Origin of the sequence: Nocardia miyunensis NBRC 108239, assembly GCF_001613065.1 — a bacterium.
Taxonomy (GTDB): Bacteria; Actinomycetota; Actinomycetes; order Mycobacteriales; family Mycobacteriaceae; genus Nocardia; species Nocardia miyunensis.
This window is the reverse complement of sequence record NZ_BDBQ01000010.1, coordinates 1-115343: the sequence shown is the minus strand read 5'-3', so window position 1 is coordinate 115343 and position 115343 is coordinate 1. Positions and strand designations below refer to the sequence as shown.

Sequence of the window (115343 nt, the reverse complement as noted above, 5' to 3'; positions counted from 1 at the left end):
ATCACCGCGCATCCGACCGAGACGCGCCGCCGGACCGTCTTCGACGTGCAGTCCCGCATCACCGATCTGATGCGGCAGCGGCAGCGCTATACCGAGAGCGAACCGCAGTACGCGGAATTGGAGACCGGGCTGCGCCGCCAGATTCTGACCCTGTGGCGCACCGCGCTGATTCGATTGGCGCGCTTGCGGATTCAGGACGAGATCGAGGTCGGACTGCGCTATTACGACCTGACGTTGCTCGAGGTGATACCGCGGATCAACGCCGACGTGCGCGCCGCGCTGCGCGCCCGCTGGCCGGAGTATTCGCTGCTGCAACGCCCGATCCTGCGCCCCGGCTCGTGGATCGGCGGTGATCGGGACGGCAATCCGAACGTGACCGGCGAGGTCGTGCACCGTGCCACGCACCGCGCCGGTGCGGTGGCCATCGGGCACTATCTGACCGAGTTGGTCGGTCTGGAGAAGACGCTGTCGCTGTCGGCGCGGCTGGTGGCGGTGACCGATGATCTCGCTCGCCTGGCCGAGACGTCGTTCGACGATTCGCCACAGCGCGCGGACGAGCCCTATCGCCGTGCCGTGCGCGGTATCCGAATTCGCCTCACCGCCACCGCGCGGCGTGCCCTGGGCGAGATCCCCGCCGACGGCGTCGACCTCGACACGCTCACCGGCGCCGTCGAACCCTATGGCTCCGCTCAGGATCTGCTCGACGATCTGGCCGTGGTGGACTCCTCGCTGCGCGCCTCGGGTGACGGACTGCTCGCCGACGATCGCCTGGCCGCGCTGCGCGGCGCGGTCGAGACGTTCGGATTCCACCTGCAGGGTCTGGATATGCGGCAGAACTCCGATGTGCATGAGCAGGTCGTCGCCGAACTGCTGGCGTGGGCCGGAGTCCACGCCGATTATGCGAGCCTGCCCGAGGATCGGCGCGTGGAGCTGCTGGCCACCGAACTCGGCACCCGCCGCCCGTTGCTTGGGCCCGGCGCGCGGCTGAGCGATCTGGCCGCCAAGGAACTGGGCGTGCTGCGCGCGGCCAAGGCGGCCCTGGAGGATCTGGGCCCGGATACCGTGCCCAACTACATCATCAGCATGTGCACCTCGGTCAGCGATCTGCTCGAGGCGGCGCTGCTGCTGAAGGAGGCCGGAATCCTCGATCCCGGCGATGCGCAGACCCCGCCGAACAGTCCGGCGGGGGTGGTGCCGCTGTTCGAGACGATCGAGGATCTGCGTCAGGGTGCGCAGACCCTGGTCGCGGCGCTGGAGGTTCCGGCCTATCACCGGCTGGTGGCCGCCCGCGGTATGCGCCAGGAGGTCATGCTCGGCTATTCGGACTCCAACAAGGACGGCGGATATCTGGCCGCGAACTGGGCGCTGTACCGGGCCGAGCTGGATCTGGTCGAGGCCGCGCGCAAGACCGGGATTCGGTTGCGGCTGTTCCACGGTCGCGGCGGCACGGTCGGTCGCGGCGGCGGTCGCAGCTACGACGCGATTCTCGCGCAACCGGCCGGGGCGGTGCGCGGTTCGCTGCGACTGACCGAACAGGGTGAGGTGATCTCCACCAAGTACGCCGAGCAGGGCACCGCCTACCGCAATCTGGAAGCGCTGGTCGCGGGCACGCTGGAGTCGACGCTACTGGATGTGGAGGGGCTGGGCGCCGATGCCGAACCGGCCTACGAACTGTTCGACGAACTGGCCGAACTGGCCCGGCAGGCGTATGCGCGGCTGGTGCACGAGACGCCCGGGTTCGTGGAGTACTTCCGGGCCTCGACGCCGATCGCCGAGGTAGGAGATCTCAATCTGGGCAGTCGACCCGCCTCGCGCAAACCGACCAGCTCGGTCGGGGATCTGCGTGCGATTCCCTGGGTGATGGCGTGGAGCCAGTCGCGGGTGATGCTGCCGGGCTGGTACGGCACCGGCACCGCGATCGAGCAGTGGGCGGGCGAGGATCCCGAACGGATGGCGGTCCTGGCCGATCTGTATCGCCGCTGGCCGTTCTTCCGGACCGTCATGTCGAACCTCGCGCAGGTCATGGCCAAGGCCGATCTGGACATCGCCGCCCACTATGCGGAGCTGGTGGAGGACTACACGTTGCGCGACACCATCTTCGGCATGATCCGTGCGGAGTTCGACCGCACCGTCCGCGTGCACGCGGCGGTCACCGGCAGCGACCACCTCCTGGCCGACAACCCCGCCCTGGCCGAATCCATCCGCAACCGCTTCCCCTACCTCGAACCGCTCAACCAGATGCAGGTGGAACTGCTGCGCCGACGTCGCGCGGGCGACGATTCCGAACTCGTGGAACGCGGCATCCTGCTGACCATGAACGGCCTCGCCACCGCACTGCGGAATTCGGGCTAGCGGATCCGGCGCGGCCGCTCGGTGGCGATGTCCGAGCCGCGCGGCCGCCGCCCGGATCTGCGCCAGCGCCATTCCGCACGCAGGAAGGTCGGCCCATGCCACGACCGCCTCGTCTGCAAAGACTCAATCGAACGAGACGTCCGCGCCGACTGTTAATGGACAGCGGCATCGTTTGCCGCACTGCGTAATTCGGGACATCATCGATCGCCATGGCGGACTCGTCGCTCAGGGACTCGGTGGTGCGATGCCGCATGATGGGTAGGAGATTCCCTACGGTTGACAGGTAGGAAAACGCCTACCTATAGTGGCGGGCATGGCTCAACGGGTCGAGCACGCGAATGCGGATCGGGTGTTCGCGGCGCTGGCGAATCCCACGCGCCGGGAGATTCTGGAAATGCTGCTCGACGGTGAACGGACCGTGCGGGTCATCGCCGAGCGGTTCGAGATGACCCGTCCGAGCGTGTCCGAACATCTGCGGGTGCTGCGGGACTGCGGGCTCGTCGGTGAGGACAAGCGTGGTCGCTATCGGTATTACCGCGTCGAACCCGAACCGCTATACGAGTTGCGGACCTGGCTGAGCCCGTTCGAGCGCTACTGGCGTGCGCGGCTGCGTGCCCTGGGCAATGTGCTCGACGCCATGCCCGACAACCCCGACAACCCCGAGGAGTGATCGTGAGCGACGCCGCGACAGCGATAGAACTGGACCACTACTACCCGCACCCGCCCGAGAAGGTGTGGCGCGCACTCACCACGCCGACGCTGATGGCGCGGTGGATGATGGAACCGATCGGTTTCGAACCGGTGGCGGGCAACGTCTTCGAGATGAAGACCCGCCCAATGCCCGGCCAGGACTTCTCCGGCCACATCCGCGGCGAGGTGCTCGAGGTCGTCGCACCCGAACTGCTGCGCATGACCTGGAACGACGCCCAGGCCGACACTCCGACCGGCTGGATCATCAGCTGGCGACTCCGCCCGGAGGGGCGCGGCACCCGGATCCTGTTCAGTCACAACGGCTTCGACCCCGACAACCCGCTCATGCAGCGCGCCCGTTCCATCATGAGCCCGGGCTGGGCCGGCATGCTCGACAACCTGGAAACCCTGCTCGTTCAAGAGGATTGAGTGCCAGGCCCGAGCAGTGACGTACTGCTCGTGATCGGCCGGTCGTCTCGCGTGCCTGTGCGAGCACGCGGTCTCGCTGCGTCGCATTGCGATCGGACGATCCTGGGCAGCGGCGGGGAGATTTGTCGTGCCCGGCACGGGTGAGGTCTCGTGTTCAGGACCCCGAGACCGGGACTATATCGGCGACGATGCGGTGGATGGTTCCGTCGGGGATGTCGAAGGTCTCGGTGATGCCGACCGTGACCAGGCGCTGCCCGGCGAGGCCCGAATCCAGGTGGTAGCGGGCGGTCACGACATTGCCCGCAGTGCTCAGCCGCACGTCGTAGATGCGTTGCACGAGCTGATACTGCGGGCCGGTGTCCAGATCGTGGGTGAGTTGCGGGCCGGAGTAACCGGTCTGGATACCGGCCTCCACGCGCGTGCAGTCGGGTGCGAACGGGACGTCGGCGGCGTTGTGGGAGATCAGCGCGTCGAGGTACGCCATGGCGATCGCCTCGCGCTGGTCGGGGACTGTCGCAGGGGCGGCGGTGGCGCTCGGCGCGATGGCCAGTGCGGCCAGCAGTGGTAGCGCCAGAAATGGAACGCGTTTCAATCTCATAGGGTGATCGTAGGAGATCGGGCCGGGCCGGGGCACCGAGATGGCTCAGTTCTCGCGCACTTCCACTCCCCGCCAGAACGCGACGTAGTCCTTGATGTTCTCGGCCGCGGGCAGCGGCTCGGGGTAGTACCAGGCCGCGTCCACGTTCTTCGTGCCGTCGACCGCGACCGTGTAGTAAGAGGCCTCGCCTTTCCAGCCGCAGGTGGAATGCGTTCCGGATGTCTCGAAGAACTGCCGGTCGATCGACTCCGGCGGGAAGTAGTGATTGCCCTCGACGACGATCGTCGCGTCGCTGACGGCGAGCTGCTGTCCGTTCCAGATGGCTATCGTCATGGAAACCATTGTGCCGCAATCGATCATCGTTTCAACCGGTCGCCGACTACAGCGCCGGCCGGTTCGCGCGGTACCCGGAGGGGTTGGGACGCGCGTCGCCGACCGGCGCTCCGGGCGACCGGATGAGATCGGTCACCGCGGTGGAGCTGGGCCGGATTCCGGACGGCCCAGCGTCTGGGGGATCTAGCTGGCGTAGGCGCGCAGGCGGTCGGCCCGCTCACCCTTGCGGAGCTTGGCCATGACCTCACGCTCAATCTGCCGAACGCGCTCGCGGGACAGACCGAACAGCTTGCCGATCTGGTCCAGCGTGCGGGGCTGGCCGTCGTCGAGGCCGAAGCGCAGGCGAATCACCTGCTGCTCACGCTCGTCCAGGGTGGCCAGCACGCTGCGGACGTCGTTGTGCATGATCCCGGCGATGACGGCGCTCTCGGCGGAGGTGGCCTCGGAATCCTCGATGAAATCACCGAGGGGGGCCTCCTCGTCGCTGCCGACCGGCATGTCCAGACTTACCGGATCGCGGCTGTGGTCCAGCAGATCGGCGATCTTCTCGACAGGAATGCCCGATTCGGTGGCCAGTTCCTCGTCGGTGGCCTCGCGGCCGAGCTGCTGATGCAGTTCGCGCTTGATCCGGGCGAGCTTGTTGACCTGCTCGACCAGGTGGACAGGCAGCCGGATGGTGCGGCTCTGATCGGCCATACCGCGGGTGATGGCCTGCCGGATCCACCAGGTGGCATAGGTGGAGAACTTGAAGCCCTTGGCGTAGTCGAACTTCTCCATCGCGCGGATCAGGCCGAGGTTGCCCTCCTGGATCAGGTCCAGCAGCGGCATGCCGCGGCCGGTGTAGCGCTTGGCCAGCGACACCACCAGGCGCAGGTTGGCCTCGAGCAGGTGCTGGCGAGCGGCCTGGCCGTCCCGGACCAGAACCGCGAGGTCGCGCTTGCGGGTGGCGGCCATCCGCTTACCGGTCTCCAACAGGTGTTGGGCGTAGAGGCCCGCCTCGATGCGCTTGGCCAGCTCGACCTCGTCGGCGGCCGTGAGCAGCGCAGTCTTGCCGATGCCATTCAGGTACACGCGTACCAGGTCGGCTGCGGGGCTCGTGGCGTCGAGGTCCTGATCGCTGGCGCGCAGCCCAGTGGTGGCGGGGCTTGTCATGACTTGCCTCCTGTCGGTGGTGTCTCATCCGATCAACGGACCCGACACTGGGAAAGTTCCCCGCCACCCCGGCGATAAACCGTGCTGAGCTGCGGCTTTCACCGTACCCGTCTGAGAAGTTCCTAAGAAGGGTGCAGCCGGGGAACGCCGGCCGGGTGGCGGACTACGCCGGGTGGATCAGGCCGTGCCGAACCAACCCGGTGACGATCGTCAGTGCGGCGGTGCGGAATTCGGCTGTCGCCTCCGCGCCGCTGTGACCGACCGCTAGCAGGTCGATCAATTTGTGTAACGGCAGGCCGTCGACGCGCATTCCCGCGAGCAGGGCGGCGGTGGAGTCGTCCACCTCGTGCTGCCAGCGCGGGCCGTTCCCGCGGTGCAGCCGCGCCACCTGCTGCTCCCAGCCGTCCGGCCCGGTCAGGTAGACCCGCTCCAGCGCGGTCGCGGCATCCACCCCGAAGCGTGCGGACCAGGCCAGATCGGGATCTGCCGCCACCGCGCGCAGCCAGGCCGAGCGTTCGAAGTAGGCGGTGGCCTCGGGGCCGAGCGGATCGTCGAAACCGTGTGTGAGGTCCTCGGCGAGCAGTTCGGTCGGCCCGTCGATCGCTCGCAGATAGACGAATCCGAAGCCGATGCCCTCGACCTGGGCCTCCTCGAACGCGTCCAGCCAGGCCCGCGCGCGTTCCTGCGCGTGGTGATCGCGCGGATCCAGGCCCGCGTCGCGCAGCCAGGTCCCCACGTAGAGGGCGGGATCGGCGACGTCGCGCTGTACGATCCAGGCGTCGATGCCGTGATCGGGCAGCCATGAGGACACCCGGGCACGCCAGTCCTCGCCGTCGCGATGCACCCAGGAGGCCAGCATGGCCGCGGTACCGCCCGGTGCGAGCAGATCCGGAGCCCGGGAGACGACCAGTTCGCTGGCGCCGTCCAGGGCCAGACCCGAATCGCGATAGGTGTGCTCGATCCGGGCGGGGCCGACCACGAACGGGGGATTCGCGACCACCTGGTCGAATCGGCGTCCGGCGACCGGCTCGAACCAGGAGCCCCGCAGCAGTTCGATGTCCAGCCCGTCGAGTGCGGCTGTGGCCTGGGCCAGCCACAGCGCCCGCGCGCTGACGTCGGTGCCGGTCACCGTGCGCGCGTATCCGGCGGCGTGCACCGCCTGCACGCCGCATCCGGTGCCCAGGTCCAGGACCGAATCGACCGGTTGGGTCGGGGTGGCGCGCAGGAGTGACAGCGATGCCTGGCCGACGCCGAGGACATGATCGGCGCTCAGGGTGCGGCGCTGGACCGAATCGTCCAGGTCCGAGAGCACCCAGCGAGTTCCGCCGCCGAGGTCCAGCGGACGCAGGTCGAGTGCGGCCCGCACGTTCGCGCCGTCCCGCTCGAGCAGCCCGGCGGCCACCGCGCGGTCCAGGTCCAGCGGTGCGAGTGCGGCCGCGACGTCGCGTTCGGGCTCCGGATCGCCGAGCAGCAGCAGCCGGACCAGCGTGCCCAGCTCACCCGCATCGCGGACCGCGCGGCGCACCGGCACCGGTTCGGACCGGCCCAGAGCGGTGTGCGCGTCCTCGCCGAGCACCTCGAGCAGGGTGTCCGCGTCGTAGCGGGCGCGGGTGAGCGCGTTGCGCAGATCGGGTGCGAGCGCGGCCAGCGGTGAGAGGACGGCTGTCGGGTTCGGGGACATGCCTGGGAACTCTGCCAGGATCGCCGCCGAGCACCTGGTGGCGGGGCCGGTCACTGGTTCCGGGACGGGCACGTCGCGGGAGCAGCCCGGTTCACGGTGCGGCAGGAACTATGCCGCTCCCGAATGCCCGATCCGCGCTGAAATCTGCGTGACCAGCGGTTTCACGGCGGGTGACGCACGTCACGATCCAGGCCCATCACAGATCGCGGCCGACCGGCATCTCATCTACGACCCTCAACGAAGGAGGCAGAGATGAAGGTCCTGGTGGTAGGTGCCGGATATGCGGGCACGATCGCGGCGAATCGGCTCGCGCGCAAGGTCGCCGATGCCGAGATCACGGTGATCAATCCCCGGCCCGAATTCGTCGAGCGGGTGCGGCTGCATCAGCAGATCGCCGGTTCGGGAGCGGCCGCGACGCCGCTCACCACGATGCTGCGACCGGGAATCGGCACCCGGATCGGCACCGTCGAGAAGATCGGCGACGGCAGCGTGCGGCTGGACGACGGCGTGAACATCGCCTTCGACCATCTGTTCCTGGCCGTCGGCAGCACCGTCGAACCGCTGCCGGGTGCGATCGCGGTGGGGACGTGGGAGGGCGCGCGCACGGCGCACACGGAACTGGCCGCGCTGAGCGCCGGACAGGTGGTGACCGTCGTCGGCGGCGGTCTCACCGGAATCGAGACCGCCGCCGAGATCGCCGAGGCCCGGCCCGATCTGCGCGTGCGTCTGGTGGGAGCGACGATCGGGGCGAGCCTGTCCGAGGGCGGGCGTCGGCGAACGCGCACGGGATTGGCGCGTCTGGCCGTGGAACTGGTCGAGGACACCGTCGAGGAGATCGGCCAGGACACCGTTGTGCTGCGCTCGGGTGCGGAACTCCCCTCGGATCTGACGCTGTGGGCGATCGTGGCCGATGTGCCCGATCTGGCGGCGCGCAGCGGGCTGACCGTGCGCCCGGACGGCCGCGCGGTCGTGGATGACTATCTTCGAAGCGTGGACGACCCGCGCATATTCGTGATCGGAGACTGCGCGGCGGTTCCGGGCGCGCGACTGGCCTGCGCCACCGCGGAACCGCAGGGCGCGCACGCCGCGAACACGCTGGCCCGGTTGGCGGCCGGACGCGCACCCCGGCCGTACTCCATGGGCTACGCCGGGCAGGGCCTGAGCATCGGACGTCGCGACGCGGTGATCCAGTTCGGCCGCCGTGACGATTCGGTCCGCCGGACGTTCCTGGCGGGACGAACCGGCGCGATCATCAAGGAAAGCGTGTGCCGCTGGGCGAAATACGGCGCGCGGACGGCGAATTACGCATGGCTGCGGGGACCGAGGTGAGTTCGTCGCCCGATCCGGACGAGGAGTTCACCGCGCATCGGCCGCTGCTGTTCTCCATCGCCTACGAGATCCTCGGTTCGGTCGGCGACGCGGAGGACGTCCTGCAGGACAGCTATCTGCGCTGGCGCACGGTCGATCTCACCGAAATCGGCAATCCGCGTGCGTATCTGGCGCGGATCGTCACTCGCGAGGCGATCACGATCGACGGCGTACTCGATCAGGTGACCTGCATCGAGGTCCGCGGCGATCTCGTCACGGCGGTCTACTGCGTCCGCAATCCGGAGAAGCTGGCGGCGATCGCCCGTCGGCCGGTGACCGAAAAAATGCCGGTCACGACCAACCAGGATCGGGTCGCATGTCGAAATCGAGGTATGCGACCGACTTGTGACACCGCGTCACCTGCACAGATGCCCGCGCAGCGGCCGGGCCTACCGCCGCGCCGGGAACGGGGCCGGGGTGTCTGAGTCATGCGCCACGGCGACTCCGAGATCACGCTCGCGGAATTCCTGCGGCTGCATCGCTTCGGCCGCTATTTCACCGACTATTTCCTGACGCCGCTGGTGGCCGCGGTCTGGTCGTGCGATCCGCGTCTGAGCACGGAGTATCCGGCACACTACCTGTTCCGGTTCCTCGACCACCACGGGATGCTGACCGTGTACGGCTCCCCGGCCTGGCGCACCGTGGTGGGCGGGTCCGCCCGGTACGTGGAGCGGATCGCCGCTCAGATCGACGAGATACGCACCGGCACAACGGTTCTCGGTGTGTGGCGCAGCGGCCCCGACGGCGTGATCCTCACCGATGCCGGGGGCGCACGGCGTTTCGACGCCGTCGTCGTCGCCACCCATCCGCGCCAGGCGCTGGCGATGCTGGACGCGCCGAGCCCGGCGGCCCGCTCGGTGCTCGGCGCCATGCCGTACTCGGTGAACCACGCCCTGCTGCACACCGACGAATCGCTGCTGCCCCGAGCGCGGCGGGCGCGTGCGTCCTGGAACTACCTGGTGCCGAACGGGATCGGGAACGCCGCGGGCGTAATCGTCAGCTACGACATCACCCGTTTGATGCGGCTGCACGAGGTCACCGACCGCAGATTCCTGGTCACGCTGGGCGGGGCGGGCCTGGTCGCCCCGGACCGGATGATCGCGGAGATGACCTACGAGCATCCGATCTACACCCGGGAATCCGTTGCCGCGCAACGTCGGCTGCCGGAGCTGGACACCGATCGGCTGGCCTTCGCCGGGGCGTATCACGGATGGGGCTTCCACGAGGACGGCGCCCGCTCGGGCCTGCGGGCCGCCGAACGCATCGGCGGACGGTGGACGCGGCCGGGCGAGTTCGGACCGCGGCGAGTGGGTGTGCGATGACGTCCACGTCGCCGCAGCTGTACTTCACGCGAATCCACCACGCGCGCAAGGCCCCTGTGCGTCACGTATTCGACTATCGCGGCTACAGCTGGTTCTTCGACCTCGACGATCCGCCGCACCTGCCGGTTCCGCTGCGGCCCTTCGGATATTTCCGCGCCGAGGATCATCTGCGGGGTCCGGGCACGACGTTGCGCGCCCGCGTGGAGGAGGTTCTGGCCGAGCACGGCATCGATTGCTCGGGCGGGCCGATCACGGCCCTGATGAACGCCCGGGTGCTCGGCTACGTGTTCGATCCGCTCACCGTGGGTGCGGCTGCCGCCGCGGAGCCGTTGCCGCGCATGATCATTCGCGATCCCGCCGCCTTCTTCGCCCGCCTCGGCGGACAGGGGCTGATCGGATTCGGCGAGTCCTACACCGCGGGGGAGTGGACCGCCCCGGACCCGGCGGCCGTGCTCACGGTCCTGGCCGTGCGGCTCACCTGGCTGGTTCCCGCTGTGCTGCAACGGTTCCGGTGGGTTCTGCCCGCACCGCCGGCGGGCGAAATCGGCACCGCGGCGAACGCGCGCGGCAACGTCGAACACCACTACGACCTGTCCAATGACCTGTTCCGGCTGTTCCTCGACGAATCGATGTCCTACTCCTGCGCGGTGTTCGAGGACCCGGACACGGCGTGCTGGGATCTGCTGGCCGCGGCGCAGCGCCGCAAGATCGATCGGCTGCTCGACGCCGCCGGTGTGCGTGCGGGGACGCGGCTGCTCGAAATCGGCACCGGTTGGGGCGAATTGTGAGGATTCCTGCCGTCGGTCGAGGCGATCGAGCGTCATGCCGGTCGATCGGGGCTGCGTGTATACGCGCGGCAGGGCTTCGGCACGCATTACGCCCAGACGCTGCGAATGTGGCGCGAACGATTCGACGCCCGCGCCGCCGAGGCCGACGCCCTCGGATTCGACAGCACCTTCCGGCGGTTGTGGCAGTTCTACCTCGCCTACTCCGAAGCGGGATTCCGTTCCGGATACCTCGACGTCCAGCAGATCGTTCTCGACCGTCAGGAGGAACGGCCATGACCGTTGCCGTGCATCTCGAATCCGCCCTGCGACCGCTGGTGCGCGGGCCGTTGCCGGTGCGTCTGCACGCATGGGACGGCAGCGTCGCCGGACCCGTCGACGCACCCCGCGTGGTGCTGGAGAGTCCGCGGGCGCTGCGCCGGATCCTGTGGTGCCCGGGCGAACTCGGCGCGGCTCAGGCCTATGTGACCGGTGAGCTCGACGTCGAGGGAGATCTGAGCGAGGCGTTGCGGGTGGCGTGGCGGACCGTCGCCGAACGCAGGATCCCGGGTGTGCGCGTGCGTGACGTCCTGCGTCTGGCGGTGGCCGTCGCGCGGGTCGGCGCGCTCGGCGCACCCCTGCCCGCGCCGGCAACGCAGGCGCGGCTACGAGGTCGGCGCAATGCGCGGGAGCGTGATCGGGCCGCGATCAGCCACCACTACGACACTTCCAACGAGTTCTATTCGCTGCTTCTGGATCCCGCGATGGCGTACTCGTGCGCCTACTTCACCCGGGGTGTACCGGGCACGCCGGACGAGCCCGGCTACGGGCTGGCGCAGGCGCAGTGCGACAAATTGGATATGGCGTGCCGCAAGCTCGAACTGCGTTCCGGCGCAAGGCTTCTGGATGTGGGCTGCGGGTGGGGCTCGCTGAGCCTGCACGCGGCCGAACACTACGGCGTCGACGTGCTGGCCGTCACCATCGCGCGGGCGCAGCGGGACTTCGTCGAAGCCCGGGCCGCCGAGCGCGGACTCGGCGATCGGGTGCGGGTACGCCTGCTGGACTACCGCGAACTCACCGACACCGGCTTCGACGCGGTGGCCTCCCTGGAGATGGGCGAGCATGTGGGGCAACGCAATTACCCGCGCTACGCCCGCGCCCTGTACGACGCGGCCGCGCCCGGCGCGGCGGTGCTGATCCAGCAGATGTCGCGGCGTGGATCTCGGCCCGGCGGCGGGCCGTTCATCGAATCGTTCATCGCGCCCGATATGGCCATGCGACCGGTCGGCGACACCGTGTCCCTGCTCGAGCAGGCCGGGCTGGAAGTGCGTGGGGTGCAGGCGATGCGCGAGCACTACGTGTGGACCGCCGATGCCTGGACGCGGCGGCTCGAGGACCACTGGGACGAGGTCGAGGCGCTGCTCGGCCCCGAGGGCGCGCGGACGTGGCGGCTGTACCTGGCCGGTGGCGCGCTCGCGTTCGAACAGGGCCGCATGGGTGTGGACCAGATCCTCGCGCGGCGCCCGGGGGCCGTGCGCGCGGTGTGCCACATGCCGGATGACCGGGCGGTGCTCGCGTCGTGAACTCGCTACCGCAGGTTCTGCTGGGGTCGGCGATCGCGCTGGCCGTCCTGCAGGGCGCGGCGTTCGCCGTGGCCCGTCGGGTGCGGCGGTACAACGTCGTGGACGTCGTGTGGGGGTCCGGGCTTCGTACTCGTCGCGGTGGTCGCGGCGCTGCTCGGCGAGGGGCCGCTGTCCCGGCGGGTGCTGGTGCCCGCGCTCGTCGCGGTGTGGGGACTGCGCCTGGGCTGGTACATCCAGCGCCGCACCGCCGGGCACGGGGAGGATCCCCGGTACACGCGACTGCTGGACCGGCACGGGCGCAACCCCGCGGTGGTGATCTCGCGGATCTTCCTGACCCAGGGCCTGGCGCAGTGGATCGTGTCGCTGCCGGTCCAGGTGGCGGCCGTGGCCGGACCGGCCCGGGGCGTCGGATGGGTCGTGCTCGTGGCGGGCGTACTGGTGTGGGCGGTCGGGGTGTCCTTCGAGGCGGTGGGTGACCGTCAGATGGCGCGGTTCAAGGCCGATCCGGCGCATCGCGGCGTCGTCATGGACCGCGGGCTGTGGGCGTGGACACGGCATCCGAACTACTTCGGCGACTTCTGCGTGTGGTGGGGCCTGCGGCTGATCGCGGCCGCCGCGTGGCCGGGCGTGCTGACGGTGTTCGCGCCGGTGATCATGTCGTATCTGCTGATATCAGCGGCGCACCGCCTATTTCTTCCCTCGGCCACCACGCCGGGGTACCTCGACACATGGAGACACAACGCTATGGCGGATGAGCGTCGCATCTCTCCGGTCGGGAACGACCGCGACGATGCGCACGACGCCGGGCCGGAGAGCTGTCCGGTGCCCCGAGTGACCTCGGACCCGGATATCGCGCGCCGGCTCACCGAGTTGCTGCGCGGTATCGCGGGCGGCGACCGGGAATCGTTCACCCAGTTCTATCGTTCGACCCACGATCGCGTCTTCGGGCTGGCGCTGCGCGTACTGCGGCGTCCGACCGTCGCGGAGGAGATCACCCAGGAGATCTACCTGTACGTGTGGAACGAAGCCGCGCGGTACGACCCCGGCCTGTCCAGCCCGATCGGCTGGCTCATGATGCTCACCCATCGACGCGCGGTCGACCGGGTGCGTATCGAATCCTCCACCACCACACGCGATCTCGCCTACGGGCATCGTCAGCTGGGCCGCGATCACGATGTCGTCGCCGAGACGGTGGGGCAGCGCTCGGACGAGCGGGCGGTCGTGCAATGCCTCGGCACGCTCACCGACACCCAGCGTGAGACGGTCGCACTGGCGTACTACGGCGGCCGGACCTACACGGAGGTCGCCGATTATCTGGGCATTCCGTTGAACACGGTGAAAACGCGTATCCGGGACGGGCTGAAACGATTGCGGACCTGTTTGACAGGATCGGTGGCCGATGCCTGAGCGCCCAGCCGACGACGATCTGCTCGATCTCGCCCATCCGTACGCCCTCGACGCACTGTCTCCCGAGGACCGCGCCGCGGTGCAGCAGCGGCTCGACCGCGCCGACGAGGCCACTGCCGAGTCCTTCCACAGCACGGTGCGCGATCTGCGGGAGACGCTGGCGTTGATGACCGTCGTCGACGCCGTCCCCGCGCCGCCCGACCTCGAGGCGAAGCTCCAGCGTGCCCTCGACGCCCAGCTCGGCGCGAGCGGCCCGGCGCAGCCCGCGGCTCGGCCGGTCACTCGACTTCGTCCGCGCACCTACCGCCGACTGGCTGCCGTCGCCGCCGCCGTCGTGGTCGTCGCGGGTGCCGGAGCGGGAATCGCGGTGTACCGCAGCCACTCCCACAATTCCGGCGGAGTCACCGCGGAGCAGGTCATTCGGCACGAGGACGCCCGCGAGAGCACGGTCTCGGTGGCGGGCGGCGGCACCGTCACCGTCAGCGCGTCCCGTGAGCTGGACGCGGCGGCGGTGTCCTTCGCCGCCGTTCCGGCCGCACCCGCCGAGCACACGTACCAGCTGTGGCTGATCTCACCGACGGGCCGGATCAGTTCCGGCGGCGTCCTGGGCGCCCTCCCCACGAGCAGTTCCCCCCTGCTCGTCCACTACGGGGACGCCGGCAACCTGGCCGTATCGATCGAACCGGCGGGCGGCTCACCCGCGCCGACGACCCAGCCGATCGTCGGGGTGCCCCTCACCTGACCTCGGTCCCGCACGATCATCACCGAACCCGACCCGGCGGCAGCATGATTCCTCCTGCGACGCCGTTCCCGGATGCCGGGTGAGCCAGGCCGTCCCATGGCGTGTTTCGGACTGTGGTAGATGAGCCCACGAACAGACCGATGCCCCGACCGCTTCGTGCCGGTCGGGGCATCGCTTCGTTCAGACGCGCTCGGGGGTGGGCCGCTCACGTGCGGGACGGCCGAACAGGGCGCGGAAATCGGTCCGCACCATCGGGCGTCCGTTGAGCCAGATGCTCCCGGGCACCCGGCGGGTTACCTCGGCCCCGAACACCGACATCGCCATGACCGCGATGTACACGATCACCGTGCACCACAGCGCGCCGATCTCGTCGCGCATGGGGATGATCCACGGAGCGAGCAGCTGTAATGCGAAGGGATGCAACAGGAATACCGGGAACGACCGATCCGAGCCGTAGGTCATGAATCGCGACATGACCGAGCCCGCTCGATGCTTGGTGTTCCACCAGCTGCCCAGTGTGTACTGGCCGACGATGATCATGATGAAGAAGACGATCATGTGCGGCATGAAGATGTTGCTGGCCGCCGCGGGCGGCATCCCGTGTGCGGTGGAGCGCAGGAATTCCCACACCGCGAACACCGCGGCGGCGACCGTGCCGAGTACCAGCAGCGGCCCGAACCGTCGGACGACCCGGTCGACGGCGGACAGATGCCATGCGGCGACCGCGCCGAGTATCACGTAGAACTGATAGGCGAACACCACAGCGTAGATGTGCGCCCATATCTGGCCGGCGAAACCGGTGAACGCCGGGGGATGGGTGGCCAGCCACAGGAAGCCCAGTTGCAGGGCCCCACTCACCGCCAGTACCCAGCGATGATGCCCCTCGGTCGCGCGCAGCAGCTTCAACAGCAGCGGGAACAGCAGATATACCTGCATGGTGACCAGCAGGAAGTACATCTGGTACCAGGCCTGGCCGGTCGCGATGTCGAAGACCAAACGCCACAGCGCGTGTCCGATCGGCTCCTGGAAGTTCCCCAGGACGATCGCGTAGGCCCAGTAGAACACCGACCAGACGACGTACGGGATACCGATCAGCATGAATCGCCGACGCCAGAACGTGCGCGCGGTGAACGGCTTGTTGGCCGACTGGTAGATCAGCACGAAGGCGGTGAGCGCGAAGAACGCCAGCCGGGTGTAGTGCAGCAGCGTCTGCGCCGCGTTGGAGGTCACGCTGTCCGGGGTCGTCGTCCCAGCGGTCACATGATCCAACACGACGCACGCGAAGGTGAGAATTCGGAACAGGTCTACCTGATGCAGGTACGGCCGCTTGGTCTTTCGAGGCTGTGCCGATTCCGGGGGCTCCGGCTTCGGGTCGGCGATCGTGAGCGTCGCAGTGTTCACGGTGCCGCGATCGTCCTGCGTCATCTGCCTCCTCGTCTTCTCCGGACTTCGGTCCGGCCGCGACTCATAGTGTCAGCCGACGCTGTGAATCGCCTTCACGCAATCTCCGAAATGCCTGGGCCGATCATGGTGTGGCCCAGTGGACTCCGGTTGCGCTACCGCATCGCAATGCCGACGGCTCGACCGGATACGGCATCCGGGAGATTGTCGGGATTTACCGTCGGTTCCGGCCGGAAGCGTAGCAGGTCCACCGGCGATCAGACACGTGTCGCGGTGACGCCGGACACCGCGATCGTCGCCCGAGTCGATCTCCGGATGTGCCGGAAAGAGGTTTAGGCGCTCTTCACGGCACATGTTCGCCGGGAAAAATCGCCCGGTGCGGATTCGGTCGGAGGCGGCTCGCCGACCCGGGCGACATCCGATCGCGCATCCGCTCAGCAGGTGCGCACCGGGCTCGCGGTGATCCGGTCGGCGGAGGCGAGCGGGATCGGCTCGAACATCGCCGGTTCGTCCTCGGGGAACAGCGCTGTCGGCCCGTAGATCCAGTCGGTGAACGAATAGTCGTGGACCGCGCGCGAACGCAGCAGCACGTTGCGGCGCTCCCGCTGGCGGCCGTCGAGGTGCCACAGCTCACCCCATGCGCGAGCCGTCAGCACCACCCGGCGGCAGTGTTCGGGGCGGACCGCCGCGTATGCCGCGAGCGTGCGCGCCCAATCGATCGTTCCGTCGTTGGCGCGCAGGCGTTTCGCGTGCTCGGCGAGCACCCAGCCGTCCTCTATCGCCATGATCGCGCCCTGGGCCATGTATTGCAGGGGCGGGTGGGCCGCGTCGCCGAGCAGGGCGATCCGGCCGTCGACCCAGGTGTCGATGGGGTCGCGGTCGTACATCCGCCACCATTTGTCCCGCCACATGTGCGGCAGTCCCGCCCGAACGTCCTGGCAGGTGCGCTCGAATGCGGTGTCGAGTTCGTCGGGGGTGCCCCAGTCGTCCAGTCCGGCAACCGCTTTGGGGGATTCGAAGACGGCGACCTGATTGAGCAGATCCCCGCCGCGCAATCCGTAGTGCACGAAGTGGCAGCGCGGGCCGACGTGTACCACCACTTCGGACAGATCGACCGGGCGTCCGGCCCCGGCCACCGGCACCGTCCCCCGGTAGGCGACGTAGGCCGATGACACGGGCCGATCGTCGAGGAACAACCCGCGGGCCACCGAATGCAGTCCGTCCGCGGCGATGACGACATCCGCGGTGTGGAATGTGCCGTCCTGCGTTGTGGCGGTGGCCTTTTCCGCATCCTGGGTGTACGCGACCACGCGCTGTTCGGTGCGCAGGTCCACGCCCGCGTCCCGGCAGGCGTCCAGGAGCAACGCGTGCAGGTCGCTGCGATGGATGACCAGGTACGGGAAGCCGTATCGGCGTTCCAGGTCACGCAGATCCAGGGAGGTCAGCTCGCTGCCGTCGACCGCGTCGCGCATGACCATCCGGTCCGGTACGACGCCGCGGGCCTTCGCCGTGTCCAGCAGACCGTAGTCGTCCAGGATGCGGGTGCAGTTGGGTGCGAGCTGAATGCCCGCGCCGACCTCGCCGAACTGTCCGGCCTGCTCGAGAACTCGCACCCGCAGGCCGAGGCGGGACAGTGCGAAGGCGGTGCTCAGGCCGCCGATTCCGCCACCGACGACGACGATGTCGGGTGTGCTCGTGAGGTTCGGTGTGTGCACGGGTGCGGTTCTCCTTACAACCAGGGGCCGAGGTCGGGGACGTCGGCGAGAGAGTGCGGACGCGCGGCGAGGTAGGCAGCGACCTCGGGCAGCGGTCCGCCGGGGATCTCGCCGAGACCGCGTTTGGCCCGGATGTCCGCCACGAGTGCGGTCAGGAAATCCTCAGGCAGATCGGCGAAGCGCACCCCGGTGCCGAGATCGACGGCATGGACGCATACCTCCCGGGCACGCAGCCAGGGGATCTGGGTGGCCGGTACGGTCCGGCCCTGCGCGGTGAGCACCTCGGTGCGCCACTGTTCTTCGCCCAGCGCCGCCATGGCCGCGCTCAGCTCGCGCGACGCCCGGTCCAGGCACGCGATGAGCTGGTCGACGGAAAGCTTTGCGCCGGAATCGATATCGGCGGCGCGCTGCGCGGGCGAGGAGTACATCGGGGTCGGCTCGCCGGTCGCGGCCCAGTGCACCAGGCGGCCGAGCGCATCGGCGTTGGCCGCGACGTGGGCGAGCAGATGCGCGCGCGTCCAGCCGGGCAGGGCGCACGGTCGCGCGATATCCCGATCATCCAGTGCGGCGGCATGTTCGGTGAACGTCGACGTTCCCCACGCGACCCAGCGCAGGGAGTCCGCGTGCGTGCGCACCGTCACGACTCCGCGACGATCCGGTTGGTGCACTGCCCCAGTCCCGCGATGCGCGTCACGACGGTCTCCCCGCCGGTGAGGTACACCTTGGGGTCGCGGGCGTGGCCGACACCGGCGGGAGTTCCGGTGGCGATCAGATCGCCGGGATTCAGCCGGATGATCGTCGAAATGTATTGCACGAGATGGACGGGGTCGAACAGCAGGGTGCCGGTGTCGTCCCGCTGCATGACGCGGTCGCCGACCAGGGTGGTCACCTCGAGCGCCGGGCGGACGCCGCCCACCTCGTCCGGTGTGACGACGTACGGGCCGACCGGGGTGGAGGAGTCCCAGATCTTGCCCTGGGACCACTCGATGGTGCGGAACTGCCAGTCCCGCACCGAGATATCGTTCATCACGGTGAATCCCGCGATGGCCGCGGCGGCCTGGTCCGCACTCGCCCGGCGCACCGGTTTGCCGATGACGACCACCAATTCGACCTCCCAGTCCAGGGCGTCGGTCTCGGCGGGCTTGGCGATCGGGTCGTCCGGGCCGGTGAGGGTATCGGCGAACTTCGTGAAAAGAGTTGGGTAGCTGGGGAGTTCGCGGCCCATCTCGGCGATGTGGTTGGTGTAGTTGTGGCCGACGCAGATCACCTTGGACGGATTCGGCACCACGGGAGCGAGATTCGCGTCCGCCGCGGGCCAGGTCGTGCCGGTGGCCGCGGCGGCGATCGTGGCCCAGTCCTCGCGGGCGAACAGCGCGCCGAGGTCGGGGTAGCCGAGATCGACCAGGACGTCGCCGTCGAGACGGACCGCACGGGTGCCGCCGTCGACGCGGAGGGTGGCGAGTTTCATCGGGTGATCTCCTGACGGTCGAGCCGGAGCGCCTCGAAGACGGGTGCGTCCGAGAAACGGAACAGATCCAGTGCGCCGGAATCGGAGTCGGTGCTACCGGCCTCCGAGGTGGCGGAGAAGGGTTGCCACGACGGGACGACGAACAGATCACCTCGGGTGACCGCCCAGCTCTGCTCGCCGACCCGGACCGTGCCCGAACCGTCGAAGACCTGGTAGACCGACGAGCCGGTCTCGCGAACCGGTGCGGTCTGCGCGCCGCGGGCGATCCGGTGGAACTCCGCGCGCAGGGTCGGCAGGACGTCGGATCCGTTGTGCGGGTTGGCGAATCGGACTGCCGCGTGGCCGGGCTCGACGGTGCCGCCGTAGCCCTCGCGCTCCAGCAGCAGCTGGTCGTTCAGTGCGGCGTCGGTGTGCTCCCACTTGTAGGCCAGCAGCGGTGAGCCGGGTGCGACCTCGCCGACCGAGAGCGGACGCAGCCCCGGATGACCCCAGAGTCGTTCGGAGCGTGAGTGTTCCGGCGTGATCCGTTCGGCCGCACTGATTTCCGTTCGGCCGAATTCGAAGAACTGCGATTCGACGAGGTACTGGAACGGGATGTCCAGCCCGTCGATCCAGGCCATCGGTTCGGCGGTCGCGTTGTGGTGCGCGTGCCAGTTCCAGCCGGCCTGCGGCAGGAAGTCGCCGCGCCGCATCGGCACCGCATCGCCCACGGGCTGCTCGCCGCTGCCGCCGACCACGGTCCACACACCCGAGCCCTCGACCACGAAGCGGAACGCGTGCTGGGTGTGGCGGTGTTCGGGGGCGTCCTCGCCGGGCATCAGGTACTGGATCGCGGCCCACAGCGTCGGGGTGGCGAAGGGCCGTCCGCCGAGCGCGGGATTCGCCAGTGCGATCGCCCGGCGTTCGCCGCCGCGTCCGACGGGGACGATCTCACCGGCGCGCTCGGCCAGGCGCAGCAGACTCGCCCAGCGCCACAGGTGCGGCGCCGCGTGCGAATTCGGCTGTGCCGGCATCAGATCGCCGATCTGCGTCCACAGCGGGACGAGCAACTCCTGCTCGAAGCCGCGATAGAGCTCCTCGAGGGCGGGAGTCACGTCCGGCTGGTTCGGCGACGCGACCGTCTGCAAACGGACGGGAGTGTCAGTCGTGCTCATATCTCCACAGTGATCCTCGTAGCATGAGCAGAACAGCAAATTCTGTATGACGGAACGGATGCGATGAGCGGCACGGAACCGAAGACGCCACCGGCATACGTCGTGACCAGCGCCGATCATGCGCTGCGGGCGGCGGTCATGCTCCAGCTGGAGGGCGGGCTGACGGTGAGCCAGGTCGCCGAGCGGCTCGATGTCGCGCGTTCCACGGCGCACCGCCTGTTGCAGACCCTGGTCTACCGGGATTTCGCGGTGCAGGACGATCAGCGCGTCTACCACCCGGGGCCGGTGCTGGAACTGGCCACTCACTCGCAGTCCCGGACCTCGCGGTTGCGGGCGACGGCCCTGCCGCATCTGCAACGGCTCGTCGACGTCGTGGGGGAGTCGGCGAATCTGACCATCCGCACGGGCGATACGACGCGGTTCATCGCGAGCGTCGAGTGCCGCCAAGCGCTGCGGGTGGGTTCGCGCGAGGGAATGGTGTTCCCGGCGCATCGCACCACCGCCGGTCTGGTGCTGCTGTCGGCCCTCGACCCGGCGGAGGTGGACGAGCTGTATGCCGCGCAGCGTTATGCCGAGCATCCGGACGAACGACCGGATCTGCCCACCCTGCGGGCCCGGCTGACCCGGGTGCGCAGGGCCGGGTTCGCCCTCAACAACGGCCTGTCCGAGCGCGGGGTGGTCGCGATCGGCGTGCCGGTGCGCGACGCGGACGGTACGGCGCTGGCCGGTCTGTCGATCTCGATGCCGACGGTCCGCTACGACCGTGAACGGCTGCCGTCGCTCGTGGCCACCCTGCATCGGGCGGCGGGAGCCATCGAAGCGGCCGGTTGAGGGGCATATGCAGCAAGTGCATGCCAGGGCATGCAAAACATGTGTTTGATCGATGTGAATGCGGTCACTTCAATGGGCTTACCGATCATCGACCCGAGGTGAAACCCCATGACCGTCGTCGCCCCACCCGTCTCCGATCTCGATCTCTTCGACGACGAGGTACTCCTGGACCCGTACCCGTCGTACGCGGCCCTGCGCGAGCTCGGAACCGTCGTACATCTCCCCGCGAACGAGGTGTACGCGCTGACCGGCTACCGGGTCATCCGCAATGCCCTGATCGACTGGGAGAGCTTCTCCTCGGCCGGGGCCATCGGGTTCAATCCGGCGGTCAACGAGGCGCTGGCCGGTACCTCCCTGGCCTCGGACCCGCCCGATCACACGCGGCTGCGCGCCACGCTGACCGCGAATCTGTCGCCGCGCGCGTTACGCGGGCTGAAGCAGACCATCGACGCCAAGGCCGACGCGCTCGTCGCCGATCTGGCCGCGCGCGGCTCGTTCGAGGCCGTCGACGCGCTGGCCCGCGCCTTCCCGCTGGAGGTGGTCGCCGATCTCATCGGCTTCACCGGCCGCGTCCGCGACAACATGCTGCGCTGGGGACAGGCGGCGATGCAGGTCATCGGACCGATGAATCACCGTACGGCGGAAAGCTTCCCGATCGCGGGTGAGCTGTACGAGTGGTGCTCGACGGTCACCGCCGAGGATCTGACGCCCGGTTCGGTCGGCCGGGGGATCTTCGAGGCGCAGGAGCGGGGCGCGATCCCACCCGGCGCGGCCGGATACATCATCCACCAGTACCTGGGTGCGGGAGTGGACACCACGATCGCCGCGATCGGCAATATCGTCGCCCTGTTCGCCGCGCATCCCGAGCAGCTCGCCTTGGTCCGGGCGAACCCGAAGCTGGTACCGGGTGCGTTCAACGAGGCGTTGCGCTACTGGGCCCCGGTGCACGCGTGGGGGCGTCGCGCGACCCGGGATCTGGAGATCGACGGCGTCGTGATTCCCGAGGGGGCGAAGGTCGCGATCCTGTTCGGCGCGGGAAACCGGGATGCCCGGCACTACGAGAACCCCGACGCGTTCCTGGTCGAACGCGCCCCGACCGATCACCTGTCCTTCGGATACGGGCCGCACGGCTGCGCCGGACAGGGCCTGGCCCGGCTCGAGGCGCACGCCGTCATCGAGGCGCTGGCCCGTCACGTCGAACGGCTCGTCGTCGGCGCCGAGGTCCGGATTCCGAGCAACATCACCCGCGGCATCGAGCAACTCCCCGTGCTCGAGGTGGTGCCGGTATGAGAATCGTGGTGGATAGGTCCCGCTGCGAAGGACACGGCCTGTGCGAGGGCGCCGCACCGGAACTGCTGCATCTCGACGACGACGGCGAACTCGTACTCGACAACGAGGAGATCACCGGCCCGGATGCGGCACGGGCCCATGCGGCCGTGCGGGTCTGCCCAGTCGCGGCGCTGCGTACCGAATGAGTTCGCCGCACCCGAGAACGTCTGTCCCGGCCTCAGCGGATCCTGTTGCGGTGCAGTGTGATCGGGCGGGTGGCATGCGGCACGATCGGGGTCACCGGACCGCCGCGTAAGGTTCGGTCCGATGAGTGAAACCGAAGCGGGTGTCGCGGGGTCCGGGCTGGATCGGCTGGCCTCGGTCAATCTCAACCTGCTGGTGCCGCTGCTCGCGGTGCTGGAGGAACGCTCGGTGACCAGGGCCGCCGAGCGGATCGGTCTGACGCAGTCCGCGATGAGTCACGCGGTGGGCCGGATGCGACGACTGTTCGGTGACGATCTGCTCGTCCGCCACGGCGGCGTCGCGACGCTGACCCCGCGCGCGCTGGAGCTGATCGCGCCGTTGCGGGCGGTGTTGCAGCAGACCGCCGAACTCGTCGACTTCCCCGGTTTCGATCCGGCCACCGATCGCCGGGTCGTCACCGTCGCGATGACGACCAGCACGGCCTTCGTCCTGGGGCCGCGGCTGGCCGGCCTGGTCGCCGAGCGCGCCCCGAACGCGACGTTGCGCATGCGCACGATCGCCGTGCCGACCGAGTCGACCTTCACCGAGCACGGTGTCGATGTCGTGCTGCTGTCCGAGGCGTACGCCTCGCCGCATCCGCGCGAGCGCCTGTACGACGACCGCTGCGTGGTGGTGGCCTCGCCTCGGACCCGGCCGGACGCCACCGCGCTCGAGCTGCTGACCGGCGAGCCGCATATCGTCGTGGACAGTGAGCGGCGGGTGTTCCCGTATGGGGTGCTCGACGAGCAGGGCGTGAATTACCGTGTCGGCCAGCGGATCTCGGATTTCCTGCTGGTGCCGTACCTGGTCGCGCGGGCGGGCGGGGTCGCGCTGCTGCGCTATCGGGTCGCGGCTGCGATGCGGACGCTGCTCGATCTGCGGATCGAGGAGTTCCCGTTCCCGATTCCCGGGCTCGGTATCGACATGGTCTGGAATCCGAATCTCGGTGACCAGCAGTTCATCGCCTGGTTGCGCCAGTTGCTGTTCGACGCGGCGCGGCCCTGACCGCGAGTGCGTCAGTGCCGCCCGATCGAGCCGACCCAGCTCTCGGTGAGCACATCCAGCATCTGCTCGTGCTCGACTCCCCAGTGCCCGGGAACCCAGTGCCGCGCAACGTAATCCAGCTCGGTGATCGCGATGACGCTGCGGAAGTGGCGGGTTCCGGCGGGGAATCGGCCCGCGCGGTTCAGGCCGTCCTCGATATCGCCGATGGCCTCGTTCAGCCATTCGTCCAGCAGTGTGCGGATCTCCGGGTCGACCGCGGCGGCCTCGAAGGCCGTTGTGGTGTAGGGGCGGATCGCATCCCAACGTTCCGAGGTCGCCCCGAGCCAGGTGCGGATGCGCTCGGATGAGCCGTCCTCGACCACGGCGACCAGTTCGCGTTCGGTCGATCCGTGCTCGGCGGAGGGAACCCGGTCGAGTTCGCGATTGAGCCGCTCGGCGATCAGGGCCTTCATCAGGTCGACCTTCTTGGGGAAGTACGCGTAGAAGGTCACCCGGGTCGTGCCCGCCGCGGAGGCGATGTCGTCGACCGTCGTCGTCGCATATCCCTTGGACACGAACAGTTCCAGCCCGGCGTCGAGCAGGAGTTTTCGCGTCATCTCCTTCTGCGCCTCGCGAAGCGTCGCCATATTGCCAGCGTAGAGCACGATGACCGGCTTCTGTGCTTCCCAGTTGCTCTGAATACGTTCTGCATGAACTCTTGACATAGAGTCAAGTGATATGACACCTTGCACATTCGAGCGGTGACCGCTCTCACAACGGGCCGGTGAATCCCGGGCAGCCAGCCGAACGCCCCGGCCCATCGAACGAAAGAATTTGCAATGACGCAGATCGCTGCGCGTAAGCAGGGCCACACCGCCACGGTGATCGCCGGCTGCTTCGCCGTATCACTCGCGCAGGTGGCATACTCGCTGCCCGGCGCGCTCAATGGCACCTTCCAGCAGGAGTTCGGAACCACCGGCGCGCAGTTGACCTGGGTCACGGCCGCATTCGCCATTCCGATGGTCGTGCTGGAGTTGACCACCGGGGTGATCGGCGACCTGTTCTCCGAGGGCGGCTTCGCCCGGCCGGAGATCATCGGCGCATTCGTCGCGGGCATCGTGCTGCTTGGCGTGTTCGTCGTCATCGAGTTGCGGTCCGAGGTTCCGCTGCTGCACCTGCGCATCTTCGCCAACCGCTCCTACGCCGTCGTGGCGATCGCCACGGTCGTCGGCATGTTCGCCTTCCTGGCGATCTGCTATTCGATGAGCATCCGGCTCGGCGCGGTGCAGCATCAGAGCGCGCTGAAAGTGGGGGTGCTGTTCCTGTTCATCCAGGGCCCCGCTTTCCTACTGGCCCCGCTGGTATCGGAGCTGATCCGGAACTTTTCCCCGCGCTGGATCCTGACCTCCGGTTTCGCGCTGATCGCCGTCAGCGGAATCTGGTGTGCGAGTTTCGATATCCACGATATGAGCTGGACGCGGTTCATCGCGCCGATGCTGGCGCTGGGTGTGGGGTTCGCGCTCACCGTCGGGTCGATCACGGCCGTGGCGATCAATACCGTTCCGCTGCGACTGGCCGGGATGGCCAGCGCCACAACGAATCTGCTGCGCGACTTCGGTTTCGCCCTCGGGCCGGTACTCATCGCCGCGGTCGCGGTCAGCCGGGCGAACGGCGACCTGGCCCACGGGCTCGGCCGGGCCCTGGGCGCATCCGGGCTGCGGCCGCCGTACACCGGCGTCGCCGGGAGCGTCGCGCACGAGGGCGGCGCGATGGCGATCAACTCGCTGCCGGTCCTACCGGGCGCGGGACCGCACCTGCCGCCGGTGCCGATGCCCGAGAGCCTGCGGACGCTGGCGTTCGAATCCCTCGGCAGCGCTTACGGTCTCGCCTTCCTGATCGCCGGGCTCTGTGCCGCCGCCGCGGCGTTGCTCACCCTGGTCGGCCTCTTCGGCTCCCATCGCGCGGTGACCGAGGAATCCCTGCCGCCCGACGCGGAGTTCCTGGACGTCCGGTGACCCGGGGGCCGCCCGACGAGGCCGAAGTCCCGGTCGCCTGCGAGCGGCCGGGACCTCGGCCGATTCCGCATGGGCCGGTGTGGGTGTGTACTGATGTAAAGCTGAATTTACAGATAGAACGCAAACTTGACATAATGTAAGCTGATATGACACCGTTCGCAGCAGCGGGGGTGACCGCATCACCCTTGCCCGGATCGGCCCAGCGCCCGGAGACGCGGGCGACAGCCCGACGCGGAGGGCGACATGACGACCCGCGTCGGCATCGAAAGGAAGTGCCTATGAAGGACGTGAGCGCCGGGGGCGCCGTCGTGAACACCGTTCTCGGACCGGTCCCCGCGCGGGAGCTGGGCGTCGTCGCGGTGCACGAGGCGCTGCTGTCGGTGGTGCCCGGGGCGGAGTACGCGTACGACGTCACCATCGACCGCGCCGAGATCTTCGAGATCCTGGCGGCGAAGCTGCGGGAGTTCCGCGAGTGCGGCGGCGGGACGATCGTCGATGCGACCGGCATGTTCCACGGCCGGGATGTGCGGCTGTACGAAACCCTCTCGCGCGCCACGGGTGTGCACATCGTCGCGTCGACCGGAATGGGTCCCGAGGAGATGCTCGGCGGGTATTTCCTCACGCCGCAGACCAATCCGCCGACACCGTGGCCCGCCGACAAGTTCGCCGGACTGTTCGGCGAGGAGGTCACCGAGGGCATGGTGGTTCCGCGCGTGGAGCGTCGCGGGGCCGCGGGCCTGGTGGCCACCACCGCGACGCGCGCGGGGATGACCGCGACCGACGAGAGCCTGTTCCGTGGGGCGGCCCGCGCGGCCAACGTCAGCGGCGTCCCGGTATCGGTGCGTTTCGGGGCCGACGCCGTGCGCGACCTGGCGGTTCTGCTGGACGAGCGGCTTCCGGCCGACCGCGTGGTGGTCGGCGGGCTCGATCGCAAGGACGCGGTCGCCGCCGCCGCGCCGCTCGAGATCGCCCGGCGCGGGGCCTACGTCGCCGTGGACAACATCGGCACCGAGGGCGACGAGTTCGTCACCGACGACGAGCGCGCCACCCTGATCCGCGACCTGGTCGATGCGGGCTTCGCCGACCGGATTCTGTTGTCCGCCAACGTGATCGGTGTGGCCAAGGGCGGCCCGGGCCGCGACCTGCCGTACAGCCACGTCCTGACCGCGTTCGTTCCCCTGCTCACCGCGCAGGGACTGTCCGTGCGGGACGTGCGGCGGATCCTCACCGACAACCCGCGCGAACTGCTGTCGGTGCGCTGACGCCGACGACCATCGAATTCCGACTTTCCCGAAGGTGAGTGTTGTGTCGAGAGTGAACACCGTCCTGGGGCCGATCCCGCCCGAAGCGCTGGGCATCGTGGCCGTGCACGAGCACATCGGATACGGCATGCCCGGCTCCGAACTGGATACCAAGTGGTGGGAGAGCCCGGAGCAGCGGTACGCGGAGACCGTGCCGAAGCTGCGCGCGTTCCACGAATACGGCGGCGGCACCTTCGTCGACGTGACCGGCATCTGCAACGGCCGCGACGTCGACTACTACAGGTCGCTGTCCGCGAAGACCGGCGTGCACATCGTGGCCTGCACGGGCTTCGTCGGCGGTGATACCGCCCTGCCGCATTTCGCCCGCGCGAGCGTGGCATACCTGGCCGAGCACTTCGTCCACGAGATCACCGTGGGCATCGGCGACACCGGCAGCCGCGCCGGGGTCATCAAGGTCGGGGTGAGCCGCGGCGGCCGGATGACCGAGCTGGACAAGCGGATCTACCGCGCGGCCGCGCGCGCCGCGTGCGGCACCGGCGTGCCGATCCTGACCCACCTGGCGATCGACGCCGAGAACGCCGTCGCGATCTTCCACGAGGAGGGTCTGCCCCTGGACCGCGTGCTGTTCGGGCACGCCGACGACGGGGTCAACGCGGAGAAGACCCGCGACACCTGGATCGCCGAGCAGGGCGGACGCGTCGGCTTCGACACCTTCGGCTACGAGACCGAACTCGAGGATCCGCCGTTCTGGGCCCGGCCGCGCAAGGAGCGCCTGGACCATTTCCTGCGGTTCATCGGCAAGGGGCATCTGGACAAGGCGCTCGCCTCGGCCGACGCGAATTGCAGTCCGCTGGGCTGGCCGGGGGTCAAGGGCCACACGGTGAACTACATCTTCGAGGACCTCATTCCGGACCTGCGCGCGGCCGGTGTGGACGAGTCCACCATCACCACGCTGTTCGTCGACAACCCCGCCGACTTCCTGACGATCCGGGCCTGACTTCGCCGGTATCCCTCTCTGCCCGCGGTATGCGGGCATCCAGATCGGAAAGAAACCCCATGAAGACTTCAGAGTTGAAGGACCTCACCATCGCGATCGTCGGCGGCGGATACGCCGGCGCCGCGGCCGCCAAGGCGCTCACCCTGCTCGGCGCCGATGTCCACGTCTACGAGCAGGCGACCCGGATCCGCGAGGTCGGCGCGGGTATCGGGCTGCGCCCGCCGACGCTGAACCTGTTCCGGGAGTGGGGCATCTTCGATGCGATGGCCGCGGTCAGCTCACCCAGCGACTACTTCGAAATCCTCAGCGCCACCGGCGATTCCATCATGAAGGAGGAGTGGCCGGGAATTCACGACTACGCCGAGGAGACCAAGACCCGCCTCATCCATCGCGGTGATTTCATCGAGACGTTCCTGAAGGTGCTGCCCGCCGACCGGGTGCATCTGGGCTACCGGATGGAGACCATCACCGACGAGGGCGGCAGTGCGCGAATCGGTTTCGCCAACGGCGAGCAGATCCGCGCCGATCTGGTGATCGGCGCGGACGGTATCCGCTCGGTGGTGCGCAAACAGCTGTTCAGCGACGCCGAACCGGTGTTCTCCGGTGAGCACGCCTATCGCATCGTGATCTCCGCGGCCGACGCGCACGGTCTGGTCGTCGACGACAACCTGCGAATGTACTTGGACGCCAAGGGAACCAAGGTGTATCTGCTGCCCCTGCGGCATCGCAACCAGCTGTCCTACGACATCACCTGCCTGTCCGAGGACGATTCGTGGACGCCGCGCATCAGCAGGGACTTCCTCGTCGGTCTGATGGACGGCTTCGATCCCCGGCTCGGGCGGATCACCCGCGAGCTCGATATGGCCGAGCTGACCTGCCGGGCGGTATTCGACATCGATCCGGTGCGGACCTGGCATTCGGATTCGGTGACACTGCTCGGTGACGCCGCGCACGCGATGCTGCACCATCAGGGGCAGGGCGCGAATCAGGCCATCCAGGATGCCGGTGGCCTGACCGACGCACTGCGGCAAGCGGATTCGATTCCGAGCGCGCTGGCGCTGTTCCAGCGGACGCGTAAGCCCGTCACCGACGAATTGCAGCGCATCTCCCGGCAGTCGTGGGACGCGGGCAAGGTCGAGGATGTGTTCCCCGGGCAGAAACCCGCGGCGGCCGGCTCGCTGGAGGTGCGGTCATGACGTTGCATCCCGAGATCGCGAAGGCGCTCGCCAGTCTGCCCGCACCGCCCGACGGCCCGCTCGACCCGGTCGCCATGCGCGCGGCCGAGGAGTCGCAGGTGCCGCCGATCGAGCAACGCCTGCCGCTGCATTCGGTCCGCGACCTCGTCGCGCGGACGCGCGCGGGGGAGGTTCCGGTGCGGATCTACACGGCGGCCGAGGCCGGAAGTCACGGGCTGCTGGTGTATTTCCACGGCGGAGCGTTCTTCCTGGGCAGCCTCGAAACGCACGACCACGTCGCGCGGGCACTGGCGCGGGAGACCGGGTTGCGGGTCGTCTCCGTGGGTTACCGGCGGGCGCCGGAGGCCGCCTATCCGGCCGGACTCGACGACTGCCTGGCGGTGGTGCGGTGGGCCGCGGACAACGGTGCGAGCCTGGGATGGGACGGGCGAACCCTCGCGATCGCGGGCGACAGCTCGGGCGGCACGTTCGTCGCCGCGGTCGCCGCGCGGGCGCACGACGAGGGCTTCGACCGCATCACCCAGCAGATCCTGTACTACCCGTCGCTGGACCTGGATTTCGACCTCGACCGCTACGCCTCGCTGCGCGAGAACGCCGAGGGATACGGACTCGAGACGGCCGGGCTGAAACCCTTCAACGCCTTCTATTTCGGCAGCGGCGCGGATCCGGCCGATCCGCTCGTCTCGCCGATCAGGCGGGCGGATCTGACCGGTCTGCCGCCCGCGCTGATCGTCACCGCCGAGCGCGACCCGCTGCGCGACGAGGGCGAACTCTACGGCCGCAGACTCCGCGAGGCCGGGGTGGATACCACCGTCACCCGGTACGCGGGCGCGAATCACGGTTTCCTGCAGCACTTCTCGTGGATTCCGGAATATCGCCGGGTGTTCACCGAGACCGCGGAATTCGTGCGGCGAGCGGGCGGGCGGTCATGACGCGCGAGGTGCCGGTTCATCCGCTGTTCTCGCCGTGGGGCCGGTTCGGACTCTACAGCTTCTTCATCGACGCGCCCGAGCCCGCGATCGTCGACACCGGAATCGCGTCCTCGCCCGCCGAGGGCATGGTCCCCGCGCTGGAGAAATTGGGCCGCCGGATCGAGGACGTCCGCTGGATCCTGTTGACCCACGGGCACATCGATCACATCGGCGGGGCGTACCACCTGTGGGAGCTCACCGGCCGCCGCGCCGAGGTGGTGATCCACGAGGCCGATGCGCACCTGCTGCGCTCGCGCCGCGCACACGTGCGGAACTACCTGAGCGTGCGGGCGGGGTATCTGAACGATCCCCAGGGCGAGGCGTCGCAGACCGCCGCCGCCGAGGCCGTCATCTCCGGAGAGATGGAGCCGACGATGACGGTCCACGGCGGCGAAACCCTTTCTCTCGGTGGCGATGTCACCGTGTCGGTGCACTCGGTTCCGGGCCATACCGCCGGATCGGTCGCCTATGCGGTGAACGGCCGGGACGCGGTCTTCGTCGGTGACGCGGTGCAGATCCACGGGGCCGCCAACGGATTCCCGGGTTTCGAGGATCCGGACGCCTACCGCGCGAGCGTGCGTCATCTGCTCGACGAGGTCCGGCCGCGGCGGCTGTATCTGGGACATCCGTTCCGCCGGTCCGACGGTGTCGCCTACGAGGTCGAACTCGACGCCGAAGGGGCCCGCGAGGCGTTGCAGGAGAGCCTGGACATCGAGGGCCGGGTCGATACGGCGGCACACGGATGTCTGTGTGCGGGACTGCATCCGACCGATTCGGTGTACTCGCCGTTCGCACCCGTCGCCGACGAACTCGGCTATCGCGGGGATCCGACGCTCGAACCGTCCCCGTTCTTCACCACGCTGCACGGGTACCGCACGCGGTTCGACGCGCAGCGCTAGCGGGCCCGGACCGCACTTGCGGGGCGGGAAGTTTCATCAGGACCGGAAACTCGACAGGACAAGGAGTTTCACACTCATGGCCGAATTCAGGACAGTGGATGCGGGCGGACGGCGGATCGCCGTGCGCACCGATCTCGAGGTGCCGATGCGCGACGGGGTCACCCTCGCCGCCGACGCCTACAGCGACGTGGACGATACGCCGCGGCCCGCGCTGGTCGCGTTGAGCCCGTACGGAAAAGACCTGCAGGCGTTGGCATTGACCATGCCGCCGCAACGCAGGCCCAGTCCCATGTGGGACGGCTGCATCGAGGCCGGTGACATCACGCGCGTGGTCGCGGAGGGCTACGTGCACGTCATCGGTGATCTGCGCGGCTCGGGCGGCTCGGGCGGCGAGATGATCGGCAACTACAACGCCGGCGGCGTCCCGCTCGGGCAGGATGCCTACGACTTCATCGAATGGGTCGCCGAACAGCCCTGGTGCGACGGCAATGTCGGCATGATCGGCATCTCCTACTTCGGCTCGATGCAGGTGCTCGCGGCCGCCGAACGCCCGCCGCATCTCGAGGCCATCTTCGTCAGCGGCGGTCACTACGACTTCTACGAGACCACCTATCACGGCGGCATCATGTGGTTCATGCCGCGCGCCGCGCGCGAGGGACGCGGCGGCGATTCGGGCATCGCCCACACGAACGTGAAATCCCGTATGCAGCAGGTATATTCGCCCGACGAGCTGGACAAGCTGGTCGCCGAGCGGCTGCGGGATCCGGACGTGGCCGCCTGGCCGAATCTGGTGCACGTGCTGAAGTATCCGAAGAACCGCGAGTTCTGGTTCGACATCGTGATGAACAATCTCGACGGGGACTGGTACGAGGAGCGCAACCCGGTCACGCTCGCGCCGAATATCGACATCCCGGTCTATCTTCAGATCGATCAGGGGCGCGGCTGGACGCTGGACGGCACGATCGAGGTGTTCGACGCGCTGAGAGGTCCCAAGAAGCTGGACATCGGCCCCTATCCGCCGATGCAGTCGCGCCCCTTCGTCGAGGAGCACGACAAGATGTTCCGCTGGTACGAGTACTGGATCAAGGGCATCGACAACGGGATCATGGACGAACCCGCGGTCTCGGTCTTCGTCGAGGGCTCCCGCGAGCGGGTGACCGGAAGTCATTGGCCGCCGAAGGATGTGGCGTACCGGTCGCTGTATCTGCGTCCGCGGCGCAAACTTTCGCCCGAACCCGAACTCATGGGCGCGCAGTACGCCGCCCCCGACGGTTTCTATCAGGCGCCGCTCACGGTCACCGACAAGGTGGAGATCCTGAGCTGGAGCACCGCGCCGTTCGAGGAGCCCACCGAACTGATCGGCGCCGGCGCCGCGCACATTTTCGCCGAGATCGACCAGGACGACACGAATTTCATTCTGCGCCTGTGGGATACCGCGCCCGACGGCGGCCGTCAGCTGATCACCACCGGCTACCTCAAGGCGTCGCATCGCGAACTCGACGGCCGCAGCGCCGAGGGCGATCCGCGTCACCCGCACACGCGCGGTGTGCCGGTCGAGCCGGGCGTCATAGAGGAGTACGTGCTGCGGCTGTACCCGTTCGCGGCGACGTTCCGGCCCGGTCACCGTCTGGTGGCGGAGTTGTCCAACGACGAGCCGCTGGCCGACGATCACAACGCGCTGCTGCCGCCGGACGCGTTCCACCTGCCGGTCGGCCGTCCGGTGACGCACAAGATCTACCGCGACGCCGCGCACCCGTCGCGGCTGGTGCTGCCGTTCACAACCCGAACCGCGGCCGAATGACAGGCACACGCCGAGCGCGCGGATGCTGAGTACTCTCGCCAGGGTCCCGCGCTATCGACGTCAGAGCGGCATGGGGTGGCCGCGATCTTGCATCGGTGTCGGGCAGGACACGACCTCGATGCGCGGGAACATCTGGGCAACACACGAGAATGGGAGAACGGCATGGGCAAGGCCCGAATCCTGGACACCGCGGACGAGGCCGTGTCCGTGGTGCGGGACGGCGATACGGTTCTGGTCGGCGGCTTCGGCCTCGCCGGAATGCCCTTCGACCTGATCGACGCGCTGATCCGGCAGGGTGCGCGCGATCTGACCATCGTGTCCAACAATGCCGGAAACGGCGAGGTGGGCCTGGCCGCCCTGCTCGCGGCCGGGCGCGTGCGCAAGGTGCTGTGCTCATTTCCGCGGCAGGTCGACTCCTACGTCTTCGACGATCTGTACCGGCGCGGAGAGGTGGAACTCGAGGTCGTCCCGCAGGGCAACCTCGCCGAACGGATGCGTGCGGCGGGTGCGGGCATCGGGGCCTTCTACAGTCCGACCGCCGTCGGCACGCCGCTGGCCGAGGGCAAGGAGACCCGCACCATCGACGGCCGCGACTATCTGCTCGAGTATCCGATCAAGGGCGATGTCGCGCTGATCTCCGCGCATATCGCCGACACGATGGGAAACCTGTTGTACCGCAAGACCGCCCGAAATTTCGGTCCGGTGATGGTCACGGCCGCGACCACCACGATCGTGCAGGTGCCCACCGTCGTGTCGGCGGGGGAACTCGATCCCGAGGCCGTGGTCACCCCGGGCATCTACGTCGATCGCATCGTCCGGGTCCAGGCCCGGCACTACAACACCGTGCAGGGAGCCCGCTGATGCCACTGGATCCCGATCGTCTCGCTGCCCGGCTCGCCCGCGACATCGAGCCGGGCAGCATCGTCAACCTCGGCATCGGCCAGCCCACCAAGGTCGCCGATCATCTGTCGCCGGAGCTGGGCGTGGTCCTGCACACGGAGAACGGCATGCTGGGCATGGGCCCGGCCGCGGTCGGCGACGAGATCGACCCCGACCTGACCAATGCCGGGAAGGTGCCCGTCACCGAACTGCCCGGTGCGTCGTATTTCCATCACGCGGACTCGTTCGCGATGATGCGCGGCGGTCATCTGGACGTCTGCGTGATGGGCGCCTTCCAGGTCTCCGCGGCCGGTGACCTGGCCAACTGGGATACCGGCGAACCCGGTTCGATCCCGGCCGTGGGCGGTGCGATGGATCTCGCCATCGGCGCGAAACAGGTCTTCGTGATGATGACGCTGTTCGCCAAGAACGGCGCCCCGAAGATCGTGCCCGCCTGCACCTACCCGCTCACCGGCCTGGCCTGCGTCAGCCGCGTGTACACCGACCACGCGGTCTTCGGCATCACACCCGAGGGGGTCCGCGTCCTGGAGACCTTCGACACCCCGATCGAGGAACTTCGCGAGCGATTGGCGGTTCCGCTGCTCGGGGATGACTGATCGTTGCGAAGACACCAATGAGAGGGGTTGTGCCGCAATAGCTTCCCGAATTCGATGACCTGTGGCCCAGTCCCGGCGCTGCGTGCCGGGCAGCGAACGGTTACAACGGCATCAGATGGTGCTTGCGGGGCCCGTGTCGAAGTGTCTTGTCGCGCAGGAGGTTCAGTGCCTTGCGGATCTCCAGTCGGGTGTGCGCGGGTTCGATGACGGCGTCGATGTAGCCGCGTTCCGCGGCGGTCCAGGGGGTGGCGATGGTGTCGTTGTAGAAATCGACCATCCGCTGACGCAGAATCGGGCGTTCCTCGTCCGAGGCGGCCTCGAGTTGACGGCGTTGGATGAGCCCGACCGCGGCCTCGGCGCCCATGACCGCGATACGCGCGGTGGGCCAGGCGAAATTCAGGTCGCCGCCGAGCTGTTTGGAGCCCATCACCGCATAGCCGCCCCCGTACGCCTTGCGCACGACGACGGTCACGATCGGCACGGTGGCCTCCACGACCGCGTAGAAGAACCGGCCGCCGCGCTTGATCACGCCGATCTTCTCCTCCTCGACGCCCGGCAGGACGCCGGGGGTGTCGACGACGAAGACCAGCGGCAGCCCGAACGCGTTGCACAGCCGGATGAAATGCGCCGCCTTGTCCGAGCAGCGCGCGTCGATCGCACCGCTGGACACCAGCGGCTGATTCGCCACCACGCCGACGCTGCGGCCGTCCACCCGGGCGAATCCGGTGATCATATTGCGCGCCGCGATGTCGCCGACCTCCAGGAAGTCGCCGTCGTCGAAGATCCGCAGCAGGATGTCGTACATGTCGTAGCCGCTGCGATCCGAGTCGGGGATGATCGCGTTCAATTCCCGGTCGGAGTCGGTGATTTCGGGTTCCAGGCCCGGATTGACGACCGGTGCGAGATCGAAACAGGTCGCGGGCATGAAGCTCAAATACCTTCTCGCCCAGTCGAATGCGGCCTGCTCATCGGCCGCCACGTGATGGATGTTGCCGTTGCGGGCCTGGTTGAACGCGCCGCCGAGTTCCTCGAGGGTGACCTCCTCGCCGGTGGTCTCGCGGATGACGTCCGGACCGGTGACGAACATGTAGGCGGCCTCGGTCGCGATCAGCACATCGGTGTTGATCGGTGAATAGACTGCTCCCGCAGCACATTTGCCCAGCATCAGCGAGATCTGCGGTACCGCGCCGGACAGGCGCTGCTGCCGTCGGCTCATGGCGGCGTACCAGGCCAGCGAGGTCACCGCGTCCTGCACCCGCGCGCCGCCGGAGTCGTTGACGGCGATGAACGGGCAGCCGATATCGGCCGCGGAATCCATTGCCATCGCGACCTTTCGGCCGAACATCTCACCCACCGAACCCCCGTACACGGTCTGGTCGTGCGAGATGACCACCACCGGACGGCCTTCGACGCGAGCGCGTCCGGTGACCACGCCGTCGCCGTACAGCGCGTCCGGGGAACCGGGCTGGCGCATCAGCGCGCCGAATTCCAGGAAGCTGCCCGGGTCCACCAGCATGTCGATTCGCTTGCGGGGGCTGGGAATACCCTTCGCCGCGCGTTTGGCGACTCCCGCTGCTCCGGCCGGTTCCCGGGCATCCGCAAGGTTCTGTTGCAGCAGTGCGAGTTTCGCGACGGTCGTATCCACAGATTTCCTCCCTCACCTGGAGCCGACCGATCGCCGGTCATTCGTTGACCCTAACCGGAACAGGCGATTTCACAGCTCTACGCGCGGCACATCGACTTCCGTTCGTGTCGTTCATGACAACTGACGGTGTCGTTCATGACAACGTGTTCCGATCGATCCGGCCATCGGGCGCGAACGGGCCGGACGGCCGAGAAATGGACGCGCGCGCTACGTTCGAGTCTCTGACCACCGCCGATGCGTGCCGAGGTGCGCTGATGCCTCTGCGCGAGGGCAGTACGGGACCGATTTCCGAGGCAACCGTGTGGAAGAATTTTCAAAACCGGCGATTCGCTCGCCGCCGCGGTCGAGGGGAGTTGCCTCGTGGATCGGCCGATGGTGAATGTCGGGCGGCGGTCAAGCTCGGTCGCTGATGAGTTCCGGTTCTGCGGGGGCGGGGTTTTCGCGCCGGGGCAGGAGCAGGGGAGTGGCGAGCAAGAGCAGTCCGGCGACGGCGATGGCGGTGCGCGGGGTGGTGAGCGCGGCGAGGACGCCGCCGAGGGCGGTGAGGGTCGCGGTGGTGGCTCGCTGGGTGATCGTCCAGGCCGACAGCGCGCGGGCGACGCGATCGGGGCTCAGCTGTCCGAGGCGGTAGGTGGCCAGCAGCGGCATGAAGATGCCCATGCACAGGATCAGGCCGAATTCCAGGACGACGACCAGGGCCAGCCCGGGGATACCGGGCCCGATGAAGGCCAGGCCGGCCGGCCAGCAGGCACGCAGGATGCCGGTGGTGCGCATGACGCGACGTCGGCCGAAGCGTCGCGTGAGCGGGCGGGACAGCCGGGAGCCGATCAGGCCGCCCGCGCAGGGGATGGCGAAGGCGAGTCCGTACTGCCACGGCGCGAATCCCAGGGGGCCGACCATCAGCACGATCAGGGGCGGTTCGGCGGCCAGGATCAGGCCGGCGGTGAGTGCGCCGTTGGCCAGGAGGGCGCGCAGGCGCCGGTGCTCGAACAGGCAGCGCCAGCCGTCCAGCAGTTCGCCGAATCGCATTCCGGCGGGACTCCTGCGGGCGGGATGCGGTTCGCCGCCGCCGATCGCGGTGATGCTCAGCGCCGACAGCAGATAGCTCGCCGCGTCCATGATGACGGTCACCACCGGGCCCAGCAGGCCCATGGCCGCGCCGCCGAGCGGTGGCCCGATCGTCTGCGCGGTCCACGTCGTCGACTCGAATCGTGCGTTGGCGATGAGTAGATTCTTTTGCGGGACAAGGCTTTTCAGATACGCTCCGCTCGCGGCCTTGAAGGTGATCTCCGATGCGGCGGTCATCACCGACACGATCAGCAACTGCGCGAAGGTGAGCAGTCCCAAGGCGAAGGCGAGCGGAATCGTCGCCAGTACGGCGAACCGGATCAGATCCATCGTCATCATCACCGGGCGTTTGCGGCGGAACTCCATCCACGGCCCCAGCGGCACCGCGATCAGCGCACCCACCGTCAGCCCCGCGGCCGACAGCGCCGACACCCGCGCGGGCCCCGCGTGCAGCACCCGCACCGCGATCAGCGGCAACGCACCGAAACCGAGTCCGGATCCGTAGGCGCTGACCGCGTAGGCCGTCCACAACCAGCCGAATCGACGTCCCAGCGAACTGTCACCCGAGCCACGCACCGGCGCATCACCCCGTTTCGAACAACCTCACGTTGACCAGCGGAATGAAACCAGGTCGTGCACAAGGGAATCAAACAACCGCATCGTCGGCGTGCCACAACGATCGGTTGTGTGGATCAGAACCGCCCGACGGCGACGAACACGGCCACCGCCAGATAGACGACATTCAGCATGACGACCTTGGCCTCGCCGCTGCGCAGATGGGTGACGATCGCACCGATCATCAGCGGTACCCAGCAGATCGCGGTCACCGGCACCAGCACCGGGGCGATGTCGAGCGCGGCGGGCAGGATCAGCCCGGCCGCGGCCAGGATCTCCAGAATCCCGAGGGTTTTCACGAAGCCGTTCGTGGCGTGTGCGGTCCAGCCCCCGCCCGGCGCCTGAGCCAGTTTCTCCCGCGGCACGAAGGTCTTGGTGATGCCGCCGAACAGCGCGACGACGGCCAGTACTCCGGCGGCGATCCACAGTGCGAGGTTCATGATGTCTCCTTGAGTGCCGGCGGCCCGGGATTCCGAACCGGAGCCGATCGAGTTGCCCATTCGATGCCGCACGGGGCAGCGATGTGACAGCGGGTCCGAGTGGCGACCGTCACTCGGACCCGCTGTCACAGACCGTGGGGGACCGGCGTCTCGTGAAGGACACAGGTCGGATCGAGCCGAAAGGATCCCATGACTGCCACGGATGAACAGGTCGCCCGGCGCGGGGCGACCCGGCTGTGTGGTCGGGATTGTCCGGATCGCTGGAGTGGTTGGTGCGGGATCGGCGGTTGCCGGATGACGCGGTGTGATTCGAGCGGGCCGATTTTCCGTGACAGGTATGGGTCCGGCGGGGAGGGTGCGGCCGGAGTGGCGTCCTGCGGTGTCGCGGACTGGGCGGGAGCGGGGTGAAATGGGCGAGATGAGTCGCATCGAGCGGGAAGGAGTGTCCATGGACGGCACTGATTCGCAGCACGGGGCGGGCGAGCCGGGGGCGGGCCGGGCCGATGTCGCGACCGAAGCCTTTCTCGCGCACCGCAATCTGCTGTTCACCGTCGCCTACGAGATGCTCGGATCGGCGGCGGACGCGGAGGACGTCCTCCAGGAGACATGGCTGCGCTGGGTCGGAGTCGATCTGGACGAGGTGCGCGATCAGCGGGCCTATCTGGTGCGGATCGCCACGCGGCAGGCGCTGACCAGGTTGCGCACCGTCGGCCGCCGCCGGGAATCCTATGTCGGATCGTGGTTGCCCGAACCGCTGTTGACCTCGCCCGATGTCGCCGCCGACGTGGAATTCGCGGAGAGCGTCTCGATGGCGATGCTGCTCGTGCTCGAGACGCTCGCGCCGACCGAGCGGGCGGTGTTCGTGCTGCGCGAGGTGTTCGATCTGGCCTACGACGAGATCGCCGAGGCGGTCGGCAAGACCCCGGCCGCGGTGCGTCAGATCGCGCACCGGGCCCGCGCGCACGTCGCGTCGCGGCGGCCGCGCGAGATGGTCTCCCCGGCGCAGACGCGGGTCGCGCTTGAGGCGTTCGAGCGGGCGATCCGGACCGGCGATATGCAGGGGCTGCTGGACATTCTCGCGCCGGATGTGGTGCTCGTCGGCGACGGCGGCGGAATCCGCCAGGCGGTGCCGCGGCCCATCACGGGCGCGTGGAAGGTGGCTCGTCTGCTGTCCGCGCGCCGGGGCCGATTCGGCGGGCTCATCGCGGCGGGCTTGCAGCACGAGCCGGTCGAGGTTAACGGCTATCCGGCGCTGATCCTGAAGCTCGACGACGAGATCGACACGGTCCTGGCGGTGCGCATCGATGACGGCCGGATCACCGGGCTCTACGCGGTGCGCAATCCCGAGAAGCTGGCGCGGATGGATCGGGAAACCGATCTGATCCGCTGAAGGAACAGTGTGGGAGGTGCGGTAGTACGTTGGGCTGCAACGGAATTCGCTGAACGGGTCAGCTGGTGCAGTGGGTGAGGACGCCGTTGATGGCGTCGTGTTCGGCCTTGTCGATGGTCAGGTGGTATTTGGTTTTGGTCGCTACCCATTTGATGGTGTAAGCGCAGCTGTCCTTCTCCGGGAGCCAGTGGGCGGGGTCCTGGTCGCCCTTCTGGCGGTTGGAGCGGGCGGAGACGACCTGGAGTTGGTCGAGGTCGTTGGCGAACGTCTTGCGTTGATCCTTGGTCCAGCTGCGCGTGCCGGAGCGGGCGGCCTCGGCCAGCGGGACGACGTGGTCCAGGTCGGTCTGACCGGCGTCGTGGATGACCACGCCGTCGTAGGCCGAGACCCAGGTGCCCGACACGGCCCGGCACTGGCCGTCGGTCTTGACGTCCTTGCCCTGCTTCTGCAAAGCCATCTCGCGGGTGTCGCAGCTCTTGCCCTGCCCGATCCAGTGCGGCCAGTCGTCGCGGTTGTAGGTGTTCCCGGTGTCCTCGGGCGAGACCGTCAACTTGGCCAGCTCTGCCAGTGCCGTGGATGCCTTGCCGTTGCCCGAACCCGAGCTGGAGGTATTCCCGTTACTGATCCACCACGACACCGCGGCGATCACCAGGACCAGTACCGATACCGCGATTTTTACCCAGCCCGAGGATCGGACCGATTTCGAACCCGCCACCACGCTACTCACAACTTCCGAAATACGAACCAGCAAAACGTGATCCCATCATGACGGATCACGGCGAGTTATGGGTGAGCAACACCTGGATCTTCATCACAGTGCGGGCCGGGGCTGCGGCCGGATCGCGGCCGCCATCGAAATCCGCGGTCCGCCTGAGGCTTCGAGTCAGCGTCTTCCAGTGGCGAGAATCCGGTGGGCCGTCGTGATCGGACCACCGGTGTGCGGATCCTCAGGGGGAGCGGGAGATTCGCGACCGGAGCTGTGCGATAGGCAATTATCCTGCGGCACAGCACTATTGCGCGGGGACGCGAATCAGTATCTCGCCGTGCACGATCGAGATCCAGCCGTCCTCGGCTTCGGCCCATGCCAGCCAGGCGCTACTGATCCGCCGCAGATCCGCCGTGCTCGCCAGCCCGGAGTCCACGAGTTGCCGCGCCAACGCCGATTCGACGACCCGCCCGGCCCACATGCCGCCCCACTCACGTCGATCCTCGGGCGTGGCATAGCACCAGGTGGACGAGGTCGCGGTGATATCGGTGGCGCCCGCGGCCCGCGCCCACGACAACATCCGCCGCCCCGCATCGGGCTCACCGCCGTTGGCGCGCGCCGCCGTGCGATACAGCCGCAACCACTCGTCGAGCTCGGGAAGTGCGGGCCACCAGACGAATCCGGCGTAGTCGGCGTCCCGCGCGGCCACGAGCCCGCCCGGACGGGTGACCCGGATCATCTCGCGCAGTGCCGCAACCGGATCCGCCACGTGCTGCAACACCTGATGCGCGTGCACGACGTCGAACGACCCGTCCGCGAAGGTCAGCCCGTGCACGTCCTGAACGCTGAATTCGATACCGGTGACGCCGCGTTCGGCGGCCAGATCACGGGACAGCGCCAGTTCGGCCTCCCCGATCTCGGTGGCCGTCACCCGGCCCACCCGCGTGGCCAGATCGACCGTGATCGTCCCGGGCCCGGCGCCGATGTCCAGCAGCGAGGCGTCCGGATCCAGATGCGGCAGCAGATAGGCGGCCGAATTGGCCGCGGTGCGCTGCCGGTGCGAGCGCAGCACCGTCTCGTGATGACCGTGGGTGTATTTGCTCACGGGAACCTCCTCGACGAATACGGCGTCGCGCCCACCGAAACTCGTTCGATGGGCGCGACGCCGAGCCTATCGGACGCGAAGATCACGTCCGGGAAGCGGATCTCAGTTCGACAGCCGGACCTCGATCGCCTCGATGATGCGCGGACGCAGTTCCTCGGGACGCACGATCGCATCCACCGAACCGACCTCGACCGCGCGCTGAATGCTGTGCACGCGATCGAATTCCGCGGCCACCTCGCCGAGCTTCTCGGCCCGGACCGAGGTCCGGGTCTCGTCGAGTTCGGCCGACAGGCCGGCCCGGTCCGCGCCGGTGGCGTTGCTCGCGCGCGCCTCCAGCTCGCGCACCCGCGGATCGGTCGCGGTGCGGGTGTCCACCTCGCCGGAGAACACCACGGCCGCGGCCGGAGCGCCACCGAGCACCGAGGCGAACGAGCCCTCCAGCGCCAGCACGGTCATATTCGGGTTGAGCGCCTTGGAGAACACCACGAACGCGCCGCCGTGATACCGCGAGATCACGCAGAACACGATGGGTCCCTCGAAGTTCACGATCGCGCGGCCGATCTCGGCGCCGTACTCGAGCTGCAGCTTGCGCATCGACTCGGGCGATCCGTCGAAGCCGGACAGGTTCGCCAGCACCACCAGCGGCCGGTTGCCGCTGGCCGCATTGATCGCCCGCGCGGCCTTCTTCGACGACTGCGGGAACAGCGTGCCCGCGGTGTAGGTGTCCGGTCCGTCGGTCGGGGTGAAGCCGCGCCGCGGCACGCCGCGCGACTCGATTCCCAACAGGCACACCGGGATTCCGCCCAGGTGCGCGTCCTGCACGACGGCGGTCTCGGCGTCGGCCATGCCCGCCCAGCGCTCCAGCACCGGGTGGTCCTGGTCGGACAGCGCCCGCATGACGGTCCGAATGTCGAAGGGCTTCTTGCGATCCGGGTTGCTCGCGGCGGAGAAGATCTCGCCGACGGTGTTGAAATCGCTGTCCGCCAGCACGTGCGGGTATCCGGAGACGTCGCGATCGACCGGGTCGCTCGTCTCCGCCCGGCGCGGCGCCTTCTCGCCGGGCGCGATGTAGGTGTGGTCGTAGTGCGACATCAGGATGCCGCGCGCCGCGGCAAGGTTCGGCGCCCAGTACTGCGCCTGGCCGTTGGGGCCCATCACTCGGTCGTAGCCGCCGATGCCGAAGTTGTCCTCGGCCGAGACGCCGCCGGAGAAGTCCAGCGCCTGCTTACCGGTGAGCACCATCGTGGAATCCGGTGTCATGACCAGGATTCCGCGGGTGTGCATCAACATGGTCGCCTCGGCGTTCCAGTACGGCTGCGCGCCGACGTTGATGCCGGTGACCACGAGGTTGATCTCGCCGCCGTCCTGGGTGAACTCGACGATCCGCTTGAGCGCCGCGGCCACCCAGTCCATGTTCTCGGTACCGGATTTCATCGAGATCCGGGCGCCGGAGGACAGCGTGTACCACTCCAGCGGAACCTGCATCTGCTCGGCCAGATCCAGGGCCGCGATCACCCGGCGGCACTCCGGCTCGGACAGCGCGCCGAGGGATTTCGTCGGATCGCCCAGCAGCACGACCCGGGCCAGACCCTCCGGATGCCGCTCGGTCGCGGTGCTCACCACACCCGCGACGATCGCCGCGGTGTTGTGCCCGCGCGGCCGGTCGACCGGGACCAGCACATGCTCGGCGTCGAGGTCGTATTCGGTGAAATCGCCCAGCAGACCGGTCAATTCGTACGGGTAGACGGTGTTGCGGCTGCTCGCGCGCAGCACCTTCTGCCGGTACTCGTCCAGCGGTTCGACCGCCTCGTCGGTCCGCTCGCCGACGATCGTCTCGGTGCCGCCGGTGGCGTTGAAGCTGATCCGGATGGCGACCTTGGTCAGCTCGCCGGTCTCCTGATCCCGCTCGCGGGCGATGATCAGGATCTCCTCCAGCCCGGCGCCCACCGTGGTCGGTTCGACGCGTTCGACGATGGCCCCGAACTCCGCGGCGGTCAGATCGATCGGCGGCCAGATGTACATCACGATGCGGTTCGTGTTGAACCGCTTGGCCGAACGCCGCCGGGACTGCGCGCGGCGGATCGAGTCGAGGCAGGTGGCGATGGTGGCCTCGGCGGTGGGCAGCGCGAGCAGCCGTCCGTCGTGTTCGCGCAGCGGGGTCAGGTCGCGGACCTGTGCGAAGGCCACCAGGCGCTCATCGGCCTGATTCTCCTTCGCGACGGCGCGGAACAGGTACACCTCGTCGTCGTCCGAGGACGGCAGCCGGGTCAGGTCGAACTTGCGCAGCCGCTTCATCTGCATCCGCTCCGCGATGTACGGATGCAGACCGCGGATCAGCCGCTCCTCGGTCATACCGGTCGAGGTCGGGCGGAAGGTGAAGTGGTGGTGCATGACCGCGCCGCCGCTACCGGCGACGGTGGTGGTGATCCGGTGCACCTGGTTCGGCAGCGGGTGCGCGGCCAGAACCTCCTGCAGGGCCGAGGCCATCGAGTCGAAGTCCTCGGGCTGGCGCTCCCAGCCGAGGTAGATGTCGGCCTCGATGGACATCGTGCCGGTCGCCATTTCGGCCAGGCCGCGCAGCGCGGAGTCGAGCGCGTCGAAGCTCACCGCGGCCGAGACCAGGCTGGTGCCGCGACGTTCGGCGATCACGAAGGAACAATCGCCGACCTGCTGGGTGCGCACATCGCTCAGGCCCTTGTTGCCGTAGTACCGGCGGGTCAGCACCTCGAGCATGACCGAGTTGTCCAGGCTCCCGCGGACCAGGCGCTGGCCCAGCAGCCGCACCAGCGGCTCGGTGCTGCGCACGGTCTCGGCGATGCGCTCGGCGCGATCCGGCGAGTCCGGGTGAGCGTCCAAGTGCCGCAGGTGCTTGCGGACGTTGGTGTAGACGCGGGCGCGGTTGCGCCGCAGCAGCGGCTGGCCGTACCAGGCGTACACCAGACCGCGGGTCAGGTCGGCGATCACCGGGAAACGCACCTGCGTCGCGGCCACCAGACGCTCGAGCGCCAGGCCGACCGGCTCGCGCAGCACGCGGTCCGGGACCGGCTCGCTCAGCCATTCACGCAGCAGCGTGGTGATGACCGTGACGGTGTCCGACGGGCGCTGCTGCGCCAGGAAGATCCGGAACACCGCGCCCTCGAGATCGGGGGTGCGATCGAGCTCGGTGATCCCGTAGTGCGCCAGCGCACGGGACAGCCGCGTCCGATACGCCTCGGGCAGTCCGGCGCGCTCGACGTCCAGGCTCTGCAGGTAGGTGTGGAAGTACTCGCGGGCGCTGTGCACGTGTCCGTGCTCGCCCTCCTCGTCCCACTGGCGGTTGTGGCTCAGTTCGGTGAGGTCCGCGAACATCTGCACGAGTTCGAGTTCCTCGGCCAGCGGCCGGTGGTTGTTCGCGATCGAGGCCCGGCGCGCGGCGAGGTAGTCCGCGACCACGCGGCTCTCGTCGTGCGGGTCGACGTCGAAGCCCAGCAGCAGGCTGCGCAGATCCTGCAGGCCGCGGGCCAGGCGCTCGTCCGGCTGGACCGAATCGGGCTCGCTGGGCAGATCCAGCTCGACCGCGCCGGTCGAGGTGTCCTCGGCGGCGTCGCCGTCCTCGGCGAGCGGCTCGAGCCGCAGCAGCGGTGCGCCGGTCTCGACCTGGCTGCCGACCGAAACGCCGCACTCCTTGACCCGGGCGCGGAACGGCGCGCGCAGCACCGTCTCCATCTTCATGCTCTCCAGCACCAGTACCGGTGCGCCGGCCTCGACCTCGTCGCCGATCGCCAGCGGCATCGCGACGACCAGGGCGGGCGCGGGGGAGCGCACGACGCCGCCCTCGTCGCGGCTGATCCGGTGGGTGACGCCCTCGACGTCGATCAGGCTGGTGGGTCCGTGCGTGCCCGTGATCAGCCGGTAGCGGGTGCCGTTGACCACGACATGTCCGGTGTGACTGTCGAAACGTTCGAGATCGACTGCGGCGGTACGGATTTCGTCGCCGACCTCGATGCCGATCCGGAACCGGTGCGCGCCGATGCGGGCCACGCGCACGCGGTAGGTGACGCCGCGCAGCTTCAGGTCCAGCGGACGTCCGCTCTGGTGCTGCACCTGCGGACGCCCACCCGAGGCGGTGGACAGCAGCCGGTGCTGCTCGACGCGCTCTTCCTCTTCATAGGCATCGATGGCGGCGGCGGCCAGGGCGATGGCGGAGTGCCGATGCGAGACCAGCCGTCCCTCGCCGCGCACGCGGTCGATCCAGCCGGTGTCGGCGCTGGCGTCGATCACCTCGGGCTGGTTCAGCAGGTCCAGGACGAAACTCTTGTTGGTCGCGCCGCCCTCGATGACGACGCGGGTCTGGCCCACCGCGCGACGCAACCGGCCCAGGGCCTCGTCGCGGTTGCGGCCGTAGGCGATGATCTTGGCGATCATGGAGTCGAAGGCGGCCGGAATCGTGTCGCCCTCGCTGACGCCGGTGTCGACCCGGATACCCGGACCCGCGGGCAGATCCAGTCGCGCGATGCGGCCGGGCGCGGGCGCGAAGTCGCGGTCGGGATCCTCGGCGTTGAGCCGGGCCTCGATGGCGTGTCCGCGTTCGGCCGGGGGTTCGCCCTCGAGCTTGCCGCCCGAGGCGACCAGCAGCTGCGCGCGGACCAGATCGAATCCGGTGGTGGATTCGGTGATCGGGTGCTCGACCTGCAGGCGGGTGTTGACCTCGAGGAAGGCGAACAGCCGCTCGCCGGGGTGGTAGAGGAATTCGACGGTGGCCGCGCCGCGATAACCGACGGTGACCGCGAGCCGCTCGGCCGAGGCCTTGAGCTCGGCGGCCTGCTCGGCGCTGAGCACCGGCGAGGCCGATTCCTCGATGATCTTCTGATTGCGCCGCTGCACCGAGCAGTCGCGCACGCCCAGCGCCCACGCGGTGCCCTGGCCGTCCGCGATGACCTGGACCTCGACGTGCCGGGCGCCGGTGACCAGGCGCTCGAGGAAGACCACGCCGCTGCCGAACGCGCGCGCGGCCTCCTGGCTGGTGCGCTCGTAGGCGTCGATCAGGTCGGCTTCGTTGGTGATGACGCGGATACCGCGCCCGCCGCCGCCCGCGGTGGCCTTGAGCATCAGCGGGTAGCCGATCTCCCCGGCGGCGGCCACGGCCGCCTCGACCGATTCGACCGCGCCGCGGCTCCACGGCGCGACCGGAACGCCGACCTCCTCGGCGATCAGCTTCGCGCCGATCTTGTCGCCGAGCTTGCGCATGGCGTCGGCGTCGGGACCGATGAAGGTGATGCCGATGTGGTCGCAGAGTTCCGCGAAAGCGGGATCCTCGGCGACGAAACCCCAACCGACCCAGGCGGAATCGGCCTTGGTCGCGATCAGGGCGCGCTCGAGGGCCTTCAGGTCCAGGTACGGCCGAGCCGATGCCGGGCCCAGGTCGTAGGCGATATCGGCCTCGCGCACGAATGTCGCGTTGCGGTCGACATCGGTATACAGCGCAATGGTCTCGATCGCTTGCCCCGTTTCCGCGGCCAGATCTCGAGCGGCGTGGATGAGGCGCATGGCGGCCTCGCCCCGGTTCACGATGGCGATGCGGCTGAACACTCGCCAACTCCTTTCCATTTCACGGCACTGACCCGGTCGGGTGAGGGTTTGCGACTGCTGGTTGTGCGTAGTGTGCACCCTGTAGGTAGATATGTGCACGGCGTACGGGTGTTACTGGTCCGTATCCTCTGGCACCGCCCCGTCAAGGGGTGTGAGACGAGTCACGATATGTGGTCTGCGCCCGGATCGCGGTGCCCATCCAGCGCCGCAGGTAGCGCCGGAGTTCCTGGTCGCCGCGCGGCGGATTGCCGGGCGCGAGGAAGAACGACTGCATGGTGCGCAGGACGTATTCGACGAGTTCGGCCAGGGCGCGGTCGTCGAAACCGTGCTGCTCCCAGTCGACGTCGAAACGCCTGATCATGGTCATGCCGAACGCCTGTGCTTCCTCGGAGGTCAGGCTCTCGGGCTGCAGATTCGAGTACGTACTCGACAGCAGGATGCCCAGATGGGGAGTCGAGCGCACCTCGGACAGGGTGAAGACCACCCCCTCGGTCAGCGCGTCGACCGGATCGTCGATATCGCTGACCTGCTGGGCCAGCCGATCCAGGAATCCGTCCACCGAGGTGAACGCCGCGGCGCGCATCAGCGCGTCCGAACTCGGGAAGTAGCGGTACACCGTCTGCCGCGTGACGCCCAGCGCCTCGGCGACCTCGGCGATATTGACCTCCGAACCGGTGCGCCCGATCAATTCGACGGCCGCGCCGACGATGCGCCGGGATGCCTCCTCGTCGGTGCTCGGTGGGCTCCCGCCCCACCCGCGTCTTCGTGCCACTGCCCTGCTTCCTCGGCTCGGACCGGTGTTGCGGGGGATTCCCCCCGAGTGAATCGGCATTCGACGCTACCAGGGAACGCACCGGATCCCGGTTATCACGTTCCGGGCGAATCTAATCATACAAACATACGCTTCTATGTATGATCGTCTCGTCAACCGGCCTGCGCGGGCAACGATGCCCGGACGAACGATGGAGGTACAGCAGGTGACCGACCTACATGTCCGGAAGATGCGATTCGCATTCGCGGACTACGACGTTCCGTTCCTGTGGAACGAGAAGAATCCGGCCTTCTCGTCCATGGCGAACGCGGTGTCCTTCCTCGCGATCGGCTTCGAGAAGATGATCGTGAACATGATTCGCGAGGCGATGCCGCGGATCACCGATCCTGACGTGGCCGAGGAAGCCGATGCGTTCGTGCGGCAGGAGGGGCAGCATTCGACCGCGCATCGCCAGCACGTCAACGGCCTGATCCGCCGGTACCCGCGATTGCGCGAGACCCTCGATGAGGTCATCGGCGAATTCGACTCTCTCACCGCGAACACCTCGCTGGACTACCGCCTGGCCTACACCGCGGATCTCGAGGCCACCTTCACCCCGGTGTTCAAGCTGATGCTGGACAACGACGCCAACCTGTTCGCGCCCGGCGACGACCGGGTGGCCTCGCTGTTCATCTGGCATTTCGTGGAGGAGGTCGAGCACCGCAGTTCCGCGCTGATCATCTTCGACTCGATCGTGGGCAGCGACGTCTACCGGATGCGCATGGCGCCCTCGATCTTCCGGCACGTGATGAAGGTGATCCGGATCGCCTGCAAGGGCTTCAACGAGCATGTGCCACTGGAGGATCGGCAGGTGGATGCGCTGTCGATGTTCGCCATGCACCGGCACCGCCGTCGGCTGGGCCGCTGGATCGCGCCGCTGCGGGTGCCCGAGAACGGGACGATGCCGCGCGCGTTCACCGAACTGCCGTTGCGCGAGCAACTGGTCGCGCTGAGCGGGGTCGTCCGCAGCCAGATGCCCAGACACAATCCGGCGCACGAGAATCTGCCCGCCCTGGCGGATCTGTGGTTCCGGCGCTACGACGAGGGCTACGACGTATCCCTGTGGTACACGGCCGAACTGACCGCGTCGAAGTAGGGGGAACCATGTCCGATCACTGTTCGCCGACATTCGCCCGGCTGGCGACCGAGATGGGGTTCTCCTGCCGGACCGAGGGCGGGCTCGTCGCGTTCCGCAATCCGTTCGCGCTGGAGAACTGGACCCTGCCGGTGCTCGAGGTCGTCGTCATCCTGGGTGCGGTGCTGACGCTGGTGCACGCCATCCGGCGGCTGCGCCGCGGCGACCCCACCAATCTGGTGCTCTGGCTCGGTGCGACGGCCTACCTGTTCATCATCGAACCGCCGCTGTACTTTCCGGCCGCCTTCGGCATCAGCGGACATGTGGACACGATGTTCGCGCACAACGTGTTCACGGTCGACTTCCTGTGGGGACGGCTGCCGCTGTACATCGTCGCGATCTATCCGTTCATGGCGACGCTGGCCTTCGAAATCGTGCGCATGCTCGGGGTTTTCCGGCGATACGGCGTGCTGATCGGCGCGATCTGCGTCGGCTTCGTCCACCACGCGTTCTACGAGATCTTCGATCATCTTGGGCCGCAACTGAAGTGGTGGGAGTGGTCCACCGGCAATTCGCTCAACCAGCCCATGTTCGATTCGGTGCCGCTGTCCAGTGTCGTGGTCTTCGCCGCGCTGTGGCCGATGTCGCTGGCGTTGTTCGTGCAACTGTTCGTCGGTCGGCACGTGGATGCCGGACGCGAATTCAGTGGCCTGCAACTGGTTTGGCGGACGATCGTGATCGGGATCCTGGGGTCCGCGGGCACCGGAGTGCTGCCCATTCCGGCCACGGTGTTCGGTGCGAACAACATCACCGTGCGCGGCTGGCTCTACGCCGCGGAGCTGGTCGTGCTGAGCGTCATCGCGATTCCCGTTCTGGCGCGCCAGTGGTTGCGAATCCGACAGGGCGACAGCGAGTTCCGTTATTCGAATCAACTCGTGCGCGGCTACGCCATCGTCTACCTGTGCGCCATGGCATTGCTCTGGGGCACTGCGCTGCCGGACTTCCTGAACGCATCGAACGGCTGGGCGCGCAACGGCGGGCCGGTGGGCAACATCTGGTACACGATCGCCTGCCTCGTCATCGCGATTCTCTGTGCGGCAGCGGCATTCGTCAGGCCCCGGGCTCGCGCGCAGGTATCGGGCGCGGTGCCGGAGGCCGCTGCGGCGGCAGGGTAGTTCGCGGGGCACAAGGGCCGGTCGGCGATCGTAGCTCGGCCCGTTCACGATCGCCGACACGGGAATCCGGCGCGGACTGTGGGCCGGGCGGCGTTTGCCGTCCGGTCGAGGTTCAGTGTGCCCCAGCGGGTTCGGATGCGGACGCGGTCAGGCCCAGTAGGTTCAGGGCGACCGAGCGGGCCTCGGCGAGCATCCGGATCGCCTCGGCGACAGCGGTATTCGCCTGCTGTGGGGTGGCCTGTTCGGGGCCGAGCAAGGCGGTGACCGCGGCGGCGAGAACGGCCCCGGGATCGGAGACCCGCAGTCGGCTACGACGGTCGGAGGTGGTCGCGATGAAGCCCGTTGTCAGCGCGTGCAGCGCGAATACCTGCTCGGTCAGCGGCCAGTCGGATCGGGCGAATCCGTTGTCCCGCCAGACCGGCAGGACGGTGTGCAGCAGTGCGTCCGGTCCGAGGGTGTCGAGCAAGGTCGTCGCCCGGGGATCGTCGGCGAGTGCGCCCAGCAGGTCCTCGTCGTTGCTCTGGAGCGCTTGCACGAAGGGATGTTCGGCCACGTCGTGCAGGATGCGCGGGCACATGCGCGAGGGCCGGATCAGGTCCGGATCGGCGGTGATCGCGGCGGTGTGCTCGTCGACCAGGGCGAGGAAATCCCGGGCGATCAGGCCCAGCAGGAGATCCTCCTTGGTCTTCCAGTAGAGGTAGACCGTGCCCTTGCCGATATGGGCCTTGTGCGCGACCTCGGCGATGGTCACTCCTCTGCTGCCGCGGCTGAGCAGCAACTCACCCGCGGCGGCGAGGACGCGTGCCGCCTTGGGGGAGTTGTGTTCGGGCAGTTCAGGCAACGGATCTCCGCTCGTGCTCGGGCGTCGGGAGCTTTGCTAACACATCACCGACGATATCCGTGCATTTGCGCTCCATCACCTCGGGCCTGAGGAATCGTTTGGCGATGAGTGCGCCGATTCTGGTTCTGGCCAGTTTCGGCATGAACCGGCGCAACCGGATCTCCCACGGGTTGTCCATGACGAAGATCTTGCGGTCGTCGAACGCGTTGTCCTGGTAGTACTGGATGTGCGGGCGCAGTGCTCGTTCCCATTCGTCCAGTGCGGCGCGGATGTCCCCGGGGTGTCGTTCGAGCATCGCGCCGAGCAGGTCCGCGCCCATGAATCCGGCGGAGACGCCCATGCCCGCGTAGAGGGTCACGCACCATGCCGCGTCGCCGAGCAGTATGACCCGACCCCGGTGCCAGCTGTCCATGTGCACCTGCTCGACCGAGTCGAACAGCTTGTCGTCGGCGGCCTCGAACGCCGCGATCACATCCTCGAGCATGATTCCGAGCGGCTCGGGCCCGAATGCGGCCCGCAGGCGCTCGGCGGGAGTCCCGGTGAATTCCGCGTCGACGTCGTCGGTGCGGTACGTCATCATGATCGTCGGCTCGTGGTCGGTGAAGGCGAAGACCCACATCGAGCGTTCGGGTTCCAGCAGCGTGGCGCCCTGGCCGGGTGCCAGGCCGGGCGGGGTGCCCGGGTATCCGCAGGCGGCGACCATGTAACCGAGCCGTCGCAGGTGGTTCGCGTGCGGGCCGAAGGTCAGGCGGCGAACCGTGGAGCGCAGGCCGTCCGCGCCGACGACCAGGTCGAATCGTTCGGTGACCGAGGTTCCGGCCGCGGAGTCGTGCAGGGTGACCGTGACGCCGTCGTCATCCTGCTCGATCGCGGTCGGCACCGTCGAGAAGCGCACCTCGACATCGTCGGGAAGTGTTGAGTACGCGGCATTCTCGGCGTCCCCGCGCAGGACGATCCAGGGCTCGCCGGGTAGATCGGCGAACGACATTCCGGGCCGGCTGCGCCCGGTGCGGTCGAGGTCGGCGGGCACGTCCCGGCCCGTGCGGTTGTGCATCGCGTCCAGGATCCCCAGCCGCCGCGCCGCCGCCTGCCCGGCGCCGAACAGTGCGATGAAGTAACCGCCGGTGCGCCTGGCCGGCGCCCGCTCGATGATCACCGGGGTCCAGCCCGCCCTACGCAACCGCGCGGCCGTCGCGATGCCGCTTACGCCCATGCCGACTACCAGGGCGCGCTTACCACTGTCTTCGATCATGTCGCAGAGCATACTGACCAGATTGGTCATTTGGTCAGTTTTGGGCCTATGAATCGTCTCGAGAGCGCGTCGCCGGTCAGTGCTGTTCCTCCTGAAAACTGCTTGTGCGCTTCATGATTCCGGAAGTGTGCGCCGGTTTCGCGATTCGTCGACTCCCAGGTGGGGCGCCCGTAGCGGGGCTAGGATGTGCGGCATGACGGACGGGGGCGCATTGGATACGAATCGGCCATCGAAGGCTCGGATCTACGATTATTTCCTCGGCGGCAAGGACAACTACCCGTCGGATCGAGCGGCTGCCGCGCAAGTGGAGAAGGTCTTTCCGAACATTCGCCGGGCGGCGCGCGAGAACCGGGACTTCATGGTGAAGGCGACGAAATTCATCGCCGGGGAACGAGGCATCCGGCGTTTCCTGGATCTCGGCACCGGAATTCCCACCGCGCCGAATCTTCATCAGGTCGTCCGCGAAATCCAGCCCGACAGCCGAATCCTCTACGTCGACAACGATCCGGTGGTTCTGGCGCATTCGCGTGCGCTCGGCGAGCTGGACGACACCGCCGAAGGTCTGGTCGGCTTCGTCGACATCGATCTCGCCGACGTCGACCGGCTGATCGAATCCGACGAATTCCGGAACCTGCTGGACGAGCCGGTCGGCGTGTCCTGCTTCGGCATCCTGCATTTCTTCCCGGACCCTGTGCCGTACACCATCGTGGACAAGATCATGGCCGCGGTCCCGGCCGGGAGCTATCTGTCCATCACCCACGCCACGCCCGATCTCAACCCGGCGTTGGCGGAGGTCGGCGAGGTGTACCGCAATAACAAGATGGACGCCTTCCCGCGCACCTACGCGGAGATCTCCCATTTCTTCCGTGACCTCGACCTGATCGATCCCGGAGTGGTCGTCAGCCGTCTGTGGCCCACCTCGGCCGGATCTCCCGCCGAGGAAGTGGGCCACGCCAAGACCGCGGCAGAGATCGACGCCGAGGTCGCGTTCTTCTGCGGAGTGGCGCGCAAACCCTGAGATGCTCGCACGAGACTAGAATTCGAGCAGGACCGAAACACGGAGGGCGTCATGCGGGTCGTGGACTTCGATCATCTGGTGCTGAACGTCTCGGATGTCGAGCGTTCGCTCGGATTCTACTGCGGCACACTCGGTTTGGAAGCGGACCGACTCGACGAGTGGCGAGCCGGACAGGTCCCGTTCCCGTCGGTCCGGGTGACCGATCGGACGGTCATCGATCTACAGAGCATGCCGCGCGGCGAGGCGAACGTGGATCACATCTGTTTGGTGGTCGAGCCCTTGGACTGGCAGGAGGTCATCGACTCCGGTGTGTTCACCGTGCTCGAGGGCCCGGTTCCCCGCTGGGGCGCCCGAGGCCAGGCGACGTCGATCTACGTCGCCGACCCGGACGGTAATACCGTCGAGTTACGTTGGTACCCAAAGGATTCCACCGACTGAGCGTCGTTCGGGCAGTTGACCGGTCTAATTGTCGGCTCCGATGGCCGACCCAATCATTTTGACAGTATCAAATATGTCGGTGCACGGATCGGGAAATGCTTCCGCGTTTGTTCGTCGAAGCTATGTCCAGAACGTATCTGGGGTTTATCGGGCCATGCTCATCGTCTTTGAACTCGCAGCCCAGGATAAGATTCGGCGGGTGCGTGAAGCCGGAGTATCTCTTTCTTGCAGCTGAGTTGTATCCGGCTTCCAGTACGACGTCATCTGAGATCATCGTGCAGGGGTCGAAGGTGACCTTCGGATTAGGGTTGCAACCGGAGATTCCGGACAGTGGCCGCTCTCTCAGCTCTGCGGTGACCCTGATGCGGACGTCACATGCGGTCCGAGGTGAGTGCGTCGCGATGCGGATCGGCCGCCGGAATCCAGACGGGCCCGTCGAGATCGTCGGGCGGGAACTCGAGTGAGAGCTGTTCGGCATGCTCGCGCAACGCGCCGACGCTGCTTCGCTGTTCGTCGGCGCGGGTGATCAGCGACCAGCACCACAGCGGCGCCGGATCGTGGATCGGCCGGGCGCGCAAGCCCGCGGGGAGCGGGGTCGGATGGCGTTTGGGCGAGGCGAGCACCGGTGTGTCGAGCCGCTTGCAGTGGTGATGGAACGCGGTTCCGGTGATGCCGCCGTCATCGATGCGCAGCAGACGGCACCCGGTCGACTCGGCGAACTCCATCGCGAATTGGTTCCAGGCATCCCAGGACGTCAGATCGGAATCGACCAGAACGGTGAGTTCCTCGGCGGCGACCGATGTCGCGCCGAACCGGGTGGTGACGGCGAAAAGCGGTTCGGCCCAGAGCAATCGGTAGTCGAGCCGCTCGTCGCGGTGCGGGGCCCAGGCGACGGCGGCGTCCAGGCCGCCGTCGAGCACGCGCCCGATCTGCACGTGGCTGGGCATCACCCACTCGTCGATCCGCAGATCCGCCCCGGGCGAGGCGAGCAACTTCTCGGGCAGCCAGCTCACATAGCCCAGGCGCAGCGGTCCGGTGGTCCCCGCCAGCCGACGTTCGGCGGCGGCCGCGAGCGACAGGATCTCGCGGGCGTCGGACAGCAGCATCGCGCCCGCGGAGGTGAGTTCGACGTGGCGTCGGTCCCGTTCGAACAGCGTCACTCCCAGGCCGGCCTCCAGCGCCTTGATCTGCTGGGACAGCGACGGCGTCGCGATGTAGAGCCGCGCGGCGGCCCGTCCGAAATGCAGTTCCTCGGCGACGGCGACGAAGTAGCGCAACTGTCGCAGTTCCATCGCCCCAGCGTATTCCCACTGTTAGGCACAGCCTATGAGCGTCAGCACACCGGTCGTGGACGGGCGGCCCGCGCGGGCAGACGATCGCAGACATGAACTCGGCCCCCGCCCTCGCACGTACCGGAACACTCGGAGCCCGGCTCGGCCTGGCGGCGATCTGTCTCGGGTTCGGAATGATCACGCTGGATGCGACCATCGTCAATGTCGCTCTGCGACCGATCATTTCGGACCTGGGTGGCAGTCTGTCGTCCGCGCAGTGGATCGTCAACGGATACACCCTGGCCTTCGCGGCGCTGCTGCTGACCGCCGGGGCGCTGTCCGACCGCGTCGGCGCGCGTGCCGGCTATCTGCTCGGGCTCGGCGTCTTCGCGCTGGGCAGCGCGGTGTGCAGTGCGGCGAACTCGATGGAGATGCTCGTCGCCGCGCGGGTCGTGCAGGGTTTCGGCGCGGCCTGGCTGATGCCGTGTTCGCTGGCGCTGATCGCGCACACGTTCCCCGATCCGCGAGAGCGCGGACGAGCGCTCGCGATCTGGGGCGGCGTGTCGGGGATCGGCCTGGCGAGCGGGCCGATCCTCGGCGGCGTCCTCACCGAGGCGATCGATTGGCGCGCGATCTTCGTTGTCAACGTCCCCGTCGCCGTGATCACCGCGTGGCTGCTGGGCCGCCGGGTGGCGGAGACCCGGCGTCACCGGCATCGGCTCGACGGGATCGGCCAGGTGCTGGCGATCACCACCCTCGCGACGCTGACCGGCGGATTCATCCTCGCCGGACAGGATGGCTGGCTCGCGGACGCGCCGTTGCTCTTGTTCGGCGTGGGCGCGGCGTCGGCGGTGGCGTTCGGCGTCAGCCAATCTCGGGTCCGGCATCCGATGGTGGATCCGGTTCTGTTCCGCCGCCGCACCTTTGCGGTGGCGATCGCGATCGGGGTGATCTTCAACTTCGGCCTCTACGGAACGTTGTTCTGCCTCGCGCTGGATCTCCAGGACAGCCATCACCTCGGCTCGTTCACCACGGGTGCCGCGATGCTTCCGATGACCGTCATCGTCGGCATGTTCGCCTTCCTCGCCGCCCGCGTCGTGGCCCGCGTCGGCGAATGGCGGGCGATAACCGCGGGCCTGCTCTGCGCCGCCACCGGCGCACTGCTGATCGCGGTTCTGCCCGCGCACGCGCCGGTGTGGGCGCTCGTGCTGTGCACACTGCCGATCGGGCTGACCTCCCTGGCGATGCCCGCGATGACCGCCGCGGCGCTGGCCGGCGCGCCCGCGGACCGCGTCGGCCTGGCCTCCGGAGTGCTGAACACCGCACGGCAGACGGGAGGAGCGTTCGGCGTCGCGGTCCTCGGCGCGCTGCTGAACGTGACCGGCGCGTTCTCGCTGCACGTCGCGTTCACCGCGATTCTCGTGACGTACCTGCTGGGTGTGACGCTGTCGATCATCGGTTCACGCGTCAGCCGCATCCACGCGGATGACCGTTCGCTCGCCGGGCAGCGGTGACGGTGCGAGGATCGGGCGGCATCGGATCCCGTGTGCCGGATTGTAAACATATATTTGGTATCTGTCCGATGCTGTCGAGTCTGATGCCGACGTGCTCGTTCGTCGTCGGCCCGCACGTTCGTCCACTGGTATTGCCGGAAGAGTGGTCATTGCGGCCCGCTCTTCGCCGTTGAGAGCTATTGACCAACCGGGGCAACACTCGCTACTTTTGGAACAAAAGTTAGGTCTCCATACTGTGGTTCGAACCGGAGGAAATATGAGCGCTGTCGACAAGTTCCGGTACGACGGCAGAAGCGCGCTCGTGGTCGGTGGCGCGACGGGGATGGGCGCTGCGGCAGCGCATATCGCGAAAGCCCTGGGGGCCGAGGTCACCGTGATGGACAACGCTCCCGTCGACTACGCCACGGACCGGGTCGTCGCGATGGATCTGCGGCATCCCGACTCGATCGATGCCGCGGTCGACTCGCTGACGGGTCCGGTCCACGCCGTCTTCGCCGCGGCGGGCATCGCGGACGGTCCGGATATGATGCGCGCCAACTTCATCGGCCATCGGCACCTGATCGAGCGGCTGCTCGCGGCCGGACGGTTGCCGCGCGGCTCGGCGATCTGCTTCATCTCCTCGGTGGCCGGTATGGGGTGGGAGAACAACCTGCCGTTGGTGCGGGAATTCCTGGACACCCCGGACTACGCGAGCGCGCACGCCTGGGTGCGGGCTCGCGAGGACAGCGGTGCGATGCACTACGGCTTCAGCAAGCAGGCGATCAACGCCTACGTGGCGACCCGGGCATATCCCTTGCTGGAGAGAGGGATTCGGATCAACGCCATCTGTCCCGGCCCGACCGACACCCCGCTCGCCCGCGCCAACGCCGAGAGCTGGCTCGCGTTCGCGCAGGACTACCGCGACGACACCGGGGTGCCGCTGCATGTTCCCGAGCAGATGGGCAACGCCATGGTCTTCCTCAACAGCGAGGCCGCCAGCGGCGTCAGCGGAATCACCCTCATCGTCGACAGCGGGCACGCCATGTCCTCGCTCACCGGCGCATACGCTCCGGGAAAACCGCTGATGGACATCATCACCGGCCGGGTCCCGCTCGGCTAGTCCGGCCCTGGCTCGCTCATCTCGCCGGACCTGCCGAACACGCTGCCGCGCAACGCGTTCGCGTGAATTCCGATCCGGCGAGCACCCCGAGAGCACATCCACCGCAGCCGGTCGATTCCACCGGTGTGGCGCGCAAAGGCGGAGAACATGCCCGAAACCCTGGAAGCGGAACCGTATTACGATCCGTACGATTTCGCCATCGACGACGATCCCTACCCGGTATGGCAGCGGTTGCGCGCGTCGGCCCCGCTGTATCACAACGACCGGTACGGGTTCTATGCCCTGAGCAGATATGCGGACGTCGCCAAGGGATTGCACGACTGGCGGACATTCCGTTCGGGACGAGGCACCGTACTGGACATCATTTCCAGCGGAGTGGAAATTCCGTCGGGACTCATCCTGTTCGAGGATCCGCCGCTGCACGATACGCACCGGAAGATTCTCGCGCGTGTGTTCACCCCGCGGCGGGTCGCGGCCGTCGAGCCGATCGCCCGGCAGTTCGCCGTCGCGGCGCTGGAACCGCTGGTCGGCACGGGCGGTTTCGATTTCATCGCCGACCTGGGCGCCGCGATGCCCATGCAGACCATCGGCGCGCTGCTCGGAATTCCTCAGCAGGACCAGTCGAAGATTCGCGATACCACCGACACCATCATTTCGCTGGAATCCGGCACGCCGGGGGAGGGAATGAAAGCCGAACCGCCGAATCTGGAACTCATCGCCGAATACGTCGACTGGCGTGCGCGCAATCCCACCGACGACCTGATGACCGATTTGATCAATGCGGAGGTCGAGGACGAGAACGGTGGGAAACGGCCGCTCAGTCGTACGGAGATATTGACCTACATCAGCATGATCTTCGGGGCGGGCAGCGAAACCACCACGCGGCTCATCGGATTCACCGGGCAGCTGCTGTCCGAGCATCCCGATCAGCGACGTGAACTCGCGGCGGACCATGCGCTGATCCCCGGCGCGATCGAGGAGGTGCTGCGCTACGAGCCGCCCTCGCCGGTGCAGGCCCGATACGTCGCGACGACGACCGAGTACTACGGCCACACGGTCCCCGAGGGATCGGTGATGCTGCTGCTCAACGCCTCGGCCAATCGTGACGAACGTCAGTACGTCGACCCGGACCGGTTCGACATCCACAGGCAGACAAGTCATCTGAGTTTCGGGTTCGGACTGCACTTCTGCCTCGGGGCCGCGCTGGCGCGGCTGGAGGCACGCGTCGCGCTGGAGGAGGTGCTGCTGCGCTGGCCGGACTGGGAGGTCGACTACGGCGGTGCGGTCCGGGCGCACACCTCCAGCGTGCGCGGGTGGGCGAAACTTCCGGTCGCGATATAGGGAGCGGCGAGGGCGTCCCGCCTTCATGTGGGACGCCCTCGTATTCGGCTGTGCGGCAACGGTTTCGGAAGTGAATCTACTTCGGCTGATTCGGTACGCCCGGGAACAGTTGCGCTGTGGGGCCGGCGGTCACCCGGCCCTGCATCTTCGTCACCAGATGGGGTGCGAAGACCGCGCCGTAGAGTGCGGTGCCCAGCACGACGATCCCGGCGACGGACAGCACCGCGGACCACACGCGGTTCGCCGACATCCGTTCGGCCGCTGCGTCGATCACGGTGCGTCCCGCGGCATCGGTCCGGCCCAGGATGTAGGTGAAGACCATCATCTGCACACCCATCGCGAGCGCGTCGTAGAGCGGGTACTGATGTTTGGTCCCCTCCCACAATGCCAGCCCGTGGATGACCCGGCCGTAGTAGAACACGCCGAATCGCGCACCCAGGATCGCGTTGAACAGGAACGCCCAGACGAAACCGACCACGAGGCCGGCGACGAGCAGGGTCTGCGGTCGACGCCAGTGGAACTTGCCGATCAGCCATCGTCCGAGCGTCAGGCCGAGCACGGCGGGCAGCACGAAATAGGCGATGTAGCCGGGTGGTACCGCCGACGGCAGCCCGCCCCAGGTCATGTTCAGCGGCCACCAGGACGGCATGCGCGGGATCGCGGGCGCGAACTGCGCGTAGACGGCCCAGTCGTAGGGCGCTTCGATCCAGGAGAACGAGATCGCCGAAATGCACAGCAGCAGAAGCGGATGCAGCCGACGACGGCGATAGGACAGGTACACCCCGGCGGCGAGGAATGCCAGCCCCCCGACGTACGCGAAGCCGATGGCGACCCTCAGCAGTGGTGTCGGCTCGGTCATAGTTCCCGCTCCTGCTTGCGGCGGCGGGCTTCCGGGTCGAATCGGTACACCACGCCGAAGATGACGACGATGAGCCCGAACAGCGTGCCCAGCATGATGCCTGCGCCCATGTTCGCGCCCCCTTTCGAAACGAGCTCCGCGGAGCTTTGGATAGCAGCCACTATCCTAAATGAGGACAGTGGGCACTGTCTTATAATTCCGTCGACCATCCAGAGCCGTTTCCAGGAGCGAACGACCGTGCCCCACAAGCCTTCCGGCCGCCGCGGCCCGGCCGATCCGACGCCGACGCGTCGGCCTCGCGGCGAGCCGCGCCGACTGCTGCTCGACGCCGCCCGCACCCTGTTCGCCCGGCAGGACTACCGCGGCACCACAACCCGGGAGATCGCCGAGGCCGCCGGGGTGAGCGAACATCTGCTGTTCCGCAACTTCGGTTCGAAGGCGGCCCTGTTCCGGGAGGCTGTGGTCCTTCCGTTCACCGGCTTCGTGGACGAGTTCGGCCGCACGTGGCGAGAAGTCGTCCCCGACGAAACCGACGAGCAGGATCTGGCTCGGCAGTTCGCCGGACAGCTCTACGACCTGTTCGTCGAGAACCGGGGGTTGGTCGTCACGCTGCTGGCATCGGAGGCCCTCGGCCCGGAGGAGATCGAGGACACCGGCATCGCCGACATCAGGCGGGCGCTCGACGCGCTCGGCCGGATCAGCGCCGAAGGGATGCGTCTGCGGGGAGTGCGGTCGGACCATCCGGCTCTGGCGGCGCATTCGACGGTGGCGATGATCGCCGGGATGGCCGCACTGCGTTCGACCTACTTCGGCGCCGAGCAGCCGCCGCGAACGGCGATCGTCGAGGAACTCACCCAGGCCATCCTGCACGGTTTCCTGCACCGGCACGGCTGACCGAAGCGGCTGGTTGCCGTGACCGCCGATCGGAGTTAATTTGTAAACAGTACTGTTCTGTTTATAAATTCGGATGGAGGGAGCGGGTCATGGAGGTGCTCATCGTCGGCGCGGGGCCGACCGGGTTGACCGCGGCCTGCGGATTGCTCGCGCGCGGGATCGCGGTGCGCGTGGTGGACAGTGCGCCGCGACCGGCAACGACGTCGCGGGCACTGGGTCTGCAACCGCGTGGGGCGGAGGTGCTGCGACGTCTCGGCGCGCTCGGCGATCTGCCGCAGCGGGCGGCCGACGTGCGCGGCGCCGGGATTCACGTGAACGGCCGGAAGATCGTCGACGTGGGCGCGGCGCTCGACGCCGCCGGACCGCGATTGCTCTGGATCCCGCAGACGGAGATCGAGGCGCAGCTGCGCGAGCGGCTGGCCGCGCTCGGCGGCCGCATCGACTGGAACACGCCGCTGCGCGGGCTGGTGCAGGACGCCGACGGCGTCGATGTGGAGCTCGGCGGCGAACGAGTGCGGGCGAAGTGGGTGATCGGCTGCGACGGTGCGCACAGCCAGGTTCGCAAGAGCGCCGGAATCGGATTTCCGGGATCGCAGCTGACCGAGCGATTCCTGCTCGCCGATGTCCACGCCGAACTGCCCGGCCGGCGCGGAGAGATCGGCACGTTCCTCGGCGTCGGCGGGCAGTTCGTGGTGATGCCGCTGCCGCATCCGGATGGCGACCTGTGGCGGTTGATGGCCCCGGTACCCGACGATCACCACGACGAACTGGACGAGACCGAGATCCTGAAGTTGTTGTGCCGCTTCGCCGCCGAGCGCGCCGGGATCCCGGATCTGCGGATCGATCGCGCGGCGTGGACATCGGTGTTCCGGTTCAACCGCAGGCTGGCCGATTCCTACCGCCGCGGGCGGATACTGCTGGCCGGGGATGCCGCGCACATTCACTCGCCGCTGGGTGGCCAGGGTTTGAACACCGGTATCGGGGATGCGGAGAATCTGGTGTTCAAGCTGGCGCTGGTGATCGGCGGGCGGGCCGGAATCGAACTGCTGGACACCTACTCCGCCGAGCGGCGGCCGATCGCGGAATCGGTGCTGTCCGCGACCAGCATCGGGACCAGGATCGGTTTCGCCGAAACGGCTGCTGGTCAGCGGTTGTTCGCCGCGCTTTCGCCGTTGCTGCGCATCCCCGCGGTACAGCGTCGGCTCATGCGGGCCGCCTCCCAGCTGGGGATCGACTATCGCCACGGACCCTTGGCGGGACCGACGGCCCGGCGCGTGCGCAGCGGCCCGCGGCCGGGTGATCGCGTGCCGAACATCCCCACCCGGGACGCCGAGGGGCACGACGCCCCGCTGCACAGCCGGCTCGGCACCGGCTGGGCGATCCTGGCCACCGGCGACGCTACCGACCACCTGCGGCAGGCGGCGAAATACCTTGGTGTGGAACAGGTTCGGCTGATCACCCCCGCGACGGGCACGCTCGACGACGTGTGCCTGATTCGCCCCGATGCCCACCTCGCCTGGCGAGGCGCGAGCGCGGAAGAAATGGGTCGCTGGTTGGATACCGCACTGTGCCACGAAGAACGGAGGTCGGTATGAGCGAGACGGTGCCGGAGGCGGCGGGCGAGCGTAATCTGCTGCGCCCGTCCTCGTTCCGCGTGGATCCAGCATGAGCGAGGAGCTTTCCGGCGCCGGGTCGCGCGGCCGTCCGCGCGACCCGCGAGCGGACGAGTCGATCCTGCGCGCCGCACTGGAACTGTTCACCGAGTACGGCGCGGACGCGACCAGTATCGACCAGGTCGCCAAGCGTGCCGGTGTGGCCCGGCTGACCGTGTACCGGCGCTGGCCGAACAAGGAGGCGCTGCTCATCGCGGCCCTCGACCGAGCGCGCGACATCGACGACCTCGCGCTCTACCGCCGCCTGCTGGACACCGACACCGAACCCACCGAACTCGAATTGCGCAGTGCGGTAACGGAACTGCTCGAGACCATCATCGGGTTGATCGTCCGCCCGGACCTGCGCGGCCTGATCGCCCGGATGATCGGCACCGCATCCAGCCACCCCGAACTGTTGCGCACATTCTGGGACAGCTACCTGCAACCCCGTCGCGATCTCGCGCACGCCGCCATCGCCCGGGCGATCGAACTCGGCGGCCTACCTCCCGACACCGACCCCGAACTACTCCTGGACACCGTGGTCGGCACGGCCCTTTTCCCAAGCCTGCTGCACCCCGATCCCCCGACCGAGGAGTCCCTACGTCAGCGCGTTTACGCGGTACTTCGCCAACTCGGAGTCCAGCCACCGGAGTGATCCGGCCGCTCCCGCACCCGGATCGCCGATCGGAGTGTCTCCGTCACACAGCCGCCGGCCGAGCCGACTTCTGGCCTGCGCGTACAGATCTGCCGGCAGTGGTCCCCTGGCGACATCGGGATGACCGATGGTGAAGGGCAGGACGAACTCGTGGCGGATCGTGACGGCCGACGCATCTGTTCACGCCTGGCGGGCGAGACTGACCGCTACCTGGACGCGGGATTGCAGACTGAGTTTGTTCAGGATGCTGGACACGTGGGTTTGCACGGTCCGCCTGGACAGAAACATCCGAGTGGCGATCTCGGAGTTGGATCCTCCCTGTGCGACCAGTTCGGCGACCTTCTGCTCCGTGGGCGTGAGTGCCTGCCAGCCGGTCTTCGGCCGTTTGCGAGGGCCTCGCGAACCCCGCCGGACACCATGTTCACGCAGTCGCGACTCGGCTCGGGAAATGTCCCATTGGGCGTCCATGCCCGCGTATGAACGAATCGCCGCGTCCAACGCCGACCGAGCGTCCGCGGTCCGGCCCTGGCGCGCAAGAATTACGGCGAGTTCTTCGCGGGCCTGTCCCTCATAGAGTGGACGTCCGGCACCGTGGAAAGCCTGCGCCGATTGCTCGAGCAGTTCGGGCTGGTCGAGCGACAATCCGCGGCACAACAACACTGTGCCGCGCCTGCTGAGAGTCGAATAGCGGGCATCGAGCGCCTGGGCCGCGGTCGATATCTCGTCGAGAACCTGTCGGTTGCCGCAGGCCACCGCCAAGCGAGCGACGTCGGGATAGGCGTAATACACGGTCGATCCGGCCAGGCCCGAAGCCAGTTTCCGACATGCCTCGGCGAGTATGGCCAGCGCCTCGCTCGGCCGGCCCCGCGATTCCAGCAACAGCGCGTCGACCCAGGAATCGAAGTGCAGATATGTCTGGCTGCCGACCCGGTCATCCGGTCCCGCCCAGTTGAGACCGGCATCGAAAGTTCCGCGGTGCACCGCGATCAGCGCGGTCATGCTATTGGTCACCACACCGTGGCCGAAGATATCCGGCAAGCCTTGGCGGGCAAGAATTTCGGCCAGCGCGTCGTCCCAGCGGCCGCTCAGGAAATACAGCCGGGCTCGCGACACCAGATGCAGTCCACGGTTCTGCAAACCATCGACCACGGCACGGCCGAGAACCTCCTCGGCTTCGGCAGGCCGGTCGAGTTCGATCAACGAATGAGCCCGGAGCACATAGGGATCGAGCTGATCCAGTCGATTCCCCGAGCGCTGACATGTTTCGTACGCGGCGGCGACCCGCTCGCCGAGTGCGAGAGCCTGGTCCAGATAACCCTGGGTGTATCGAAGTCCGCCAAGGGTGGTGCAACCCAAGCCGACGGTCAGCGGGTCGTCGAGTTCGTCACCGATCGATATGGCTCGCGTCGCGGCTTGTTCGGCGACATCGAATTTTTCGTCGAAGAAGTAGAACAGGGCGAGGAACGAGTTGTAGAGGCCCTCTTCCCACTGGGTCAGGCCCGGCTGGGCCAGGACGAGGTTCGCCGTGGTGGCCGCGTCGTCGAGGCGGCCCTGAGCGTAGTAGGCGCGCACGAGCAGCCACCGCAGCGCTTTGTCATTCGCCGAGCCCGGTGCGGTCGGGGTCCGGCTCGCGAGTACGGCCTTGGCCGTGGTCTCCGCTTCGGCCGCGCGGCCGCTCCACAGCAGAGCCCGGACATGCTGCACGCGAAAGTTTTCGTGGGCCGCATGGTCCGATCCGGAACCGGCCACCACCCCGGCGAGCAGATTTATGGCCAGCTCGGGGGCTCGAACGGTGAGCGTGTCCGCGGTTTCGGCCAGCCATCGCAGGCTCTGGTCGTCCAGGGGAGCGTCGCCTGCCAGCAGATAGTTGGCGATACGTTCGGCCGGGGCGCCCGCCGCGATCAGAACGCGGCCCGCGCGAAGCTGCAGAGACGTGCGGGCCGATGTGGGCACCTGATCGGCGAATACCTGACGTAGCAGATCATGCCGAAAGATCAGCTCGTCGCCGGATTTGACCAGCAGGCCCGCCTCGGTGGCGATGCTGATGGCCTCCCAGATCTCCATGACCGCCAAGTCCAGGACCGTCGAAAGCTCCATCGCCTCGACGCTGGTTCCCAGAGCCGCGGCCATCGTCAATACGTGCCGCGCCGTGCGAGGCAGGAAATCCAGTCTGCGCTCGACGGTTTCGGTGAGCGACTCGGGCAGCGGGAATCGCTCCGGCTGCCCGGCGGGAGCCGTCGCCAGCTCGGTGATCCCGCGGCCGACGGCGGTGAGTGCGTCCGCCTGCCGCAGGCCCGCCACCAGCTCGACAACATAGAAAGGGTTACCGCCCGCGCCTGCGACGGCAGCGGTCAATGCCGGGCCGGGCACAGCACCGAGCGTGTCTTCGATCAGAGTCGCGACTTCGGGTTCGGTCAGTGGTTTCAGCTGCAGTTGTGCGGCGCCCCAGGCGTGGAACTGCTTCAGCAGCGCTGCCAGGCTTTCCCCCCGCGGCAGCGGCCGGATCGCCATGACGATCATCAACGGGAGTTCGGTGACGATCTCGCCGAGCCTCTCCAGTGCCGCCAGACTGGCCGGGTCGGCCCAATTGGCATCGTCCAATATCAATATCACCGGACTCGCGGTGCACCATTGATCCAGCAGGGCCAGCAGCGCCTCGACGACGGCGAAATGCCTGCTGAACGCGCCGTCACCGGGCAGATCGGTGCCGCGCAGCAACGAATGGAGCTGTGCCGCCGATGGATCGGGCGTGCCGTGGCCGAAACCCAGGCACCAGCCCAGCGCGGCATAGGGCACCTCCTGCTCGATCTCCGTAGCTGTGCCCCGGAGCAGCCGTGCCCCGTGCGTGGACGCCAACTCGCTCACCGCATTCAGCAACGAGGTCTTGCCGATTCCCGGTTCGCCGGTGATGACCACGATCCCGCCGCGGCCCGCCGCGGCTTGCTCGGCAACTGCGGAGATCCGGGCGAAATCGCCCTGCCGTCCCACCAATCGGATGCTTCCGGTTCTGCCTGCCACACCTGCGATCCTGCCACGTCGCCGATCGAAACTCCCTGCAATGCCGAGACAGTCGATTCCGCCGCGCCCGGCACCCTGCGCAATGCGAATCGAATCGGTGTCGGCTGTCCCGCCGCGTCCACAGCGGTTATCCGCGACGGTTGTCCGCGACTTCGATCACCGGCCGCGACATCGGGCTGCGGGTCCGCGGACTGTCCCGTGACAACTGCGACTGCGGCAGAACAACTTCCCCGAGCACGCGCGGCAGCTGACGGCCGGGTGCTGTGCGCCCGATGGGTCGGCGCGGTAGCCGCGCCTTCGGCTCGGTGGCCTGGGGGGCCGCTGTGTTCGACTCCCGCACTGCGGTGCTGGTCCCACTGGCGTGGAAGTCGAGCTATGTCACGGGATTTGCTCGGCACGCGGGCGGTCGCGGCTGGATTCACCGGAATATGGATTGCAATCCGAACTCGGACCGGCACAGTTCCGGTCACGCGATGGCGAACCAATGATAAACCTGCGGCCGCACATACGTGCCCAGGGTGCACGGCGTCGCGGATCCGGTTCGCTGCCTGCGGATCTCGTGACGCCACCGCGGCGGACGCGGCCGGGGCTCCGATATGGAACCGAAATATGTTCGCTACCAATCGATTCGGACATTTTCGGGACGGGCGGGTTGTCGGATCAACCGAGTAACTTGGCGGTTATCATCGCCCGATCGAAAGTCTGTGGGGCAACGTACTGAAGGGGGTGGAGGGCCGTGTCGAACATCGACGAGCGTATCCGGATGGCCGTGGAATGGCTGCGCGGCAGCCAGATCCCGCATCTCAGCGGTGGCGCGGGCTGGGGCTGGATACCCGATGTGCCGCCCAATCCGCAGAACACCGCCGAGGTGGTCTGCGTTCTGCATCGCGCCGGGTGCGAAATCCCGCGCGCCGCAAAGGTCGCCATGTTGGTGCGGGCAACGGTCGTGCAACGGCCGAACGGCGACGAATGGTACTTCCGTACCCCGATCGACGTCGCGTGGCGCATTCGCGCGCTGCGCTGCCTGGAGATCGAGGAGTCCGATCCCGATCTGGCCGGAGCCGTGCGATCCCTACTGGACCAACAGGATTCCGAAACCGGTGGATGGCGGATATCGGGTTTCCTCGGCCCGGTATCGATCACCGCGACCGCCGCCGCGGTCGAGGCGCTCATCGGTGACGGCGGCTTCGACGGTGAACGGCAGCAAGCCATCTCGCGCGGCATCGACTATCTGGTCTCGGCGATGTTTCAGGACCCGCGTTCCCTGCCGATCTACGCGGCGGCGCACATCGCCACCGTGCTCGCGCGCCCCGAGATCGTCCGGATCGGTGACAAGCGCGCCGAGCGGGCCTGCGCCTTGGCCGTCGAACGGTTGCTGACCGGGCTGCGCCGAGCCGAATGCGAGATCGAGACCGAGATCTTCCGCCGTGACGATCTCGTCGACACCTGGCGCCATCTCACCCTGCATCTGGCGGTCGGTGCGGTGATCTCCGCCGACAGCCGCACCATTTTCGATCCCGCGGTGCGTGCGGCGATCGTCGCGCTGCTCGACATGCAGGAGATGGATGCGCTGGCCATCTATCGGGGCGGGTTCCGCATCTCCGACGAGGGTCCGGTGACCTCCTACGCCACCACGCAGGCGCTGGAAGCCCTGCTGCAGGTGCGGCCGGCGATCAATGAACGAGTGAACCCGGCGAAGGTGTACGACGAGATCTGCCGGGCCGACGGCGCCCATCGCACCGATCCGCAGGCGATCGCCTCGGTGCGCGGCCACCGCATGTTGATGAATTCCACTGCGGGAGAGGCGTTGTTGGTGCTCGGCGCGGCGGCCGGCACCACGATATTCGCGTTGGCGGTGGGCTTCGACACCGTATACGGCACGATCGCCAGCCGGGCCCTGGTGGTGTGGGGCACGGCGCTCATGGCCTTCGGCGCCTACTGCGGGCTGGCCACGCATTTTCCGCGATTACCGAAAAAGCGAGTGGCGAGCGCGGTATTCGTCGCGTTCACCGCACTCGTGCTGCCCGTGGTCACCTATCTGCTGACCTAGCCTATGGCCGGTCCGATCGCCCTCATGATCGCCGTGACCTGCCTGTGGGGTACCTCCAGCGCACTGCTGGCGGCACTGGGGGCCCCGACCACGGCGGGTCTGGTCGCCCTCGGCGGTGCGGTGCCGCTGCTGGTGTCGGCGTGGTTGCGCGCACAGCGCCCCTGGGCAACGCTCACCGCCCACCCGGCGTTGTACGTGAAGCTGGGTGTGCTGGAGGCCGCGAATCTGACGCTTTACATCGCGGCGCTGCGAATCGGCCCGCTGCCGGTGGTGGTCGCCCTGCACCTGACGGCGCCGGTTCTGATCATCGCCGCGTCGCTGCTTCGCGGACGACGCGCGCCGACGCTTCCGGTATTGCTCGAACTGCTCCTGGTCGCGGGGGCGATCTGGCTGGTCGCCGGACGCCACTCGGGCAGTGCGGCCGCGTGGCCGGCCGTGGCCGGATGCGCACTGGCGCTGGGCAGTGCGGCGTGCGTGGCGATGCTGGTCAGCGTGATAGTGCGACAGCCGGGGCCGAACCATACGATCACCGCCGCGGCACTGCAGCTGTTGCTGGGTGGGGTCGCGAGCAGCCCACTGCTCGCGCTCGATCCACCGTCGCTGCCGGTCGCCGCCGAGCTGGCCGCGGTGGGCGCCACGCTACTGGGACCCGGATTCGCCCTCTACTGGCAGGCGTTGCGGTGGCTGGACGCGGCGACGGCCAGCGTCGTCGGGCTCAACGAGGCGGTGGTGGCCACCCTGGTGGGGGCGGCATGCACCCGAACTCTGCCCACTCCCGCGACCGCCGCGGCGGGCGTGCTCATTCTGCTCGCGGTCGGGCTGGAGCAGCGTTCAGTGCCGCGACGGCGTGTGCCGCCCTGACGAAGTCGCTGCAATCCGAGGGATTCTTGTCGCCGCGTGAGTCGTCGACGCCGGAATTCACATCGACCCAGGACGGTCCCACCGCGGCGATGGCCGCGTCGATGTTGCGCGGGTTGAGGCCCCCGGCCAGCATGACCGGGAATTCCGATTCGGCGAGCAGGCCGACGATGCGTGCGCTGATCGACCAGTCGTGCGTGCGCCCGGTTCCGCCGAGCCGGTCCGCGGACCGCGAATCGAGCACTATCCCATCGCAATTCGGCGCCGCTCGCATGGCCGCGCCGACCGCGTCGGGCCCGGTGACGTGGACCGCGCGGATCACCCGCCGCCCGGCCGCGTCCCGCTGGACCGCGCGCACGGTGTCGAGCGAGATCAGCCCGTGCAACTGGATGCAGTCCACGCCGATCCGGTCGGCGAGGCGCAGCACGTCGCCCGCGTCGGTGAGATGGGTGACCAGCACGCGCTCCATCGACGCGGGCACCAGCCGCGACAGTCGCCGGGCCCGCTCGGCGTCGAGTACGTCCTCACTGAAATGGGTTGTGCCCGAAATGAACCCGGCCGCATCGGCATCGGCCGCGACGACGGCCCGGAGATCGGATTCGCTCCGGATGCCGCAGATTTTCGCTCGGACGTTGATCATCGGCACACGATACTGCCCGGACTGTGCCTATCCGGCGGGCCACGTCGTTATCGATTGCACCCTCAGTATGAACGCTCCGCGCGCACCGGGAAGACCCCGCCATCCTCAGAGGCGGTCCATCTTGCTCTCGGTGAGGTCGTTGAACCGGGCGAGCATCCGGCCCAGCATGCGTACATCCTCCGCCGGCCAGGTGGCGAGCATCGCGTGGAAGCGTTGCTGCCGGGCGGTGCGGGCGGTCTCCAGCCTCCGGCGTCCCTCGTCGGTGAGGACCAGCAGGTGCGCGCGGCCGTCATCGGGGTCGGGTCGGCGCTCGATCAGCCCGAGCTGTTCCAGCACCTTCACCTGCCGGCTGATGGTGGCCTTGCCGACGCCGAAGTACTCGGCCAGATCGCTGGGCCGGGAGCGGGCGCGGTCGTACATGCCGATCAGCAGTCCGTACGCCGCGGGCTCGAGCTCCGGGTGCACCCGGCGGGCCATCTCGGCGGACAGCGCCCGCGCACGGCGGAACAGCACGCCGAGTTCGTGCTCGATCGCCCGGTACGCCTCGTGTTCGCGGGCGGGCGTGGTCCCGTTCGTCATCCTTGCTTCATCTGCCCTCCGTACCGGGCCACCTTATCGGTGTCCGCCGGACCGCCACGGTCGGCGGCCCGGCGGGCCCGTGTCATTCGGCGGGGTGGCCGAGCAGCAGGTCGTGCGGCTCGTCGCCGCGGCCGGTCAGGTCGATCCCGCTCGCCACCACCGGGTACCCGGTGGCCGTGACGGTGTACCGACCACCGGTCAGACCGGGGAAGTCGTACTCGCCGTCCGGGCCGGTGGTCATCACGCCGACCACGTTCCCGGCCGCGTCGAGCAGCGTGACGCGTGCGTCGGCGATCGGGCCGCGGCCCTCCGCCCGGATCGTGCCGTGGGCCCGCATGCCGAGCAGCAGTTCGACCTGCTGGTGGGTCTGGCCGCTGCCGACCTCGACCGGCATGGCGGCCGGCCGGTACCTGTCGGCGCTGACCGCGAGCGTGTAGCCGCCGGCGGTCACCGCGGAGATGAGGAAGCCGCCGTCAGCGTCGGTCGTGCCGCTGGCGACGACCTCACCGCGTCCGTCCGCGACGACGACCATCGCGCCTTCGATGGGTGCGCCGTGCACGCCCCGGACGACTCCGGCGAGGCTGCCGGAACCGGTGAGCGCCACGTCGAAGTCGACCGGCTGGTCGCCGACCGAAATGGTCGCGGCCTGCGGGTCGTGATCTCCCGCCGCGGCGATCAGCACGTAGGTGCCGCTACCGGGAGCGGACAGGACGTAGCGTCCGTCGTCACCGGTGGTCGCGCGGCCGATCTGGCGCCCGCCGACGTCGATCAGCGTGAGCACGGCACGGGGCACCGGAGCGCCGCCGTTGCGGACGAAACCGCGGATCGTGCCGCTGTCCTGCGGCTCTCCCGCCCGGACGGAGTCGTACGCCTGCATCGGAGCGGTGCCGTGGCCGTTGGACAGCGCGGCGGTGGCCACCTCGGGACGCCGGGCGTGCCGACCGCGCGCCGAGGCGTCCGGCACGGGCGCGGCGGCGACCACGCCGGTCGGCGGCTCCTGGCTGTTGGACGTGCGCAGCGGCACTTCCTTGATGAACAGGATCACGATCACCGCGATCAGTGCGCACGGCGCGGCGTACATGAAGACGTCGCCGACGCCGTGACCGTAGGCGGCCTGGACGATCGCCCGGATCGGGGCCGGAAGCGCGGACAGCTTCGGTACCGAGCCACCCCCGCCGAGGTTGTGGATGCCGATGCTCGCCAGGCCGTCCGTCATGTAACGGGTGACCCGGTTGCCCAGCAGCGCGCCGAGCGCCGAGACGCCGATCGCACCGCCGAGCGAGCGGAAGAAGGAGACGGTCGAGCTCGCCACGCCGAGCTCCTGCGGCCGGACCTGGTTCTGCACGCACAGCACCAGGTTCTGCATGGTCATGCCCAGGCCCGCCCCGACGAAGAGCATGTAGATCGCCACCTGCCAGTAGGAGGTGTCGTAACGCACCATGCTCAGCAGGCCGTAACCGGCGGTCATCGCCACGGCGCCGAGCACCAGGATGTTCTTCCAGCGACCCGTGGTGCTGACGAAGCGCCCGGAGATCGTCGACGCGACGGCCAGGCCGCCGATCATCGGCAGCGTCATCAGGCCCGCCTTGGTCGGCGAGTCGCCGCGGGCCAGCTGGAAGTACTGGCTCAGGAAGGTCGTCGCGCCGAACATCGCGACGCCGACGAACAGGCTGGCCAGCGTGGACAGCGACAGGGTGCGGATCCGGAACAGCCGCATCGGCACGATCGGCTCGCTCGCGAAGTTCTCCGCCACGACGAACAGCGCCGCCAGCACGACCGCGCCGCCGACCATCGCGCCGGTCTGCCACGACAGCCAGTCGTACTTGCTGCCGGCGAACGAGACCCAGAGCAGCAGCAGCGCGGCCGCGCCGGAAACCAGCGTCGCGCCGAGCCAGTCGATCTTGACCTTCCGCTTGCTCACCGGGAGGTGCAGGGTCTTCTGCAGGACGATCAGCGCGATGACGGCGAACGGCACGCCCACGTAGAAGCACCACCGCCAGCCGAGCCAGGAGGTGTCGACGATGAGACCGCCGATGAGCGGACCGCCGACGGTGGCCAGGGCGAAGACCGCGCCCGTATAGCCGGAGTAGCGGCCACGTTCGCGTGGCGAGATCATCGCCGCCATGATCACCTGCACCAGGGCGCTGAGTCCACCGGCGCCCAGGCCCTGGATGACCCGGGCCGTGATCAGCATCGCGGGGTTGTGCGCCTGACCGGCGATGGCCGAGCCGACGACGAAGATCACCAGGGCGAGCTGGATCAGGAGCTTCTTGCTCACCAGGTCGGCGAGCTTGCCCCAGATCGGCGTCGTGATCGTCATCGAGAGCAGCGTCCCGGTGATCACCCAGGTGTAGGTGGTCTGGCTCGCGTGCAGATCGGCGATGATCGTCGGCAGCGCGTTCGACACGACGGTGGACGACAGGATCGTCACGAACAGCCCGAGCAGCAGCCCGGATAGAGCTTCCATGATCTGCCGATGGGACATCGGGACACCTGAATCAGGTGCCGTCGCCCGCGCCTCGGCGGCCGGTGCTGCGGTTGCCATCTAACTTCCTTTCGCGCCCGAGGAGTCCGGGGGTGGGGACGGTGCTCGCCATACGTGACAACGTCCGCGTGAGCCGGGTGGGGAGTTCAGCGGGGCTCAGCGACGTGCCTGCCGACAACCGAGTTCGGGTCGCGTGCACGGCTCGCCGTGTCGGCGCGACGCCGGGAGTGCGACAGAGCCTGCGCGGCGAACGACATGCGGCATACAGCCGCCTGACGGTCCGATGACCACGTCCGGTCCACCCAGCCGTGTGAGCAGTTCGCGGCACCCGTCCCTTCGATGCCCCGAACCGCTCCCACTTGGTTGCCTAAGGCAAGTATCTAACAATTGGTTGCCGTAAGCAACTTTATTCGTGGCCGGGCGAGACGGAGCGCCACTACATCAACCAGGGCATCCGCCGCATGGTGGAACTGCCGAACCCATTCGAAATGGGCACCAGAATGCGACTCTGCGGCCCAGTTCAGCGGGCCGCAAAGATCTGACCAGCGGGAACCGCTAGTCCTTCTTCATCATTTCGTACACGCGCTTGCAGTCCGGGCAGACCGGGGAGCCGGGCTTGGCCGAGCGGGTGACCGGGAACACCTCGCCGCACAGGGCCACCACGTGGGTGCCCATGACGGCACTCTCGGCGATCTTGTCCTTCTTCACATAGTGGAAGAACTTGGGGGTGTCGCTGTCGGTCGACTCGTCGGTGGTCGTATCCGGGCGGACGATGGTATCGGTGCTCACCCCTCCATGATGCCGCATCCCACTGCCGGGCCGCTGCCCGGCGGCCGCGATCACGCCGTGTGCATCCGATCTCGGGGAGTGGAAGACTCGAGGTATGCAGCGTGATGGCGAAATTCCCGATGCCGAAGTCCCCGGCCGGCCGGTGGATGGCGGTGAACCCCGCGACGAAGCGGGGCGCAAGGGCGACGCCGCGCAGCACGAGCCCGATCCCGAGGTGCAGTTCCCTCCGACCGGAGCTGTTCCGCCTCCGCCGCCCCGCAGCGAGGGCGGGTTCTTCCGCGCGCCCAAGCAAGACGCCCCGGTCCTGATCACCGAGGCCGCGCCGTCACTGGAACAGCAACACCGGGACCGGGTGCGCCGGTACATGCTGCTGATGGGTTTCCGAATTCCGTGCCTGGTGCTGGCCGCGGGCGCGTACGGGCTGTGGCACAACGCGCTCATCTCGCTGGCCATCATCGGCGTCTCGGTCCCGCTCCCGTGGATCGCGGTGCTCGTCGCCAACGACCGGCCGCCGCGCCGCAAGGACGAGCCGAGCCGCTGGGACGGCCGCCGCGCCGAACACAAGGCCATCGAGTCGGGCCACCATCATTCGATAGACGGCTGAGCGGGGGTACCCGTTTTCTTCGAACGGATGAATGCGGACATCACCATGGCGATCGCGCACAGCGCGCCCGCGATGTACCAGGCCAGATCGTAGCTGCCGCGAACGTCGCGGATGATGCCCGCGCCGGTGGCCGCCAGGGCCGCGCCGATCTGGTGGGAGGCGAACACCCAGCCGAACGCGACCGGGCCGTCGTCGCCGAAGTACTTGCGGCACAAGGCAACTGTGGGCGGCACCGTCGCGATCCAGTCCAGCCCGTAGAACACGATGAACACCCACATGCTCGGCTCGGTCCGCGGCGCGAGCAGCGAGGGCAGGATCACCAGCGACAACCCGCGCAGCCCGTAGTAGGTCATCAGCAGGTACCGGGATTCGATGCGGTCGGTGAGCCAGCCCGACGCGATGGTCCCGGCGACGTCGAAGATGCCGACCGTGGCGAGCAGTCCCGCCGCGGTGGTGGGCGGCATGCCGTGATCGTGCGCCGCACTGACGAAATAGGTGCCGACCAGCCCGTTGGTCGACGCGCCGCACACCGCGAAACCGCCTGCCAGCAACCAGAATCGGTGTGTGCGCCCCACCCGGAACAGCACCGTCACCGCACGCGCCGCCCCACCGCGCAGGACGGTCCGAACCCCCGCCCGGCTGTCCGGTTCGGCCCCGTAGGCCCTGGCGCCGATATCGCTGGGGAAATCCCGGATCAACAGCAGCACCAGCGGAACCACCGCCAGCGCCGCACCCGCGACCACGAGTGACGGCGTGCGCCAGCCGTGCGCCTGCGCCAGCGCCGAGATCAGCGGCAGGAACACCAGCTGTCCGGTGGCCCCGGCCGCGGTGAGCACACCGGTGACCAGTCCGCGATGCCGGATGAACCAGCGTCCGGTGATGGTGGCCACGAACGGCATCGACATCGAGCCGACACCCAGCCCGACCAGTAGTCCCCAGGTCGCCATCAGTTGCCAGGGCCGGGTCATGAACACCGTCAGCCCACTGCCGGCCGCCACCAGCACCAGCGCGCAGGCCACCACCCGCCGGATGCCGAACCGGTCCATCAGTGCCGCCGCGAACGGTGAGATCACCCCGTACAGCAGCACATTCAGCGAAACCGCCGCCCCGATCGTCCCGTGCGACCAGCCGAACTCCCGATGCAGCGGATCCATCAGCACACTGGGCACCGACCGGAATCCGGCCGCCCCGATCAACGCCACGAATCCCGCGACGGCCACGAACCAGGCCGGATGAATCGGCATGCGGGCCAGGCGCGATGAGCGTGCCGGGTTCGGCGCTCCGGTATCCGGCGCGACGCGTTCGTTCGACTCCGAGGTGGGGTCCTGCAATTGGGTCACCCGACGAGCGTGCCGGAGAGACGGTTGCGCCACGAGTGGCCTGAATGCCACAATCCGTCGATATCTGGCCAACTTCTGGAGGATGCGATGATCCGGTGGAATTGTGCGTTCATCGATCGCCCGGCGGACCGCTTCGAGGAGGCCGCGTCGTTCTGGACGACGGTGACGCGCACGAACCCGTCCGAACGTCGCGGTGAGCAAGGCGAATTCGCGACTCTGCTACCCGCTCGAGGTGATCCGTGCCTGCGGATCCAGGCGGTCGGCGATTCCGGTGGCGCGCATCTGGATCTCGATGTGGACGATCTCGCGGCCGTTCGTGATCACGCCCGCGGGCTCGGGGCGCGCGTCGTCGCCGATCACGGCGGTTGGGCGCTGATGCGCTCACCGCGTGGTCTCGCGTTCTGTCTCACCACGGAGAACGGGCGACAGGTCCCGCCGCCCGTCGATTCGCCCGGTGATTCGGTCAGCCGCCTCGACCAGATCTGCCTCGATTTCGGCCCGAGCGCCTTCGACGACGAGGTCCGCTTCTGGTCCGCGCTGACCGGGTGGGACTTGGCGGAGACGTCCGAACCGGAGTTCACCCGCCTGGCGGTGCCGGATCACCTCCCGATCCGAATCCTGTTGCAGCGCTTGACCCAGGACCGCTCGCCCGCCGCGCATCTGGATCTGGCCTGCTCGAATCGTGAGGACGTGGCCGCCTGGCATCAGGATCTCGGCGCGCGGCGCATCGACGAGGGCGCCGCCTGGACGGTGATGCGAGATCCGGTCGGCGGAATCTACTGCCTCACCGACCGCGATCCGGTCACAGGGAAGGCAAAGTCGTGATCGTGGCGGCGGAATCCGTTGCAGCGCTTGGATATAGCCTCGCCGCCGGATCGGGGTCCGTTCGCTGTGCCGATGACCTGGTGGCTGCCGCGGTTCGCGGCGATCGTCCGGTGTGCCGGTGTGTATGGGAGAGAGGATATCGGTGAGTCCGATGCACACCGTGGCCGTGCTGGCGCTCGCGCCGGTCGTGGGGTTCGATATGACGATTCCGCCGACCGTGCTCGGTTCCGCTCGCGGACCGGATGATTCGCCGCTGTACGACGTGCGGCTGTGCGGTCTCGATCCGGCCGGTGTGATGTCCACGTCGGGATACACGATCGTTCCGCAGGCCGGGCCGGAACTGCTGGCCACCGCCGACACCGTGATCGTCCCGGGGACGCAGCTTCCGCGGGCGAGGCGGCACGGTACGCTGCCCGGCGAGGTGGCCGAGGCCCTGTCGACGATCCGGGATGACGCGCGCATCGTGTCGATCTGCACCGGCGCGTTCGTCCTCGGCGCCGCGGGCCTGCTGGACGGCCGCCGGGCCACAACGCACTGGGCCCACGCCGAGGACTTCCGCCGACTGTTCCCGCGGGTGCGCCTCGACGAGAATCTGCTGTTCGTCGAGGACGGGAACATCTGCACCGCAGCGGGTTTGGCCGCCGGACTGGACCTGTGCCTGCATCTGCTGCGCACCGATCACGGCAGCGAGGTCGCCAATCGCGCCGCACGCTACTGCGTGGTGCCGCCCTGGCGGGAGGGCGGGCAGTCGCAGTTCATCGACCGGAACATCCCCGACGACGGCTCCGACGGCACAGCGCCCACCCGGGCCTGGATGCTGCGGCATCTCGATCGCGAACAACTGGATCTGGCCACCATGGCCGCGCACGCGCGGATGAGTGTGCGCACCTTCACCCGGCGATTCAAATCCGAGACCGGGCAGGCCCCCGGCGCGTGGCTGTTGCAGCAGCGGCTGCGGCACGCGCGGTATCTGCTCGAGACCACCGACCTGCCGATCGATGAGGTTGCCCGCGCCGCCGGGATGGGCAGCGCCGCTTCGCTGCGTCACCACATGCGGATCGAACTGGGGGTTCCGCCGCTGGCCTATCGCAGGACCTTCCGCGCGGAACGGCCGTCCGGCACGCGCCGGACGAGCGAGATCGCGCGGGTTCCCGCCATGGGATCGCCGCCTGTGGCAGGCTCGAAGGCGTGAGCTAGCCTGCGAGCGAGCTACCGGCACAGTAGGCTCGACGCAGGACGGAGCCGAGCACGGGCGAGGTGAGGTCGTGAGTGACGACGAAATCGATCTATCGGTAACCCTCGAACAGTATCTGCAGGTGTTCCGTCAACCAGGACTCTGCCGCGAGGAACTACAGTCCCTGCGCGAGAGCGTCGGTCATTTCCTCGACATCGCCACCCCGCCGGAGGGGCAGGAGTTGTTGCGGGGCGCGATCGCGCCGGATTCGCTGTCGCTGGCGCTGCAACTCGAGCGCGCGCTCGATCACGCGCTGGCCGAACGCGACGCGGCCGAGCGGGAGCATCAGCGCCGGGTGGACATCCGCGCCAGGATGATCGCGGCGATGGACGCCCTGGACGGGTTCATGCGCGATATGCCGGGCCTGGCGAAGAAGGAGATCGCCGTCGGCACACTGGTTCTGGACGAGGGATTCGAGCTGCTCGAGGGCGGGCTCGTGCGGATCAGCGAGGCCCAGGAGGACGCGGCGGACCTCGAACTCCGTGCGCTGGAGGATCGTCGCGCCGAACTGGAGGAGCGGATGAGCGCGGCGGTCGCCGCCCGCGCCGAGCTGATGCTGTCCACCATCGCCGCTCTGCGCGAGGCCCTGGGCTATTCCGCGGACGGGACCGGAATGCCCTGGGTGATAGCCGAATTGGCGGCCGACGGACTCGATGTGGCCGAACCGTTCGCCGGTACGGCGGCGATGCTGCCGGAGTGCCCGCTCAAGGATCTGCTGACCCAGATCATCGCCGATGCGGCACTGGCGCAGGCGTTTCCGAACTCGCACGTCTCCGAGAGCGACTGATCCGGGGTCGGCTCGCGATGCGTCGGCGGTCCGATTCGGTTGTGGTGTCCGGTATTCGGAGCGTGCCGCTACCAGGAGATCCGCAGGGGATTGGTGCCGGGCGGACGTCGCGGGCCGGATTCCGGGTTTGTCGTCGAGTCGTCCCCGGACGGTTCGATGGCCGAGTCGATCGTGCGATGCAGCCGGAACGAGAGCCACCGCCGGATGATGTCGAACCGGGTGCGGCGGGCGGGCCAGAACTCCTGCACGGTCGCATTGAATTCCGCGCCGAGAATGACCGCGAACGCGAGGAAATAGGTGAACAGCAGGAACGCGATCGGGGTGGACAACGCCCCGTAGCTGATGCCGCTGCGGGTGACCCAGGCGAGATAGCGCCGCAGGATGACGCTGGCGGTCATGAAGAACGCGCCCGCGACCAACGCACCCCCGAAGAGCCGGTGCCACGGCAGCGAGCGGTGCAGCGCGAATTTGTACAGCGTGGTCAGCCCGATGATGAGCAGCAGTCCGGTGCCCGGATAGTAGAACGAGTCCAGCAGCCGCAGTCCGGGTTCGCGCCACGACTCCGGCAGCGCCCGCCCGATCAGCACCGGGCCGACCGCGACCAGCGGCAGGACGAACACCGACACGATCAGGAACCCCACGTACAGCAGCAGGGCGAAAATGCGCTGCCACACCGGATTCCGGGCGTCCTGCTGATTGTGCGCGTCCACGATGGAGTCCACGAACGTCGCCATCGCCGAGGATCCGGCCCACAGTGACAACACGAATCCGATCGACACCACCGCACCGCGCCCGCGTCGCAGCACATCGCGCACGGTGGGTGCGATGAGGTCGTCGACCACGGTCGAGCTGAACAGGTTCCGGCTGAAGGTGATGATCTTGCTCTCGACGATGTGCACCGTGTCGGGCCCGAACCACCCGCCGACGTAGCCGAGACAGCCCAGCAGCCCCAGCAGCAGCGGAGCCAGCGACAACATCTGCCAAAAGGCCGCCGCCGCGGATTTGGTGAATATCGAGTCGTTCCAAGCCTTTACGACCACCCGTGCCACCAATGCCCAGGTCCGCAGCAGCGCATGCACCACATGCCCGACAACCAGAACCAGCCATCGCCCGACCGCACGCACCGCCGGCCCGGCCCACCTCGGCCGGTTACCGTCCGTTCGCGGCACTCTCTGATCATTCATCTCGCGTACAGCATCGCCTACCACAGCCCGACACGCGCGCCCACCACCCACCACACTTCGCGGTGTCGTACGACACAGCCCATCCGATGGCCGAAACGTTGCCCACAAGCAGTGCGAGAAGGCTCCGCCCCAGAGATGTTCGCTTGCGGTCGAACCGAACCCGGCACCCGCGGAGGCCACCTGGTTTCGCCTACTCCAGAAGCGTCAGCATCCGATCATGGCGCTGCACGGCCGGATCGATGCCAGAACCCACAGGTCACCAGTTTCGCCCACTCCGGGGAGTGTCAGCGTCCGATCGTGGCTCGGTTTGGCCGGACCGAAGCCAGAACCCACAGGTCACCAGTTTCCGCCTGCTCCAGGGAGCGTAAGCATCCGATCGTGGCTCGGTTTGGCCGGACCGAAGCCAGAACCCACAGATCACCAGATTTCCCCCCACTCCTGGAAACACCAGCTCCGAGGCCGCGGCCCGGGTCGATTCTGGACTGACCGGAGCGGAGGAGCGAAGCGGGGGAGCGGAGGGAGGGAAGAATCGGCCCTTGGGGGCCGCGGCCCGCCGGAGCGGAGCGGAGGCCGAAGACACAGTGTCGGATTGGATAGTTGTCGGTGGGGGTCGGTACGCTTCGTCGAGTGACTTCGGGTGGTGGCGGTTCTTTACGTGCGTGGCAGCGCAGGGCTCTGACCAGGTATTTGACTACCAAACCACGTGATTTTCTCGCGGTTGCGACCCCGGGAGCAGGCAAGACGACGTTCGCGCTGCGAGTGGCGTCGGAGCTGCTGGCCGATCGCACCGTCGATCAGGTGACGGTGGTCGCACCCACCGAACATCTCAAGCATCAGTGGGCGGCGTCGGCGGCGCGGGCCGGGCTGGCGCTGGATTCGAACTTCTCCAACTCCACTGGCGGCACGTCCGGCGATTATCACGGCGTGGTCGTCACCTACGCGCAGGTGGCCTCGCATCCGTTCAAACATCGCGTGCGCACCGAAAACCGCCGCACCCTGGTGATTCTCGACGAGATCCACCACGCGGGCGATGCCAAGAGCTGGGGTGAGGCGACGGCCGAGGCGTTCGGCGACGCGACGCGGCGCCTGGCGCTGACCGGTACCCCGTTCCGCAGCGACGACAGCCAGATCCCCTTCGTCACCTACGAACCCGACGAGGCCGGATTCCCTCGTTCGCGCGCCGATCACAGCTACGGATATTCCGAGGCGTTGGCCGACGGCGTCGTGCGGCCCGTGGTTTTCCTGGCCTATTCGGGTGAGGCGCATTGGCGCGACAGCGCGGGCGAGGAGTATTCCGCACGTCTCGGTGAGCCGCTGAGCGCCGAGCAGACAGCGCGCGCGTGGCGCACCGCACTCGACCCCGCCGGTGACTGGATGTCGAAGGTGCTGATCGCCGCCGATACCCGGCTGCGGCAGCTGCGCGCGACGGGCATGGCCGACGCCGGCGGCCTGGTGATCGCCACCGATCAGGAGAAGGCGCGCGATTACGCCGATCTGCTGGAACATATTTCGGGCAGCAAGCCCGCGGTGGTGCTGTCCGACGACCCGGGTTCCTCGGATCGGATCGATGCGTTCGCCCGCAGTACCGATCCGTGGATGGTGGCGGTGCGCATGGTGTCCGAGGGCGTGGACGTGCCGCGCTTGGCGGTCGGCGTCTACGCGACCAGCGCCTCGACGCCGCTGTATTTCGCGCAGGCGATCGGTCGTTTCGTGCGTGCGCGTCGTCCCGGGGAGACCGCGAGCGTATTCCTGCCATCGGTGCCGGTGCTGCTGGATCTGGCCGCGCAGCTCGAGGTGCAGCGCGATCACGTCATCGGAAAGCCGCATCGCGAGAAGAACGCTCTCGACGACGAGCTGCTGATCGAGGCGAACAAGCAGGAGGACGAGCCGGGCGAGGAGGACAGGAAGTTCGTCGCGCTGGCCGCGGACGCCGAGCTGGATCAGGTGATCTACGACGGTGATTCGTTCGGCACGGCCACCTTCTCCGGCAGTGACGAGGAGGCCGACTATCTCGGCATTCCAGGCCTGCTCGACGCCGATCAGATGCGCGCGCTACTGCGGGATCGGCAGACTCGCCAGATTCAGGAGAGAAGTTCGGCGGCCACGGCCGTCCAGGATGGGCCGAGCGCCTCGGCGGCGTCGGAACGTGTTGCGACCGCGGACAAACTGGGGGAGTTGCGCCGCGAACTCAACAGCCTGGTCGCCATGCATCATCACCGCACCGGCAAACCGCACGGCGTGATTCACGGTGAGCTGCGCCGCGAGTGCGGCGGACCGCCCACGGCGCTGGCCACGGTAGATCAACTGTCGGAACGCATCTCGGCACTGCGGCGGATGTAGGCCCGACGCACCCGCCCGGTCGTGCTCGCGCGACCGGACGGATGCGTGCGGGATCAGTCGTCTTCGGGGGTTTCGGTGAAGCGCTGGAGGTACAGCGGCTCACCGAGCTTCTCGAGCAGATCGAGTTCGGTCTCGAGATAGTCGACGTGCTCTTCCTCGTCCTCGAGGATCTTCTCGAAGATCCGGGCGGAGGTCACGTCACCGCGCGAGCGCATCAGTTCGATGCCGGGTCGCAGCCGGTTCACCGCTTCCATCTCGACGGCCAGATCGGCCTGCAGCTGTTCGCCGACGGTCTGGCCGATCCGCAGAACGTTGAGCTTTTGATAGTTGGGGAGTCCCTCGAGAAACAGGATGCGGTCGGTGAGGAGCTCCGCGTGCTTCATTTCATCGATGGACTCGTATCGAGTGTGCTTGGCGAGCTTGGTGAGGCCCCAGTTCTCCTGCATCTTGGCGTGCAGGAAGTACTGGTTGATCGCCGTCAATTCGGCGGTGAGCTGCTCGTTGAGCAACGTGATAATTTCCTTGTCGCCTTCCATGAAAGCGATAGTGACACATGACGAATGGGGCCCTGAACACCGGGGCCCCGGATTGTATCAGTGCAAAGGTCAGCCACACCTCATTGTGGCAAGGCTCACCTGAGCAAATTTTCAGCTTTTTCCGGGCGCCTCGACTGCTTGCGAAATCAGGCTGCCGAAGTGTTCGAGGAAGCGTTCGCCGAGGCGGCCATGGCCTGACCGAAGACCTCGCTGAAGCGTCGGGTGCAGCTGCCGCAGCCGGGCTTCCAACCGCAGGCGTTCTTGACCTGTTTGGTGGAGCATGCGCCCGCTTGCACGCAGCTGTGCACGTCGGATTCTGACACGGCGTTGCAAATGCAGATGTACACGGTCGGCCTCGCGGTGCGGTTGGGCGGTTCTCGGCGAGGTTAGCCTCGCCTGCGGAGGTTAGCCTCGCCTTATGTATAGCACGTAATCTCCCGCTCGAGAACCGTCTTGCACGCATCCAATCGCGCTCAGACCCGGATCAACGGCCCGGCGAACGGGACCAGCGCCGGGACGCGCTGCCGGTAGCTGCGGTAATCGTCGCCGAACGTGTCGATCAGCATGTTGTCCTCCACCCGCACTCGGCGCAGCAGCCAGCCGGTGACGAATACGAGAAGCACGATCGAGGACCCGAATCCGGCTGTCAGCGTCAGGCCGATCATGAGCCCGAGCAGTCCGGTGTAGATCGGATGCCGCACGAGTTGATAGGGCCCACCGGTCCGCAACTGATGGTCCTGCTGGATCATCGGCCGCCCCGCCCACATCGTGCCCAGCGCCAGACGCGCCCACACCATCAGCACCGCCGCGGCGATGATCAGGATCGCCCCGAAACCCTGCAACACCGCGACCTTCCAGGTGATCGGATCCCAGATGTGCTGGGGCAGAAGGTGAATCACGACGCCGAGCACGACGATCCCGGCGATCATCCAGGGCTCGGGCAGGAGTGTCCGCGCGAAATGCCAGATCTTCCCCCGGATCCCGGTCGGTCGGACCGCCGCGAACCACGCCGCGGTCCCCAGCCACACCAGCCCGACGATATCGATACTCCAACCGGCCACCATGGCCAGCGCATCCACAGTTGTCATGCTTCGAGAATGCGCGTCCGAGGGCGCGCCGGGACACCACCCGCCAGCCGATCTCACTCCACCCGCGGGTGGATATTCGGCGTCCAGGACAGCCCCCGGCGAAGAGGCGGCGGGGCGATGCGCCCAGCACGGCCCCCGCGTACCCGCCGTCGTCGAAATCGCGTCATACGATCTCCCGCACCGGATCGGCGTGCCGCAGGGAGGGTCGCCGTCTCGTTGTCGTTGTCGTTGACTGGGCGGACGAGCGGACGAGGCCACCAAGCGTCCGCCCGGGCCGGGCAGACGAACGATCTAACTCGTGAAAGGCGTTGACCGCCAGGTTGGTGCCGGGCGTCAGCAGTCGAAATCAACCGTTGGTAGATAACTGGGTTGGTGACACTCGAGCGGGCTGGCGGGCGGGTCGCTGTGTGGCGATGATGAGCGCGCTTGCCGCGAGTGGAGGCAGCGCCCACAACGCGGCGGTGATGTAGCCGCTTCGGGTGGGGAGCGTGGCCCCGATCGGAGTCGTGGCGGAGAGCAGGAAGCCCGCGAGCGCGCTGCCGATGCTCATTCCGATGCTGCGGGAGATCTGGTTGATCGAGAGCACACTGGCTGTTTCCTCTCGAGGCACACCGACGAGGACGAGTTCGGGAATCACCGCGAAGACGCCGCCGACGGCGAAGCCGAGTAGTGCGATCGCGGCGAGAACGACCAGGAGCGACCGGCTCCCGACGACGAACAGCAACGCGCTGGCAATGGCGATCGCTGTCGAGAACGCGTACGTCCACCGCTCGGTGATGCGTGCGACGAGACGTGGCATCGCTTTTCCCGCAACGAATCCGAGCAGCGAGAACGGTATGAGCGCCGCACCTGCCGCGACGCCGGGGAGCGCGAATCCGTAGTGGGCATCGATGGGGGTCTGTACATATCGGGTGAAGAGGCTGAACAGTAGATACAAGCCTGCCCCGGCCACGAGTATCGCCAGGTTGGCGCGCAGCACGGGCCCTTGGCCCAGCAGCCGAAGGTTCACCAACGGCGCCGCGGTGCGCAGTTCGGCGAACGCCCAGATCGCGAGGATCGCGGCGGAACCGGCGAGAACGCCACCGGCTACCCACGCTGTCGCCCAGAAGGAAGGTTCGGCGATCACCAGCAGGAGTCCGAGAGTTCCGAGAGCAAGCAGGGCAGCGCCGGTGACGTCGATCCTGGGCCGCGCGCCGGGCGTCTCGGCGGGCAGCGTTCGCCAGGCGATGGCCAGCACCCGGGCACGCCGTTCGGTTCCGCTCATCTGTTCAGCCATGGCGCTAAGTTAACAGTTACTAACTACTAAATAGATGTGACATCGATCATCACAACGTGCCGTTGTCCGTCAAGGAGGGCGTCGGCGCATCCATCCGGCCACCGCCAGCAGCAGTCACACCGATGACGGGGCCGTGCTGCCGCGCCGACGAGTCCACCTGCGGCTACTAGTCAGCAGTCACGCTCAGGGCGGGTCGTGCCGCCGCGCCGACGCATTGCCCCGGGCGCTCGCGCTGGTGTCGCCGGCATCGAGCCCGCGTGCGGCTGCCGCTCGACGGGCGTGGAGTGCCGCGTCGCGATGATCAGAATCCGAGGTGGGGGACGTCGGCGGGGACGAGCCGTCCGGCCTCGATCAAGCGCTGTTTCGCCTGAGCTTTCACTTGGCAGACTGCGGACAGGCATTCCAGGTGCGTCTGCATGATGGCGTGGGCGTATTCGATCGTCATGATGGGCAACCGGCTGTGGTCGGTTACTGGAATGTCGTACATGGAATACTCCGAATTGGTTTCGGTCAGAATGGAATACCCGACGGCCAAGGCCAAATGAACTCGGGCGCAAGAGAATTCGAGTTAGGATCCTGGCCGCCGGGCTGAGACAAGTAGTACGCTGCCGGAGAACGCGGCGGAAGCTCTCGAGGCGCTAATCCCGGAAAATGCTGTGCCGCTTCCAAAATGACGTTCTGAACCCATTCCAGAATCCGAGTCGAAAGGTAGTGAAACCAAGTGATGACCGGTTCGGCCGTCCCACGGCGAATGTTGGGTCGTGAACTGAAGAAACTGCGCGAGCAGTCCGGAGTCTCGGCAGTCGCCGCCGCCGAGGCGATCGAGGTGTCGCCGCAGACCCTGTGGCGGATGGAGTCCGGTCAGCAGGGGCCGAAACTGAAGGAGCTGTACGTCAAAGTTCTGTGCGAGATATACAGTGCGCCAGCGGATCTCAGCGATGCGCTCGTGAGCCTGGTCGCGGAGACGAAGAAGCCGGGCTGGTGGCACAGCAACTTCGCCGATGTCATCCCGGCTCACTTCGATCTCTTCATCGGACTCGAAGAAGTAGCGAGACAGATGACCAGCTTTCAGTTGACTTTGGTTCCAGGTCTCTTACAGACGCCTGCATATCGACGAGCACTCGTTTGGATCGATTTCCCCAATCGCTCGGCAAGCGAGCTCGAACCAGTCTTCGAAGTGCACAGGCGTCGTATGGCTCGCCTCAACGATGGCGCGGATGCGTTCCAGTTTCGGGTGCTACTGAGTGAATCGGTTCTGCATCACCAGGTCGGTGGGCCCGGTGTGATGCAGGATCAGCTCGAGTACCTGGCGAAAGTCGGCTTGGCGCCGAATATCTCGATTCGGATCGTTCCCCACCGGATCGGCAGTCATCTGGGACTGCTTGCGGGTTCATTTGGCCTGATGGAGTTTCCGTCCCAACTAACCTCCCGGCTGACCGAGCCGCCAGTGGTGTACGTGCAGGGATACACAGGTGCTCTCTACCTGGATCATGAGTCCGAGATCGCTCAATATCGGCAGGCAGTGACCCAGATCGACCGGGTAGCATTGAATGAAAGCACGAGCAGGGACCTGCTCCTGAAGGTCGCAAGGGAGTATCTGCCATGACTGTAGACCTGAGCGGCGCAACGTGGTTCAAGAGCAGTAGGTCGCCCAGTCAGGACACCTGCGTCGAGGTAGCCCACGTCAGCGAGGGCATGGTCGGCGTCCGCGACTCCACCAACCCGACCGGCCCAGCCCTGGTCTTCGCTCCCACCGCATGGGATGCCTTCACCGCAGCCCTCCAGAGCGGCCGCTTCGACCTACCTTGACGCCGTCCGGCACCCGATAGCGCGAACCTTCAGGGGCTCAACACATTGCGTTCTGGTTGCCTGATCCCCCTTGGGCAACCAGAACTCTCCCGATCTTTCATCGCCATACACATCTCGACCACCCTCCTCGATCCAGGCGCACCCTGCCGCAATCGCCGCTGCACGCACCGAAGTGGCGACCGAAACTCGCCGATCCGGCCACCCCTCCCGGCTCGCATCGACTCGCGTCGTAACGGTCAGTTGCACAAGGGCTGATTCGTGCGGCACCGCAGGCAATTCCGCGTATTGCGCGGCATCCGCGCGCATCTCGAACGGACTCCGGCTACCTGCTCTCGGTGACTTGGCGAGCCGATGATCCCCAGCCCTCGACTGCCGGCATGCCTATCGGATGAGAACTCCCGGCGGCACGTGGCCTCGAGACCGGACCCGCCGATCGACCTGCGTCACTCACTATAGAGGTAGCTAGTCAATTGCTGAATTGCCGATCGGGCGAGTAAATTGGCCAGACATGACGAGCGCGAGTGAGTTTGCGGGAGGTACATCGGCGGAGTGGGACATCGTCACGGGCGTGGGGTTCACCGCACTCGCCGTAGCGGCGGGGCGGGCGATGGAGACCGGTCGCGACGACGGGTTGGTGTCCGACCCCTATGCCGAGGCGTTCGTGCGGGCGGCCGACGGGCCGATCGAATTGCCGACTCGGCCCGACGTCGAGGACGACCCCGACATCCCCTGGTCGACGATGGCCCGCTACATGGGAGTTCGGTCGCGGTATTTCGACGAGTACTTCAGCACTGCGGGAGCCGGGGTATCCCAGATGGTTCTGCTCGCCGCGGGACTGGACGCACGCGCGTTCCGCCTGGACTGGCCCGCCGGAACCGCGGTCTACGAACTGGACGCGCCGAAGGTGCTGGAATTCAAGAACCGCGTCCTCGACGAGCAGGGTGCGCGTCCCCGGGCGGATCGACGGATAGTCGCTGTGGATTTGCGGGAAGAATGGACAGGTCCATTGCAGGCGGCCGGTTTCGATCCATCCCGCCCCTCGGCATGGCTGGCCGAGGGCCTACTGCCTTTCCTGCCGAACACGGCGAAGGAGCAACTGCTCCGCACGGTCGATGCACTCACCGTCCCGGGCAGCAGTATCGAACTGGAATACGTCGCCGATCTGGCGGCACTGCGCCGCGATCCGGAATTCCAGGAGCGGCGCGCCCGCATGGCCGAGAAATCAGGCTTCGACATCACCCAACTATGGCCGGACGAGGACCAGGACTTCCCCGTCGACACCTGGCTACGCGACCACGGCTGGACGGTAACCGTCGAAGTCGTCGACGACGTAGCCCACCGCTACGGCACCGAGTTCCCCGAGCAGGGCATGTTCCCAGCCCGAGGCGGCCGCTTCGTCACAGCCCACAAGCCCGCCAGCGCGTAGGAAACCCTGACCTACCAACCGTCCTGCCTCGAAGTCCAACGAATCCAGGGCGAATGCTGTTGCAGTCGGGGTTCCAGCTCAAATATGAAAGGAAATCCCGCCGTTGTCGTCCGCGTCGGTCTCCTCGGTTGGGGGTGATGTCGGTGCGCTCGACCCTGGTTCGCCGGCAGATGCCGGGGATTGCTGGGTATCGTTCGCCTTCCGTCGTTGCTCTCTGAGTCGATCCTCTTCGGCCCACTGGTCTTTAGCCCACTGCTCGTATTCGGTGCCGTCGAATTCGTCGCGGCCGAATCGGGCGGGCCGGTCGGCCGCGTACCCCTGCGCAGGCTCCTCGCCGCGCGCTAGACGGGCCTGCTCCTCGGGGATTTCCCGGGCCCGCTTTTCTGCGAGCGCTTCGACCTCGGCCATCAGTTCGGGCGATGTGGGCCTGTTCCAGCCCATGGCCTTGGCTTCTTCGGGACTGTAAACAATTTTCCCGCCAATATGTTTCGGCATGAAAGACTCCTTTTTGTGCGTTACATCTCTTCAAGATAGAGAATGGTTCGGCCTCCGATATCTTGGCGTTTCAATACCTTCATGGGCGTTTTTTGCTTGAACAAAACTTCTTCTTCATGTGCTCCGGCGTGCGAGACCTGAGATACGTCTCGGCCGGACTTCGAAAAGATATGCATTTCGACGTCGTTGTTCCCACCCAAGTATGCGCCCTCCTTGGTGTGTGAGGATGCGGTTAGGCCTTTGTCGGCGATCGTTGCGCCTTCTTGGTATGTCTCGAGGACATCGTCTGGCACGTGTGTGCCGCGCACCTTCCATCCTGTACTGACGGGGCACTTGTTCATCGCGGTATTGACGGCGTCGAGCCGGGCTTGCTGATCGTGTGTCAGTGGCTTGTCGGCGCGCAGAGCCTCTTGGATGTCTTTGCATCCGCCGCCGGTCCAGTCCCGCACGGCAGTCTCGTCTGCGTTGGTCCAGCCAGCGGGCCGGGTGTTGGCGGGCTTGGCGGGCGGTTTCTCTTCCTTCTTCGCGTCCGCTTCGGCCTTTTTGATCCGCGCCGCGAGGTCACGGTCTCGCTTGGCTGCCCCTGCGAGCGTTTTTGTTGCGTCGTATTCCTTCTTCGCTTTCCCGGCCTTTATCCATACGGTGACCATTTCCCGGATGGGGGTGGCGAATTTCTCTACCAGTTGCGCGGTGCGGGCGGCGGCGATTACCGCGCCCGCGCCGAACGTGAGGAATGATGCGGCAACGCCGATAGCGAGGGTGATCGCTTCTTGTTCGATGAGGTCTTTCGCGAGGTCTTCGAGCTGTTTTTTCAGCTTCTCCCGAAGGTCGTTCAAATCGTCGTGGTGGGAATGGCAGGATTGAGCGATCTCGCCGCACCCCTCGGCGATCGTAGTTGCCGAGAGTTTCATCCCTTGCAGGTCTTCGACTATCTGTGTTGCTTCGGGGGATTTGACCAGTGATACCGAGGAGATAATGCGGCTGATGCCGTCAGCGAGTCCGCTGATCGCCTGATCGGTCTGCATGGCGGTCCAGGTGCCCGCGATCGAGGAGAGCTTGTCCAGGTCGCCGTCCGGGATAGTGATGCCGACCTTCTCGGCGAGATGGATCGCGTCGGACAGGCCATTGCCGGGCCCGCCCGCTGAGGGCGGCGGTTTGCGGCACATAAGCACCGCTGGAAGCGGGTCGGTGGGTTTGACCGGCACGTCCCCCTTGGTGCCGGTGGTGGCGTTCCAGTCCGCGAGCTGGTGGTTGTAGCCGATGGTGCGCAGTGTGCCCGCGTAGGCGTCCATGGTCTCCGCGAGCGTGAACATCGTTTGCAGTGCCTGGTGCGCGTTGGCGTCGTACCCAGCTGCCCAGGATCGGGCTTCGGCGTAGGATCCGGCCATGGATCCGCATTGATCGAGCGCATCGGAGCGGTTGTCGAACGCGTTGTACAAGTTCACCGCCGAGGTGTGTAGGGCCGAGGCGGCGGTGTAGTAGATGGACGGCTGGACGTCGATCGTGGTCACGCGTCAGATTCCGAGGGTTTTGCGGTTGGCGGTGATGGCGTCGGTGTAGGAGGTATGTGCGGTCTTGGCGGCGGCGCGCATGGCCTCGATGCCGTCGCGGGCCTCGGTGGCCGCTTTCATCCATTCGCGGTGTGCCTCGGCGTGCTTGTCCGCCGCCGCGCCGGTCCAATCCTGGTGTGCGGCGGCGATTCTCGAATCCAGGCCGGACAGGCTGTCGGTGATGAAGCCGTGCAAGCCCGCGATGCGCGCGGTCACCGCGTCCAGGTGGTCCAGGTCGACGCTGTATCCGCGATCCGGGTCGCTCATCTGCGGTGCTCCTTACGGCAGGTCGAGGGACGAGACACGCTGGGCGGTGGCTGCCGCGCGGGGGATCCAGCGCGAATGCCGTTGTCGGAGTTGGGATTCCAGCTCAAATACGAAAGGACATTCCGCCGCTGTCGTCCTTGCCGGTGTCCGGCTGCTCGGGTGCGGACGATGTCGGGGTGACCGGCCGCGGTTCATCGCCTGGTGCCTGGACTGGGCGGGCGGCGTCCTCGGGGTATCGGATGCGCTGGCCGTTCTCGTCGTGGGCGGGGCGGCCGTGGGCATCGCGCCAGGTGTCGGTGGCCGGGTCGCGGGTCCAGCCCTCGAATTCGGTCCCGGTCAGGTCATCGATGTAGTACTTCTGTCCCCATCCCATCCCTGGGGGGTCCGTGCGGGGCGGCATGGCCTCACCTCGCGCCATGAACTCGGCCATTTCCGCGCGGGCGGCCTCCAGTTCGGCATCGCTGGGGATCAGGCCCAGTTTTTCGCTTTCCTCCCGGCTGTGGAACGTGAATCGACCTATCCTTTTCGGCATCGTCTTTTCTTTCTACTTTTCGATCAGGTGAATAATAGTGCGGGCTGGATTTCTCGGATCAGGATATTTCTTGTCCACATAGAAATGTGTGGGCATTCTGAATGCCACTTCATCGGGTGTCCCACCGTATTGGGAGACATCGCGACCGGTCTTCGATGTGATCTGAAATGTGGTATTCGTGGTATTCTCCAGGGCTCCGCTATTAACTCCGGCGGGGTTGGTGGATGAATTCATGAATCCGTTACCCGTCCACGATTCCCCCGGTTTGATGTTCTTGAGTTCGTCGGCGGTCAGCTCGATATCTCGGCGCACAGGCCCGGCATGCACTGGAGCCTTGCTCATGGCGCTGTCGATGATGTCGAACTTTTTTTGCTGTTCAGGGGTGAGCTTTTCGCCGCGACGGAGCGCGTTCACCAGATCCTCACCGGGGCCTTTCGATAACGTCCAATACTCTTCTTGGGTCATCTCCTTACCGCCGTTGGTGAGCCAGTCCTGAGCGTTCTTCTGGATTCGCTGCTCCATCTCCGCCATTTTCTTCTGCTCGGCGGCTAGCTTCTGTTCGGCTTTGATCGCTTTTTTCGCTTTCCGGGCGTCTCTCCAGACGGTGACCATTTCCCGGATGGGTTTGGCGAATTTTTCTACCAATTGTGCGGTGCGCGCGGCAGCGACCACCGCACCCGCGCCGAAGGTCAGAAATGACGCGGCAACGCCGATAGCGAGGGTGATCGCTTCTTGTTCGATGAGGTCTTTCGCGAGGTCTTCGAGCTGTTTTTTCAGCTTCTCCCGCAAGTCGTTCAAATCGTCGTGGTGGGTGTGGCAGGACTGGGCGATATCGGAGCACCCCTCGACGATCGTGTTCGCCGAGAGTTTCATCGCTTGCAGGTCTTCGACCACTTGTGCGGCTTCGGGGGATTTGACCAGCGATACCGAGGTGATGATGCGGCCGATTCCGTCGGCCAGGCCGTTGATCGCGTGATCGTCGTGCATGGCGGTCCACACATCTGCGATCGAGCCGAGCTTGCCCAGGTCGCCGTCCGGGATGGTGATACCGACCTTCTCGGCGAGGTGGATCGCGTCCGAGAGGCCGTTACCGGGCCCGCCCGCCGAGGGCGGCGACTTGCGGCACATCAGCACGGCCGGAAGCGGATCGGCGGGCCGGACGGGCGCGGCCCCTTTGTCGCCGGTGGTGGCGTTCCAGTCCGCAACCTGGTGGTTGTAGCCGAGTGTGCGCAGCGCGCCCGCGTAGGTGTCCATGGTGTACGCGAGCGAGAACATCGTCTGTAGTGCCTGATGCGAGTTGGCGTCGTACGACGCGGCCCAGGATCGGGCCTCGTCGTACGACCCGGCCATGGATCCGCATTGATCGAGGGCATCGGCACGGCCGTCGAACGCGTTGTACAGATTGACCGCCGAGGTGTGCAGGGCGTCGGCGGCGGTGTAGTAGATGGATGGCTGGACGTCGATCGTGGTCACGGATCAGATTCCCAGCGTGCGGCGGTTGGCGGCGATGGCGTCGGTGTAGGCGGTGTGCGCTGCCTGGGCGGCGGCGTGCATGGCCTCGATGCCGTCGCGGGCTTCGCCGGCGGCTTTCATCCATTCGCGGTGTGCCTCGGCGTGCTTGTCCGCTGCCGCGCCGGTCCAATCTTGGTGTGTGGCGGCGATTCTCGAGGCCAGGCCGGTGAGGCTTTCGGTGATGAATCCGTGTAGGCCCGCGATGCGGGCGGTCACGGTGTCCAGGTGGTCCAGGTCGACGCTGTATCCGCGGTCGGGGTCGCTCATGTGCGGTGCTCCTTACGGCAGGTCGAGGGACGAGACACGCTGGGCGGTGGCTGTAGCGCGGGTGGTGTCCTGGTCGGTGATGCTGGCAGCGGTGACGCCGAGCAGGTCGGCCATGGTGTGCAAGGCGTCGAGGACTTCGAGGGCGGCTTTGCGGGTTTCCTCCCAGCCCGCGACGTAGGCGTCGGCGGCCGCGCCCTTCCAGGTGGCGGTCAGACCCTGCACTTCGCTGTCGGCATTGTGCACCCCGGATACCAGTGCCTCGGCGGTTTGCTGGACGTAGGTACCTGCCGCGCGCACCGTCTCGGGAACCATCGTGAACGACGTTGCTTCCGGCATATGTCCTCTCTCCTCACTGTTTACGGTCGATGGCTTCGACCAGCACTCTTCGGTGCGCGGCGGAACTCGCGGGTCTTGGGTCGGCGTCTCACGTTGCGGCGCATCCGCTTTCGTGTTGGTGATGGCCCCCTGGGTCATCGGACCGCCGAATGGACACCCCCTGCGACTCCGAAGCCTGCGAGTGCGATCGGCTACCGTCTCGCATTTCGATTGTGACGCAACGGCGGCGCGGAGGGACTGCCTCGATCCACATTCAGTGACATCGGAATCTCCCTCCCTTCAGACTGCCCACACGGTAACCTATGTCGACCCGAACGGCGTCACCCGGCAGATTTCTGTGAAATTCCTGGTAGATGCTGTCCCTCCACGCATCGCTGCCATCCGATGGTTCGGATGCCGAATGCCGTTGCTGTTCCCGCGCGTCCGAATCTTCGGGCTGTTCGTATTTACCGCAGACACACTCCTCGGCTACCTATCGGCGGCAGCACCGTGGGCGTTGCCGTCGCATGACCGTCGACGGATACCTGCATCCGCAGATGGTTCCTCGCGCTACGGGATGATTCCGAAAAATGTTGCGGGATCGAGAGATGCGATGGGGGTCCACCGGGCCGCGGGGGTGTCGCTCGGCTCTGACCGACTGGCCGTGGAACTGCGATATCCCTGGAGATCCAGTGCCAGCCACGGGTTTTCGTCGATCTGTCGGGCCACGGCGTAGCAAGTCGCCAGCAGGTGGAGGCAGCGGGGAGTGCGGGCTGTGCAGGAGCAGTCGGTGAGGTGGACGGTGGGGGCGGTGGCGATTCCGGCGGTGCGCAGGGATGCGTGTGTTTCGTCGTCGAGTTCTACTGTTCCCTTGGGGATCAGGGTGGTTATCGCCGTGATCGTGCTGGGGGACAACGGGGTTAATTCCAGGTAGGTGATCGAGGCCTGGGCGCCTCGGTGGATGCCGGCTCGGATTGCGGTGCCGTCGATTTCGGTGTGTACGCCGTTGTTGCGGGCGATGCTGCGGGCGCGGGGGAGGAGGGGGTCGGGGCGGGTGGTGTGCAGGGGTTCGGCCAGGCGGACCCAGTCCATGCCCCACGCGGTGTAGCCGAATTCGTTGTCGGGCATGTCAATTGCCTCGCTTCCGGCGCAGGGTGGTGAGCAGGCGGTCGTCGTCCAGGCGGGCCAGAGCGGCGACCGCGCTGGTGTCGGAGTCGGCATCGGAGGTGAGGTCGGCCAACGCGGATTTGCGGTCGTGCATGGCCGCGATGTGTTCCTCGACTGTCGTTCCGGTGGTCAGGGTGGTGACGGTGACCGTGCGGGTCTGCCCGATGCGGTGGGCGCGATCGGATGCCTGCGCCTCGACGGCCGGATTCCACCAGCGGTCGTAATGGATCACATTCGCCGCGCGGGTGAGCGTGAGCCCGGTGCCCGCCGCGCGCAGGCTCAGGATCAGCACCGGCGGCCCGTCGGGCGACTGGAACCGGGTGACGATCCGCGCGCGCTCGTCGGTACCGAGCCCGCCGTGGAAGAACGGTGCGGTGACGCCGAGACGTTCGGCGCAGTGCCGCACCAGCACCTCGCCGGTGCGCCGGAACCGGGTGAATACCAGCGTCGGGTCGCCGAGTTCGACGTTGTTGGCCAGGATGTCCGCGCAGACATCGAATTTCCCGGAGCGCCCGGATAATTCGCCGAGATCGCCGGAGATCAGACCGGGGTGATTGCACACCTGACCGAGCGCGGTGAGCACTGCCAGCACGCGCGAATGCCGCTGGACACCGCTGCCGAAACCCTCGGCCTCGGCGCGGTCGAGCAACTCGTCGTACAGCCGCGCCTGCTCGTCGGTGAGATCGCAGATCAGATCGCAGTGGATCTTGGGCGGCAGCGCCGCGGCCACCTGAGACTTCTTGCGGGTCAGCACGATCGGCTCGAGGGCGTCCCGCAGGCGTAGCGCCGCCTCGGCCGAACCCTCGTGGATCGGCCGCACGAACCGTCGCCGGAACTGCGCCCGATGCGTGAATGCCCGGGGCACAACGAGATTGAGCAGTGCCCACAACTCGTCGAGATGGTTCTCCACCGGTGTTCCGGTCAGCGCGACTCGCGCCTGTGCCGGGAGCGAGCGCGCGGCCTTCGCGACCTGGGTGCGTGGGTTCTTCAGCACCTGCGCCTCATCGAATATCACTGTGGCCCAATTAGGTTCGCTCAGCGACACGGCATGCCCGCGCAACGTCGGATAACCCGCGATCACGACGAGATCCGACGCGGCGGCGGGCGGCTCGCCTCCGCGCCAGGCCACCGGCCGCAGACTCGGCGCGAAACGTTCGATCTCGTGCACCCAGTTGCTCACCAGCGAGGTCGGGCACAGTACGAGCTGCGGACCGTCCGCCCGCCCGAGCAGAAATCCGATGGCCTGCAGGGTCTTTCCGAGGCCCATCTCGTCGGCGAGTACCGCGCCGCCGTGCACGGCCGTGGTCTCCCGCAACCAGGCGATGCCGCGGGCCTGGTAAGGCCGCAGACGCGCTCGCAGCATCGTGTCGAGTTCCGCGCCGACCGCCACCGCGTCGCTGAGCGCGCGCAGCGCCCGGTCGGCCGAAATGATCCCGGTCCCAGTGGCATTCGGCACCGCGTGCGCGGCGGGCGGCAGGTCGTTGGCGTTCGCGCGGCCCTCCAGAGCCGCGCGCCAGGCGCGCACGGACGGGGTACGTCGCGCCAGGGTGAGGTGATCCGGCTCGACCAGCGTGCAGTCGACGTGTGCGACGGCGATATCGCCCGTGGTCGAGGGAATCGCCAGCGCGATCCGGTCCGGCTCGCCCGATCCGGTAGGTGCCGGGCCGGGATGACGTCCGGTCCAGGTCCACAGCGCGAACATGTGCCGATCCGGTAGATAGGTGGCGTGAGTGGCGGGCAGGGGATGCCTCCCTTATCGGCGTACATCGTACGGTGTAGAGTAACGCCGTACAGTGTACCGAAATTCCAGGAGTAGCGCCGTGACCGATGAATCGGCCCACGACCAGGCAACTCGCCTGATGAGCCTGCTGTGGCGCGACGCGCTGCCGCCCCCGGCCCGAGCGCGCGGCCCTCGGCAGGGCGTGTCCGTCGACGCGGTCGTGCGCGCCGGTATCGCGATCGCCGACCGTGACGGTTACGAGCGGGTGTCCATCCGCACGGTCGCCGCCGAGCTGGGATTGCGCCCGATGAGCCTCTACACCTACGTCCCCGGTAAGGAGGCGCTGATCATGCTCATGGTCGACGCGGTCGCCGCCGAGGACGCTCCCATCGATCCGGCCCTGCCGGTACGCGACCGCATGGCGGCGATAGCGCGCGCGGTGCGCGCCGAACTCCTGGCCCACCCCTGGCTGCTGGAGGTGCCGCCGTGGCGTCAGGTGCTCGGGCCGGGCCGGATTCGCCGATTCGAACGCCAGCTCGCCGCACTCGACGGCGCCGGATTCGACGATCTGGAGATGGATCGCGTCATCGCGGTGCTGTCCGAATTCGCCACTGGGAACGCCCGCATGGCCGTCGCCGCCGCGCGCAGTGCCGAGGAGATGAGCGACGCGCAGTGGTGGGAGGTGCACGGACCGCTGCTGACGCAGGTCATGCCCGAGGCGGACTATCCGCTGTCGAGCCGGGTGGGCGCCACGGTCGGTCAGGCCTATCAGGCCCCCGGCGATCCCGACGGTGCGTTCGACTATGGCCTGAATCGTTTGCTGGACGGTATCGAGATTCGTCCGAGATAGTCGTCTTTCCGCTACGAAACAATCGAACTACCTGTCTGCGAGCCGCGACTGAATCAATCGGAATTTCCGATACGGTGGCTCGCTGGTAGCCAGCCAGGTCGACAGGAAAGGCGCGGAGTTGAAATCTCGTCGGATACGTCGCGGCACCCGGATGGCGGCGATCGCCGCCGCCACGGTTTTCCTGGCCGCCGTCGGCATCGAGACCGGAGCCACCGATGCGCATGCCGATCCGATCATCACGTCCGGCTCGCTGCTGGGCGACCGGTCCGCGCCGGACGGTTCGCGGGTGCAGTCGGCGAAGCTGCTCGGCAAACGCGACTTGCAGCTGAAGGTGTACTCGGCGGCGATGGGCAAGGCGTTCCCGGTGAACGTGCACCGCCCGGCCGACGCCTCGGTCCCGCGCCCGACGCTGTACCTGCTCAACGGCGCCGGCGGCGGCGAGGACACCGCGACCTGGGATCACAACACCGATATCGTCTCCGGATTCATGGCCGACAAGAACGTCAACGTGATTCAGGTGATCGGCGGCAGGTGGAGTTACTACACCGACTGGATCAAGGACGACCCGACTCTGGGCCGCAACAAGTGGCGGACGTTCTTCACCGAGGAACTTCCGCCGATCATCAACGCGGCCCTGGGCACCAACGGCGTCAACGCCATCGCGGGACTGTCCACCTCGGCGACGACGGTGCTGGCGCTGCCGATCGCCAAACCGGGCCTGTATCGCGCGGCCGCCGCGTACAGCGGATGCGCTCAGACCAGCGATCCGATCGGCGCGCAGTACGTCAAGCTGACCGTCAACCTGTGGGGCGGGGGCAATACGGACAATATGTGGGGTCCGGAAGGATCCCCCGAATGGGCGGCGAACGATCCCTATCTGCACGCCGCCCAGTTGCGCGGACTGGGTCTGTACGTCTCCTCCGGCAACGGCCTGCCCGGCCCGTACGACACGCTGAACGGCCCCTACACGCTGCCGGGCCCGAGTGGGTGGGCCAATCAGATCATCATCGGCGGCATCATCGAAGCGGGTGTGGACTACTGCACACACAATCTCGCGGCCAGGCTCGGGCAGTTGGGCATTCCGGCGACGTTCAACTTCCAGCCGTCGGGTACGCATTCGTGGGGTTATTGGCGGGAGAACTTCATCCGGTCCTGGCCGGTTCTGGCCAAGGGGCTGGGGGTATAGGTCCGGTTCGCGAACAGGAAACGGGCGGCCCCGGAAAGGGGCCGCCCGTGTGCTTACTTTCGAAGTTTCAGTTGTCGAGCGGACGAGAGGAGCTGCTGATTACAGCGCCGGTGCCGACTCCGTATCGATCACGGCCTCGAGCTCGCGCAGGCGCTCCATGTGCTCGTTGGCGTGATGCTGGCAGAAGAGCAACTCACCACCGGCGGGAAGCACTGCGCGTACACGTGCAGCTGCCCCGCAACGGTCGCACCGATCGACCGCGGTCAGTGGGGTGCTAGTCAGGGTTCCTGGCATGACTCCTCCGTCCTGGCTCCCGGTGCAGAAGACCGTTCGCCTGGGTGTGGGGCCCGCGGTCTACTCCGCGAGCTCGCTGCCGCTACTTCCCAGCAGTGGTATTGACTACTCTGTCAGACGTTTGGGACGGGGGCTTTGTTCCCGAAGATGTTTCACTGTGTTTTCCGTAACATGACCAGGTGTTTCGCTGTGCGCGAACATGCCCGTCGGAAACGGTCCCACGCTGCTTCCGGTTGTCGAGAACTTGCCGATCCAGTTGTCTTATCGGAGATTACCCCGGTGCACCGACACTCACACTCGGGATGCGGCAAACTTCGAGGCCAGAGGGTGTGGCGAATCGGCTAGGGTCGGGGCATGGACGCCACCGAAGCCCCAATCCCGCACGCGCGCAGGCTGGTTCACATGTGCACCCGGCCGGAGCTGGACCGTGCGCGAGCCGACGGGATCCGGCGCACGGACTCGCTCGAGGCCGAGGGCTTCATCCACCTCTCCACGCCACAGCAGGTCCACCTCCCGGCCAACCGGTTGTTCGGCGGACGCGACGACGTGGTTCTGCTGTGGCTGGACCCGGACCTGCTCGACGCGCCCGTGGCCTGGGAGCCGGGCGTGCCGGCCGATCCGGAATCGATGCGTTTTCCGCACCTGTACGGGCCGCTGCCGATGCGGGCTGTGGTGTCGGTCACCGAGTATCGGCCCGGCCCGGACGGGAGCTATCCGGCCCTGCCGGAGTAGCGGCGCGGCGACGCGCGCTCAGCCGTTCCAGTCGCAGCGAGATCAGCAGGGCGATGCCGCCCGCCGCGAATCCGATCAGGACCGCGATGAGATGGCCGTAGTCGGTGAAGGTGCGTCCGCGCCATACGCCGAGCACGTACCAGCCTGTCAGACCGACCGCCCACACGATCCGCGCGAGACCGGGCAGATGGAAGGCCAGTGCGGCCAGCACCGCCGAAAAGCCGTACGAGGTACCGACATCCGCGGCGTGCGCCACCTTCATCGGAATCAGTTGATGCTGCACCGCGTAGGCGAGACCGGTGGCCACGATCAGCGTCGCGCCGACGTGGCCCGATGCGAACACCAGGATCCAGCGCACCGTGCCCAGCCAGCGTTCGGCGAAGGCCATCACGATCAGGAATCCCAGAATCGTCCCCCACGGAAAGCCGTCCTCGGTCCAGAACGCAGACGCGACCAGCACTTGAACCGGTTCGCGGCGCATATTGTGCAGATTCGTGGACAGCGACAGGATCAGCCGGTGCCCGGCGACATCGCTGATCCCGCGCAGCGTCCACCAGGTGACGAACAGCGTGAACGCGTAGGCGCAGGCGGCCGGCGCGGCCCCCAGATGGTCACGGGCCGCGCGCAGCGCCCGCGGGATCCGCCCGGGGGAGTGCCACCAGTCCCGCAGCTCCTGCCGGACCGCATGGACATCGATGGTCCGGGTCCAGGGGGAGCGGTAGTGGATCAGCGGGGAGGCGGGCACATCGATCATCCTCGCGCGCCCGGGTGGCGCCCGCTCCGCGACGCGCCCTCGCGGCCGGGCTGGCGGCCCCTACTCCGGTCGTGGTCGTCGCTGGGTTCGCTCAGTCCCGGCTGGGCCAATAGCGGCTGGCGTGCTGGCCCCGGATGCTGGAGAGGTCGGGCTCGTCGGGATCGGTGATGCCCACCTGCAGGAACAGCAGGATCGTCACCATGCTGACGCCGATGATCAACGGGGTGAGCAGTTGCTGGGCCGGTGCGCCCGAGGGCATGTGCATCTGGTCCGACAGATGGGTGTGCATGGCGTACATGCCGGTGTAGTGCATTCCGCAGACCGCGACGCCCATGATCATCGCCGCGCCGATCGAGGCCAGGATGCCGTGCACGTGCAGGGCGAACCACAGCGCCGCGGACGACGCGACAATCGCGATGGCGATGGAGAGCAGCACCATCCAGGGGTCGTATTCCATTGCGGCATTGGACTTCATGGCGTACATGCCCGCGTAGTGCATCGCGGCGACGCCGAGTCCGGTGGCGGTTCCGCCGGTCAGCAGCGAGGCGGGCTCGCCGTGCCTGCGGACCACGACCCAGAGCCCGACCCACACCACCACGATCGCGAGCGCCGCGCTCAGCAGCGTGATGGGGATGTTGTAGCGGATGGTCGCGCCGTGTATCGAAAAGCCCAGCATCGCAATGAAATGCATGACCCAGATGCCCGTGCCGCCCAGCGCCACGGCCGCGGTGATGATCCATCCCCGGGGTTTGGGGCTGGTGCGCGCCCGGGCCATGCACCGCAACGCCAGCAACGATCCGATGACGGACAGCAGATAGGCGAGAGCGGGTGTGAGCCACCCGTACGTGAATTGGTCGATTGCGGGCATGCCGACTCCTTGCTAGCCAGTCGTCGCCGCATCGATCGACGACGACATCACCGCACAGTAGCCGCATACTCGCTGGTAGCAAATTTAAACTAGAAACTTCCGGTAAATTGCTGGGATGTGGAAACCGAACGGCCCAGGTCGTCGCCAGGTCGAAGTGGTCGCATGACCGATCGGCGTGTCGCGAGTACGTCAATGGCACTGGAACGCCGAGTCGCCCGAATCGGGCGAACATCAGGCGATCACGCACCCGATCCGGATGTCCGACGCGGAACATCCAGTCGCACAAGCGGTGTCACCACATCGTGACAGCGGCGCCGGATGCGGCCGGACCGCATCCACCAGGCGCGCGATGCTACAGGAACGGCGGCGGCCGCAGGTCGAGTCGGCGCATCATGCGGTCCACGAGATCCGGCGGCATACCCGGCTCGCGTCGCGCGGCCATCGCCTCGGCACGGCCCGCCTCCAGCACCTCGTGGCTGATCGCGCGGATCTCCTTGGAGAACCGCAGCGGTTTGTCGGCGTCCTTCACATCACCCGCGGTCGCCGGATCCGCCGTGGCCAAACGACGTTCGAAACCCTCACGCAGCCGCTGGGAGACCGCGGGCGGCAGTTGCTCGGTATCGACGAGCCGGTCCAGCCGGGCCAGCTCGGCACGCAGGATCCGCACCCACAGCCCGCGTTCGAGGGCGCGCTCGATCTCGGTGTCGGCCTGGACGTGACTCAGCCGCACCACCGCCGGAAGGGTCGTCCCCTGTAGCAGCAGGGTGAACAGGACGACCGCGAAGGCGGTGAACAGGATCTCCGGACGTCCTGGGAACTGGTCACCCGAATCGGTGGTCAGCGGAACGGCCAGGGCCAGCGCGACGCTCGCCACCCCGCGCATACCCGCCCACCACGTCACGATCGTCTCGCGCCAGGTGTGCGGCTCGTCGGTGCTGTTCCTGTGCCACACACCCCGCACGATCAGGGTGCTGATCATCAACCACACCAGGCGCAGCCCGACCACGACCGCGATGACGATGCCCGCGCCGGCCAGCAGGCGCGGCCATTCGCGTCCGGTGGCGGCCAGGACCGAACTGAGCTCGAGACCGATCAGTCCGAAGGCGAATCCGGTCACCAGCATATCGATGACGTCCCAGAAGGAATCGCCGACGATCCGGTAATCACTGTCGCTGAAATCCGTTGCGGCATCGGTGAGATAGAGCGCGCACACCAGAACCGACAGCACGGCCGAACCGTGCGCGGCCTCGCTCAGGCCGTAGGCGGCGAACGGCAGCATCAGGCCCAGCGCCACCTGCCAGGGGGCCTCCTCGAGGCGGCGCATGATCCGGCTGCCCACCCAGCCCAGCACCAGCCCGACCACGATCGCGACCACCGCCGAGATCACGAATTCCAGAATCGTGTGCAGGGTGGAGAACTTGCCGGTCGCCACGGCCTGGATCGCGACGTTGTAGAGCACGATCGCGGTGACGTCGTTGAACAGGCCCTCACCCTCGAGCACCGACATCAGGCGGCGGGGCAGGCCGAGCCGATCGGCCAGCGCGCTCACCGCGACCGGATCCGGTGGGGCCACCACCGCGCCCAGGGCCAGCGCCGCGGCGACCGGCACCGCCGGATACCAGAGGTGGAACACCGCGGCCACGGCCGCGGCCGTCGCGATGACGAGCCCGACCGCGCGCAGCAGAATCGGACTCGCGTTACCGGCGAACTGCTGCCAGGAGGTGCGGCGGGCCGAGGCGTACAGCAGTGGCGGCAATACCAGCGGCAGGATCAGTTCCGGCGACAGGCTCACATTCGGCACCTGCGGGATGACCGCCAGAACCAGACCCAGGACGGTCATCAGCACAGCCGGTGCCACACCTGTCCTGCGGCCCAACGGCTGAGCCAGAATCGTCGCGAACGCCAGAATGAAAACCAACACCAACTGCTCCACAAACGATCAGTCTGCCAGCATATGTGTTGTCGGCGAGGGCATGTCGCCGAGGAGCCCGCGGATTGGTCGCCGGAAATGTTGTGCGAGAAGCGGATTGGCGACGTGTATGAATACGGGCGCGCCGCCGGGGCTTCCGGCGGCGCGCCCGTCGACTCGGGTACTAGTCCAGGTAGTCCCGCAGCACCTGCGACCGACTCGGGTGCCGCAGCTTGCTCATGGTCTTCGACTCGATCTGCCGGATGCGTTCACGGGTGACCCCGTACACCTGACCGATCTCGTCGAGGGTGCGCGGCTGACCGTCGGTGAGGCCGAAGCGCAGCCGGACGACGCCCGCCTCGCGCTCGGACAGCGTCTCCAGCACCGACTGCAGCTGATCCTGCAGCAGGGTGAAGCTCACCGCGTCGACCGCGACGACCGCCTCGGAATCCTCGATGAAGTCACCGAGCTGGGAATCGCCCTCGTCACCGATGGTCTGATCCAGCGAGATCGGCTCGCGGGCGTACTGCTGGATCTCGAGGACCTTCTCCGGGGTGATGTCCATTTCCTTGGCCAGCTCCTCGGGCGTGGGCTCGCGGCCCAGGTCCTGCAGCAGCTCGCGCTGGATACGGCCCAGCTTGTTGATGACCTCGACCATGTGCACCGGGATGCGGATGGTGCGGGCCTGGTCGGCCATCGCGCGGGTGATCGCCTGCCGGATCCACCAGGTGGCGTAGGTGGAGAACTTGTAGCCCTTGGTGTAGTCGAACTTCTCCACCGCGCGGATCAGGCCCAGGTTGCCCTCCTGGATCAGATCCAGGAACGCCATGCCGCGGCCGGTGTAGCGCTTGGCCAGCGACACCACCAGACGCAGGTTGGCCTCGAGCAGATGGTTCTTGGCGCGGTTGCCGTCGCGCATGATCCAGTTCAGATCGCGGCGCGTGGTGACCGGGAGCTTGTCGCCCTTCTCGGACAGCTCGCGGAACTTCTCGGTGGCGTAGAGGCCGGCCTCGATGCGCTTGGCGAGCTCGACCTCCTCCTCCGCGTTGAGCAGCGCGACCTTGCCGATCTGCTTGAGGTAGGCGCGGACCGAGTCGGCCGAGGCGGTGAGCTCGGCGTCCTTGCGGGCCTGCCGTAGCGCCTCGGACTCCTCCTCGTCCCAGACGAAGTCGCCGGAGGCCTTGTCGGCCGCGGTGGGCTCGTCGGCCTCGGCCTCCTCTTCCTCCGCGGGCTCCTCGACGGCTTCCTCCTCGGCGAGGTCGTCCTCGGAGACCTCCAGATCACCCAGATCCTCGAGGTCGATGGCCTCCTCGTCCAGGTTCTCCTCGCCCTCGCCGTCGGGCCCGGCCTTCTTGGTCGTGGCCTTCTTGGCGGGAGCCTTCTTGGCCGCGACCTTGGCACCTGCCTTCTTGGCAGGCGCCTTCTTGGCAACGGCCTTCTTGGCCGGGGCCTTTTTCGCGGCAGCCTTACGGACCGGCCGTGCGGCGGGGTTGTCTGCGGAGTCGGCCTCGTCGGCCGATTCGGCGGTCTGTCGGGTATTCGTGGCTACCACGTACGCCCTTTCGTGACTGTGTTCGTGCGGCGTCACGCCAGAGTGATCATTCCGGCGGAGCGGTTCTGTCGGGGTATCCCGGCGCTCATGCCGGGGTCGGTTTCCGGCTCACCGCCGGGCATGCGTTCCATTGTAACTATCCGAACGATGTGCTTACGGCGCGATACCGGCATCGACGGCCATCGCGGCCCCCACGATGCCCGCGGTGTTGCGCAGGTGCGCCGCCACCACCGGGGTTCGGTTGCCCAGCAACGGGATCCAGTGTTCGGCGTCGCGGCTGATGCCGCCACCGGCGACGAACACGTCCGGCCACAGCAGATTCTCCAGGGTCACCAGGACCTTGGTCACCTGCGCGGCCCATTCCTTGTACGACAGATTCTTTCGTTCCTTGACCGAGGAGGCGGCCCGGTGCTCCGCCTCCTTGCCGCCGATATCGATGTGCCCGAATTCGGTATTCGGCATCAGCGTGCCGCGGTACATCAGCGCCGAGCCGATGCCGGTGCCGAAGGTGAGCAGCATGACCAGACCGTCGATGTTCTTGGCCGCGCCGTACTGATCCTCGGCCATCCCGGCGGCGTCCGCGTCGTTGAGAACCACCACCTCGCGTCCGCCCAGCGCCAGGGAGAACAGCTGGTGGGCGTCGGTGTCCACCCAGCTCTTATCGATGTTGGCGGCGGTTCGGGCGATGCCGTTGACCATCACGCTGGGCAGGGTGATGCCGACCGGGCCGTCCCAGTCGGCCTTGGCCACCAGTTCGGAGACCGTCTCGGCGACGGCGTTCGGTGTGGCGGGATGCGGCGTGGCGATCTTGATGCGCTCATGTGCCAGGTCTCCGGTGGCCAGATCGACCACCGCGCCCTTGACACCGCTCCCTCCGATGTCGATCCCGAATGCTCGTCCCCGAGTGGACATTGACGACTCTCCTCGTTCCTGTTATGCCGGGCCGAAACAAGTGCGCGCGGCACGATACACGCCGATGTGCGGTGGAGTGCGCGACGGACAGATCTGTGTCGTGCACGACAAGCCTAATGCGCGTCGCGGGACATCTGTGATCCGATGGAGGTCGTGCCGGAATCGATCACCCCCGCCCGCCCTGTTCCAACCCCCGAGCAGATCACCGAATTGCGCAGGGTCGCAGTACATCTCGCGAAAACCGCGGCCGCCCACGTACGGCTGCGACGGAATCGTTTTCGCGGCGCGGCTGGCGCGTTGCGCGCGGACGCCGTGCAGTCCAAGAGCACCCCGACCGATCCGGTCACCGTCGTCGACACCGAGACCGAGGAACTGATCCGCACCCTGCTCGCCGACCTGCGCCCCGGTGAGCGGGTGTTCGGCGAGGAGGGCGGCGGAACGGTCGGCGACGGTTCGGAGATCGTCTGGGTCGTCGACCCGATCGACGGCACCGTCAACTTCATGTACGGCATCCCGGCCTATTCGGTATCGGTGGCCGCGATGCTGGACGGCCGATCGCTGGCCGGTGCGGTCGCCGATGTGGCCGGGGATCAGGTGTACAGCGCGGGCCTGGGCGCGGGAGCCGAGCGGATCGGCGCGGACGGCACGGTGACCGCGCTGCGCTGCACCGAGGTCGAGCAGGTCTCGATGGCGTTGCTGGCGACGGGGTTCGGCTACAGCGCCGAACGCCGCGCCCGTCAAGGCCGGTTGATCGCCGAGGTGCTGCCGCGGGTGCGCGACATCCGGCGGATCGGCTCGGCGGCCCTGGACCTGTGCATGGTCGCGGCCGGTCTGGTCGACGCCCACTACGAACACGGCCTCAACACCTGGGACTGGGCCGCGGGCGCACTCATCGCCGCCGAGGCGGGCGCCCGCCTGCGCCTGCCCGCGGCCGGAACGGTCTCGAAAACCGGTGAGCTCGTCGTCGCGGCCGCCCCCGGCATCGCCGACGAACTCATGAACCTCTTCGACGAACTCGGCGTCTCCGAGCCCGTGCCGTAATCAGCAGTTGGCGGTGCGGGCGGCGTCCAGGAGGCCGGAGTCCACGGCCGGGTTGCCCGGGGCCGGGTTCTTGAGGGCCTTGAGCACTTCCTCGGCGTTGTCGCTGGGTTGCAGGTCGTTGCCGAACAGGGAACCCAGGGCCAGATCGACGGTGTCGTCCTTGCGCTGGTCCTCGATCAGCTCCGCGCAGGGGGCCACGAGCTGCACCGCCGCGGCGGCGGGACGGCCGTTGACGCCGAACCGGATCTGGCCGGTGCAGTCCAGATCGCCGTTGACGTAGACCGGATCGTTGTCATACTGCGGCGGGGGTGGGCTGGCGAAGCCGTAGTCGCGCAGGCTGGTGGCGATGTGCTCGGCGAGACCGCGCTCGCCCGAGGCGTTGTAGACGCGCACCTTGGACTGCGCCAGCGGCGCCGGTTCCACATCGTGCAGGCGCGAGGGGGACACTCGCTCGCCCAGCCCCATCGGCTGGGTCGCCTTCGGATCGGTGGGTTTGGACGGCGAGTTGCAAGCCATGGCGGAATGGCTGTGGTCCTCGGTCGTCAGCGCCTTGATCCACACGATCGCGCAGATCAACGCCAGGATCGCAACCATCGCGACCCACGGCTGATAGCGCCGCCGCATGAATGGACGCCCCTTTTTGTCGGCCGGGCTGCCTTCGGTGATCAGTGAAACCACATGCACACCATACGAGTTCAGGTTGTGTTTGATTGCCTCCGCTCCGCTCCGGCGGGTTTGCTGTGTTTTCGGCCTCCGCTCCGCTCCGGCGGGTTTGCGGCGCCCGGAGGCTCACCGCCCGGCCCCGTGTCGGGTACTCGTTTCTCGCGCCCGCCACGCGTCCGGGCGGCGAGCCGCGCCGCAAACCAGGGGTGATGTCGTACGGGGTTGGTGGAACGAGGTGTGTCGGGCTGGCAGGGCCTGGTGTCGGGCTGGTAGGACGAGCTGTCCGGCTCGTGGAACGAGGTGCCGGGCCGGTTGGACCGAGGTTCCGGGCCGGGGTCGACGCGGTGTGGCCGGCGCATGGCTTCGGCGGCAAACGTAAAGGTTGGGTCTCGTATCGGTCACGGGGCGTGTCAGGAGTGGACACCGAATCGTTTCGGTGCACCTACGACGTGTCGATTGCCCCTCAGTTTCGACTCACGAGTGTTTTGATTGCGACTTTTGCCCTTGCGTCCGCTATTGTCTGGCGGCCTGATACGAATCGACCGAGGTGAATCAGGTCCGCGTCATCGGGAACAACCAGGACATGTCCTGCGTTTACCGAGCGCGATCCGGAACGGATTCCGCAGATCCGGACCGGTGTGCGATCGGTGTACACGTGACGTACACCACCGGCGGGGCGGTACTCGCCGAGCCGATTCCGGCAGGGATCGGTGCGGAGGGGACCGGTCCGGGATATACGAAGTAAGGACGAGGGGATACGACATGGCAACCGACTATGACGCACCTAGGCGCAGCGAATCCGACGAGGTTTCCGAGGACTCGCTCGAGGAGCTGAAGGCCCGTCGCAACGAGGCCGCGTCCGCCGTCGTGGATATCGACGAATCCGATACCGCGGAGTCGTTCGAGCTTCCCGGGGCGGATCTGTCCGAGGAAGTGCTCTCGGTGCGGGTGATCCCGAAGCAGGCCGACGAGTTCACCTGTTCGAGCTGCTTCCTGGTTCATCACCGCAGCCGACTCGCCAGCGAGGCCGGCGGGCAGCTCATCTGCATGGACTGCGCCGCCTGAGTCAGGCGCAGCCGCACCACGGGGCGGTGCCCCGTGTAAGGGCCACACGGCCGCGCGAACAGCCGCCCACGCACCATACAGCCCCCCGCGCAGCCCACGGGAACATCCGACAGCCCGCGCTCGGTACGCCGAGCGCGGCATCAACCCGCGCAGGTCGACACCTGCGCGGGACGAATATGCCCGCTGCTAGGCCTTGCGCGGTTCGATGCCCAACGCGGCCAGGACCTTGTCCGGGTGGCGCGCACTGATCAGCCAGTACGGCGTCGGGTCGTCCGGGTCGTCGAGGACGAGCAGCACCATGGGCCCGATCCAGGGTCGATGCTGCACGAAGGCGGCAGGGTCGAGCTGACGGCCCATCGCGGCGCTCTTGGCGCTGGTCGGTACGACCGCTGCCCGAGCAACATACGTTACCGGTAGATGGGCCTTGTCCGTGCGCAATTCGAGAGTTCCGTTCGCATCGGGCGCGACTTCCACTCTATGGCGGCCCATCCACAGCAACACCCACACCGGCACCGGGACCAGCAGGACGTACGGAAGCCAGGCGTGGATTCCGGGCGCGCCCAGATGCAGGGTGGCCGCCAGCAGGGCCACGACGCCCAGCCCCACCGGCCACCACCACAGCGGCGCCCACTGGCGTTCGGAGTACACGGGCTCGGTCGTCTGTTCGTTCGGCACGGTTACCTGCGGAGGCTGGTCGGACACCACATCAGACTAGGTCAGTCGGCGACCGGGTGACCGCGTAGGCTCCCTGGATGTGACCGGTATTCCATCCATCCCCCTGCTGCGGCTCGACCCCGGCATCCCCGTGCCCACCCGTGCGCACCCGGACGATGCGGGTGTGGACCTGTGCACCACCGAGGACGTGATCCTGGAACCGGGCGAGCGGGTGCTCGTGGGGACCGGCATCGCGATCGCACTGCCCACCGGCACGGTCGGCCTCGTCCATCCGCGTTCGGGACTGGCGGCCAAGACCGGACTGTCGATCGTCAACACCCCCGGCACGATCGATGCCGGATACCGCGGCGAGATCAAGGTCTGCCTGATCAACCACGACCCTCGTACGGCGATCGAGTTGCGCCGCGGGGACCGCATCGCGCAGCTGCTCGTGCAGCGGGTGGAGCTGGTCGATTTCGTAGCGGTGGACCGGCTCGACGACACCGTGCGCGGTGCGGGGGGATACGGGTCGAGTGGCGGGCACGCCAGCCTCGATAATGGGAGTGGTGCCGGTGGGGAAGGCCCGGCCGGCGAGGAGGCATGAGGATGTTCGGACGGAAGAAGCGCTCCGGGGGGGATGCCCGTGGCGCGGGCGAATACGACGACTACGCCTACGACGACTTCGACGAGGCGGAGTACGAGGACGATTACCTTGAGGACGATTACGTCGACGACGACTACGACGAGCCGGTCCACGACGAACCGGCCTACGGCGAACGGTCCTACCGGGCAACGCATTACGCGGACGACGAGGAGGAATCGGACGAGGGCCCGCGGACCGGTCCCTACGATTTCGACGACGTGGCCGATCTGCTCGAGGACGTGACCGAGCAGCGTCTGGATCTGGGTTCGGTCATCGTGCCGGTGCCCCAGGGCGGCCAGTTGCAGGTCGAGATGACGCCCGACGGCACCCCTCAGGCGGTCCACCTGGCCACCGAGTACGGCCGGTTGACCGTCGCCGCCTACGCGGCGCCCAAATCGCCCGGCCAGTGGCGCATGGTGGCCGCTGATCTGGCCGAATCACTGCGCAACGACGGCGCTCAGGTGTCGGTGCAGACCGGTCCGTGGGGGCGTGAGCTGCATGCGGTCACCGAAGGCGCCGATCTGCGGTTCATCGGGGTCGACGGGTATCGGTGGATGGTTCGGCTGGTCGCGGCCGGGCCGTCCGGCGCGGTGGACGAGGGACAGCCGCTGGTCGCGGCGGCTCGCAGTGTGCTCGGCGAGACCGTCGTCCGGCGCGGTGAGGATCCGCTGCCGGTGCGCGATCCGCTGCCGGTGGTGCTCCCGCAGGAACTCGCCGATCAATTGCAGGCCGCACATCAGCAGCAGGTGCAGGCCCAGCAGGAGGCGCTGGCGGCGCAGGCCGCGGCCGCGCAGGCCCACGCGACGGGCAGTTTCCCGGCTGTCGCACCCGAACCCGAGAGACCGCGTCGTGGTTCGGAGGGTTCGGCCATGCAGCAGCTCGGCCTGAACTAGGGTTCGCGGGCCGCCCCGGCCCGGCGGTCCGCTAGACCGTCCAGGCCGTGGGCGCCCAGCACCGCCGGGTCCGCGCCCATCTCGGCCAGGGTGACGCGGCGCAATTCGGCGTGCGGGATCAACTCGGCCCAGTCCGCGGCGACCGCCGCCGGATGGACCGGATCGTCCACCGCCGAAACGATCACGGTCGGAATCGTCAGTCCGGCAAGGGTTTCCGGGCTCGGCCAGGCATACCCGGCGGCCTCCTCCAGAGCGCGCGGCAGATCCGGCCACTGCCCGCGCCAGGACTGCGTCAGCGCTTGCGCCAGCCAGGCCGGACTGCTCTCGCGCATCCGCTCGATCACGGCTTCCAGGCCGTCCGCGCGCAACTGGGCGGCGGTGGCCGCGGCGCTGAGGGCGGCCGGACATCCGGTGGTGTCGGCCCCGGTCCAGGCGGGCAGCGCCGCGATCACTCCGAACGCGGATTCGGGTCGCGCGCGGGCCCATTCGACGGCGATGGCCGCGCCCAGCGAGATCCCCGCCGCCAGCACCGGACCCGAGCGGGCGGCCTCGTCCAGCGCGGCCCGGCAGCTGGCCACCACGTCCCGCGGATCGGGTTCCACCGCGATGAACGGCAGATCCCTTGCGGCACAGGCAGGTTCGAACGCACGGCGGGCGAAGTCGGCGTCGGAGCCGGTTCCGGGCAGACCGACGACGATCGCCGGACGGGAGAGATCGGGCACCGGCCGAGCGTAGTGGGTGCGGGATCCGCCGATGCCGGGCGCGTCGGGCGAATTCCTCGCCACAGGTCGATGCCAGAGTGGACGCCGGGGCTCGGACCGCCGGTGATTCGAACCACATCCGGGCGGCCTTCGGCAGTGCGTGGTGAGCCTCCGACCTGGGCATTCCGCGGTCGATGGTGACGTACCGCCACGGGTGTCGGCGAGGTGTTCCGGCTGCTCGGAGTGGATCGGTTCGGGGTGGGTTGGCCAGCTGGGACCGGGGGTATCACTGGGGTGACAGCATCGCCGGTGCAACGGCCGTCACATGAGGGCCGGGCACCGTGGCGGGCCCGGTGGGCGCGCTCTACAGTGGCGGTGTACGGCCAACCGGCCCGTCGTACGGAAACCGATGGTGCGCGCGCCGTCAGCAGTGCAGGAAGTGTTGCGACATGCCTTTCTCCGGCAGAAACAGGGCGGGATCCGGTGCCCTCGTGCGCAAGGACGGACCCGACAGCGGGTATTTCCGGCGTCTCGGTTATCGGCTGACGGCCGATCTGGACCGGCTCGACGCACAGGAGCTGGCCGAGACCTCGGAAGCATCAGGGGCCTGTCAGGCCGCCGAATGCCGCCGCGGTGAGGAGGTCACCATGCTGGGCCGGTTGCGCAGTGTGGAGGCCTGCCCGAAGGCCGCGCGCGCCTGCCTCGAGGCCGAATTCTTCGACGGCACCGATGCGATCGCGCTCGTGTGGATCGGCCGCCGTCGCATTCCCGGCATCGAGCCCGGACGTCGTATCCTGGTCCGTGGCCGCATCGGCGAACGCGATGGCGCCAAGGTGATCTTCAACCCCTACTACGAACTCCGCGGGAATTCCTGACGTATGTCGACACCCAGCAACGACGAGGGCGCTCTCGTCGCCGACAACGAGCGCCGCGCCGTGTCCCCCGGCGAGCCCGGCTCGTCATCCACACACGCTGATCGCGGACCGCGCCACGCCCTCCAGGGCGACGCCGCGCGGTACGACGCCGCGGACGACGCCCGCCCGGACGACGCGAACCGCGACGATCCCGAGGACACGCTGCTGGAGCAGCTGGGCGGTATCAGCGGCCTGATCTACTCGACGCTGCCGGTCGTGGTGTTCGTTCCGGCGAACGCGCTGTGGGGTCTGGCCGCGGCCATCTGGACCGCGGTGGGCGTCGCGGCGGCGATCCTGGTCTGGCGGCTGGTGCGCCGCAATCCCATCCAGCCCGCGATCTCCGGATTCCTGGGTGTTGGCGTGTGCGCGTTCATCGCCTACCGGATGGGTGCGGCCAAGGGTTTCTTCCTGTTCGGCATCTGGGCCAGCCTGCTGTACGCGGGGGTGTTCCTGGCGTCGCTGGTGGTGCGCTGGCCGTTGGCAGGGGTGATCTGGGGCGTGCTGAACGGGCATGGCACCGAGTGGCGTTCGGATCGGCGGGCGCTGCGTCTCTACGACCTCGCGACGCTGGTGTGGGTGCTCGTCTTCGGTGCCCGCTACCTGGTCCAATCGCATTTCTACAACGACAACAGCACCGGGCTGCTCGCGATCACCCGCATCGCCATGGGCTGGCCGTTGACGGCGGTGGCGCTGCTGGTCACGGTGTGGGCCGTGCGCCGCGCCGGGCACGCGCCGGTCGAGCGCGACTGAGCCGATCCCCGCCCCACAGGGGAGAGAACCGGTGGGGTGGAGGTGAATCCACCCCTGGGGTGCCTGGCCGGTACGGCCGGATCGCAGCACGATTTCCATGAGGGTCATGGAGAATCGGCGAAGGGATCCGGAGTGATGACGCAGGAGAGCCCGGCGGTGTCCACGGCGCGGACGGCCGCATCGTCGAGGCAGGGTGCACCCGCGCAGATCCGTCCGCAGAGCCAGCGGATCGCCGCGGAGCTGGATCGGCTGATCGGCCCCGCCGCGGCCGGAGACGGCCGGGCGGTCACCGATATCCTGCGCATCGTGCATCCGCTGGTGCGGCGCTACTGCGCGGCACGGCTGGGGCCGGGCGGGAATCTGCAGGTCACCGCCGATGACGTCGCCCAGGAGATCTGCCTGGCGACCATGCAGGCGATTCCGCGTTATCGCGATCAGGGCAAATCGTTCCTGGCGTTCGTGTACGGCATCTCGGCCAACAAGGTGGCCGACGCCTTCCGCCGGGCCGGGCAGCACACGGCCTATCCGGTGGCCGACTTCCCGGACCAGCCCTCGACCTCAGCGGGTCCGGAGGAGATGGCTCTGGCGGCCGAGCGACGGCACGCCACCTTCGAGCTGATGCAGGTGCTCGCGCCCGCGCATCGCGAGGTGCTGGTGATGCGTCTGATCCTGGGCTGGAGCGCGGCGCAGACCGCCGAGGCGATCGGCACCAGTCCCGGGGTGGTGCGGGTCATGCAGCATCGCGCGCTGAACAAGCTGCGTGCGCGGCTGCGGGAGGACGAACTGCTGCCCGGCTCCGCCTGAGCTCGCTCAGGGGACCGCGGGCTCGTGAAAACCGTTGACGCCCAACGCGCTACGCAACTCGTCCTCGGCCTCCACCGAGGCCACGAACAACAATTCGTCCTCGCCCTCGAGCGGATCGTCCGGCTGCGGCACGATGACCCGGCCGCCGCGCAGGATCGTCACCAGGGCCGCGTCGCGCGGCAGGGTCAGGGTCCGCACCGCGCGCCCGGCCAGGGGAGTGTCCACGGGCAGGGTGATCTCCACCAGATTGGCCTGACCCTGCCGCAACGTCATCAGCCGCACCAGATCGCCGACCGAGACGGCCTCCTCGGCCAGCGAGGCCAGCAGCCGCGGCGTCGAGACGGCCACGTCGACGCCCCAGGACGCGTCGAAGAGCCATTCGTTGCGCGGATCGTTGACCCGGGCCACGACCCGCCGGATGCCGAACTCGGTCTTGGCGAGCAGGCTGAACACCAGATTCGACTTGTCGTCGCCGGTGGCCGAGATCACCACCTCGTAATCCTGCAGTCCCGCCTCCTCGAGCAGTTCCAGCTCGCAGGCGTCGCCATGGACCCAGACCGCGGCCGGGACGGCGGCTTGGTCGATGTGATCGATCCGGCGTTCTATGAGCATCACCTCGTGCCCGCCGCGTAGCAGTTCCTGGGCGATCGAGCGGCCGACCGCGCCCGCCCCGGCGATGACTACCTTCACGACGCCTCCTCGCTCGACGGTGCGGTGGCGGCGAGGGCGACCGCCTCGCCGACGCGGCCGGAGGTGGCGGCGGCGTAGATGGTGTCGTCGGCCTGCAACAGCGTCTTGGCGTTGGGCAGCACGCCCTGGCCGAAGCGGACGATGAACGCGACCCGCGCGCCGATGGCCTCCTCCAGATCCTGCACGGTGCGCCCGAACCAGTCCTCGTGCAGAGACAGCTCGGTGATCGCGACGGTGCCGGTCGGGTCGCGCCAGGTGGAGGAGGCGTTCTCGTCGCCGATCAGGGTGCGCAGGAACCGGTCGGTGGTCCACGGCACGGTGGCGATGGTGGGTATGCCGAGGCGTTCGTAGACCGCGGCGCGCTTGGCGTCGTAGATCCGCGCCACCACCCGCTCCACGCCGAACGTCTCACGCGCGACGCGCGCGGCGATGATGTTGGAGTTGTCCCCGGAGGAGACCGCCGCGAGGGCGCCCGCGCGCTCGATTCCCGCGCGCTGCAACACATCCCGGTCGAAGCCGAGGCCGGTCACCTGCTCGCCGGGGAAGTCCTTGCCCAAGCGTAGGAAGGCGCTGGGGTCGCGGTCGATCACGGCCACCTGATGGCCGATCCGGACCAGTGCGCGTGCGAGGGCGGAGCCCACGCGGCCGCACCCCATGATCACTACGTACACCGTGCCAACCCCATTCCGGAAACCGTGGTGTGCGGTCTGGTTCTCTCAGCAGGAACCGTACCCGCTGCTCGTCCTCGCACCCTCTTTCCCCTGGACGCGCCCATTGAAACACCCGGCATGCTGCGTGGTCACCGCTGCCGCCGTCCTATGCTGACCGGAATGTTCTCTTCGACGAGGGCCGCCGGGGCGCACCGGGCGCACCCACCTGTTCCGGGCCAGCGTGACCGCTCGCTCGAGCCCCGGGCGTCCGGGGCGGTTCGGCGCGGCCGCGGTTCCCTCCGGTCCGATCCGCACGAACCACATCTGCGGCCCGGATTCGCTCTCGTTCGTCCGGTTGCCTGCGGCGTCGGATCTGTTTCGAGCGGGAGGCCGACGTCCGTCGGAGCTGTCATCGGCGCGCGTGATTGCGGTATGCCCGCGAACGGCCCGGTGGGCTGTGGCGCCGAAAACGGTGGTAGCGACATTATCCTCGCCCGGTCAAGGGCGTCCGGTGGTCGGCGCTTCGCGCGTGGCCGATCCGAGGTGCGCCGAACCCTCATCGGCTCGCCCGGTTGCGGCGCGCTGGCGAACGGCCCGGTGCGCTGTGGTGGTGGAAAAGGTGGGAGCACCGTCATCCTCGCGTGGTCCAGGTCGTCCGGGGGGTGGCTCTTGGGGCGTGGTCGATCCGAGGTGTGCCGAACCGTCACAGGCGCGCGCGGTTGCGGTGTGTTGATGATCGGCCCGGTGGGTTGTGGCGGTGAATTCGACGGGAACGACGTGATCCTCGCGCGGTCCGGCTCGTCCGGTGGTCGGCTGGTCGCCCGTGGTCGATTCGTGACGACGCCCCCCGCTATGGCCGTCTCGGATTCCGCTCGATCGAGTGACGGGGGAGCGCGATGAGCGGGCACGTCGGATCCGGTGGTGAATCCGGTTGGGAGGGTTCGGTTTTCGAGGTTCGGCTGGGGCCTCCCGGGCATGGGGGATTCTGCGTCGCGCGGCACGAGGGGCGGGTGTTGTTCGTGCGGCACGGATTGCCGGGGGAGGTGGTGCGCGCCCGGGTGAGCGAGGATCGGGGCGGGTCGTTCTGCCGGGCCGAGGCGGTGGAGATTCTGGAGGCGTCGGCGGATCGGGTTCCGGCGACGTGCCCGGTCTCGGGGCCCGGCGGTGCCGGATGTTGTGATTTCTCCTTCGCGACGCCCGCGGCGCAGCGGAAGTTGAAGGCCGCGGTGGTGCGCGAGCAGTTGCGGAGGCTGGCGGGATGGGAGCCCGAAGTCGAGGTGGAGCCCGTTCCGGTGGGCGGAGCGGCCGAGGCGGACGCTGGCTGGCGCACCCGGATCCGGCTGGCGGTGGACGCGCGGGGCCGGGCGGGTGTGCACGGCTTCCGCAGTACCCGGATCATCACGGATCTGCGCTGCCCCCAACCGGTTTCGGGAGCGATGGACGGAATCGCCGAGCGGAGTTGGACTCCGGGAGCGGATCTCGTGGTGGCGGTGGACGGCGACGGGGTGCGGCATATCGTCGAACTCGCTCCGGCGGATTTCACGCACGGCCGCGGTGCGGCGGATCCGTT

Annotated in this window: 105 protein-coding genes and 4 pseudogenes (1 of these 109 running past the window's edge); 56 read left to right on the top strand and 53 right to left on the bottom strand. The window is 67.7% G+C overall.

The genetic code is table 11. The features are described 5' to 3' along the window. From ppc to NM2_RS05775, 3 genes are all read left to right on the top strand, one after another. A protein-coding gene (ppc, locus tag NM2_RS05785; protein ID WP_067665085.1) for a phosphoenolpyruvate carboxylase crosses the window boundary here: on the top strand, positions 1-2352 show its 3' portion. 426 nt of this gene lie to the left of the window's left edge; 2352 of the gene's 2778 nt are visible here — the last part of the coding sequence; the start codon falls outside the window, past its left edge; its stop codon occupies positions 2350-2352. 313 nt (positions 2353-2665) lie between these two features. Then, positions 2666-3022, top strand: a complete 357-nt coding sequence (locus NM2_RS05780; protein ID WP_067664854.1) for an ArsR/SmtB family transcription factor — start codon at positions 2666-2668, stop codon at positions 3020-3022. A gap of 2 nt (positions 3023-3024) precedes the next feature. Beyond that, positions 3025-3471, top strand: a complete 447-nt coding sequence (locus tag NM2_RS05775; protein WP_067665082.1) for an SRPBCC family protein — start codon at positions 3025-3027, stop codon at positions 3469-3471. 154 nt (positions 3472-3625) lie between these two features. On the opposite strand, the gene NM2_RS05770 is transcribed toward NM2_RS05775, so the two are convergent. From NM2_RS05770 to NM2_RS05755, 4 genes are all read right to left on the bottom strand, one after another. Continuing rightward, positions 3626-4069 (bottom strand): DUF8021 domain-containing protein, encoded by a 444-nt coding sequence (locus NM2_RS05770; protein ID WP_067664851.1) that lies wholly within the window; start codon positions 4067-4069, stop codon positions 3626-3628. Between the two features lie 45 nt (positions 4070-4114). After that, positions 4115-4402, bottom strand: coding sequence for a DUF427 domain-containing protein (locus NM2_RS05765; protein ID WP_067664848.1), 288 nt, complete (start codon positions 4400-4402; stop codon positions 4115-4117). Between the two features lie 183 nt (positions 4403-4585). Then, complete coding sequence (locus NM2_RS05760; protein WP_067664846.1) at positions 4586-5554, bottom strand: sigma-70 family RNA polymerase sigma factor; 969 nt, start codon at positions 5552-5554, stop codon at positions 4586-4588. 163 nt (positions 5555-5717) lie between these two features. Then, complete coding sequence (locus NM2_RS05755) at positions 5718-7235, bottom strand: DUF7782 domain-containing protein (RefSeq protein ID WP_067664844.1); 1518 nt, start codon at positions 7233-7235, stop codon at positions 5718-5720. Between the two features lie 252 nt (positions 7236-7487). Between NM2_RS05755 and NM2_RS05750 the strand changes: the two genes are divergently transcribed. The 8 genes and pseudogenes from NM2_RS05750 (at position 7488) to NM2_RS05720 (ending at position 14421) form a co-directional block, all read left to right on the top strand. Beyond that, positions 7488-8564 (top strand): NAD(P)/FAD-dependent oxidoreductase, encoded by a 1077-nt coding sequence (locus tag NM2_RS05750; protein ID WP_067664843.1) that lies wholly within the window; start codon positions 7488-7490, stop codon positions 8562-8564. After that, positions 8543-8761: pseudogene (locus NM2_RS51380) on the top strand (sigma factor); the annotation flags it as partial. The gene NM2_RS05750 and the pseudogene NM2_RS51380, both read left to right, overlap by 22 nt. A 282-nt stretch (positions 8762-9043) precedes the next feature. Continuing rightward, a pseudogene (locus tag NM2_RS05740) lies at positions 9044-9925 on the top strand (NAD(P)/FAD-dependent oxidoreductase); the annotation flags it as partial. Further along, a pseudogene (locus NM2_RS53345) lies at positions 9814-10989 on the top strand (DUF1365 family protein). The pseudogenes NM2_RS05740 and NM2_RS53345, both read left to right, overlap by 112 nt. Beyond that, positions 10986-12272: a class I SAM-dependent methyltransferase gene (locus tag NM2_RS05730; RefSeq protein ID WP_067664833.1), complete on the top strand. Its 1287-nt coding sequence runs from the start codon at positions 10986-10988 to the stop codon at positions 12270-12272. The pseudogene NM2_RS53345 and the gene NM2_RS05730 overlap by 4 nt, the downstream one beginning before the upstream one ends. Then, positions 12269-12984 (top strand): annotated as a pseudogene (locus NM2_RS47195) (DUF1295 domain-containing protein); the annotation flags it as partial. The gene NM2_RS05730 and the pseudogene NM2_RS47195, both read left to right, overlap by 4 nt. Positions 12985-13016: 32 nt before the next feature. After that, entirely contained in the window at positions 13017-13679 is a 663-nt protein-coding gene (sigK, locus tag NM2_RS05725; protein ID WP_067665079.1) for an ECF RNA polymerase sigma factor SigK, read from the top strand. Then, positions 13672-14421, top strand: coding sequence for an anti-sigma factor (locus NM2_RS05720; RefSeq protein WP_067664831.1), 750 nt, complete (start codon positions 13672-13674; stop codon positions 14419-14421). Before sigK ends, NM2_RS05720 begins: the two co-directional genes overlap by 8 nt. A 180-nt stretch (positions 14422-14601) precedes the next feature. Here the strand turns inward: NM2_RS05720 and NM2_RS05715 are convergent, their stop codons facing one another. From NM2_RS05715 to NM2_RS05695, 5 genes are all read right to left on the bottom strand, one after another. After that, positions 14602-15846, bottom strand: a complete 1245-nt coding sequence (locus NM2_RS05715) for an acyltransferase (protein WP_067664829.1) — start codon at positions 15844-15846, stop codon at positions 14602-14604. Positions 15847-16256: 410 nt separating this feature from the next. Beyond that, positions 16257-17537, bottom strand: a complete 1281-nt coding sequence (locus NM2_RS05710) for an FAD-dependent oxidoreductase (RefSeq protein WP_218025858.1) — start codon at positions 17535-17537, stop codon at positions 16257-16259. A 14-nt stretch (positions 17538-17551) separates the two neighbouring features. Further along, positions 17552-18172, bottom strand: a complete 621-nt coding sequence (locus NM2_RS05705) for a maleylpyruvate isomerase N-terminal domain-containing protein (RefSeq protein ID WP_218025857.1) — start codon at positions 18170-18172, stop codon at positions 17552-17554. Positions 18173-18174: 2 nt separating this feature from the next. Further along, positions 18175-19005 carry a fumarylacetoacetate hydrolase family protein gene (locus tag NM2_RS05700; protein WP_067664824.1) on the bottom strand — a complete coding sequence of 277 codons (831 nt, stop codon included), beginning with the start codon at positions 19003-19005 and terminating at the stop codon, positions 18175-18177. Next, positions 19002-20159, bottom strand: a complete 1158-nt coding sequence (locus tag NM2_RS05695) for a cupin domain-containing protein (RefSeq protein ID WP_067664822.1) — start codon at positions 20157-20159, stop codon at positions 19002-19004. Before NM2_RS05695 ends, NM2_RS05700 begins: the two co-directional genes overlap by 4 nt. Before the next feature lie 63 nt (positions 20160-20222). Between NM2_RS05695 and NM2_RS05690 the strand changes: the two genes are divergently transcribed. The 4 genes from NM2_RS05690 to NM2_RS05675 all read left to right on the top strand — a co-directional run bounded on the left by NM2_RS05690 (position 20223) and on the right by NM2_RS05675 (position 23507). Next, a complete protein-coding gene (locus NM2_RS05690; RefSeq protein ID WP_067664821.1) occupies positions 20223-20990 on the top strand; it encodes an IclR family transcriptional regulator in 768 nt (255 codons plus the stop codon). Between the two features lie 108 nt (positions 20991-21098). Continuing rightward, positions 21099-22280: a cytochrome P450 gene (locus NM2_RS05685; RefSeq protein ID WP_067664819.1), complete on the top strand. Its 1182-nt coding sequence runs from the start codon at positions 21099-21101 to the stop codon at positions 22278-22280. Beyond that, positions 22277-22465 (top strand): ferredoxin, encoded by a 189-nt coding sequence (locus NM2_RS05680; RefSeq protein ID WP_067664817.1) that lies wholly within the window; start codon positions 22277-22279, stop codon positions 22463-22465. Before NM2_RS05685 ends, NM2_RS05680 begins: the two co-directional genes overlap by 4 nt. 121 nt (positions 22466-22586) lie before the next feature. Then, the gene (locus NM2_RS05675) at positions 22587-23507 is read left to right on the top strand and encodes a LysR family transcriptional regulator (protein ID WP_067664816.1); all 921 of its coding nucleotides are present in this window, start codon (positions 22587-22589) and stop codon (positions 23505-23507) included. 11 nt (positions 23508-23518) lie between these two features. Here NM2_RS05675 and NM2_RS05670 read toward each other — a convergent pair whose 3' ends face one another. Further along, positions 23519-24211: a TetR/AcrR family transcriptional regulator gene (locus NM2_RS05670; RefSeq protein ID WP_245717858.1), complete on the bottom strand. Its 693-nt coding sequence runs from the start codon at positions 24209-24211 to the stop codon at positions 23519-23521. 114 nt (positions 24212-24325) lie between these two features. Between NM2_RS05670 and NM2_RS05665 the strand changes: the two genes are divergently transcribed. From NM2_RS05665 to NM2_RS05625, 9 genes are all read left to right on the top strand, one after another. Then, positions 24326-25501: an MFS transporter gene (locus tag NM2_RS05665; RefSeq protein WP_067664811.1), complete on the top strand. Its 1176-nt coding sequence runs from the start codon at positions 24326-24328 to the stop codon at positions 25499-25501. Positions 25502-25779: 278 nt separating this feature from the next. Beyond that, on the top strand, positions 25780-26763 hold the full coding sequence (locus tag NM2_RS05660) for a phosphotriesterase family protein (protein WP_067664809.1): 984 nt from the start codon (positions 25780-25782) through the stop codon (positions 26761-26763). A gap of 43 nt (positions 26764-26806) precedes the next feature. After that, on the top strand, positions 26807-27760 hold the full coding sequence (locus NM2_RS05655; RefSeq protein ID WP_067664807.1) for a phosphotriesterase family protein: 954 nt from the start codon (positions 26807-26809) through the stop codon (positions 27758-27760). 59 nt (positions 27761-27819) lie between these two features. After that, on the top strand, positions 27820-28956 hold the full coding sequence (locus NM2_RS05650) for an FAD-dependent oxidoreductase (protein WP_067664805.1): 1137 nt from the start codon (positions 27820-27822) through the stop codon (positions 28954-28956). After that, entirely contained in the window at positions 28953-29888 is a 936-nt protein-coding gene (locus tag NM2_RS05645; protein ID WP_067664803.1) for an alpha/beta hydrolase, read from the top strand. Before NM2_RS05650 ends, NM2_RS05645 begins: the two co-directional genes overlap by 4 nt. After that, complete coding sequence (locus tag NM2_RS05640) at positions 29885-30826, top strand: MBL fold metallo-hydrolase (RefSeq protein ID WP_067664801.1); 942 nt, start codon at positions 29885-29887, stop codon at positions 30824-30826. The genes NM2_RS05645 and NM2_RS05640 overlap by 4 nt, the downstream gene beginning before the upstream one ends. Positions 30827-30902: 76 nt before the next feature. Next, entirely contained in the window at positions 30903-32627 is a 1725-nt protein-coding gene (locus tag NM2_RS05635) for a CocE/NonD family hydrolase (protein ID WP_067664799.1), read from the top strand. 162 nt (positions 32628-32789) lie between these two features. Next, positions 32790-33488 (top strand): 3-oxoacid CoA-transferase subunit A, encoded by a 699-nt coding sequence (locus NM2_RS05630; protein ID WP_067665073.1) that lies wholly within the window; start codon positions 32790-32792, stop codon positions 33486-33488. After that, complete coding sequence (locus NM2_RS05625) at positions 33488-34123, top strand: 3-oxoacid CoA-transferase subunit B (RefSeq protein ID WP_067664796.1); 636 nt, start codon at positions 33488-33490, stop codon at positions 34121-34123. The genes NM2_RS05630 and NM2_RS05625 overlap by 1 nt, the downstream gene beginning before the upstream one ends. 100 nt (positions 34124-34223) lie before the next feature. Here the strand turns inward: NM2_RS05625 and NM2_RS05620 are convergent, their stop codons facing one another. The 3 genes from NM2_RS05620 to NM2_RS05610 form a co-directional block, all read right to left on the bottom strand. Then, positions 34224-35768: an acyl-CoA carboxylase subunit beta gene (locus tag NM2_RS05620; RefSeq protein ID WP_067664794.1), complete on the bottom strand. Its 1545-nt coding sequence runs from the start codon at positions 35766-35768 to the stop codon at positions 34224-34226. Between the two features lie 393 nt (positions 35769-36161). Then, the gene (locus tag NM2_RS05615) at positions 36162-37412 is read right to left on the bottom strand and encodes an MFS transporter (protein WP_067664792.1); all 1251 of its coding nucleotides are present in this window, start codon (positions 37410-37412) and stop codon (positions 36162-36164) included. A gap of 116 nt (positions 37413-37528) precedes the next feature. Continuing rightward, entirely contained in the window at positions 37529-37891 is a 363-nt protein-coding gene (locus NM2_RS05610; protein ID WP_067665070.1) for a DoxX family protein, read from the bottom strand. 448 nt (positions 37892-38339) lie between these two features. Between NM2_RS05610 and NM2_RS05605 the strand changes: the two genes are divergently transcribed. Next, positions 38340-39281 (top strand): RNA polymerase sigma-70 factor, encoded by a 942-nt coding sequence (locus NM2_RS05605; RefSeq protein ID WP_067664790.1) that lies wholly within the window; start codon positions 38340-38342, stop codon positions 39279-39281. A 58-nt stretch (positions 39282-39339) separates the two neighbouring features. Here NM2_RS05605 and NM2_RS50850 read toward each other — a convergent pair whose 3' ends face one another. The 4 genes from NM2_RS50850 to NM2_RS05585 form a co-directional block, all read right to left on the bottom strand. Beyond that, positions 39340-40008, bottom strand: coding sequence for an HNH endonuclease family protein (locus NM2_RS50850; RefSeq protein WP_218025856.1), 669 nt, complete (start codon positions 40006-40008; stop codon positions 39340-39342). A gap of 283 nt (positions 40009-40291) precedes the next feature. Beyond that, a complete protein-coding gene (locus NM2_RS05595; protein ID WP_067664785.1) occupies positions 40292-41092 on the bottom strand; it encodes a class I SAM-dependent methyltransferase in 801 nt (266 codons plus the stop codon). A 102-nt stretch (positions 41093-41194) separates the two neighbouring features. Further along, positions 41195-46660 carry an ATP-binding protein gene (locus NM2_RS05590; RefSeq protein ID WP_067664783.1) on the bottom strand — a complete coding sequence of 1822 codons (5466 nt, stop codon included), beginning with the start codon at positions 46658-46660 and terminating at the stop codon, positions 41195-41197. Between the two features lie 142 nt (positions 46661-46802). After that, on the bottom strand, positions 46803-47432 hold the full coding sequence (locus NM2_RS05585) for a TetR/AcrR family transcriptional regulator (RefSeq protein WP_067664781.1): 630 nt from the start codon (positions 47430-47432) through the stop codon (positions 46803-46805). Positions 47433-47637: 205 nt separating this feature from the next. On the opposite strand from NM2_RS05585, the gene NM2_RS05580 reads away from it, so the two are divergent. Then, entirely contained in the window at positions 47638-48567 is a 930-nt protein-coding gene (locus tag NM2_RS05580; RefSeq protein ID WP_067665066.1) for a metal-dependent hydrolase, read from the top strand. Between the two features lie 8 nt (positions 48568-48575). Continuing rightward, positions 48576-49721, top strand: a complete 1146-nt coding sequence (locus NM2_RS05575) for a hypothetical protein (RefSeq protein ID WP_067664779.1) — start codon at positions 48576-48578, stop codon at positions 49719-49721. Positions 49722-49833: 112 nt separating this feature from the next. Here NM2_RS05575 and NM2_RS05570 read toward each other — a convergent pair whose 3' ends face one another. After that, positions 49834-50562 (bottom strand): TetR/AcrR family transcriptional regulator, encoded by a 729-nt coding sequence (locus NM2_RS05570; protein ID WP_067664777.1) that lies wholly within the window; start codon positions 50560-50562, stop codon positions 49834-49836. After that, positions 50555-51814: an FAD-dependent monooxygenase gene (locus tag NM2_RS05565; RefSeq protein WP_218025855.1), complete on the bottom strand. Its 1260-nt coding sequence runs from the start codon at positions 51812-51814 to the stop codon at positions 50555-50557. The genes NM2_RS05570 and NM2_RS05565 overlap by 8 nt, the downstream gene beginning before the upstream one ends. Before the next feature lie 193 nt (positions 51815-52007). Between NM2_RS05565 and NM2_RS05560 the strand changes: the two genes are divergently transcribed. Both NM2_RS05560 and NM2_RS05555 read left to right on the top strand, forming a co-directional pair. Continuing rightward, entirely contained in the window at positions 52008-52832 is an 825-nt protein-coding gene (locus NM2_RS05560; RefSeq protein ID WP_067665060.1) for an SAM-dependent methyltransferase, read from the top strand. Positions 52833-52883: 51 nt separating this feature from the next. After that, positions 52884-53270 carry a VOC family protein gene (locus NM2_RS05555; RefSeq protein WP_067664775.1) on the top strand — a complete coding sequence of 129 codons (387 nt, stop codon included), beginning with the start codon at positions 52884-52886 and terminating at the stop codon, positions 53268-53270. 371 nt (positions 53271-53641) lie between these two features. Here NM2_RS05555 and NM2_RS52520 read toward each other — a convergent pair whose 3' ends face one another. Then, positions 53642-54562, bottom strand: a complete 921-nt coding sequence (locus tag NM2_RS52520; protein ID WP_067664773.1) for a LysR family transcriptional regulator — start codon at positions 54560-54562, stop codon at positions 53642-53644. A gap of 92 nt (positions 54563-54654) precedes the next feature. Here NM2_RS52520 and NM2_RS05545 point away from each other — a divergent pair, with 92 nt between their 5' ends. The 3 genes from NM2_RS05545 (at position 54655) to NM2_RS05535 (ending at position 58495) form a co-directional block, all read left to right on the top strand. Next, the gene (locus NM2_RS05545; protein ID WP_067664771.1) at positions 54655-56055 is read left to right on the top strand and encodes a DHA2 family efflux MFS transporter permease subunit; all 1401 of its coding nucleotides are present in this window, start codon (positions 54655-54657) and stop codon (positions 56053-56055) included. Between the two features lie 256 nt (positions 56056-56311). After that, positions 56312-57154, top strand: a complete 843-nt coding sequence (locus NM2_RS05540) for an SDR family oxidoreductase (protein WP_067664769.1) — start codon at positions 56312-56314, stop codon at positions 57152-57154. Between the two features lie 147 nt (positions 57155-57301). Beyond that, positions 57302-58495: a cytochrome P450 gene (locus NM2_RS05535; RefSeq protein ID WP_067664767.1), complete on the top strand. Its 1194-nt coding sequence runs from the start codon at positions 57302-57304 to the stop codon at positions 58493-58495. Between the two features lie 76 nt (positions 58496-58571). On the opposite strand, the gene NM2_RS05530 is transcribed toward NM2_RS05535, so the two are convergent. Continuing rightward, positions 58572-59354: a spirocyclase AveC family protein gene (locus NM2_RS05530; protein ID WP_067664765.1), complete on the bottom strand. Its 783-nt coding sequence runs from the start codon at positions 59352-59354 to the stop codon at positions 58572-58574. A gap of 237 nt (positions 59355-59591) precedes the next feature. Between NM2_RS05530 and NM2_RS05525 the strand changes: the two genes are divergently transcribed. From NM2_RS05525 to NM2_RS05515, 3 genes are all read left to right on the top strand, one after another. Beyond that, positions 59592-60248: a TetR/AcrR family transcriptional regulator gene (locus NM2_RS05525; protein WP_067664763.1), complete on the top strand. Its 657-nt coding sequence runs from the start codon at positions 59592-59594 to the stop codon at positions 60246-60248. Between the two features lie 89 nt (positions 60249-60337). Continuing rightward, positions 60338-61843 carry an FAD-dependent monooxygenase gene (locus tag NM2_RS05520; protein ID WP_067664761.1) on the top strand — a complete coding sequence of 502 codons (1506 nt, stop codon included), beginning with the start codon at positions 60338-60340 and terminating at the stop codon, positions 61841-61843. A 70-nt stretch (positions 61844-61913) separates the two neighbouring features. Next, positions 61914-62555: a TetR/AcrR family transcriptional regulator gene (locus NM2_RS05515; RefSeq protein ID WP_067664759.1), complete on the top strand. Its 642-nt coding sequence runs from the start codon at positions 61914-61916 to the stop codon at positions 62553-62555. 180 nt (positions 62556-62735) lie between these two features. On the opposite strand, the gene NM2_RS05510 is transcribed toward NM2_RS05515, so the two are convergent. After that, entirely contained in the window at positions 62736-65573 is a 2838-nt protein-coding gene (locus tag NM2_RS05510) for a helix-turn-helix transcriptional regulator (protein ID WP_067664757.1), read from the bottom strand. Between the two features lie 736 nt (positions 65574-66309). Here NM2_RS05510 and NM2_RS05505 point away from each other — a divergent pair. Together NM2_RS05505 and NM2_RS05500 are read left to right on the top strand one after the other, a co-directional pair. Next, entirely contained in the window at positions 66310-67623 is a 1314-nt protein-coding gene (locus tag NM2_RS05505; protein WP_067664755.1) for a prenyltransferase/squalene oxidase repeat-containing protein, read from the top strand. A gap of 24 nt (positions 67624-67647) precedes the next feature. Then, complete coding sequence (locus tag NM2_RS05500; protein ID WP_157120893.1) at positions 67648-68484, top strand: DMT family transporter; 837 nt, start codon at positions 67648-67650, stop codon at positions 68482-68484. Here NM2_RS05500 and NM2_RS05495 read toward each other — a convergent pair. The 4 genes from NM2_RS05495 to NM2_RS05480 form a co-directional block, all read right to left on the bottom strand. After that, the gene (locus tag NM2_RS05495) at positions 68423-69121 is read right to left on the bottom strand and encodes a phosphoribosylanthranilate isomerase (protein WP_067664751.1); all 699 of its coding nucleotides are present in this window, start codon (positions 69119-69121) and stop codon (positions 68423-68425) included. The genes NM2_RS05500 and NM2_RS05495 overlap by 62 nt on opposite strands. A gap of 105 nt (positions 69122-69226) precedes the next feature. Then, positions 69227-69700, bottom strand: coding sequence for a MarR family winged helix-turn-helix transcriptional regulator (locus tag NM2_RS05490; RefSeq protein WP_067664749.1), 474 nt, complete (start codon positions 69698-69700; stop codon positions 69227-69229). An 82-nt stretch (positions 69701-69782) separates the two neighbouring features. Further along, positions 69783-72245 (bottom strand): MFS transporter, encoded by a 2463-nt coding sequence (locus tag NM2_RS05485; RefSeq protein WP_218025854.1) that lies wholly within the window; start codon positions 72243-72245, stop codon positions 69783-69785. 495 nt (positions 72246-72740) lie between these two features. Further along, positions 72741-72992, bottom strand: a complete 252-nt coding sequence (locus tag NM2_RS05480) for a DUF3039 domain-containing protein (protein WP_169816109.1) — start codon at positions 72990-72992, stop codon at positions 72741-72743. 286 nt (positions 72993-73278) lie between these two features. Between NM2_RS05480 and NM2_RS51370 the strand changes: the two genes are divergently transcribed. Beyond that, positions 73279-73578 (top strand): DUF3099 domain-containing protein, encoded by a 300-nt coding sequence (locus tag NM2_RS51370; RefSeq protein ID WP_067665054.1) that lies wholly within the window; start codon positions 73279-73281, stop codon positions 73576-73578. Here NM2_RS51370 and NM2_RS05470 read toward each other — a convergent pair. After that, positions 73560-74822 (bottom strand): MFS transporter, encoded by a 1263-nt coding sequence (locus tag NM2_RS05470; protein ID WP_084530528.1) that lies wholly within the window; start codon positions 74820-74822, stop codon positions 73560-73562. The genes NM2_RS51370 and NM2_RS05470 overlap by 19 nt on opposite strands. Positions 74823-75005: 183 nt before the next feature. Between NM2_RS05470 and NM2_RS05465 the strand changes: the two genes are divergently transcribed. The 3 genes from NM2_RS05465 (at position 75006) to NM2_RS05455 (ending at position 77764) form a co-directional block, all read left to right on the top strand. Further along, positions 75006-75743 (top strand): VOC family protein, encoded by a 738-nt coding sequence (locus NM2_RS05465; RefSeq protein WP_067664743.1) that lies wholly within the window; start codon positions 75006-75008, stop codon positions 75741-75743. A gap of 151 nt (positions 75744-75894) precedes the next feature. Then, complete coding sequence (locus NM2_RS05460; protein WP_084530507.1) at positions 75895-76935, top strand: GlxA family transcriptional regulator; 1041 nt, start codon at positions 75895-75897, stop codon at positions 76933-76935. Between the two features lie 73 nt (positions 76936-77008). Beyond that, positions 77009-77764: a hypothetical protein gene (locus NM2_RS05455; protein WP_067664741.1), complete on the top strand. Its 756-nt coding sequence runs from the start codon at positions 77009-77011 to the stop codon at positions 77762-77764. 68 nt (positions 77765-77832) lie between these two features. Here NM2_RS05455 and NM2_RS05450 read toward each other — a convergent pair whose 3' ends face one another. Next, on the bottom strand, positions 77833-78861 hold the full coding sequence (locus NM2_RS05450) for a YihY/virulence factor BrkB family protein (protein WP_439956842.1): 1029 nt from the start codon (positions 78859-78861) through the stop codon (positions 77833-77835). Positions 78862-79551: 690 nt separating this feature from the next. On the opposite strand from NM2_RS05450, the gene NM2_RS05445 reads away from it, so the two are divergent. Continuing rightward, positions 79552-81288 carry a DEAD/DEAH box helicase gene (locus NM2_RS05445; protein WP_067664739.1) on the top strand — a complete coding sequence of 579 codons (1737 nt, stop codon included), beginning with the start codon at positions 79552-79554 and terminating at the stop codon, positions 81286-81288. A 53-nt stretch (positions 81289-81341) separates the two neighbouring features. On the opposite strand, the gene bfr is transcribed toward NM2_RS05445, so the two are convergent. The 5 genes from bfr to NM2_RS05425 form a co-directional block, all read right to left on the bottom strand. Then, positions 81342-81824, bottom strand: a complete 483-nt coding sequence (gene bfr, locus NM2_RS05440) for a bacterioferritin (protein ID WP_067664737.1) — start codon at positions 81822-81824, stop codon at positions 81342-81344. 146 nt (positions 81825-81970) lie between these two features. Beyond that, positions 81971-82171 (bottom strand): (2Fe-2S)-binding protein, encoded by a 201-nt coding sequence (locus tag NM2_RS47185; protein WP_084530505.1) that lies wholly within the window; start codon positions 82169-82171, stop codon positions 81971-81973. Between the two features lie 126 nt (positions 82172-82297). Next, on the bottom strand, positions 82298-82912 hold the full coding sequence (locus NM2_RS05435) for a methyltransferase family protein (RefSeq protein ID WP_067664735.1): 615 nt from the start codon (positions 82910-82912) through the stop codon (positions 82298-82300). Positions 82913-83258: 346 nt separating this feature from the next. Then, entirely contained in the window at positions 83259-84188 is a 930-nt protein-coding gene (locus tag NM2_RS05430) for an MFS transporter (RefSeq protein ID WP_218025853.1), read from the bottom strand. A 301-nt stretch (positions 84189-84489) separates the two neighbouring features. Further along, positions 84490-84675 (bottom strand): hypothetical protein, encoded by a 186-nt coding sequence (locus NM2_RS05425; RefSeq protein ID WP_084530527.1) that lies wholly within the window; start codon positions 84673-84675, stop codon positions 84490-84492. 237 nt (positions 84676-84912) lie between these two features. Here NM2_RS05425 and NM2_RS05420 point away from each other — a divergent pair, with 237 nt between their 5' ends. From NM2_RS05420 to NM2_RS05410, 3 genes are all read left to right on the top strand, one after another. Beyond that, on the top strand, positions 84913-85794 hold the full coding sequence (locus NM2_RS05420) for a helix-turn-helix domain-containing protein (protein WP_067664731.1): 882 nt from the start codon (positions 84913-84915) through the stop codon (positions 85792-85794). Next, positions 85791-85997, top strand: a complete 207-nt coding sequence (locus NM2_RS05415; protein WP_067664729.1) for a DUF397 domain-containing protein — start codon at positions 85791-85793, stop codon at positions 85995-85997. Before NM2_RS05420 ends, NM2_RS05415 begins: the two co-directional genes overlap by 4 nt. A 508-nt stretch (positions 85998-86505) precedes the next feature. Next, a complete protein-coding gene (locus NM2_RS05410; RefSeq protein ID WP_067664727.1) occupies positions 86506-87423 on the top strand; it encodes an SAM-dependent methyltransferase in 918 nt (305 codons plus the stop codon). Positions 87424-87501: 78 nt separating this feature from the next. Here the strand turns inward: NM2_RS05410 and NM2_RS05405 are convergent, their stop codons facing one another. The 9 genes from NM2_RS05405 to NM2_RS05365 all read right to left on the bottom strand — a co-directional run bounded on the left by NM2_RS05405 (position 87502) and on the right by NM2_RS05365 (position 95230). Continuing rightward, positions 87502-87918, bottom strand: a complete 417-nt coding sequence (locus tag NM2_RS05405; protein WP_157120892.1) for a hypothetical protein — start codon at positions 87916-87918, stop codon at positions 87502-87504. 20 nt (positions 87919-87938) lie between these two features. Next, positions 87939-89429 carry a hypothetical protein gene (locus NM2_RS05400; RefSeq protein WP_067664723.1) on the bottom strand — a complete coding sequence of 497 codons (1491 nt, stop codon included), beginning with the start codon at positions 89427-89429 and terminating at the stop codon, positions 87939-87941. Between the two features lie 3 nt (positions 89430-89432). Continuing rightward, positions 89433-89735, bottom strand: a complete 303-nt coding sequence (locus NM2_RS05395; protein WP_067664721.1) for a WXG100 family type VII secretion target — start codon at positions 89733-89735, stop codon at positions 89433-89435. A 103-nt stretch (positions 89736-89838) separates the two neighbouring features. Further along, positions 89839-90267 carry a hypothetical protein gene (locus tag NM2_RS05390; protein ID WP_067664719.1) on the bottom strand — a complete coding sequence of 143 codons (429 nt, stop codon included), beginning with the start codon at positions 90265-90267 and terminating at the stop codon, positions 89839-89841. Between the two features lie 12 nt (positions 90268-90279). Next, positions 90280-91740: a hypothetical protein gene (locus NM2_RS05385; RefSeq protein WP_067664717.1), complete on the bottom strand. Its 1461-nt coding sequence runs from the start codon at positions 91738-91740 to the stop codon at positions 90280-90282. Positions 91741-91743: 3 nt separating this feature from the next. Continuing rightward, the gene (locus tag NM2_RS05380; protein WP_067664715.1) at positions 91744-92046 is read right to left on the bottom strand and encodes a WXG100 family type VII secretion target; all 303 of its coding nucleotides are present in this window, start codon (positions 92044-92046) and stop codon (positions 91744-91746) included. 12 nt (positions 92047-92058) lie between these two features. Then, positions 92059-92382 (bottom strand): WXG100 family type VII secretion target, encoded by a 324-nt coding sequence (locus tag NM2_RS05375; RefSeq protein ID WP_067664713.1) that lies wholly within the window; start codon positions 92380-92382, stop codon positions 92059-92061. Between the two features lie 549 nt (positions 92383-92931). Then, positions 92932-93489: a hypothetical protein gene (locus NM2_RS05370; RefSeq protein WP_067664711.1), complete on the bottom strand. Its 558-nt coding sequence runs from the start codon at positions 93487-93489 to the stop codon at positions 92932-92934. 1 nt (position 93490) lies between these two features. Next, positions 93491-95230 carry a DEAD/DEAH box helicase gene (locus tag NM2_RS05365; protein ID WP_067664708.1) on the bottom strand — a complete coding sequence of 580 codons (1740 nt, stop codon included), beginning with the start codon at positions 95228-95230 and terminating at the stop codon, positions 93491-93493. 157 nt (positions 95231-95387) lie between these two features. Between NM2_RS05365 and NM2_RS05360 the strand changes: the two genes are divergently transcribed. Further along, entirely contained in the window at positions 95388-96098 is a 711-nt protein-coding gene (locus NM2_RS05360) for a TetR/AcrR family transcriptional regulator (RefSeq protein WP_067665048.1), read from the top strand. Positions 96099-96249: 151 nt separating this feature from the next. After that, positions 96250-97284, top strand: a complete 1035-nt coding sequence (locus NM2_RS05355; RefSeq protein WP_067664706.1) for an alpha/beta hydrolase — start codon at positions 96250-96252, stop codon at positions 97282-97284. Positions 97285-97383: 99 nt separating this feature from the next. On the opposite strand, the gene NM2_RS51365 is transcribed toward NM2_RS05355, so the two are convergent. Further along, a complete protein-coding gene (locus NM2_RS51365) occupies positions 97384-97578 on the bottom strand; it encodes a DUF7455 domain-containing protein (protein WP_067664704.1) in 195 nt (64 codons plus the stop codon). A gap of 354 nt (positions 97579-97932) precedes the next feature. Here NM2_RS51365 and NM2_RS05345 point away from each other — a divergent pair, with 354 nt between their 5' ends. Then, positions 97933-98310, top strand: coding sequence for a DUF952 domain-containing protein (locus NM2_RS05345; RefSeq protein WP_067664702.1), 378 nt, complete (start codon positions 97933-97935; stop codon positions 98308-98310). On the opposite strand, the gene NM2_RS05340 is transcribed toward NM2_RS05345, so the two are convergent. The 5 genes from NM2_RS05340 to ppgK form a co-directional block, all read right to left on the bottom strand. Further along, positions 98258-99055 (bottom strand): rhomboid-like protein, encoded by a 798-nt coding sequence (locus NM2_RS05340; protein WP_174575606.1) that lies wholly within the window; start codon positions 99053-99055, stop codon positions 98258-98260. The two genes, NM2_RS05345 and NM2_RS05340, sit on opposite strands and share 53 nt — an antisense overlap. Before the next feature lie 100 nt (positions 99056-99155). After that, positions 99156-99932: an MHYT domain-containing protein gene (locus NM2_RS05335; RefSeq protein ID WP_067664697.1), complete on the bottom strand. Its 777-nt coding sequence runs from the start codon at positions 99930-99932 to the stop codon at positions 99156-99158. Between the two features lie 352 nt (positions 99933-100284). Then, positions 100285-101853, bottom strand: coding sequence for a Na+/H+ antiporter (locus tag NM2_RS05330; protein ID WP_245717857.1), 1569 nt, complete (start codon positions 101851-101853; stop codon positions 100285-100287). A gap of 172 nt (positions 101854-102025) precedes the next feature. Then, positions 102026-103393 carry an RNA polymerase sigma factor gene (locus NM2_RS05325; RefSeq protein ID WP_067665045.1) on the bottom strand — a complete coding sequence of 456 codons (1368 nt, stop codon included), beginning with the start codon at positions 103391-103393 and terminating at the stop codon, positions 102026-102028. Positions 103394-103546: 153 nt separating this feature from the next. Beyond that, positions 103547-104305 (bottom strand): polyphosphate--glucose phosphotransferase, encoded by a 759-nt coding sequence (ppgK, locus tag NM2_RS05320; RefSeq protein ID WP_067664693.1) that lies wholly within the window; start codon positions 104303-104305, stop codon positions 103547-103549. 144 nt (positions 104306-104449) lie between these two features. On the opposite strand from ppgK, the gene NM2_RS05315 reads away from it, so the two are divergent. Then, positions 104450-105346 carry an inositol monophosphatase family protein gene (locus NM2_RS05315; protein ID WP_084530503.1) on the top strand — a complete coding sequence of 299 codons (897 nt, stop codon included), beginning with the start codon at positions 104450-104452 and terminating at the stop codon, positions 105344-105346. Here the strand turns inward: NM2_RS05315 and cei are convergent, their stop codons facing one another. After that, complete coding sequence (gene cei, locus NM2_RS05310; RefSeq protein WP_067665039.1) at positions 105347-106024, bottom strand: envelope integrity protein Cei; 678 nt, start codon at positions 106022-106024, stop codon at positions 105347-105349. 747 nt (positions 106025-106771) lie between these two features. On the opposite strand from cei, the gene NM2_RS05300 reads away from it, so the two are divergent. Further along, complete coding sequence (locus NM2_RS05300) at positions 106772-107074, top strand: DUF4193 domain-containing protein (protein ID WP_033087954.1); 303 nt, start codon at positions 106772-106774, stop codon at positions 107072-107074. 186 nt (positions 107075-107260) lie between these two features. Here NM2_RS05300 and NM2_RS05295 read toward each other — a convergent pair whose 3' ends face one another. Beyond that, positions 107261-107776 carry a DUF3093 domain-containing protein gene (locus tag NM2_RS05295; protein ID WP_084530526.1) on the bottom strand — a complete coding sequence of 172 codons (516 nt, stop codon included), beginning with the start codon at positions 107774-107776 and terminating at the stop codon, positions 107261-107263. A gap of 52 nt (positions 107777-107828) precedes the next feature. Between NM2_RS05295 and dut the strand changes: the two genes are divergently transcribed. Both dut and NM2_RS05285 read left to right on the top strand, forming a co-directional pair. Beyond that, entirely contained in the window at positions 107829-108332 is a 504-nt protein-coding gene (gene dut / locus NM2_RS05290) for a dUTP diphosphatase (RefSeq protein WP_084530502.1), read from the top strand. Positions 108333-108334: 2 nt separating this feature from the next. Next, positions 108335-109264: a DUF3710 domain-containing protein gene (locus NM2_RS05285; RefSeq protein ID WP_157120891.1), complete on the top strand. Its 930-nt coding sequence runs from the start codon at positions 108335-108337 to the stop codon at positions 109262-109264. Here NM2_RS05285 and NM2_RS05280 read toward each other — a convergent pair. Then, positions 109261-109986 carry an alpha/beta fold hydrolase gene (locus NM2_RS05280; RefSeq protein WP_067665036.1) on the bottom strand — a complete coding sequence of 242 codons (726 nt, stop codon included), beginning with the start codon at positions 109984-109986 and terminating at the stop codon, positions 109261-109263. The two genes, NM2_RS05285 and NM2_RS05280, sit on opposite strands and share 4 nt — an antisense overlap. Positions 109987-110414: 428 nt before the next feature. Between NM2_RS05280 and NM2_RS05275 the strand changes: the two genes are divergently transcribed. From NM2_RS05275 to NM2_RS05265, 3 genes are all read left to right on the top strand, one after another. Beyond that, entirely contained in the window at positions 110415-110840 is a 426-nt protein-coding gene (locus NM2_RS05275) for an OB-fold nucleic acid binding domain-containing protein (RefSeq protein ID WP_439956839.1), read from the top strand. A gap of 3 nt (positions 110841-110843) precedes the next feature. After that, entirely contained in the window at positions 110844-111629 is a 786-nt protein-coding gene (locus NM2_RS05270; protein WP_369690302.1) for a DUF3159 domain-containing protein, read from the top strand. A gap of 135 nt (positions 111630-111764) precedes the next feature. Continuing rightward, the gene (locus NM2_RS05265; RefSeq protein WP_084530525.1) at positions 111765-112433 is read left to right on the top strand and encodes a sigma-70 family RNA polymerase sigma factor; all 669 of its coding nucleotides are present in this window, start codon (positions 111765-111767) and stop codon (positions 112431-112433) included. A 6-nt stretch (positions 112434-112439) separates the two neighbouring features. On the opposite strand, the gene NM2_RS05260 is transcribed toward NM2_RS05265, so the two are convergent. Both NM2_RS05260 and NM2_RS05255 read right to left on the bottom strand, forming a co-directional pair. Continuing rightward, the gene (locus NM2_RS05260) at positions 112440-113123 is read right to left on the bottom strand and encodes a potassium channel family protein (RefSeq protein WP_067664680.1); all 684 of its coding nucleotides are present in this window, start codon (positions 113121-113123) and stop codon (positions 112440-112442) included. Further along, on the bottom strand, positions 113120-113794 hold the full coding sequence (locus NM2_RS05255) for a potassium channel family protein (RefSeq protein ID WP_067664678.1): 675 nt from the start codon (positions 113792-113794) through the stop codon (positions 113120-113122). The genes NM2_RS05260 and NM2_RS05255 overlap by 4 nt, the downstream gene beginning before the upstream one ends. Before the next feature lie 875 nt (positions 113795-114669). On the opposite strand from NM2_RS05255, the gene NM2_RS05250 reads away from it, so the two are divergent. Then, positions 114670-115343 (top strand): TRAM domain-containing protein (locus NM2_RS05250; RefSeq protein ID WP_369690301.1); only part of this gene is annotated, 674 nt, incomplete at its 3' end.

What these genes read in the sequence shown, in the direction of transcription:
- NM2_RS05780 (WP_067664854.1), top strand. Translation starts at nt 2,666, where the DNA reads ATGGCTCAACGGGTCGAGCACGCGAATGCGGATCGGGTGTTCGCGGCG.
- NM2_RS05770 (WP_067664851.1), bottom strand. Translation starts at nt 4,069, where the DNA reads ATGAGATTGAAACGCGTTCCATTTCTGGCGCTACCACTGCTGGCCGCA.
- NM2_RS05765 (WP_067664848.1), bottom strand. Translation starts at nt 4,402, where the DNA reads ATGACGATAGCCATCTGGAACGGACAGCAGCTCGCCGTCAGCGACGCG.
- NM2_RS05760 (WP_067664846.1), bottom strand. Translation starts at nt 5,554, where the DNA reads ATGACAAGCCCCGCCACCACTGGGCTGCGCGCCAGCGATCAGGACCTC.
- NM2_RS05755 (WP_067664844.1), bottom strand. Translation starts at nt 7,235, where the DNA reads ATGTCCCCGAACCCGACAGCCGTCCTCTCACCGCTGGCCGCGCTCGCA.
- NM2_RS05750 (WP_067664843.1), top strand. Translation starts at nt 7,488, where the DNA reads ATGAAGGTCCTGGTGGTAGGTGCCGGATATGCGGGCACGATCGCGGCG.
- NM2_RS05730 (WP_067664833.1), top strand. Translation starts at nt 10,986, where the DNA reads ATGACCGTTGCCGTGCATCTCGAATCCGCCCTGCGACCGCTGGTGCGC.
- sigK (WP_067665079.1), top strand. Translation starts at nt 13,017, where the DNA reads ATGGCGGATGAGCGTCGCATCTCTCCGGTCGGGAACGACCGCGACGAT.
- NM2_RS05720 (WP_067664831.1), top strand. Translation starts at nt 13,672, where the DNA reads ATGCCTGAGCGCCCAGCCGACGACGATCTGCTCGATCTCGCCCATCCG.
- NM2_RS05715 (WP_067664829.1), bottom strand. Translation starts at nt 15,846, where the DNA reads ATGACGCAGGACGATCGCGGCACCGTGAACACTGCGACGCTCACGATC.
- NM2_RS05700 (WP_067664824.1), bottom strand. Translation starts at nt 19,005, where the DNA reads ATGAAACTCGCCACCCTCCGCGTCGACGGCGGCACCCGTGCGGTCCGT.
- NM2_RS05695 (WP_067664822.1), bottom strand. Translation starts at nt 20,159, where the DNA reads ATGAGCACGACTGACACTCCCGTCCGTTTGCAGACGGTCGCGTCGCCG.
- NM2_RS05690 (WP_067664821.1), top strand. Translation starts at nt 20,223, where the DNA reads ATGAGCGGCACGGAACCGAAGACGCCACCGGCATACGTCGTGACCAGC.
- NM2_RS05685 (WP_067664819.1), top strand. Translation starts at nt 21,099, where the DNA reads ATGACCGTCGTCGCCCCACCCGTCTCCGATCTCGATCTCTTCGACGAC.
- NM2_RS05680 (WP_067664817.1), top strand. Translation starts at nt 22,277, where the DNA reads ATGAGAATCGTGGTGGATAGGTCCCGCTGCGAAGGACACGGCCTGTGC.
- NM2_RS05675 (WP_067664816.1), top strand. Translation starts at nt 22,587, where the DNA reads ATGAGTGAAACCGAAGCGGGTGTCGCGGGGTCCGGGCTGGATCGGCTG.
- NM2_RS05670 (WP_245717858.1), bottom strand. Translation starts at nt 24,211, where the DNA reads ATGTCAAGAGTTCATGCAGAACGTATTCAGAGCAACTGGGAAGCACAG.
- NM2_RS05665 (WP_067664811.1), top strand. Translation starts at nt 24,326, where the DNA reads ATGACGCAGATCGCTGCGCGTAAGCAGGGCCACACCGCCACGGTGATC.
- NM2_RS05660 (WP_067664809.1), top strand. Translation starts at nt 25,780, where the DNA reads ATGAAGGACGTGAGCGCCGGGGGCGCCGTCGTGAACACCGTTCTCGGA.
- NM2_RS05650 (WP_067664805.1), top strand. Translation starts at nt 27,820, where the DNA reads ATGAAGACTTCAGAGTTGAAGGACCTCACCATCGCGATCGTCGGCGGC.
- NM2_RS05645 (WP_067664803.1), top strand. Translation starts at nt 28,953, where the DNA reads ATGACGTTGCATCCCGAGATCGCGAAGGCGCTCGCCAGTCTGCCCGCA.
- NM2_RS05640 (WP_067664801.1), top strand. Translation starts at nt 29,885, where the DNA reads ATGACGCGCGAGGTGCCGGTTCATCCGCTGTTCTCGCCGTGGGGCCGG.
- NM2_RS05635 (WP_067664799.1), top strand. Translation starts at nt 30,903, where the DNA reads ATGGCCGAATTCAGGACAGTGGATGCGGGCGGACGGCGGATCGCCGTG.
- NM2_RS05630 (WP_067665073.1), top strand. Translation starts at nt 32,790, where the DNA reads ATGGGCAAGGCCCGAATCCTGGACACCGCGGACGAGGCCGTGTCCGTG.
- NM2_RS05625 (WP_067664796.1), top strand. Translation starts at nt 33,488, where the DNA reads ATGCCACTGGATCCCGATCGTCTCGCTGCCCGGCTCGCCCGCGACATC.
- NM2_RS05610 (WP_067665070.1), bottom strand. Translation starts at nt 37,891, where the DNA reads ATGAACCTCGCACTGTGGATCGCCGCCGGAGTACTGGCCGTCGTCGCG.
- NM2_RS05605 (WP_067664790.1), top strand. Translation starts at nt 38,340, where the DNA reads ATGGACGGCACTGATTCGCAGCACGGGGCGGGCGAGCCGGGGGCGGGC.
- NM2_RS05575 (WP_067664779.1), top strand. Translation starts at nt 48,576, where the DNA reads ATGTCCGATCACTGTTCGCCGACATTCGCCCGGCTGGCGACCGAGATG.
- NM2_RS05565 (WP_218025855.1), bottom strand. Translation starts at nt 51,814, where the DNA reads ATGATCGAAGACAGTGGTAAGCGCGCCCTGGTAGTCGGCATGGGCGTA.
- NM2_RS05560 (WP_067665060.1), top strand. Translation starts at nt 52,008, where the DNA reads ATGACGGACGGGGGCGCATTGGATACGAATCGGCCATCGAAGGCTCGG.
- NM2_RS05555 (WP_067664775.1), top strand. Translation starts at nt 52,884, where the DNA reads ATGCGGGTCGTGGACTTCGATCATCTGGTGCTGAACGTCTCGGATGTC.
- NM2_RS52520 (WP_067664773.1), bottom strand. Translation starts at nt 54,562, where the DNA reads ATGGAACTGCGACAGTTGCGCTACTTCGTCGCCGTCGCCGAGGAACTG.
- NM2_RS05545 (WP_067664771.1), top strand. Translation starts at nt 54,655, where the DNA reads ATGAACTCGGCCCCCGCCCTCGCACGTACCGGAACACTCGGAGCCCGG.
- NM2_RS05540 (WP_067664769.1), top strand. Translation starts at nt 56,312, where the DNA reads ATGAGCGCTGTCGACAAGTTCCGGTACGACGGCAGAAGCGCGCTCGTG.
- NM2_RS05535 (WP_067664767.1), top strand. Translation starts at nt 57,302, where the DNA reads ATGCCCGAAACCCTGGAAGCGGAACCGTATTACGATCCGTACGATTTC.
- NM2_RS05530 (WP_067664765.1), bottom strand. Translation starts at nt 59,354, where the DNA reads ATGACCGAGCCGACACCACTGCTGAGGGTCGCCATCGGCTTCGCGTAC.
- NM2_RS05520 (WP_067664761.1), top strand. Translation starts at nt 60,338, where the DNA reads ATGGAGGTGCTCATCGTCGGCGCGGGGCCGACCGGGTTGACCGCGGCC.
- NM2_RS05515 (WP_067664759.1), top strand. Translation starts at nt 61,914, where the DNA reads ATGAGCGAGGAGCTTTCCGGCGCCGGGTCGCGCGGCCGTCCGCGCGAC.
- NM2_RS05500 (WP_157120893.1), top strand. Translation starts at nt 67,648, where the DNA reads ATGATCGCCGTGACCTGCCTGTGGGGTACCTCCAGCGCACTGCTGGCG.
- NM2_RS05495 (WP_067664751.1), bottom strand. Translation starts at nt 69,121, where the DNA reads ATGATCAACGTCCGAGCGAAAATCTGCGGCATCCGGAGCGAATCCGAT.
- NM2_RS05490 (WP_067664749.1), bottom strand. Translation starts at nt 69,700, where the DNA reads ATGACGAACGGGACCACGCCCGCCCGCGAACACGAGGCGTACCGGGCG.
- NM2_RS05485 (WP_218025854.1), bottom strand. Translation starts at nt 72,245, where the DNA reads ATGGCAACCGCAGCACCGGCCGCCGAGGCGCGGGCGACGGCACCTGAT.
- NM2_RS05480 (WP_169816109.1), bottom strand. Translation starts at nt 72,992, where the DNA reads ATGCGGCATCATGGAGGGGTGAGCACCGATACCATCGTCCGCCCGGAT.
- NM2_RS05470 (WP_084530528.1), bottom strand. Translation starts at nt 74,822, where the DNA reads ATGCCGATTCATCCGGCCTGGTTCGTGGCCGTCGCGGGATTCGTGGCG.
- NM2_RS05465 (WP_067664743.1), top strand. Translation starts at nt 75,006, where the DNA reads ATGATCCGGTGGAATTGTGCGTTCATCGATCGCCCGGCGGACCGCTTC.
- NM2_RS05460 (WP_084530507.1), top strand. Translation starts at nt 75,895, where the DNA reads ATGCACACCGTGGCCGTGCTGGCGCTCGCGCCGGTCGTGGGGTTCGAT.
- bfr (WP_067664737.1), bottom strand. Translation starts at nt 81,824, where the DNA reads ATGGAAGGCGACAAGGAAATTATCACGTTGCTCAACGAGCAGCTCACC.
- NM2_RS05435 (WP_067664735.1), bottom strand. Translation starts at nt 82,912, where the DNA reads ATGACAACTGTGGATGCGCTGGCCATGGTGGCCGGTTGGAGTATCGAT.
- NM2_RS05430 (WP_218025853.1), bottom strand. Translation starts at nt 84,188, where the DNA reads ATGGCTGAACAGATGAGCGGAACCGAACGGCGTGCCCGGGTGCTGGCC.
- NM2_RS05425 (WP_084530527.1), bottom strand. Translation starts at nt 84,675, where the DNA reads ATGTACGACATTCCAGTAACCGACCACAGCCGGTTGCCCATCATGACG.
- NM2_RS05420 (WP_067664731.1), top strand. Translation starts at nt 84,913, where the DNA reads ATGACCGGTTCGGCCGTCCCACGGCGAATGTTGGGTCGTGAACTGAAG.
- NM2_RS05415 (WP_067664729.1), top strand. Translation starts at nt 85,791, where the DNA reads ATGACTGTAGACCTGAGCGGCGCAACGTGGTTCAAGAGCAGTAGGTCG.
- NM2_RS05410 (WP_067664727.1), top strand. Translation starts at nt 86,506, where the DNA reads ATGACGAGCGCGAGTGAGTTTGCGGGAGGTACATCGGCGGAGTGGGAC.
- NM2_RS05405 (WP_157120892.1), bottom strand. Translation starts at nt 87,918, where the DNA reads ATGCCGAAACATATTGGCGGGAAAATTGTTTACAGTCCCGAAGAAGCC.
- NM2_RS05395 (WP_067664721.1), bottom strand. Translation starts at nt 89,735, where the DNA reads ATGAGCGACCCGGATCGCGGATACAGCGTCGACCTGGACCACCTGGAC.
- NM2_RS05390 (WP_067664719.1), bottom strand. Translation starts at nt 90,267, where the DNA reads ATGCCGAAAAGGATAGGTCGATTCACGTTCCACAGCCGGGAGGAAAGC.
- NM2_RS05380 (WP_067664715.1), bottom strand. Translation starts at nt 92,046, where the DNA reads ATGAGCGACCCCGACCGCGGATACAGCGTCGACCTGGACCACCTGGAC.
- NM2_RS05375 (WP_067664713.1), bottom strand. Translation starts at nt 92,382, where the DNA reads ATGCCGGAAGCAACGTCGTTCACGATGGTTCCCGAGACGGTGCGCGCG.
- NM2_RS05370 (WP_067664711.1), bottom strand. Translation starts at nt 93,489, where the DNA reads ATGCCCGACAACGAATTCGGCTACACCGCGTGGGGCATGGACTGGGTC.
- NM2_RS05365 (WP_067664708.1), bottom strand. Translation starts at nt 95,230, where the DNA reads ATGTTCGCGCTGTGGACCTGGACCGGACGTCATCCCGGCCCGGCACCT.
- NM2_RS05360 (WP_067665048.1), top strand. Translation starts at nt 95,388, where the DNA reads ATGAGCCTGCTGTGGCGCGACGCGCTGCCGCCCCCGGCCCGAGCGCGC.
- NM2_RS05355 (WP_067664706.1), top strand. Translation starts at nt 96,250, where the DNA reads ATGGCGGCGATCGCCGCCGCCACGGTTTTCCTGGCCGCCGTCGGCATC.
- NM2_RS51365 (WP_067664704.1), bottom strand. Translation starts at nt 97,578, where the DNA reads ATGCCAGGAACCCTGACTAGCACCCCACTGACCGCGGTCGATCGGTGC.
- NM2_RS05345 (WP_067664702.1), top strand. Translation starts at nt 97,933, where the DNA reads ATGGACGCCACCGAAGCCCCAATCCCGCACGCGCGCAGGCTGGTTCAC.
- NM2_RS05335 (WP_067664697.1), bottom strand. Translation starts at nt 99,932, where the DNA reads ATGCCCGCAATCGACCAATTCACGTACGGGTGGCTCACACCCGCTCTC.
- ppgK (WP_067664693.1), bottom strand. Translation starts at nt 104,305, where the DNA reads ATGTCCACTCGGGGACGAGCATTCGGGATCGACATCGGAGGGAGCGGT.
- NM2_RS05315 (WP_084530503.1), top strand. Translation starts at nt 104,450, where the DNA reads ATGGAGGTCGTGCCGGAATCGATCACCCCCGCCCGCCCTGTTCCAACC.
- NM2_RS05300 (WP_033087954.1), top strand. Translation starts at nt 106,772, where the DNA reads ATGGCAACCGACTATGACGCACCTAGGCGCAGCGAATCCGACGAGGTT.
- NM2_RS05285 (WP_157120891.1), top strand. Translation starts at nt 108,335, where the DNA reads ATGTTCGGACGGAAGAAGCGCTCCGGGGGGGATGCCCGTGGCGCGGGC.
- NM2_RS05275 (WP_439956839.1), top strand. Translation starts at nt 110,415, where the DNA reads ATGCCTTTCTCCGGCAGAAACAGGGCGGGATCCGGTGCCCTCGTGCGC.
- NM2_RS05270 (WP_369690302.1), top strand. Translation starts at nt 110,844, where the DNA reads ATGTCGACACCCAGCAACGACGAGGGCGCTCTCGTCGCCGACAACGAG.
- NM2_RS05265 (WP_084530525.1), top strand. Translation starts at nt 111,765, where the DNA reads ATGACGCAGGAGAGCCCGGCGGTGTCCACGGCGCGGACGGCCGCATCG.